This is a genomic window from Pseudomonas sp. R11-23-07, assembly GCF_003852295.1.
Classification (GTDB): Bacteria; Pseudomonadota; Gammaproteobacteria; order Pseudomonadales; family Pseudomonadaceae; genus Aquipseudomonas.
In genome coordinates, this window is sequence record NZ_CP027761.1 from 2,508,337 (window position 1) to 2,623,679 (window position 115,343).

96 protein-coding genes and 2 pseudogenes (2 of these 98 only partly in view) are annotated in these 115,343 nt (G+C 61.1%); 56 read left to right on the top strand and 42 right to left on the bottom strand.

The window, feature by feature from the left end:
- On the bottom strand, positions 1–111 hold the 5' portion of the coding sequence (locus C4J84_RS11420) for a sugar ABC transporter ATP-binding protein (protein ID WP_124370514.1). 1,377 nt of this gene lie to the left of the window's left edge; 111 of the gene's 1,488 nt are visible here — the first part of the coding sequence; its start codon is at positions 109–111; its stop codon lies beyond the left edge, outside the window.
- Positions 112–394: 283 nt separating this feature from the next.
- Between C4J84_RS11420 and rpiB the strand changes: the two genes are divergently transcribed.
- The 3 genes from rpiB (at position 395) to C4J84_RS11440 (ending at position 3,925) form a co-directional block, all read left to right on the top strand.
- Positions 395–856, top strand: a complete 462-nt coding sequence (gene rpiB, locus C4J84_RS11425) for a ribose 5-phosphate isomerase B (RefSeq protein WP_124435351.1) — start codon at positions 395–397, stop codon at positions 854–856.
- Positions 857–919: 63 nt separating this feature from the next.
- Positions 920–1,900, top strand: coding sequence for a sugar-binding transcriptional regulator (locus tag C4J84_RS11430; RefSeq protein ID WP_124435352.1), 981 nt, complete (start codon positions 920–922; stop codon positions 1,898–1,900).
- 456 nt (positions 1,901–2,356) lie between these two features.
- Positions 2,357–3,925, top strand: coding sequence for a TerC family protein (locus tag C4J84_RS11440; RefSeq protein ID WP_124435353.1), 1,569 nt, complete (start codon positions 2,357–2,359; stop codon positions 3,923–3,925).
- A 25-nt stretch (positions 3,926–3,950) separates the two neighbouring features.
- On the opposite strand, the pseudogene C4J84_RS11445 reads toward C4J84_RS11440, so the two are convergent.
- Both C4J84_RS11445 and C4J84_RS11450 read right to left on the bottom strand, forming a co-directional pair.
- Positions 3,951–4,235, bottom strand: a pseudogene (locus C4J84_RS11445) (thioredoxin family protein); the annotation flags it as partial.
- Between the two features lie 73 nt (positions 4,236–4,308).
- Positions 4,309–4,554, bottom strand: coding sequence for a hypothetical protein (locus tag C4J84_RS11450; RefSeq protein WP_124370517.1), 246 nt, complete (start codon positions 4,552–4,554; stop codon positions 4,309–4,311).
- Between the two features lie 277 nt (positions 4,555–4,831).
- Here C4J84_RS11450 and C4J84_RS11455 point away from each other — a divergent pair, with 277 nt between their 5' ends.
- The 8 genes from C4J84_RS11455 to C4J84_RS11490 all read left to right on the top strand — a co-directional run bounded on the left by C4J84_RS11455 (position 4,832) and on the right by C4J84_RS11490 (position 11,417).
- Positions 4,832–5,680, top strand: coding sequence for a transporter substrate-binding domain-containing protein (locus tag C4J84_RS11455; protein ID WP_124362608.1), 849 nt, complete (start codon positions 4,832–4,834; stop codon positions 5,678–5,680).
- 52 nt (positions 5,681–5,732) lie between these two features.
- A complete protein-coding gene (locus C4J84_RS11460) occupies positions 5,733–6,395 on the top strand; it encodes an amino acid ABC transporter permease (protein ID WP_124362609.1) in 663 nt (220 codons plus the stop codon).
- 12 nt (positions 6,396–6,407) lie between these two features.
- On the top strand, positions 6,408–7,070 hold the full coding sequence (locus C4J84_RS11465; protein WP_124366828.1) for an amino acid ABC transporter permease: 663 nt from the start codon (positions 6,408–6,410) through the stop codon (positions 7,068–7,070).
- Positions 7,067–7,849, top strand: coding sequence for an amino acid ABC transporter ATP-binding protein (locus C4J84_RS11470; RefSeq protein ID WP_124370518.1), 783 nt, complete (start codon positions 7,067–7,069; stop codon positions 7,847–7,849). The genes C4J84_RS11465 and C4J84_RS11470 overlap by 4 nt, the downstream gene beginning before the upstream one ends.
- A gap of 14 nt (positions 7,850–7,863) precedes the next feature.
- Positions 7,864–8,253 carry a RidA family protein gene (locus C4J84_RS11475; protein WP_032896881.1) on the top strand — a complete coding sequence of 130 codons (390 nt, stop codon included), beginning with the start codon at positions 7,864–7,866 and terminating at the stop codon, positions 8,251–8,253.
- Positions 8,254–8,420: 167 nt separating this feature from the next.
- Positions 8,421–9,185, top strand: a complete 765-nt coding sequence (locus C4J84_RS11480; RefSeq protein WP_124370519.1) for an IclR family transcriptional regulator — start codon at positions 8,421–8,423, stop codon at positions 9,183–9,185.
- Positions 9,186–9,194: 9 nt separating this feature from the next.
- Positions 9,195–10,403, top strand: coding sequence for an amino acid deaminase (locus C4J84_RS11485; RefSeq protein WP_124435354.1), 1,209 nt, complete (start codon positions 9,195–9,197; stop codon positions 10,401–10,403).
- Between the two features lie 108 nt (positions 10,404–10,511).
- Complete coding sequence (locus C4J84_RS11490) at positions 10,512–11,417, top strand: sugar kinase (protein ID WP_124435355.1); 906 nt, start codon at positions 10,512–10,514, stop codon at positions 11,415–11,417.
- Positions 11,418–11,526: 109 nt separating this feature from the next.
- Here the strand turns inward: C4J84_RS11490 and C4J84_RS11495 are convergent, their stop codons facing one another.
- The 12 genes from C4J84_RS11495 to C4J84_RS11550 all read right to left on the bottom strand — a co-directional run bounded on the left by C4J84_RS11495 (position 11,527) and on the right by C4J84_RS11550 (position 27,124).
- The gene (locus C4J84_RS11495; protein WP_124362615.1) at positions 11,527–11,802 is read right to left on the bottom strand and encodes a peptidylprolyl isomerase; all 276 of its coding nucleotides are present in this window, start codon (positions 11,800–11,802) and stop codon (positions 11,527–11,529) included.
- Between the two features lie 43 nt (positions 11,803–11,845).
- On the bottom strand, positions 11,846–14,383 hold the full coding sequence (locus tag C4J84_RS11500) for a PAS domain-containing sensor histidine kinase (RefSeq protein WP_124435356.1): 2,538 nt from the start codon (positions 14,381–14,383) through the stop codon (positions 11,846–11,848).
- Positions 14,384–14,524: 141 nt separating this feature from the next.
- The gene (locus C4J84_RS11505; RefSeq protein ID WP_124435357.1) at positions 14,525–16,477 is read right to left on the bottom strand and encodes an acetoacetate--CoA ligase; all 1,953 of its coding nucleotides are present in this window, start codon (positions 16,475–16,477) and stop codon (positions 14,525–14,527) included.
- A 170-nt stretch (positions 16,478–16,647) separates the two neighbouring features.
- The gene (locus tag C4J84_RS11510; RefSeq protein ID WP_124366834.1) at positions 16,648–17,421 is read right to left on the bottom strand and encodes a 3-hydroxybutyrate dehydrogenase; all 774 of its coding nucleotides are present in this window, start codon (positions 17,419–17,421) and stop codon (positions 16,648–16,650) included.
- A 7-nt stretch (positions 17,422–17,428) separates the two neighbouring features.
- Positions 17,429–18,820 carry a GntP family permease gene (locus tag C4J84_RS11515; protein WP_124435358.1) on the bottom strand — a complete coding sequence of 464 codons (1,392 nt, stop codon included), beginning with the start codon at positions 18,818–18,820 and terminating at the stop codon, positions 17,429–17,431.
- 282 nt (positions 18,821–19,102) lie between these two features.
- Positions 19,103–20,509: a sigma-54-dependent Fis family transcriptional regulator gene (locus C4J84_RS11520; RefSeq protein WP_124435359.1), complete on the bottom strand. Its 1,407-nt coding sequence runs from the start codon at positions 20,507–20,509 to the stop codon at positions 19,103–19,105.
- A 73-nt stretch (positions 20,510–20,582) separates the two neighbouring features.
- Positions 20,583–22,154 (bottom strand): ABC transporter ATP-binding protein, encoded by a 1,572-nt coding sequence (locus tag C4J84_RS11525; protein ID WP_124435360.1) that lies wholly within the window; start codon positions 22,152–22,154, stop codon positions 20,583–20,585.
- Positions 22,155–22,164: 10 nt separating this feature from the next.
- A complete protein-coding gene (locus tag C4J84_RS11530; RefSeq protein ID WP_164484536.1) occupies positions 22,165–23,187 on the bottom strand; it encodes an ABC transporter permease in 1,023 nt (340 codons plus the stop codon).
- Complete coding sequence (locus tag C4J84_RS11535) at positions 23,187–24,245, bottom strand: microcin C ABC transporter permease YejB (RefSeq protein WP_124435361.1); 1,059 nt, start codon at positions 24,243–24,245, stop codon at positions 23,187–23,189. Before C4J84_RS11535 ends, C4J84_RS11530 begins: the two co-directional genes overlap by 1 nt.
- A complete protein-coding gene (locus C4J84_RS11540) occupies positions 24,245–26,104 on the bottom strand; it encodes an extracellular solute-binding protein (protein ID WP_124435362.1) in 1,860 nt (619 codons plus the stop codon). The genes C4J84_RS11535 and C4J84_RS11540 overlap by 1 nt, the downstream gene beginning before the upstream one ends.
- A 129-nt stretch (positions 26,105–26,233) precedes the next feature.
- Positions 26,234–26,515: a peptidylprolyl isomerase gene (locus C4J84_RS11545; RefSeq protein ID WP_124435363.1), complete on the bottom strand. Its 282-nt coding sequence runs from the start codon at positions 26,513–26,515 to the stop codon at positions 26,234–26,236.
- Positions 26,516–26,629: 114 nt separating this feature from the next.
- Positions 26,630–27,124, bottom strand: coding sequence for a DUF1543 domain-containing protein (locus tag C4J84_RS11550; protein WP_124435364.1), 495 nt, complete (start codon positions 27,122–27,124; stop codon positions 26,630–26,632).
- Between the two features lie 106 nt (positions 27,125–27,230).
- On the opposite strand from C4J84_RS11550, the gene C4J84_RS11555 reads away from it, so the two are divergent.
- Complete coding sequence (locus C4J84_RS11555) at positions 27,231–28,052, top strand: aldo/keto reductase (protein WP_124435365.1); 822 nt, start codon at positions 27,231–27,233, stop codon at positions 28,050–28,052.
- Positions 28,053–28,101: 49 nt separating this feature from the next.
- On the opposite strand, the gene C4J84_RS11560 is transcribed toward C4J84_RS11555, so the two are convergent.
- A complete protein-coding gene (locus tag C4J84_RS11560; RefSeq protein ID WP_124370534.1) occupies positions 28,102–28,617 on the bottom strand; it encodes an Hcp family type VI secretion system effector in 516 nt (171 codons plus the stop codon).
- Positions 28,618–29,085: 468 nt separating this feature from the next.
- Between C4J84_RS11560 and tssA the strand changes: the two genes are divergently transcribed.
- The 16 genes from tssA (at position 29,086) to C4J84_RS11640 (ending at position 48,440) form a co-directional block, all read left to right on the top strand.
- On the top strand, positions 29,086–30,639 hold the full coding sequence (gene tssA, locus C4J84_RS11565) for a type VI secretion system protein TssA (RefSeq protein ID WP_124435366.1): 1,554 nt from the start codon (positions 29,086–29,088) through the stop codon (positions 30,637–30,639).
- 23 nt (positions 30,640–30,662) lie between these two features.
- Positions 30,663–31,172 carry a type VI secretion system contractile sheath small subunit gene (tssB, locus tag C4J84_RS11570; protein WP_124435367.1) on the top strand — a complete coding sequence of 170 codons (510 nt, stop codon included), beginning with the start codon at positions 30,663–30,665 and terminating at the stop codon, positions 31,170–31,172.
- Positions 31,173–31,187: 15 nt separating this feature from the next.
- On the top strand, positions 31,188–32,669 hold the full coding sequence (gene tssC, locus C4J84_RS11575) for a type VI secretion system contractile sheath large subunit (protein WP_124435368.1): 1,482 nt from the start codon (positions 31,188–31,190) through the stop codon (positions 32,667–32,669).
- A gap of 14 nt (positions 32,670–32,683) precedes the next feature.
- Positions 32,684–33,085, top strand: coding sequence for a type VI secretion system baseplate subunit TssE (gene tssE, locus C4J84_RS11580; protein ID WP_124435369.1), 402 nt, complete (start codon positions 32,684–32,686; stop codon positions 33,083–33,085).
- Positions 33,075–34,862: a type VI secretion system baseplate subunit TssF gene (gene tssF, locus C4J84_RS11585; protein WP_124435370.1), complete on the top strand. Its 1,788-nt coding sequence runs from the start codon at positions 33,075–33,077 to the stop codon at positions 34,860–34,862. The genes tssE and tssF overlap by 11 nt, the downstream gene beginning before the upstream one ends.
- Complete coding sequence (gene tssG, locus C4J84_RS11590; RefSeq protein ID WP_124435371.1) at positions 34,826–35,833, top strand: type VI secretion system baseplate subunit TssG; 1,008 nt, start codon at positions 34,826–34,828, stop codon at positions 35,831–35,833. The genes tssF and tssG overlap by 37 nt, the downstream gene beginning before the upstream one ends.
- Before the next feature lie 12 nt (positions 35,834–35,845).
- Positions 35,846–38,281 carry an AAA family ATPase gene (locus C4J84_RS11595; RefSeq protein WP_124435372.1) on the top strand — a complete coding sequence of 812 codons (2,436 nt, stop codon included), beginning with the start codon at positions 35,846–35,848 and terminating at the stop codon, positions 38,279–38,281.
- Positions 38,278–39,804 carry a sigma-54-dependent Fis family transcriptional regulator gene (locus C4J84_RS11600; RefSeq protein WP_124370541.1) on the top strand — a complete coding sequence of 509 codons (1,527 nt, stop codon included), beginning with the start codon at positions 38,278–38,280 and terminating at the stop codon, positions 39,802–39,804. The genes C4J84_RS11595 and C4J84_RS11600 overlap by 4 nt, the downstream gene beginning before the upstream one ends.
- Positions 39,805–39,886: 82 nt before the next feature.
- Positions 39,887–40,018 (top strand): type VI secretion protein, encoded by a 132-nt coding sequence (locus C4J84_RS11605; protein ID WP_124362636.1) that lies wholly within the window; start codon positions 39,887–39,889, stop codon positions 40,016–40,018.
- Between the two features lie 18 nt (positions 40,019–40,036).
- A complete protein-coding gene (gene tagH / locus C4J84_RS11610; RefSeq protein WP_124370542.1) occupies positions 40,037–40,825 on the top strand; it encodes a type VI secretion system-associated FHA domain protein TagH in 789 nt (262 codons plus the stop codon).
- Positions 40,826–40,830: 5 nt separating this feature from the next.
- Positions 40,831–41,316: a type VI secretion system lipoprotein TssJ gene (gene tssJ, locus C4J84_RS11615; RefSeq protein WP_124370543.1), complete on the top strand. Its 486-nt coding sequence runs from the start codon at positions 40,831–40,833 to the stop codon at positions 41,314–41,316.
- A gap of 1 nt (position 41,317) precedes the next feature.
- Positions 41,318–42,646: a type VI secretion system baseplate subunit TssK gene (tssK, locus tag C4J84_RS11620; protein WP_124370544.1), complete on the top strand. Its 1,329-nt coding sequence runs from the start codon at positions 41,318–41,320 to the stop codon at positions 42,644–42,646.
- A 5-nt stretch (positions 42,647–42,651) separates the two neighbouring features.
- The gene (gene icmH / locus C4J84_RS11625; protein WP_124370545.1) at positions 42,652–43,509 is read left to right on the top strand and encodes a type IVB secretion system protein IcmH/DotU; all 858 of its coding nucleotides are present in this window, start codon (positions 42,652–42,654) and stop codon (positions 43,507–43,509) included.
- A gap of 19 nt (positions 43,510–43,528) precedes the next feature.
- Complete coding sequence (tssM, locus tag C4J84_RS11630; protein ID WP_124370546.1) at positions 43,529–46,885, top strand: type VI secretion system membrane subunit TssM; 3,357 nt, start codon at positions 43,529–43,531, stop codon at positions 46,883–46,885.
- A 5-nt stretch (positions 46,886–46,890) separates the two neighbouring features.
- Positions 46,891–47,601, top strand: coding sequence for a PP2C family serine/threonine-protein phosphatase (locus C4J84_RS11635; protein WP_124372421.1), 711 nt, complete (start codon positions 46,891–46,893; stop codon positions 47,599–47,601).
- Positions 47,598–48,440 carry a serine/threonine-protein kinase gene (locus C4J84_RS11640; RefSeq protein WP_124362643.1) on the top strand — a complete coding sequence of 281 codons (843 nt, stop codon included), beginning with the start codon at positions 47,598–47,600 and terminating at the stop codon, positions 48,438–48,440. Before C4J84_RS11635 ends, C4J84_RS11640 begins: the two co-directional genes overlap by 4 nt.
- Positions 48,441–48,448: 8 nt before the next feature.
- Here the strand turns inward: C4J84_RS11640 and C4J84_RS11645 are convergent, their stop codons facing one another.
- On the bottom strand, positions 48,449–48,778 hold the full coding sequence (locus tag C4J84_RS11645; protein ID WP_124362644.1) for a DUF6388 family protein: 330 nt from the start codon (positions 48,776–48,778) through the stop codon (positions 48,449–48,451).
- Between the two features lie 11 nt (positions 48,779–48,789).
- A complete protein-coding gene (locus C4J84_RS11650) occupies positions 48,790–49,044 on the bottom strand; it encodes a hypothetical protein (protein ID WP_256681406.1) in 255 nt (84 codons plus the stop codon).
- A gap of 341 nt (positions 49,045–49,385) precedes the next feature.
- On the opposite strand from C4J84_RS11650, the gene C4J84_RS11655 reads away from it, so the two are divergent.
- Entirely contained in the window at positions 49,386–51,455 is a 2,070-nt protein-coding gene (locus C4J84_RS11655) for an EAL domain-containing protein (RefSeq protein WP_124370548.1), read from the top strand.
- A gap of 63 nt (positions 51,456–51,518) precedes the next feature.
- On the opposite strand, the gene C4J84_RS11660 is transcribed toward C4J84_RS11655, so the two are convergent.
- From C4J84_RS11660 to C4J84_RS11670, 3 genes are read right to left on the bottom strand one after another with little or no spacing between them, the layout of a single operon-like run.
- Positions 51,519–52,361 carry a metal-dependent hydrolase gene (locus tag C4J84_RS11660; RefSeq protein ID WP_124435373.1) on the bottom strand — a complete coding sequence of 281 codons (843 nt, stop codon included), beginning with the start codon at positions 52,359–52,361 and terminating at the stop codon, positions 51,519–51,521.
- A 15-nt stretch (positions 52,362–52,376) separates the two neighbouring features.
- The gene (locus C4J84_RS11665; protein WP_124429485.1) at positions 52,377–53,267 is read right to left on the bottom strand and encodes an SDR family oxidoreductase; all 891 of its coding nucleotides are present in this window, start codon (positions 53,265–53,267) and stop codon (positions 52,377–52,379) included.
- On the bottom strand, positions 53,264–54,802 hold the full coding sequence (locus tag C4J84_RS11670) for an NAD(P)/FAD-dependent oxidoreductase (RefSeq protein WP_124435374.1): 1,539 nt from the start codon (positions 54,800–54,802) through the stop codon (positions 53,264–53,266). Before C4J84_RS11670 ends, C4J84_RS11665 begins: the two co-directional genes overlap by 4 nt.
- Before the next feature lie 267 nt (positions 54,803–55,069).
- Between C4J84_RS11670 and C4J84_RS11675 the strand changes: the two genes are divergently transcribed.
- From C4J84_RS11675 to C4J84_RS11720, 10 genes and pseudogenes are all read left to right on the top strand, one after another.
- On the top strand, positions 55,070–56,068 hold the full coding sequence (locus tag C4J84_RS11675) for an alpha/beta fold hydrolase (protein WP_124370551.1): 999 nt from the start codon (positions 55,070–55,072) through the stop codon (positions 56,066–56,068).
- Between the two features lie 298 nt (positions 56,069–56,366).
- Positions 56,367–57,647: an alkane 1-monooxygenase gene (locus C4J84_RS11680; RefSeq protein ID WP_124435375.1), complete on the top strand. Its 1,281-nt coding sequence runs from the start codon at positions 56,367–56,369 to the stop codon at positions 57,645–57,647.
- A gap of 124 nt (positions 57,648–57,771) precedes the next feature.
- Positions 57,772–58,275: an alkane oxidation protein activator PraA gene (gene praA, locus C4J84_RS11685; RefSeq protein WP_124435376.1), complete on the top strand. Its 504-nt coding sequence runs from the start codon at positions 57,772–57,774 to the stop codon at positions 58,273–58,275.
- A 117-nt stretch (positions 58,276–58,392) separates the two neighbouring features.
- The gene (gene praB, locus C4J84_RS11690; RefSeq protein ID WP_124370554.1) at positions 58,393–58,878 is read left to right on the top strand and encodes an alkane oxidation protein activator PraB; all 486 of its coding nucleotides are present in this window, start codon (positions 58,393–58,395) and stop codon (positions 58,876–58,878) included.
- A 201-nt stretch (positions 58,879–59,079) separates the two neighbouring features.
- On the top strand, positions 59,080–60,525 hold the full coding sequence (locus C4J84_RS11695; protein WP_124435377.1) for an outer membrane protein transport protein: 1,446 nt from the start codon (positions 59,080–59,082) through the stop codon (positions 60,523–60,525).
- 279 nt (positions 60,526–60,804) lie between these two features.
- Positions 60,805–63,327: an acyl-CoA dehydrogenase gene (locus tag C4J84_RS11700; protein WP_124435378.1), complete on the top strand. Its 2,523-nt coding sequence runs from the start codon at positions 60,805–60,807 to the stop codon at positions 63,325–63,327.
- Positions 63,328–63,465: 138 nt separating this feature from the next.
- Positions 63,466–64,809: a 3-oxoacyl-ACP reductase gene (locus tag C4J84_RS11705; protein WP_124435379.1), complete on the top strand. Its 1,344-nt coding sequence runs from the start codon at positions 63,466–63,468 to the stop codon at positions 64,807–64,809.
- Between the two features lie 26 nt (positions 64,810–64,835).
- A pseudogene (locus tag C4J84_RS11710) lies at positions 64,836–65,096 on the top strand (acyl dehydratase); the annotation flags it as partial.
- Positions 65,089–66,384, top strand: coding sequence for an acetyl-CoA C-acetyltransferase (locus C4J84_RS11715; protein WP_124435380.1), 1,296 nt, complete (start codon positions 65,089–65,091; stop codon positions 66,382–66,384). The pseudogene C4J84_RS11710 and the gene C4J84_RS11715, both read left to right, overlap by 8 nt.
- Before the next feature lie 31 nt (positions 66,385–66,415).
- Entirely contained in the window at positions 66,416–68,119 is a 1,704-nt protein-coding gene (locus tag C4J84_RS11720; RefSeq protein WP_124435381.1) for an AMP-binding protein, read from the top strand.
- Positions 68,120–68,347: 228 nt separating this feature from the next.
- On the opposite strand, the gene C4J84_RS11725 is transcribed toward C4J84_RS11720, so the two are convergent.
- Together C4J84_RS11725 and C4J84_RS11730 are read right to left on the bottom strand one after the other, a co-directional pair.
- The gene (locus C4J84_RS11725) at positions 68,348–69,463 is read right to left on the bottom strand and encodes a Gfo/Idh/MocA family protein (RefSeq protein ID WP_124370560.1); all 1,116 of its coding nucleotides are present in this window, start codon (positions 69,461–69,463) and stop codon (positions 68,348–68,350) included.
- Positions 69,456–69,659 (bottom strand): hypothetical protein, encoded by a 204-nt coding sequence (locus tag C4J84_RS11730; protein WP_124366874.1) that lies wholly within the window; start codon positions 69,657–69,659, stop codon positions 69,456–69,458. Before C4J84_RS11730 ends, C4J84_RS11725 begins: the two co-directional genes overlap by 8 nt.
- 180 nt (positions 69,660–69,839) lie before the next feature.
- Here C4J84_RS11730 and C4J84_RS11735 point away from each other — a divergent pair, with 180 nt between their 5' ends.
- Positions 69,840–70,892: a YCF48-related protein gene (locus tag C4J84_RS11735; protein WP_177412776.1), complete on the top strand. Its 1,053-nt coding sequence runs from the start codon at positions 69,840–69,842 to the stop codon at positions 70,890–70,892.
- A gap of 16 nt (positions 70,893–70,908) precedes the next feature.
- On the top strand, positions 70,909–73,284 hold the full coding sequence (locus C4J84_RS11740) for an RND family transporter (protein WP_124362662.1): 2,376 nt from the start codon (positions 70,909–70,911) through the stop codon (positions 73,282–73,284).
- A gap of 64 nt (positions 73,285–73,348) precedes the next feature.
- Here the strand turns inward: C4J84_RS11740 and C4J84_RS11745 are convergent, their stop codons facing one another.
- The gene (locus C4J84_RS11745; protein WP_256681407.1) at positions 73,349–78,226 is read right to left on the bottom strand and encodes a dermonecrotic toxin domain-containing protein; all 4,878 of its coding nucleotides are present in this window, start codon (positions 78,224–78,226) and stop codon (positions 73,349–73,351) included.
- Positions 78,227–78,382: 156 nt separating this feature from the next.
- Between C4J84_RS11745 and C4J84_RS11750 the strand changes: the two genes are divergently transcribed.
- The 3 genes from C4J84_RS11750 (at position 78,383) to C4J84_RS11760 (ending at position 80,171) form a co-directional block, all read left to right on the top strand.
- Entirely contained in the window at positions 78,383–78,673 is a 291-nt protein-coding gene (locus tag C4J84_RS11750) for a DUF5629 family protein (RefSeq protein WP_124370563.1), read from the top strand.
- A complete protein-coding gene (locus tag C4J84_RS11755) occupies positions 78,660–79,835 on the top strand; it encodes a lactonase family protein (protein WP_124370564.1) in 1,176 nt (391 codons plus the stop codon). Before C4J84_RS11750 ends, C4J84_RS11755 begins: the two co-directional genes overlap by 14 nt.
- 156 nt (positions 79,836–79,991) lie before the next feature.
- Entirely contained in the window at positions 79,992–80,171 is a 180-nt protein-coding gene (locus C4J84_RS11760; protein WP_124366879.1) for a hypothetical protein, read from the top strand.
- Between the two features lie 58 nt (positions 80,172–80,229).
- Here C4J84_RS11760 and C4J84_RS11765 read toward each other — a convergent pair whose 3' ends face one another.
- The 11 genes from C4J84_RS11765 to C4J84_RS11820 all read right to left on the bottom strand — a co-directional run bounded on the left by C4J84_RS11765 (position 80,230) and on the right by C4J84_RS11820 (position 94,228).
- Positions 80,230–80,823 carry a glutathione S-transferase gene (locus C4J84_RS11765; RefSeq protein WP_124370565.1) on the bottom strand — a complete coding sequence of 198 codons (594 nt, stop codon included), beginning with the start codon at positions 80,821–80,823 and terminating at the stop codon, positions 80,230–80,232.
- Positions 80,820–84,458: an AAA family ATPase gene (locus C4J84_RS11770; protein WP_124370566.1), complete on the bottom strand. Its 3,639-nt coding sequence runs from the start codon at positions 84,456–84,458 to the stop codon at positions 80,820–80,822. The genes C4J84_RS11765 and C4J84_RS11770 overlap by 4 nt, the downstream gene beginning before the upstream one ends.
- Positions 84,455–85,696: an exonuclease SbcCD subunit D C-terminal domain-containing protein gene (locus C4J84_RS11775; protein WP_124370567.1), complete on the bottom strand. Its 1,242-nt coding sequence runs from the start codon at positions 85,694–85,696 to the stop codon at positions 84,455–84,457. Before C4J84_RS11775 ends, C4J84_RS11770 begins: the two co-directional genes overlap by 4 nt.
- 295 nt (positions 85,697–85,991) lie before the next feature.
- Positions 85,992–86,231, bottom strand: a complete 240-nt coding sequence (locus C4J84_RS11780; RefSeq protein WP_124366883.1) for a DUF6124 family protein — start codon at positions 86,229–86,231, stop codon at positions 85,992–85,994.
- Positions 86,232–86,775: 544 nt separating this feature from the next.
- Complete coding sequence (locus C4J84_RS11790) at positions 86,776–88,416, bottom strand: BatD family protein (RefSeq protein ID WP_124429499.1); 1,641 nt, start codon at positions 88,414–88,416, stop codon at positions 86,776–86,778.
- Positions 88,413–90,152 (bottom strand): tetratricopeptide repeat protein, encoded by a 1,740-nt coding sequence (locus C4J84_RS11795; RefSeq protein ID WP_124370569.1) that lies wholly within the window; start codon positions 90,150–90,152, stop codon positions 88,413–88,415. The genes C4J84_RS11790 and C4J84_RS11795 overlap by 4 nt, the downstream gene beginning before the upstream one ends.
- Entirely contained in the window at positions 90,149–91,237 is a 1,089-nt protein-coding gene (locus C4J84_RS11800) for a VWA domain-containing protein (protein ID WP_124409733.1), read from the bottom strand. Before C4J84_RS11800 ends, C4J84_RS11795 begins: the two co-directional genes overlap by 4 nt.
- A complete protein-coding gene (locus C4J84_RS11805) occupies positions 91,230–91,724 on the bottom strand; it encodes a DUF4381 domain-containing protein (RefSeq protein WP_124366887.1) in 495 nt (164 codons plus the stop codon). The genes C4J84_RS11800 and C4J84_RS11805 overlap by 8 nt, the downstream gene beginning before the upstream one ends.
- Entirely contained in the window at positions 91,721–92,653 is a 933-nt protein-coding gene (locus C4J84_RS11810) for a DUF58 domain-containing protein (protein WP_124362678.1), read from the bottom strand. Before C4J84_RS11810 ends, C4J84_RS11805 begins: the two co-directional genes overlap by 4 nt.
- 5 nt (positions 92,654–92,658) lie before the next feature.
- A complete protein-coding gene (locus tag C4J84_RS11815; RefSeq protein ID WP_020301524.1) occupies positions 92,659–93,618 on the bottom strand; it encodes a MoxR family ATPase in 960 nt (319 codons plus the stop codon).
- A 256-nt stretch (positions 93,619–93,874) separates the two neighbouring features.
- Positions 93,875–94,228, bottom strand: a complete 354-nt coding sequence (locus C4J84_RS11820; protein WP_124435383.1) for a hypothetical protein — start codon at positions 94,226–94,228, stop codon at positions 93,875–93,877.
- Between the two features lie 471 nt (positions 94,229–94,699).
- Here C4J84_RS11820 and C4J84_RS11825 point away from each other — a divergent pair, with 471 nt between their 5' ends.
- Positions 94,700–99,568 carry an NAD-glutamate dehydrogenase gene (locus C4J84_RS11825; protein WP_124435384.1) on the top strand — a complete coding sequence of 1,623 codons (4,869 nt, stop codon included), beginning with the start codon at positions 94,700–94,702 and terminating at the stop codon, positions 99,566–99,568.
- 164 nt (positions 99,569–99,732) lie between these two features.
- Here the strand turns inward: C4J84_RS11825 and C4J84_RS11830 are convergent, their stop codons facing one another.
- The 3 genes from C4J84_RS11830 to C4J84_RS11840 form a co-directional block, all read right to left on the bottom strand.
- Positions 99,733–100,419 carry a GntR family transcriptional regulator gene (locus C4J84_RS11830; RefSeq protein ID WP_124366890.1) on the bottom strand — a complete coding sequence of 229 codons (687 nt, stop codon included), beginning with the start codon at positions 100,417–100,419 and terminating at the stop codon, positions 99,733–99,735.
- Between the two features lie 17 nt (positions 100,420–100,436).
- Positions 100,437–101,138, bottom strand: coding sequence for a FadR/GntR family transcriptional regulator (locus C4J84_RS11835; RefSeq protein ID WP_124362682.1), 702 nt, complete (start codon positions 101,136–101,138; stop codon positions 100,437–100,439).
- A gap of 125 nt (positions 101,139–101,263) precedes the next feature.
- A complete protein-coding gene (locus C4J84_RS11840; protein ID WP_124435385.1) occupies positions 101,264–102,574 on the bottom strand; it encodes a C4-dicarboxylate transporter DctA in 1,311 nt (436 codons plus the stop codon).
- A 231-nt stretch (positions 102,575–102,805) separates the two neighbouring features.
- Between C4J84_RS11840 and C4J84_RS11845 the strand changes: the two genes are divergently transcribed.
- A complete protein-coding gene (locus C4J84_RS11845; protein ID WP_124435386.1) occupies positions 102,806–103,435 on the top strand; it encodes a DNA-3-methyladenine glycosylase I in 630 nt (209 codons plus the stop codon).
- 9 nt (positions 103,436–103,444) lie between these two features.
- Here C4J84_RS11845 and C4J84_RS11850 read toward each other — a convergent pair whose 3' ends face one another.
- Entirely contained in the window at positions 103,445–104,599 is a 1,155-nt protein-coding gene (locus C4J84_RS11850; RefSeq protein ID WP_124435387.1) for a DUF1624 domain-containing protein, read from the bottom strand.
- A gap of 97 nt (positions 104,600–104,696) precedes the next feature.
- Here C4J84_RS11850 and C4J84_RS11855 point away from each other — a divergent pair, with 97 nt between their 5' ends.
- From C4J84_RS11855 to yfcF, 7 genes are all read left to right on the top strand, one after another.
- Positions 104,697–105,248, top strand: coding sequence for a DUF924 family protein (locus tag C4J84_RS11855; RefSeq protein ID WP_124435388.1), 552 nt, complete (start codon positions 104,697–104,699; stop codon positions 105,246–105,248).
- Positions 105,249–105,533: 285 nt separating this feature from the next.
- On the top strand, positions 105,534–106,718 hold the full coding sequence (locus C4J84_RS11860) for an aminotransferase class I/II-fold pyridoxal phosphate-dependent enzyme (protein ID WP_124435389.1): 1,185 nt from the start codon (positions 105,534–105,536) through the stop codon (positions 106,716–106,718).
- 82 nt (positions 106,719–106,800) lie between these two features.
- Complete coding sequence (locus C4J84_RS11865; RefSeq protein ID WP_124435390.1) at positions 106,801–107,919, top strand: MFS transporter; 1,119 nt, start codon at positions 106,801–106,803, stop codon at positions 107,917–107,919.
- Between the two features lies 1 nt (position 107,920).
- Positions 107,921–108,787, top strand: a complete 867-nt coding sequence (locus C4J84_RS11870; RefSeq protein ID WP_124435391.1) for a CoA ester lyase — start codon at positions 107,921–107,923, stop codon at positions 108,785–108,787.
- A 2-nt stretch (positions 108,788–108,789) separates the two neighbouring features.
- On the top strand, positions 108,790–109,299 hold the full coding sequence (locus tag C4J84_RS11875) for a MaoC family dehydratase (RefSeq protein WP_124435392.1): 510 nt from the start codon (positions 108,790–108,792) through the stop codon (positions 109,297–109,299).
- Between the two features lie 25 nt (positions 109,300–109,324).
- Complete coding sequence (locus tag C4J84_RS11880; protein ID WP_124370580.1) at positions 109,325–110,245, top strand: ornithine cyclodeaminase family protein; 921 nt, start codon at positions 109,325–109,327, stop codon at positions 110,243–110,245.
- A gap of 223 nt (positions 110,246–110,468) precedes the next feature.
- Positions 110,469–111,101 (top strand): glutathione transferase, encoded by a 633-nt coding sequence (yfcF, locus tag C4J84_RS11885; protein ID WP_124370581.1) that lies wholly within the window; start codon positions 110,469–110,471, stop codon positions 111,099–111,101.
- On the opposite strand, the gene C4J84_RS11890 is transcribed toward yfcF, so the two are convergent.
- Positions 111,076–111,348, bottom strand: a complete 273-nt coding sequence (locus tag C4J84_RS11890) for a hypothetical protein (RefSeq protein ID WP_124362687.1) — start codon at positions 111,346–111,348, stop codon at positions 111,076–111,078. The two genes, yfcF and C4J84_RS11890, sit on opposite strands and share 26 nt — an antisense overlap.
- A 143-nt stretch (positions 111,349–111,491) precedes the next feature.
- Here C4J84_RS11890 and C4J84_RS11895 point away from each other — a divergent pair, with 143 nt between their 5' ends.
- Positions 111,492–112,136 (top strand): ATPase, encoded by a 645-nt coding sequence (locus C4J84_RS11895; protein ID WP_124370582.1) that lies wholly within the window; start codon positions 111,492–111,494, stop codon positions 112,134–112,136.
- A 44-nt stretch (positions 112,137–112,180) separates the two neighbouring features.
- The gene (locus tag C4J84_RS11900; RefSeq protein WP_124362689.1) at positions 112,181–112,522 is read left to right on the top strand and encodes a hypothetical protein; all 342 of its coding nucleotides are present in this window, start codon (positions 112,181–112,183) and stop codon (positions 112,520–112,522) included.
- Positions 112,523–112,650: 128 nt separating this feature from the next.
- Here C4J84_RS11900 and C4J84_RS11905 read toward each other — a convergent pair whose 3' ends face one another.
- The gene (locus tag C4J84_RS11905) at positions 112,651–113,397 is read right to left on the bottom strand and encodes a creatininase family protein (RefSeq protein ID WP_124435393.1); all 747 of its coding nucleotides are present in this window, start codon (positions 113,395–113,397) and stop codon (positions 112,651–112,653) included.
- 30 nt (positions 113,398–113,427) lie between these two features.
- Positions 113,428–114,156 (bottom strand): murein L,D-transpeptidase catalytic domain family protein, encoded by a 729-nt coding sequence (locus C4J84_RS11910; RefSeq protein ID WP_124362691.1) that lies wholly within the window; start codon positions 114,154–114,156, stop codon positions 113,428–113,430.
- Between the two features lie 39 nt (positions 114,157–114,195).
- On the opposite strand from C4J84_RS11910, the gene C4J84_RS11915 reads away from it, so the two are divergent.
- Positions 114,196–115,343, top strand: the 5' portion of a protein-coding gene (locus C4J84_RS11915) for a murein L,D-transpeptidase (RefSeq protein WP_124429508.1). The gene runs 454 nt beyond the window's last position; the window shows 1,148 of its 1,602 coding nt (coding positions 1–1,148); it begins with the start codon at positions 114,196–114,198; its stop codon lies off the right edge, out of view.

Here is a 115,343-nt window from a genome sequence, read left to right on the forward strand (position 1 = left end):
CAGGGCATGCACGCTGCCGGCCCGCAGAGAGAGGCGCCCGTCACGCAGGGCAGGGACCCCGGCGTAAGCCTTGGCGACGTGTTCAGCCTGGAGCAGTAATGGCGTGGCCATCGGCGTGTCCTCGTGCTGTGAATTCTTATTAGGTCGCACAGTCATGTTTCGCTTTGAGCATATGTGTACCAAATGAAATTCTGATCAGTCAATCTCTTTCACTTGAAAGCGATGATTCTCATCTAGCGTGGCAGTATTCATTTTTAATGCCGCATTATCGGGAGCTTCGATAAAAACGCGCTTGACAGAACGGCCCGTATACCCGAGAAATGCCTGAGCGAAATTTCATTGAGTGATCATATGATCAGTCGTAAGTACGATGACGGCAGCGGAGCCAGACGCCATGAACACACCTTTCCCGGTGGCTATCGGATGCGATGAAGCGGGCTTTGAGCTCAAGGAATTGTTGAAGCGGCATATCGAAGCGCTGGGTTACCCGGTGACCGATTTCGGCACGCATTCCACCGCGCCTGTGCTGTATCCGGACATTGCCCTGGCCGTAGCCAATGCCATCACCGCTGGGCAGCAGCGTCTCGGCGTGCTGGTTTGTGGCACCGGGATCGGCATGGCTATTTCCGCCAACAAAGTGTTCGGCATTCGTGCGGCCCAGGCCCACGACACCTACTCGGCCGAGCGTGCGCGAAAGAGCAACGATGCGCAGATCCTGTCCATCGGCGCGCGGGTCATCGGCGCTGAACTGGCCAAGAGCGTCGTCACCGCGTTCCTGGCCTCGGAGTTCGAGGCTGCACGCTCCGGGGCCAAGGTCGCACGCATCAGCGCGATCGAGCGCGATGGGCATCAATAGTGGACGGCGCGGGGCAAGAGTCGGGAGAATGCGCCTTTGACGCCGAAACGGAAGCCCGTCCCCATGAGTGACAGTAGCCAGCGCATGGCCAGCGATATCGATCAGATGACCGAAGTGGCGATGCTCTATTACCTCGAGAACGTCACTCAGGAGGCCATCGCCAAGCGCTTCGATCTGTCGCGGGCCAAGGTCAGCCGCTTGCTCAAGCGTGCACGCGATGAAGGCATTGTCGAGGTGCGGGTGTTGCAGCACCCGGCGATGAACAACGAGCTGGAGCGGGCGCTGGTCGAGCGCTTCAAGCTGGATCGCGCGTTGATCGCGGTCGATCACAGCGACCCGGACACCCAGCGCTCGGCCGTCGCCAGCCTGGTGGCCAATTACCTGAATAAAACCTTGGGCGACGGCATGATCGTCGCGGTGGGCATGGGGCGTAACGTCGGCGCGGTGGCTGATAACGTCTTTCTGCCGGTGACGCGCAACTGCACGTTTGTCTGCGCCATCGGCGGTTCGCTCAAGGCCGGCGAGTACATGAACCCCGACCATATCTGCCGGCGCCTGGCCCTGCGCTTTGGTGGCGAAAGTGAAAGCCTGTACGCCCCGGCGCTGGTGGCCAACCCGGAACTGCGCGGTGTGTTGATCAATAACGACACGGTGCGCTCGACCCTGGACCGCGCGCGCCGCGCCGATATTGCCTTGATCGGCATCGGCGACATGAGCGAAAACAGCAACATGGTGCGCATGGGTTGGTTCTCGCCCCAGGAAATCGCCCAGGCACGCTTGTCCGGCACGGTGGGCGACATGATGGGTTACGACTTTATCGATATCCACGGCCAGCCGGCGGTCAATGCCATCCAGGGGCGGGTCATCGGCCTGACGGTGCAGGAACTGTTCCGCATTCCGGACGTGGTGGCGATTGCCAGTGAGAATACGAAGGCGGCAGCGATCTTGGGGGCGTTGCGATCGGGGGTGATCAATACCCTGGCAACGACCGTCACCAATGCCCACACCATCCTCGCGCTGGATGATGCCACCCGGAAGTCCTGACACACCACCGGTCAAAATGTGGGAGGGGGCTTGCTCCCGATTGATCGTTCCCACGCTCCGCGTGGTAACGCCGCTCGGGACGCTCCGCGTCCCGCCAACGTCCGGTGACGCAGAGCGTCACGGGCTGCATTCCCACGCGGGAGCGTGGGCACGATCTTGACAGATGCGCTCACTGGCACACCGCCATCGGGAGCAAGCCCCCTCCCACATGGGTTTTGTGTGAGTTTTTAGGACAGGTTTTGTAATAGTTTTGCGTTGTAGGGAATTCGTATTACGGCTGTAGGATTCAAGTCCTTTCGTTACCTCAGGACTTGCATGAACACCCTCTCGGAGCCTCCCAGTCGTCTTTCCCCAAGACTCCCGCCCAAGCGCCCCATATTGCATCGACTAACCTTGTCCCGGTCCCATGACCGCGCTTCGCCGTGCCCGGCGTTCTTGAATACAGAGACTTTTTAAATGGAATGGTTAGCGGATCCAACGGCCTGGCTCGGCCTGGCGACCTTGATTGTGCTGGAACTGGTGCTGGGTATCGACAACCTGGTGTTTATCGCGATCCTGGCGGACAAGCTGCCGCCGGAGCAGCGCGACCGTGCGCGGCTGATCGGTTTGTCCCTGGCCTTGCTGATGCGCCTGGGCCTGCTGGCAAGTATTTCCTGGTTGGTGACACTGACCCAGCCGCTGTTCGAGGTGTTCGACAAGAGCTTCTCCGGCCGTGACCTGATCATGCTGTTCGGCGGTGTGTTCCTGTTGTTCAAGGCCACCATGGAATTGCATGAGCGCCTGGAAGGGCATGTGGCCCAGCATAAGGGCAATGTGGCTTACGCGATGTTCTGGCCGATCGTGGCGCAGATCGTGGTGCTCGACGCCGTGTTCTCCCTCGATGCGGTGATTACCGCCGTGGGCATGGTCGATGAGCTGGCGGTGATGATGATCGCGGTGATCGTGTCCATCGGTCTGATGATCGTGGCGAGCAAGCCGTTGACTCGCTTCGTCAACGCGCACCCGACCGTGATCATGCTGTGCCTGGGCTTCCTGATGATGATCGGCTTCGCGCTGACCGCCGAAGGCCTGGGCTTCCATATTCCGAAAGGCTACCTGTACGCGGCGATCGGCTTCTCGATCCTGATTGAAGTGTTCAACCAGATCGCCCGTTCGCGGCGCAAGAAATCGGCGCAAGGCGTATTACCGGTGCGCGAGCGTACGGCCCACGCAGTGATGCGCTTGCTCGGCGGTCGCAGCCTGGCGGTGGAAGAGATGGGTGAAGAGGTCGCCGACCTGCTGGGCGAGGTGGATACTGCGCAAGGTCCGCTGTTCGACCGACGCGAACGGGTGATGATCAGCGGTGTGCTGCAACTGGCCGAACGGCCGATCCGCACGTTGATGACGCCACGGGCCAAGGTCGACTGCATCGACCTGGCGGACGATCCCGAGAGTATTCGCCTGAAGCTGATGCATTCGTCCTACTCGCGGCTGCCGTTGATCCGCAACGGCGCGGTCGATGAGCCCCTGGGCTTTGTGCACAAAAAGGAGTTGCTCAAGGAGTATCTGGCCGGCAACGAGCCGAACCTTGAGCATCTGGCGCGTCGGGCGATCAACCTGCTGGAGAGCTTTTCGATCCTCAATGCCTTGGAGCAAATGCGTCAGGAATCCACCCACATCGCCTTTGTGATCAACGAATTCGGCGACTTCATGGGGGTGTTGAGCATGACCGACATCCTCGAGTCCATCGCCGGTGAATTGCCGGACGCCAGCGAAATCGAGGGGCCGGATATCGTCGAGGAGGGTGACGGATTTCGCGCCAGTGGCGCCCTGAACCTGAGCCAGGTCGGTCAGCGCACCGGCTTCAAGGCGGCGGCTACCGAGGATTATCAAACGCTGGCTGGCCTGCTGATGAGCCTGCTCGACCGTCTGCCTGTGGTGGGCGATAGCCTGGAATATGAGGGCTGGCGATTAACGGTGGCTGCGGTTGAAGAGCGGCGGGTGACCCAGGTGGTTTTGCGGCCTTGCTCCGGTCAAAGCGCATGAATAGCGCGTGCACGAACTGCTGTTGCTCCTCCACGGGGCCGAAACCCTTGTGCAGTTCCACCCTGTTGCCGCGCTCGTAGACCAGCAGCGTTGGCGTACCGGTAACGTCAGGGTGCCTTGGGGTGTGCGCGCAATCGAGCACCATGCGCACGATCCACGGATGTTGCCAGGCAACCTGTTCGAATAAGGGGACCGCGCTGGCGCAGGCAGGGCAGTGCTCTGAAACGAACAGGATGAAGACCGGGCGCGGTGTGTTCAGCACGCGCTGGAAGTCCTTTGCGCTGGAAATTGTTCGCGTGGCTGCGCCCATGGTGATCTCCTGCCGCTAGCGTGGGTGTGTGCCAACGCTAAGCCGCTGGCTCACCCGCGTCTACTGTCAAACTTCACAGGTCCGGCCCACGCTCCAGCCGTTCCCGTGCCTTGCGCGCCTGGCTTGCGCACTTGCGGTATTCCTCATTGTCGCGGGCCGCTTTGGCGTCGCGGTAGTCATGATGGTTCTGGCTGGTGTAGTTGGTGTCGAAGGCTTCCTTGAGTTTTTGCAGTTCTTCCTTGCAGTCGCGGCGGTCGCTGGCCACGGCGTTGCCAGCCACCAGAAAACACAGCATTAACAGGCCAAGGCTCAATTTCATCGCGGGTCCTTTCATGTTGGGGCTTGCTCGCTCTACAGATTAGTCCAAGGGCGCACAGTTGGTGCGCAGTAACATCGTTGTGGGGCATTGAGTAGCAGCGTGGCTGGATGATGGCGCAACGCCGTAAAACCCTCCAGAAACTATCTCGCTGATCCATAAAGGATTTCTCCCCGGCATAGGTTTCCTTCAGCGCCTATGGCACACTTTCTGCTGTCTATTCCGTTGTTACATACCAAGTTCCGGTATAGCGGAATACACAACTCCTGGAGTGCTTGTCATGCATCACCGACCTTCCGTGTTCAAAGCGTGTGTTTTTCTTTTCGCCGCATCGGCTACCGTTGCCAGCCTTGCGCAGGCAGCGGACAGCAAGCTCGATGATGTGCTCAAGCGTGGGCACCTCATCGTGGGTACAGGCAGTACCAATGCGCCGTGGCACTTCCAGGGAGCGGATGGCAAGTTGCAGGGGTTTGATATCGACATCGGTCGCATCGTGGCCAAGGGCTTGTTCAACGACCCGAGCAAGGTCGAGTACGTGGTGCAGTCTTCCGACGCGCGTATTCCCAACCTGCTGACCGACAAGGTCGACATGAGTTGCCAGTTCATCACCGTCACCGCCAGCCGTGCGCAGCAAGTGGCCTTCACCCTGCCGTATTACCGCGAAGGCGTGGGCCTGCTGTTGCCGAATAACAGCAAGTACAAGGAAATCGAAGACCTGCAGGCGGCGGGCGATGGCGTCACCGTGGCCGTGCTGCAGAACGTGTATGCCGAAGAATTGGTCCACCAGGCGCTGCCCAAGGCCAAGGTTGACCAGTACGACAGCGTCGACCTGATGTACCAGGCCGTGAACTCCGGTCGCGCCGATGCCGCCGCCACCGATCAGTCGTCGGTCAAATACCTGATGGTGCAAAACCCCGGCCGCTACCGCAGCCCGGCCTACGCCTGGAGCCCGCAGACCTACGCGTGCGCGGTCAAGCGTGGCGACCAGGACTGGCTGAACTTCGTCAATACCGCGCTGCATGAGGCCATGACCGGCGTTGAATTCCCCGCCTACAAGGCGTCGTTCAAGCAATGGTTCGGCGTGGACCTGCCAGAGCCGGCGATTGGTTTTCCTGTGGAATTCAAGTGATCCAGAACAATCGGGGCGTGCTTGATGGCGCCCCACTCAGGTACTGCCGACCATGAACTATCAGCTGAACTTTGCCGCCGTGTGGCGTGATTTCGACACCTTGCTGGCGGGGCTCGGCCTGGGCCTGCAGTTGGCTTTGCTGTCGATCGCCATCGGCTGCGTGATCGGCCTGCTGATGGCGTTTGCCATGCTGTCCAGGCACCGGGCGTTGCGTGTGTTCGCTTCGGTGTATGTGACGGTGGTGCGCAATACGCCGATCCTGGTGCTGATCCTGTTGATCTATTTTGCCTTGCCGTCGCTGGGGATCCGCCTGGATAAAATCCCTTCGTTCATCATCACCTTGTCGCTGTACGCCGGCGCTTATCTGACCGAAGTGTTCCGCGCCGGGCTGTTGAACATTCCCAAGGGCTTGCGCGAAGCCGGATTGGCGATCGGCCTGGGTGAGTGGCGTATCCGCGCGTATATCACCGTGCCGGTGATGCTGCGCAACGTGCTGCCGGCGCTGTCGAACAACTTTATCTCGCTGTTCAAGGACACCTCGCTGGCCGCTGCGATTGCGGTGCCGGAGCTGACTTATTACGCCCGCAAGATCAACGTCGAAAGCTACCGGGTGATCGAAACCTGGCTGGTGACGACGGCGCTCTACGTGGCCGCCTGTTACCTCATTGCCATGCTGCTCCGTTACCTGGAACAGCGTCTGGCGATCCGTCGTTAAGGAGGGTTTTCCATGTACGAATCCCCTAGCTGGCTGCATGAACTGTGGATCGCCCGGGAGACGCTGTGGGCCGGGTTCCAGACCAGCATTTACTGCTCGGCGCTGGCGATTATCTTCGGCACCCTGATCGGTATCTTCGCCGGGCTGGTGCTGACCTACGGCAAGTTCTGGATGCGTGCGCCGTTTCGCCTGTATGTCGACCTGATTCGTGGCACGCCGGTATTCGTGCTGGTATTGGCGTGTTTCTACATGCTGCCGGCGCTCGGTTGGCAAATCAGTGCGTTCCAGGCCGGCGCGGTCGGGCTCACGCTGTTCTGTGGCTCCCATGTCGCGGAAATCGTGCGCGGTGCGCTGCAGGCCATCCCCCGTGGGCAACTGGAAGCGGGCAAGGCAATTGGCCTGACGTTCTACCAGTCCCTGGGCTACGTGCTGTTGCCCCAGGCGCTGCGGCAGATCCTGCCGACCTGGGTCAATTCCTCCACGGAAATCGTCAAGGCCTCGACCCTGCTCTCGGTGATCGGCGTTGCGGAGCTGCTGCTGAGCACCCAGCAAGTCATTGCGCGCACCTTCATGACCCTGGAGTTCTACCTGTTCGCAGGCTTCATGTTCTTTGTCATCAACTACGCCATCGAGTTATTCGGGCGCTACATTGAAAAGCGGGTGGCCTTGCCATGAATCAACCTCAAACAATCGAACCGCTGCTGAACATTCGTGGCCTGCGCAAGCAATACGGGGACGTCGAAGTGCTCAAGGGCGTCGACCTGAGCCTGCAGCGTGGCAACGTGGTGACCTTGATCGGTTCCAGCGGCTCGGGCAAGACCACCCTGTTGCGTTGCGTCAACCTGCTGGAAGAATTCCAGGGCGGGCAGATTACCCTCGATGGCGCGTCCATCGGCTACAGCGACGTGGCCGGCAAGCGCGTGCGTCACCCCGAGCGGGTGATCGCCCAGCACCGCGCCATGACCGGCATGGCGTTCCAGCAGTTCAACCTGTTCCCGCATTTGACCGCCTTGCAGAACGTGACCCTGGGTTTGTTGAAAGTTAAGAAAATGCCTAAGGACGAGGCCGTGTCGCTCGCGGAAAAATGGCTCGACCGTGTGGGACTTCTGGAACGTCGCAATCACTTTCCCGGCCAGTTGTCCGGCGGCCAGCAACAGCGCGTGGCGATTGCCCGGGCCATTGCCATGAACCCCAGCCTGATGCTGTTCGACGAAGTCACCTCGGCCCTCGACCCGGAGCTGGTGGGCGAAGTGCTCAACGTGATCAAGGGATTGGCGGAGGAGGGCATGACCATGTTGCTGGTCACCCACGAAATGCGCTTTGCCTATGAGGTCTCGGACAAGATCGTCTTCATGAACCAGGGCCGCATCGAAGAACAGGGCTCGCCGAAGGACATCTTCGAGCGGCCGCAGTCACCGCGTCTGGCGGAATTTCTCAAGAGCATTCGTTTTTAATCAGGAGCTATTTTATGAGCATTACTCGTTACGGTACCGGCAGCACCGCCGGCGGCGGCCAGCCACGTCCTTTCGCCCGTGCGGTGGAAGCCGATGGTTGGTTGTATGTGTCGGGCCAGGTGCCGGCGGTGGACGGTGAAATCATCAATGGCGGCATCATCGAGCAAACCCGCCAGACGATGCGCAACGTGGTGGCGATTCTGGAAGAGGCCGGCTACGAATTGAAAGACGTGGTGCGCGTCGGCGTATGGCTGGAAGACCCACGGGATTTCTGGAGTTTCAACAAAGTCTTCGGCGAATACTTCACCCCGGAACACGCCCCGGCGCGCGCCTGTGTGCAGGCCAACATGATGGTGGACTGCAAGGTGGAGATCGATTGCGTGGCCTACAAGAAAAAAGGCTAAATTGCCCATCTCTTGAAGCCACAATGGATCAAATGTGGGAGGGGGCTTGCCCCCGATAGCGGTGTATCAGCAACAGATGTATGCACTGGCACACCGCCATCGGGAGCAAGCCCCCTCCCACAGGGGATTACTGTGCAGCACACACCTTGTCAGGACTTAACACTGCCATGACCGAAGACACCATCAAACGCCGCGCCAAAGGCCTGGACCGTGCGTTCGATATCCTCGATTTTCTCAAGGAAATCGGCCAGCCACTGCGCCCGAATGACATCGCCAGCGGCATCGGCAGCCCCAAGTCCACGGTCTACGAACTGGTCGCCTCGCTGCTCGAACGGCGCATCCTGGAAACCGTGGGCAAGGACGGTCACGTCTACCTCGGACGCCAGCTGTACTTCCTCGGCCAGGCGCACCTGCGCCACTTCGACCTGACCCGCGAGGCCGACCACGCCTTGCAGGAGATCGTCAGCCAGACCCACGAAACCGCGCAGATGTGCCTGCTCAACGGGCGCAAATACACGGTGGCGCTGATGCGCGAAGGCGAGCGGCATTTTCGTATTTCCTCGGATATCGGCGAAAACGCGCCGATCCCCTGGACCGCTTCGGGGCGCCTGCTGCTCGGGCACTTGAGCGACCGGCAAATCATCGACCTGATCGACCCCGACGATTTCATCCTGCCGGATGGCCTACGCCTGCCCCTGGAGACCTTCCTGGCGCAGATCCGCCAGGCCACCCTCGACGGGTTCTTCTCCTTCGACAGCGTCGCCGACACCTTTACCCACTGCTTTGCCGCCCCGGTGCGCGACGCGCAGGGCGTCAGCATCGCGACGCTGTGCATCGTCGCCCCGCGGGCCGATGCGAGCAAAAACTATCACGACTATCGCCGGGTGCTGATCGACAGCGCCAATAACCTGGCCCGGCGCATCAACGAATAGGAATTTCCCATGTCTGCCTTCAATGCCGTTGAAAAAGGCGCCGCCGCAGTTGGCGCTCACCTGGTCCGCGATGTCAGCCTGCCGGCCCTGGTGCTGCACCGCGAGGCCCTGGAACACAACATTCGCTGGATGCAGCAATTCGTCAGTGACAGCGGCGCGCAGTTGGCGCCACATGGCAAAACCAGCATGATGCCGGCGCTGTTTCAGCGTCAGCTCGCCCAGGGCGCCTGGGGCATTACCCTGGCCACTGCGGTGCAGACCCGCGCCGCCTACGCCGGCGGGGTGCGCCGTGTGCTGATGGCCAACCAACTGGTCGGCGCGCCGAACATGGCGCTGATCGCCGACCTGCTGGCCGACCCGGATTTCGATTTTCACTGCATGGTCGACCATCCGGACAACGTTGCTGACCTGGGCCTGTTCTTCGCCGCCCGTGGTCTGCGCCTGAACGTGATGATCGAGTACGGCGTGGTCGGTGGCCGTTGCGGTTGCCGCAGCGAGCAGCAAGTGCGCGAGCTGGCAGAGGCGATCAAGGCCCAGCCGGCCCTGGCCCTTACCGGTATTGAAGGCTATGAAGGTGTGATCCATGGCGATGAGGCGATCAGCGGCATTCGCGCGTTCGCGGCCAGCCTGGTGCGCCAGGCGGTAGACCTGCAAGACAATGGCTATTTCGACCTGCCCACCCCAATCGTGACGGCGTCGGGTTCGGCCTGGTATGACCTGATTGCCGAATCGTTCGAGGCGCAGAATGCCGCCGGCCGCTTCCTCAGCGTCCTGCGCCCCGGCAGCTATGTGGCCCACGACCATGGCATCTATAAAGACGCGCAATGTTGCGTGCTCGACCGTCGCAGCGACCTCAACGAAGGCCTGCGCCCGGCGCTGGAAGTCTGGGCCCATGTGCAATCGTTGCCGGAACCGGGCTTTGCGGTAATCGCCCTGGGCAAGCGCGACGTAGCCTACGACGCCGGTCTGCCGGTGCCGCTCAAGCGCTACAAGGCAGGAATTTTACCGGCCGAGGGCGATGATGTCAGCGCGTGCAATGTCACGGCGGTGATGGACCAACACGCGTTCATGACCGTGGCGCCGGGGGTTGAACTGCGCATTGGCGACATCATTTCGTTTGGTACTTCCCATCCATGCCTGACCTTCGACAAGTGGCAGGTGGGCTGCCTGGTGGATGAGCAACTGCGGGTGATCGAGTCCCTGCGCACCTGCTTCTAGACCGAGTCGCGCCTATCGGGGCAAGCCCCCTCCCACAGGGGAAGGCATTCCAAATGTGGGAGGGGGCTTGCCCCCGATGAGTCCATCAGCCCCACCGAGACAGCAGCCATGACCACTAACCCCCGCATCGCCCTCATCGGCGAATGCATGATCGAACTGCAACACCGCGCCGACGGCAGCCTGCACCAGAGCTTCGGCGGCGACACCCTGAACGCGGCGGTGTACCTGCGCCGCGAGCTGGGCGACTTCGGCACTGTCGATTACGTCACCGCCCTGGGCGATGACAGTTTCAGCGATGCCATGTGCCAACAGTGGGCTGATGAAGGCCTTGGACTGGGCATGGTCCAGCGCCTGGCCGGGCGTTTGCCGGGTTTGTATTGCATCCAGACGGACGCCAACGGTGAGCGCAAATTTCTCTACTGGCGCAACGAAGCGGCTGTGCGCGACTGTTTTACCACGCCGGCCGCCGAGCCGATCCTGGCAGCCCTGCCGGGCTATGACTGGGTGTATTTCAGCGGCATCAGCCTGGCGGTGCTGGGGGAAATCGGGCGTGAGCGTTTACTGGAAAGCCTGATCGAAACCCGGCGTCGCGGCGCCAAGGTCGTATTCGACAACAACTACCGGCCGCGTCTGTGGGCGAACATCGAGGCGGCCCGCGCGGCGTATCACCGCGTGTTGGCCGAGGTGGATATCGCCTTGCTCACCGAGGACGATGAGCGCGCGTTGTTCGGTTATGCCGACAGCGAGCAGGTGTTTGCGGCTTACCCGATGATTAAGGAGGTGGTGCTCAAGCGCGGCGCGGATGACTGTTTGATCCGTTGCGCCGGCGAGCGCTTTGCCGTGCCGGCGTTGAAGGTGGAGAAGGTGGTGGACACCACGGCGGCGGGAGATTCGTTCAGTGCGGCGTATTTGGCCGGGCGGCTCAAGGGTTGCTCGCCGGAGCAGGCTGCCTTGGCAGGGCATCGGTTGGCAAGTCGCGTGATTCAGGTGCCGGGTGCATTAATACCGAGGTGAATGGCCGCCTGCGGCGGATCGGGGGCAAGCCCCCTCCCACACTTTGATGTGTGAATACATCCAAATGTGGGAGGGGGCTTGCCCCCGATAACGGTGTAAAGCCAACCCCTCAATCCCGGTAAAACACCTGCACCAAGTGATAACCAAACTTGCTCTTGACCGGCCCATGCACCACCCGCAGCGGTTTCTTGAAGATCACTGCATCGATCGCCCCAACCATCTGCCCTGGCCGCACTTCACCCAGATCACCGCCGCGCTTGCCCGATGGGCAAGTGGAGTACTTCTTGGCCAGCACATCAAAGGCTTCGCCCTTGGCAATACGCTGCTTGAGCTGTTCGGCTTCTTCGCTGGTTTTCACCAGGATATGACGGGCTTGGGCTTTCATCGATCTCTACCAGGTGTGCGACGGCGCGCGATTATGCCTGAACTCAGGCATCTACGCCGATCATGCTGCGGATTTTGGTCGCCAGCAGGTCAATGGAAAACGGCTTGGCCACCATGTCCATGCCGTGCTCCAGAAAGCCCTGGCGCTCGGCGGCTTTTTCGGCGTAACCGGTCATGAACAGCACGCGCAGCCCCGGCCGGTGCTGGCGGGCGATTTCCGCCAGTTGCCGGCCGTTCATGCCCGGCAGGCCGACGTCGGTCACCAGCAGGTCCACGCGTAGATCCGACTCCAGCAACGGCAGCGCGGTGCGCGCGTCCGCTGCCTGGTGCGCGGTGTAACCCAGCTCGTCGAGCAGATTGACCACCAGCATGCGCACCGCCGGGTCGTCCTCGACCACCACCACCGCTTCGCCGGCCAGGGCCAGCGGCGCTTCGGCCAGGCTGGCGGGCAGGTTGCTTTCCAGCGCGGTGCCATGCAGGCGCGGCAGGTACAGGCGCACGCAGGTGCCCTGGCCCGGTTCGCTCTGGATAGTCACATGGCCCCCCGATTGCTGGGCAAAGCCGTAGATCATCGACAAGCCCAGGCCGGTGCCCTGGCCGATGGGTTTGGTGGTGAAGAACGGGTCGAAGGCTTTGGCGAGGATTTTCGGCGCCATGCCGCTGCCGTTGTCGCGCACGCCGAGCATCACGTAGTCGCCGGCCTTGACCGGCTCCAGGGTGGTGATATCGGTGCCGTCCAGATAGCTGTTGGCGGTTTCGATCAGCAGTTCACCGCCGTCGGGCATGGCGTCGCGGGCATTGATCACCAAGTTGAGCAGGGCATTTTCCAGTTGGCTGGCGTCGGTGTTCACCGGCCAGATGTCTTTGCCAAGCTGCACGGTGAGCGTGATATGCGCGCCCTTGGTGCGGCGGAACAGATCTTCCAGGGACGCCACCAACTGGTTGGGATCGGTGGGGCGCTTGTCCAGCGACTGGCGCCGCGAGAACGCCAGCAGCCGGTGGGTGAGGGCGGCGGCGCGGTGGGCGGAGGCCACGGCGGCATCGGCAAAGCGGCCGATGTCTTCGCTGCGGCCGGCGGCAATGTAGCGTTGCATCAGGTCGAGGCTGCCGATGATGCCGGTGAGCATATTGTTGAAGTCGTGGGCGATACCGCCGGTGAGCTGGCCCACGGCTTCCATTTTTTGCGCGTGGCGCAGCGCGTCTTCAGCCCGCTCGCGCTCGAACATTTCGTTTTGCAGGCGCTGGTTGGCCTCGGCCAGCGCCTGGGTGCGCTGGGCCACGCGCTCTTCGAGGTTTTCGTTGAGGTGGCGCAGGGCTTCTTCGGTGAGTTTGCGTTCGGTCTCGTCGATCACAAAGATGTAGAAACCGTTCACCGAGCCGTCAGTGCAGAAGCGCGGCAGGTACTTCATCAACGCATGGCGCGGCCGCCCGTCGCGATGCGGCGTGACGGTCATGAAGCTGCACGCCTTGCCGTTGAGCGCGGCGGCGATCTTGTCTGCGCGCCCGGCGTACACCTCGTCGCCCAGCACCTCACGGATGGTCTTGCCGTACAGTTCCTGAGGCGTCTTGCCGTACCAGTCGAGGTAGGCGCTGTTGTTCAAGCGAAAGCGTTGCTCGTGGTCGACATAGCCGATCAGCACCGGCATGGCGTTGATGATCAGTTGCAGTTCGGTCTGGCTTTGACGCAGCGCCTGCTCGGTGTGCTTGCGCTCGGTGAGGTCCAGTGCGGCACCGAGGAAACGGGCGGGGCGGCCTTGCGGGTCCTTGTAGCAGCGGCCACGGGCAAACACCCAGCGTACCTGGCCGTCGGCTTGCAGCAGGCGGTATTCCTCGGCGTATTCGGTGCCGAAGGTGATGCAATGCTTGATGCTGCGCGTGACCGTGCCACGGTCTTCGGGATGCACGCCGAGCAGGTAGGCGCTGATGGGCAGCAGGCCGGCGTCATTGGGGGCGACGCCGTGCAGGTAAGCGAAATGTGCGTCGGCGATAAACCGGTCTTCGCCGATGTCCCAGTCCCAGGTGCCTACCGCGTCGGTCGCCGCCAGGGCCAGTTGCAGTCGTTGCTCGGTGTTGTGCTGGGCCTTGAGGCTGTCTTCGGAGCGCTGTTGCAGTTCGAGGGCTTGGCGGCGCCGCTCGTTGGTTTCGATGGCCGTGACCAGGATGCCGGCCACGCGGCCGCTTTCATCGCGCACTGGGCTGTAGGTCAGGTCAAGCCAGATTTCAGTGTCGCGCTGGTTGCGCTGCAGCACGAAGCGCTGCTCGCTGAAGGTGCGCACTTGGCCGCTGAGCACCGCGTCGTAGACCGGCGCGGCGAAGCTTTGCAGCTCCGGCCAGGTCGCGTGCACCGGCTGGCCCAGGGCGCCGGGGTGCTTGTTGCCGACCAGCCGGGCGAAGCCATCGTTATACAGCTGGGTGAGCTGCTCGCCCCAGAGCAGCAGCATCGGCATGGGCGAATGCACCACGATATCCACGGCGGTGCGCAGACTTTGCGGCCAATCATTGGCCTCACCGAGGGGGCTTTGCGCCCAGTCCAGCCGCTCGATCATTGCTGCGGCTTCGCTACCGGTGGATGTTCCATTCATGAAAAAGCCTTGCGTATCACGCTTTGAAAAATGACAACACCCATTATTCCAAGAGACAACGACGGGTGGCTACCTCGAAAAATAGCACGCATTGCCGGGTTTTCTGCAAAACGCCGTATCAGGGCTGAAGCCTTTCATCTGTCACGCCAGCTCAGGGCGGTCGCGAAAGTGTTCGAGGGCCTCGGGGTTGGCCAGCGCATCGGTGTTTTTCACCGGCTCCCCATGCACCACATTGCGCACCGCCAATTCGACGATCTTGCCGCTGATGGTGCGCGGGATATCGGCGACCGCGAGGATTTTCGCCGGCACGTGGCGCGGTGTGGTGTTGGCGCGGATCACCTGGCGGATCTGCTGCTCCAGCGCCTCATCCAACTGGACACCGTCAGCAAGGCGCACAAACAGCACCACCCGCACGTCGTCCTGCCAGCGCTGGCCGATGGCGAGGCTTTCCAGCACCTGCGTGACTTTTTCCACCTGGCGATAGATCTCGGCAGTGCCGATGCGCACGCCGCCAGGGTTGAGCACCGCATCGGAGCGGCCATGAATCAGCAGGCTGCCGTTGGGACGTTGCTCGGCGTAATCGCCCTGGGCCCACACGCCGGGGAACTGGCTGAAATACGAGGCCCGCAACTTCTGCTGCTGCGGGTCGTTCCACAGCCCGATGGGCATCGCCGGGAAATGCCGGGTACACACCAATTCGCCTTTCTCGCCGACCAGTGGGCGGCCCTGCTCGTCCCACACTTCGATAGCCATCGCCAGGCTCTTGCACTGCATTTCGCCACGGCGCACCGGCAACACCGGGTTACCAATCACGAAGCAGGAGACAATATCGGTGCCGCCGGACATCGATGACAGGCACAGCTCGGCCTTGATCTCGCGGTACACATAGTCGTAGCTCTGGGGCGACAGCGGCGAGCCGGTGGAGATCAACCCTTTGAGGCTGCGCAAATCATGGCTGAGGCGCGGTTGCAGGCCGGCCTTTTCCAGGGTGGCGAGGAACTTGGGGCTGGTACCGAACACGCTGATGCGTTCGGCGTCGATCAGGTCGATCAAGCGTTGCGGGCCCGGATGAAACGGAGAGCCGTCATACAGCACCGCCGTGGCGCCCAGGGCCAGCACCGACACCAGCCAGTTCCACATCATCCAGCCGCAGGTGGTGTAGTAGAACAGGCAGTCTTCACGGGACAGGTCGGCATGCAGGCCATGTTCCTTGAGATGGGTGAGCAGTACGCCGCCGGTGCCGTGAATGATGCATTTGGGCACGCCGGTGGTGCCGCTGGAATAGAGGATATACAGCGGGTGATCGAACGGCACCGCGACGAACTCGGGCGTGCCGCCGGGTTGGTAGAAGTCGCTCCACAGTGCGACGCGGGCGGACGTGCGGTAATCCGTGACCTGCGCCTGAGGGCGGGCGTAGGGCACGATGATCAAGTGTTCCAGGGACGGCAGCCGCTCGAGGATTTCATTGAGCTTGGCGCTCTGGTCGAGGGTCTTGCCGGCATAGCGATAACCGGCGCAAGTGATCAGCACCTTGGGCTCGATCTGGCCGAAACGGTCGATCACGCCTCGGGTGCCGAAGTCCGGCGAAGAGCATGACCAGATGGCGCCGAGGCTGGTGGTGGCGAGCATGCCGACCAGGGTTTGCCAGCTATTGGGCATGCACGCCGCCACACGGTCACCCACACCGACACCGGCCGAGCGCAGGCTGTTTTGCAGGCCGGCGACATGTTCGGCCAATTGCGCGTAGCTCAATTGTTCACGCTGGCCGTCTTCACTGATGGCAACCACCGCCGGGTGATCGTCGCGACGGCGCAGCAAGTGCTCGGCGAAGTTCAGGGTAGCGCCGGGAAACCACTGGGCGCTGGGCATGTCGGCGCTCTCGATCAACGTGGCGCTGGGCGGGCTGCGAAATTGCACCTCGAAAAACGCCACGATGGCCTTCCAGAAGTCCGGGCGCTGGTCGATGCTCCACTGGTGCAGCGCGGGGTAGTCGCCCAGCTGCAGGTGGTGGCGCGCATTGATGTAGCGGCGGAACTGGTCCATGCGCGTGTTGGCGATGCGTTCCGGGGAGGGTTGCCAGAGGATGTCGGACATTGCGGGGTCTCTTGTTCTTGTGTGAGGTTTGTCAGACAAAGCAAGTCCAAGGTGGGAGGGGGCTTGCTCCCGATGGCGGTGTTTCAGTTTGCACATTCATTGACTGACCCACCGCTATCGGGAGCAAGCCCCCTCCCACATTTGGATATCTTCTGTTCGGTAGACCGTGGTTATTGGGCCAGCCAGCCACCGTCGATATTCCACGCTGCGCCACGCACCTGGCTACCGGCCTCACTGCATAAAAACAGCACCAACTCACCCAGCTGCGGCGGTGTCACGAACTCCAGCGACGGTTGTTTTTCCGCCAGCAGATCATGCTGCGCCTGCTGCGGGCTCACCCCGTTGGCCGCGCGATCGTCGATCTGCTTCTGCACCAGCGGCGTCAGCACCCAGCCCGGGCAAATCGCGTTGCACGTCACGTTGCTGGTCGCGGTTTCCAGGCCCACAACCTTGGTCAGGCCGATCACCCCATGCTTGGCCGCCACATAGGCCGCCTTGCCCACCGAACCCACCTGGCCGTGCACCGAGGCGATATTGACGATGCGCCCCCAGCCCTTGGCCTTCATGCCCGGCAGGCTCAAGCGCGTGCTGTGGAACACCGATGACAGGTTGATGGCGATAATCGAGTCCCAGCGCTCCACCGGAAAATCTTCCACCGCCGCCACATGCTGGATGCCGGCGTTATTGACCAGTATGTCGACGCCCCCGAACTCACGCTCGGCATACGCGAGCATTTCGGCGATCTGCGCCGGGTCGCTGACGTCTGCCGGGTGATGCCCGACCTTGCCGCCAAACGCCTGTACCTGGGCGATCACGCCGCTGGCATCGCCGAAGCCGTTGAGGATCAGGTTGGCGCCGGCCTTGGCCAGGCTCAGGGCAATGCCCAGGCCGATGCCGCTGGTGGAGCCGGTGACCAAGGCGGTCTTGCCGTTCAATGTCGTCATGAAAACCTCACACTATGCCGGTGGCGTAGAACGTACCGATCACCACGAACACCGCGAGGGTCTTGATGATCGTGATGCCGAAAATATCCTTGTAGGCTTCGCGGTGGGTCAGCCCGGTCACCGCCAGCAGGGTGATCACCGCGCCGTTGTGGGGCAGGGTGTCCATGCCGCCGCTGGCCATGGCTGCGACCCGATGCAGCACTTCAAGGGGGATATTGGCCGCATGGGCCGCTGAAATAAAGCTTTCGGACATGGCCGCCAGGGCGATGCTCATACCGCCGGATGCGGAGCCGGTGATCCCCGCCAGCAGAGTCACGGTAATGGCTTCGTTGACCAGCGGGTTGGGAATGCCCTTGAGCCAGTCCGCCAATACCAGGAACCCCGGCAACGAGGCGATCACTGCACCGAACCCGTATTCGGAAGCGGTGTTCATCGCTGCCAGCAGCGCGCCGCTGACCGCACTTTTGCTGCCCTCGGCCAGCTTGCTTTTGATCGCCGAAAAACCGCACACCAATACCACGATAATCCCCACCAGCAACGCCGCCTGCACCGCCCAGATCGCGGTGAGCTTGGCGATTTCGGTGGTCACCGGGGCGCTCATGCCCGGCAGGCTGAGGCTGTGGGTCTTGCCGTACCACTGCGGGATCCAGTAGGTGAACAGCAGGTTCATCACCCCCACCAGAATCAGCGGCGACAGCGCGATCCAGGGGTTCGGCAGGGCCAGATTCTCGGCGGTTTCCGGCTCGTTGCGCAGCTCGGTGCCATAGCCTTCACCCGCGCGCTGGGCCTTGTTGCGCTGGCGCGACAGGTAGAGCATGCCGGCGCAGAACACGAAGATCGTACCGATCAGCCCCAACCACGGCGCCGCCCAGGCGGTGGTGTTGAAGAAGGTGCTCGGGATGATGTTCTGGATCTGCGGCGTGCCGGGCAGGGCGTCCATGGTGAACGAGAACGCACCGAGGGCGATGGTGGCCGGGATCAGGCGCTTGGGGATATTGCTCTGGCGGAACATCTCCGCGGCAAACGGGTACACCGCAAACACCACCACGAACAGCGACACGCCGCCGTAAGTGAGCAGGGCACAGACCAACACAATCACCAGCATCGCCTGGCGCGTACCGAGCAAACGAATGGCGGCGGCGACGATGGAACGCGAGAACCCCGACAGCTCGATCAGCTTGCCGAACACCGCCCCGAGCAGGAACACCGGGAAATACAGCTTGATGAAACCAACCATTTTCTCCATGAACACCCCGGTAAAGGCCGGTGCGACAGCGGAAGGGTCAGTCAGCAGAACAGCGCCGAGGGCGGCGATCGGGGCAAACAGGATAACGCTATAGCCACGGTAGGCAGCCAACATCAGCAGCGCCAGGGCTGCCAGGGCAATGATCACACTCATGGTGTGTCTCCAATTGTTATTTTTGTGGGTGAAACGCTGGAGAAGGGCTATAGCGAGATGTGTGCCATGTTTCTAACTTATTGAAATATAAAAATATTTAGCTGTTTCTTGGCGAGAGTTCCAGTCAGTGTCTCAATTCAGAGACCGCCACCGATCAAATGTGGGAGGGGGCTTGCCCCCGATGGCGGTGGGTCAGCCAGCACAAACATTGACTGAACTATAGTTATCGGGGGCAAGCCCCCTCCCACATTAGACTGTCTTGAAAGTGAGAACGCTGTCTCTTTAGTGAGACTGAGTAAGGCCCAGAGCTAGCATTTTCTTGTACAGCGTCGACCGCCCCAGCCCCAATCGCTTGGCGGCCGCCACCACATTCCCTGCGCATGTTTGCAAGGCATCACCGATCAACTGCCGATCAAACCGCTCCCGCGCCGCCGCAAAGGTCTCGTCCGCGACTCTCTCCACCGCACCACGCGCCACCGGCCTGAACGTGCCAATCGCCGCCCGAATCTCCCCGGCGTTCAACACCAGGTCATCGCTCAACAACGCCGCCCGCTCCAGCACGTTGCGCAGCTCACGGATATTCCCCGGCCACGCGTGCTGCGCCAACAGCGCCAGGGCTTCGCGGTCCAGTTCATGCTGGCTGCGCAGTTCCTCGAGGATCGCTTCGCTCAGCGCCGGAATATCTTCCAGTCGCTCACGCAGCGGCGGCACCTGGATCGGCAACACGTTCAGGCGGTAGTACAAGTCCGCACGGAACTCGCCACGCTTGATCGCCGCTTCCAGGTCCATGGATGTCGCCGCGATCACCCGCACATCGCTGTGCAGCATTTCGTTGGAGCCCACCGGTTCGAATTCCTTTTCCTGCAGTACCCGCAATAACTTGCTTTGCAGCGGCAGCGGCATGTCGCCGATTTCATCGAGGAACAGCGTGCCGCCCTGGGCGATCTGGAATTTGCCGGGACGGCCTTTACGGTCGGCGCCGGTAAAGGCGCCCGGCGCGGTGCCGAAAAATTCGGCTTCGAGCAGGTCGTGGGGGATCGCCGCGCTGTTGATGCTGACGAACGCCTTGTGGGCTCGGGGCGATGCGCCATGGATGGCCTGGGCGAGCAATTCCTTGCCGGTGCCGGTTTCGCCCAGCAGCAGCACCGGCGATTCGGCGCTGGCACTGCGCCGCGCACGGCGCTTGACTTCAAGGCTGGCGGCGCTGGTGCCGATGAAGTGCGCGAAGTTGTATTTGCTTTGCCGCGAGCGCAACAGCGAACGCGTGGACGCCAGTTCCTGCTGCATGCTCAGGTAGCGCTCGATCAGCGGCGACAGGTTGCGCAGTTCATCGAACAGCGCAAACCCAATCGCACCGATCACCGCGCCCGCATCGTCGTGGATCGGCAGGCGCATCACCACCAGTGGGCCCTTGGGCGTGTCCTGGATATCCAGCAGAATCGGCCGGTCGTTGCGCACCACCTGGCGCAACAGGCTGTTGGAAATCACCTGCTCGCAGGGTTGGCCGATGGCCTGCTCGGCGCTCTTGAGGCCGAAACGCTTGGCGTAGCGCTCGTTCATCCAGACGATATTCGCATCACGGTCAACGATCACCGTGCCTTCGCTGGACTGCTCGATGATCTCGAACAGCGACTGAATGGCCAGGCCGCGAACGTGTTGGTAGTCCTTGAGGTTTTCGGTGGTGTTCATAGTCAAAGCGCCGATTGATGGTCCAGCAGGTGAAGCGTGGCGAGGGGGCCCGCTCGCCACTATAAACGCGCTTCTACAAGGGGATGTGTGCGGCAGCCAACAGTTCCTTGGTGTAGGGATGCTGCGGCGCTTCGAACACGGCATGGCTGGGGCCGCGCTCTACCACTTTGCCGTCCTTGACCACGATCATATCGTGGGCCATCGCTCGCACCACCGCCAGGTCATGGCTGATGAACAGGTAGGTCAGGCCGTATTTCTCCTGCAGTTCGCGCAACAAGGCCACCACTTGTTTTTGCACCGTACGGTCCAGCGCCGAGGTCGGCTCATCCAGCAGCATCAACGCCGGCTTGAGCACCAGCGCCCGGGCGATAGCGATGCGCTGGCGCTGGCCGCCGGAAAATTCATGGGGGTAACGGTGCCGGCTGGCGGGGTCCAGGCCGACGTCCTTGAGTACCTGGATCACCTGGGCTTCGCGCGCGTCGAGGCTGCACGGGGCGTGCACTTCCAGGCCCTCGCTGATGATCTGATGCACTGACATGCGCGGGCTGAGGCTGCCATACGGGTCCTGAAACACCACCTGCATCTGCTTGCGCCATGGGCGCATCTGCCGGTGGTTGAGCGGGTCGAGGGCCTCGCCCTGGAAGCGGATGCTGCCGGTGGAATCGAGCAGGCGCAGGATCGCCTGGCCCAGAGTCGACTTGCCCGAGCCGGACTCACCGACAATCCCCAGGGTCTTGCCGCGCTGCACACTGAGGCTGATACCGTCCACCGCCTGCAGGTAGCGCTTGGGTCGCAGCAGCCCGCCGCCGAGAGCAAACCGCACGCTCAGGTCGTTCACCTGCAATACGGTCTCGCGCTCCTCGCCGCACAACACTTCAGCCGAGGGCTCGGCGTCCAGCAGCAAGCGGCTGTAGGGGTGCTGTGGCGCGGCAAACAAGGCCTGGCAGTCGGCCTGCTCGACGATCTCTCCGGCGCGCATCACGCACACCCGCTGGGCAATGCTGCGCACCAGGTTGAGGTCATGGCTGATCAGCAGCAGTGACATGCCCAGGCGTTGCTGCAAGGATTTGAGCAGCAGCAGGATCTTGCGCTGTACGGTCACGTCCAGCGCGGTGGTGGGTTCGTCGGCAATCAGCAGCTCCGGCTCGCAGGCCAGGGCCATGGCGATCATCACCCGCTGGCGCTGGCCTCCCGAGAGTTGATGGGGGTAGGCCTTGAGCCGCTCCTGGGGTTTCTGGATGCCGACCAGGTCGAGCAACTCGAGGATACGCGCCTGCGCCGCCTTGCCGCCCAGGCCCTTGTGCAGCAGCAGCGTTTCGCCGATCTGCTTTTCGATGGTGTGCAGCGGGTTCAGCGAGGTCATCGGCTCCTGGAAGATCATGGCAATGCGGTTGCCGCGCAGCTTTTGCAGGGCCTTAGGCGACGCGCCCATCAGCTCCTGGCCGCGATACTTCACCGAGCCTGTGCTGAGCGTGCCGGCTTCGGGCAGCAGTTGCAGGATCGAATGAGCGGTCACCGACTTGCCCGAGCCCGACTCACCCACCAGCGCCAGGCACTCGCCGGGGCGAACGTCCAGGTTCACATTGCGCACCACCGTGTGGCCGCTGAACGCCACGCTGAGGTCACGGATTTCGATCAGGTTCATATGCAATCACTCATGAGCGAGGGTCGAAGGCATCACGCAACGCCTCGCCGATAAACACCAGCAGCGACAGGATCAGCGCCAGGGTGAAAAACGCCGTCAGGCCCAGCCATGGGGCTTGCAGGTTTTGCTTGCCCTGGGCGATCAACTCGCCCAGCGACGCGCTGCCGGCCGGCATGCCGAAGCCGAGGAAATCCAGGGCGCTCAAGGTCGAAATCGCCCCGGTCAGGATGAACGGCAAATAGCTCAAGGTCGCAGTCATGGCATTGGGCAGGATATGCCGGCCAATGATCTTGCCGTCGCCCAGGCCCAGGGCGCGCGCGGCCTTGACGTACTCCAGGTTGCGCCCGCGCAGGAACTCGGCGCGCACCACATCCACCAGCGCCAGCCAGGAAAACAGCGCCATGATGCCCAGCAACCACCAGAAATTCGGCTCGACAAAGCCCGACAGGATAATCAGCAGGTACAGCACCGGCAGGCCCGACCACACCTCGAGGATGCGTTGCCCCAGCAAGTCCACCCAGCCGCCGTAGTAACCCTGCAACGCCCCGGCGGCGATGCCGATGGCGGCGCTGATCGCGGTCAGCGCCAGGGCAAACAGGATCGACACCCGTGCGCCGAAGATCACCCGCGCCAGCACATCCCGCGATTGGTCATCGGTGCCCAGCCAGTTCACCGTCGACGGCGGGCTGGGGGCAGGGCGGGCCAGCTCGTAATTGGGCGTATCGTCGCTGAACGGGATCGGCGGGAACCACATCCAGCCGCCGTCCTGCTTGATCAGCTTCTGCACGTAGTCACTGCGGTAGTCGGCCTGGAACGGCAATTGCCCGCCGAACTGCTGTTCGGTGTAGCGCTTGAATACCGGGAAGTACAGCTCGTGCTTGAAGCTGAGCACCAGCGGCTTGTCATTGGCGATCAACTCGCCACCGAGGGTCAGGATAAACAAGCCAATAAATAACCACAGGGACCACCAACCGCGACGGTTCTTCTTGAAGCGCTCGAAACGCCGACGAGCCACGGGCGACAGATTGAGCATCAGGCGTTCCTCGCGGCGAAGTCGATACGCGGGTCCACCAGGGTGTAACAGAGGTCGCCGATGAGTTTTATCAAGAGGCCGAACAGGGTGAAGATAAACAACGAACCAAACACCACCGGATAGTCCCGTGAGACGGCCGCTTCATAGCTCATGCGGCCCAGGCCATCGAGGGAGAAGATCACTTCGATCAGCAGGGAACCGGCGAAGAATACGCTGATGAACGCCTGGGGAATCCCGGAAATCACCAGCAGCATCGCGTTGCGAAACACATGGCCGTACAGCACGCGGCGTTCGCTCAAGCCCTTGGCGCGCGCTGTCACCACGTACTGCCGGGTGATTTCGTTGAGGAACGAGTTTTTGGTGAGGATGGTCAAGGTGGCGAACCCGCCGATCACCAGCGCCGTGACCGGCAATACCAGGTGCCAGAAGTAGTCGGCGATCTTGCCCACGGTGCTCAGTGCTTCGAAATTCTCCGACACCAACCCGCGCACCGGGAACCAGTTCAGCGACGTGCCGCCGGCAAACACCACGATCAGGAACATCGCGAACAGGAACGCCGGCATCGCATAGCCGATCACGATGGCGGTGCTGCTCCACACATCGAAGCTGCTGCCATGGCGCACCGCCTTGCGGATGCCCAAGGGGATCGACACCAGGTAAGTGATCAAGGTGGCCCACAGGCCGAGGGAAATGGTGACCGGCATCTTTTCCAGGATCAGGTCGATCACCGTCGAGCCGCGAAAGAAGCTGTTGCCGAAGTCCAGTTGGGCGTAGCTCTTGAGCATCAGCCACAGGCGTTCCGGTGCAGGCTTGTCGAAGCCGTATTGCTTTTCGATGTCCTTGATCAGCTTCGGGTCCAGGCCACGGCTGGCCCGCGAGCCGCTGATGCCTTCGCCTGCGCCGGCGCCCACACCGCCGCCGCCGATGCCTTGCAGATGGGCGATGGCTTGTTCCACCGGCCCTCCGGGCGCGGCCTGCACGATCACGAAATTCACCAGCAGGATGATCACCAGGGTCGGGATGATCAGCAGCAGGCGCCGCACGATATAGGCAAACATCAGCGCGCATCCCCGCGTTTTTTCAGCTCGGCTTGCATCTGCTCATTGGTCAGCGGCGTCGGGCTGACTTCCCACCAGGTTTCCAGGGCTTCATCGTTTTTCGCCTCGATGGCCGGGCGGCCGAAGCGGTTCCACCACGCGGCGGACGTGCCGGGCGGGTAGTAGTTGGGAATCCACAGGTAGTTCCACTGCAGCACCCGGTCCAGGGCGTGGGCGTAAGTGAGCATCTGCGCCTGGGTGTCGGCCTTGACCAGGCCCTTGATCAGGCGGTCGACGGCCGGGTCCTGGAGCGCCATGTAATTGTTGGCGCCCGGGTCGAACGCAGCGGCGGAACCGAAGAAATTGTACAGCTCCATGCCCGGCGAGGTGGTAACCGGAAAACCGGTGACGATCATGTCGTAGTCCCGCGCCATCAAGCGGTTGACGTACTGGGAGGAGTCGATGCGGCGGATATTCAAGGTGATGCCGATCTGCGCCAGGTTGCGTTTGTACGGCAGCAGCAGACGTTCCAGGCCCGCCTGGGCGTTGAGGAAGGTGAACTCTAACGGCTCGCCCTCGGCGTTGACCAGTTTGTCGCCTTCAGGCTTCCAGCCCGCTTCTTCCAGCAGGGCCAGGGCCTGCAACTGTTTGTCACGGATCATGCCGCTGCCATCGGTGACGGGCGCCTTGAACACTTGGGTGAACACCTCATCGGGAATCTGCCCGCGCAAGGGTTCCAGGATCGCCAGTTCTTCCTGGGTCGGCAACTGGGTGGCGGCAAGCGGGCTGTTGGAGAAATAGCTTTGCTGGCGGATGTACAGGTTGCGCATCATTTGCCGGTTGGCCCATTCGAAATCCCACAGCATGGCCAGGGCCTGGCGCACGCGGCGGTCCTTGAACATCCGGTTTTGCACATTGAAGACATAGCCCTGGGCCGGTTGCGGCATCCCCTTGGCCAGATGCGCGCGTTGCAGGCGGCCATCGTCAAGGGCCGGGCCGTTATAACCGATGGAGTAGCCGGTGGCGGAAAACTCCCGATTGAAGTCGTAGGCACCGCCGCGCAGCACCTGGCGCGCCACTTCGATGTCGCCGAAATACTCAAGGCTCAAGTGATCGAAGTTGTACAGGCCACGGCTGACCGGCAAATCCTTGCCCCACCAATCGGGGTCGCGAGTAAAAGTGATGGTGTTGCCGGAGTCGATCTTGCTGACCTTGTACGGGCCACTGCCCAGTGGCGCTTCATAGCCGCCGCCGTTGGCGAAGTCGCGGCTCTTCCACCAATGTTCGGGAAACACCGGCAGGGTGGCGAGATCCAGGGGCAGGGTGCGGTTTTCATTGCTGGAGAAGTCGAAACGCACCTGGCGCTCGTTTTCGACTTCGACATGCTTGACGTCGGCGAACAGCGTGCGAAAACGCAGGCTGCCTTGGGTCATCAACAAGTCGAAGCTGTAGCGCACGTCTTCGGCGGTGATCGGTTTGCCATCGGCAAATCGCGCCTTGGGGTTGAGGTAGAACCGCAGCGACAGGCCGTCGTCGGCGCGTTCCATCTTTTGCGCGACCAGGCCGTAGACCGTGTAGGGCTCGTCCAGGGAGCGCTGGGCCAGAGGCGCATAAACCCAGCCGTCGATCTGGGAAACACCGATGCCTTTGTCGACATACGGCAATACATGGTCAAAGCGCCCGATTTCCAGGGCGGAGCGGCGCAGGCTGCCGCCTTTGGGGGCATTGGGGTTGGCATAGTCGAAATGGCTGAAGCCGTCGGGGTACTTGGCCGGCTCGCCATACACCATGAGGGACGCTTGTGGCGCCGCAATCACGGCGTTGCTGGTCAGGAACACGACCAGGGTGATGCTGAACAGTCTGGGAAAAGCCAATCGCATTATCAGCCTTGAGCGCGGGTGAACAAGAATAGAGAGCTGTACGTTAACGGCTTAAGCGTCGTCAGTCATCACATGCACAACGGCCCGCCAAATGGCGGGCCGTTGTCTACAACATCAGCACAGACTGAATCAGTCCTGGCGGCTGGTGACTTCCAGCAGGTGATAACCGAACTGGGTTTTCACCGGGCCTTGTACGGTATTGACTGGGGCGCTGAACACTACGGTGTCGAATTCCTTGACCATCTGGCCGGGACCGAACGAACCCAGGTCGCCGCCTTGACGGCTGGACGGGCAGCTGGAGTTGGCTTTGGCGACTTCAGCGAAATCAGCGCCGCCTTCGATCTGGGTCTTGAGTTCGTTGCACTTGTCTTCAGTGGAAACGAGGATGTGGCGGGCGGTGGCTTTGGCCATGGGAAATAACTCCTTAAGTAAAAAAACGGTGAGCCTACCGGATTCAGGCGGTTATTTCCTGGCAAAGTTCCGTCTACTTGCCCGAGCGGACCAGAAGCGGCCTGGCCCGCGGGTTCAGGCCAAAACGATGTAGTCGTTTTGTTGGATGATGGGGGCGTGCGGGCCTTGTACAAGATGCACATAACGGCCGTCCACCAGGTCGATGGGCAGGCAATCGTCGATATCCATTACCGCGTCGGTGTGGGCCTGGGACCAGTGGCGCAACACGTGCTGCTTGCCCTTGCTCATCGCTTCGCGTTTGTCGCGCGCCACCAGCAACAGGTAGTGATGCGCCTCGCCGAAGCGGTTGGCCTCATAGCCGCCGAGGTTGATGAAATACAAGCGAGGCGCATCGCCATGCGGCGCCAATTGGCTGAACTCGACCTTCCAACCGTCGACACCATCGACCGCCATCCACGAATCGATGTGCACGCCCTTGGGGCTGCCAAACCAGGCGTCGCGCAATTGCGGGTAGGTGGCCTGTAGCGTATCCGCCACGGCAAACGCGACATCGTGTACTTCGATCCGGGCCCTGGGGTGCTTGCCCCCGAGCATCACAACAAACAGCATTGCGGGTGATTCCTGGCGATTGATCAGAGGCCAACCATACTGCGATTGAACCCTTTTGTCCGGTCAATGCCACACTGTTAATCCGCGAACTCATCAGGAGGTTGTCATGCGTACTATCGATCTGGCCGGTGTCCCCGTCCCTGTCATCGGCCAGGGAACCTGGCGCATGGGCGAAGACCCAAACCAGCGCCGCGCCGAAGTAGCCGCCTTGCAGCTGGGTATCGACGAAGGCCTGACCCTGATCGATACCGCTGAAATGTACGGCGAAGGCGGTGCGGAGGAGGTGGTCGGCGAGGCCATCAAGGGCCGCCGCGACCGGGTATTTTTGGTGAGCAAGGTCTATCCGCACAACGCCAGCAGCCAAGGCGTGCCCCGCGCCTGCGAAGCCAGCCTTCAGCGCTTGGGCACCGACTACATCGATCTGTACCTGCTGCATTGGCGCGGCCAGTACCCCCTTGCAGAAACTGTCGAAGCGTTCGAGCTTCTGCGCGAAGCTGGCAAAATCGGCCGTTGGGGTGTTTCCAACTTTGATGTGGCAGACCTGCAGGAACTGGCGTCCCCCGCGTGTGCGACCAACCAGGTGCTCTACAACATTGAAGAACGTGGTATTGAGTTCGACCTGCTGCCATGGTGGCAACAGCACCATCTGCCCTTGATGGCTTACTGCCCGATTGCCCAGGGCGGCGAGCTGTTGGCGAGCCCGACGCTCAAGCAGATTGCCCATCGTCATGAGGCCACCCCCGCGCAAGTCTCTCTAGCCTGGGTCTTGCGTCAAGAAGGTGTGATCGCCATCCCCAAGGCAGTAACGCCCGACCACATACGGCAAAATGCCGCTGCTGCGAAGCTGATGTTGGACGAGCATGACCTGGACGCGATCGACCGCGTATTTGGCGCACCCAAGCGCAAGCACCCGCTGGCGATGGTGTAGCGCCAGCAGGAACGGCACCTTCCCTGGGCCGTTCCCGCCACCGTCGCGGTTAGCCGGCCACTGGACTGCGCCAGTCGTCCGAGCCTGAAGTGCCGGCTACTTCATGGGTCCAGACGATCTTGCGATAGGTGAAATACACGTCCTCCAGATGGGTGAAGTGGGCGTTGTCCGGGTCCTGGCAGTTGGGCATGCGCGACTGGACGTCCACGATCGTCGCGCCTTCCAGTTCAATGGTGAAGTAGTGCTCCTGTGTGCCTGCCGAAGAGGTGCGAAACCATTCCAACCGGCACGACACTTCTTCCCCCGAGGTCAGTGCGCTGAATAGCAGGGGCGAGGATTTGTCGAAGACCTTGCTGATCATCAGCGGTTTATGCACGCGCTGGCCGGTAGGCTGGCCCGATTGCGGGTCGCGGGGAATGATCACCTGATGGGCAAATGCCTGCACCAGAATCTGATCCTCGTGGCCTTCCTGATAAATGTTGCCTACCGAGTCCTGGGTAAATGTACCTGCGGTGATCAAACCTTGTTTGACACCGGTGACTGAGAGGTACGCGGGTGTTGGCATGACGGGTTTCCTTGTCTGATTGAGTAGGTGCTCCCGAACGGTGAAGTTGCCGATCGGGTGAAATGCCTTTAACAAAAAGCGTGCCTGAAAGTGCGTGGGTCAATGAAATCAAGGTGTGAGAAGTTAAAGCGTTTCATATGGGGGTGATTTTGCGGATGTTTAGTATTTTAAGTTGCACATAAGTGTGCAGTTAATTGCTCATGGTGAGAAATGAGTAATCAGGCGCAGTTGGCGGTGATCGCGGGTTATTTAACTTGATTAAGTGCGCAAATTACTGCGCAGGCCTTGATTTTAGATGGTTCGTAGGAAATTCCTTAAGTGTGGGGCTGTGGCTTGCTGACTGTTTTTTTGATGGCTAAGGTTCGTTCACTTCGTTGTGTGTTGAGCGAGGGTTAAGCGGAGCTCTGCTACGCATTTCCCAGTATCAAGTTTGCCTATTCAGCCTTCATAGTTGTGTGCAGCCCAAAAATGGTTCATTCAGAAAAGTTGTGCGCTTATTACCAGGAACTTGCACGAAAACCTTGCTCGCCAGGGGATTTTGCCGGCAATGACGTGCGCTTTTCGAGTGAGTTTGAAACCGTGGAAGCCGAGGTTGCCAAGACACAATCCATACATGGCGCGAGCCTGCCGGACTGGCAGCAGGTCTGCGAATCCAGTGAGCGCCTGTTGCGTGAGCAGTCCAAGGACCTGCGCCTCGCTGTGTGGCTCACCTGGGGACTGCATCAACGTGATTCATTCCCGGGGTTGCTGGCTGGCCTCGGTTTGCTGGTTTATCTCTGTGAGCATCACTGGGCGGCGGTCTATCCCACCAAGCTGCGCACCCGCGTTGCCGCATTGGCTTGGCTGGTGACGCGCCTCGGCCCGCTCTTCTCGCAGAACCTGTCGCTTGTCGATCGATTGCCCTTGTTCCAGGCGTTGCAGGCACACCTTGTGCGCCTTGATGAGCTATTGAACGAGCGCCTTGGCAGCGACGCCCCGTTGTTGTTGCCGATCCGGCGACAACTGGCGGAACGTCTGGCGCGTGCCACGCAAGACGGCGCGCATTCAGCGGGCGCTGCGGGCGTGATCACCCAGGTCAAGCAGGCGCTCACGCAGTCGCTCAAGCCTGAGTTGCTGATCAACAATGAAAAAGATGCCCACAAAGTGCTGCGCGCCTTACAGGAACAGGCCCGTACGTTGTGTGCCTGGTGGTTGCGCCAGAATGCCACCGACCTGCGGGCCTTGCGTTTGGGACGCACCTTGGCGTGGCTGAGCCTGGTCAATTATCCCGATGCCAACAGTGAGGGGGTGACGGCGTTGCGCCCGCTGGCTCCCGACAAGCTTAAACGTTACCAGGATCGTCTCAGCCAAGGCCATCACGCCGAGCTGTTGCTTGAGCTCGAGGTCAGCCTGGCGGGCGCATTGTTCTGGTTCGATGGGCTGCGCATGCTCTGGGAATGCCTTGAAGCCCTGCACGCGAACCTGGCCATGGCCGAGCTGGAAACGAGCTTCGCGCTGTTATTGCAACGTCTGCCGAACCTGCCTGAATTGCGCTTCGACGACGGCACGCCGTTTGCGGGCCCGGCGACCTGTGAGTGGATCACGCTTCATGTTGTTCGCCACCTGCACAAAGCCGAGCCTTTCAATGCCGTTGCCGATGGCGGCAGCGAACCCTGGGAAGCCGCCTTGCAGACGGTCATGCCCAGCTTGCGCAAGGACGGGCTCAAGTCTGCCGTCGGCGTGCTCAAGCAGGGTTTGCACAGCGCTGGCAGTGAACGCGCGCGCTTTCATTGGCGGCTGGCACTGGCCAGGTTGTGCATGCGGGCGGGCAAGCCTGACCTGGGCAGAATCCAGCTGGAACAGCTGGACCTCGAACTACAACGCGCGGGCCTGGACCGCTGGGAGCCGGAACTGGCCCTGCACGTCGGCCGGCTCCTGTACCGCTGCTATGACCTGTTGCCGCAAAACCACGCCGTGCGCGAAAGCAAAGACGCCACGCATCGCCGGTTGTGCCAGTTCGATCTGGAAGCAGTACTCGAATAAAAAACATCAAAAGGAGAAACACCATGGCCAAAGACGGTTCGGTAGCACCCAAGGAACGTATCAACATCACCTTCAAACCCGCACTGGGTGGTGCACAGGAGGACGTCGAGCTGCCGTTGAAACTATTGGTGCTGGGGGATTTTTCCCAGCGCGACGACTCGCGCAAGCTTGAGGATCGCAAGCCTATCGGGATCGACAAGAACAGCTTCGACGAGGTGTTGGCCAAACAGGCCCTGAACTTGACATTGAGCGTGCCCAATCGCCTTCAGGATGACGCTGAGGTTGAAGAGCTGGCGGTCCAGGTGCGGATCAACTCGATGAAGGACTTCAACCCCGCCAGCCTGGTCGAGCAAATACCGCAGTTGCAAAAGCTGATGGTGCTGCGTGAGGCATTGGTGGCGCTCAAGGGCCCGCTGGGCAACACCCCGAGCTTTCGTAAAGCCATTGAGCAGGCACTGGCCGATGACGACTCCCGTGCTCGGGTGCTGGCCGAACTGGGGCTGAGCAGCCCTGATGCCGAACCTATTCAGTAAAAGGACACTGATCCCATGACGACTACCCAGTACAACTCGCTGCCTCTGCCCAAAGCCGCCGACGAGTGCAGCATTCTCGACAACATCATTGCCCAGACGTTACTGAGCGCCGATGACGAGGCGTACAGCATCGCCAAGCGGGGTGTGTCGGCGTTTATCGAAGAATTGGTCAAGCCTCACAACCGCGAAGAACCGGTCAAGAAGCGTCTGGTCGACCGAATGATTGCCGAGATCGATGCCAAGCTCAGCCAGCAAGTGGACGAGATCCTGCACCACCCGGAATTCCAGGCACTCGAGGCAGCCTGGCGAGGGCTGCAACTGCTGGTCGAGCGCACCAATTTCCGCGAGAACATCAAGATAGAGCTGCTGAATGTCTCTCGGCAGGACCTGCTGGACGACTTCGAGGATTCCCCGGAAGTGACCCAGTCGGGGCTTTACAAGCATATCTACAGTGCTGAATACGGCCAGTTTGGCGGCCAGCCGGTAGGGGCGATCATCGCTAACTACTTCCTGTCCCCCAGCGCGCCTGATGTGAAACTCATGCAGTACGTTTCCAGTGTCGCCGGTATGGCTCACGCGCCGTTCATCGCGGCCGCCGGGCCAGGCTTCTTTGGTCTGGAAAGCTTTACCGGCCTACCTGACCTCAAGGATCTCAAGGATCATTTCGAAGGCCCGCAGTTTGCCAAGTGGCAGAGCTTTCGCCAGAGCGAAGATGCCCGCTACATCGGCCTTACCGTACCGCGTTTTTTATTGCGCACGCCGTACGACCCCCTTGAGTGCCCGGTCAAAACCTTTGCCTACCAGGAAAATGTGGTCAACAGCCACGAGCACTACTTGTGGGGCAACACGGCCTACGCCTTCGCCACTCGCCTGACCGACAGTTTCGCGCGCTTTCGCTGGTGCCCGAACATCATCGGCCCCCAGAGTGGCGGGGCGGTCGAGGACTTGCCGTTGCATCATTTCCAGAGCATGGGTGAGATTGAAACCAAGATTCCTACCGAGGTACTGGTTTCAGACCGACGCGAATACGAGTTGGCGCAAGAAGGGTTCATCGCCCTGACCATGCGCAAGGGCAGTGACAACGCTGCCTTCTTTTCCGCCAGTTCCGTGCAGAAACCCAAGACGTTCGGCATCAGCGAAGAGGGCAAGGCAGCGGAGCTGAACTACCGGCTCGGTACCCAGTTGCCTTACATGATGGTGATCAATCGCCTGGCCCACTACCTCAAGGTCCTGCAGCGCGAACAACTGGGCTCGTGGAAGGAACGCACCGACCTGGAGTTGGAACTCAACAAGTGGATTCGCCAATACGTGGCGGATCAGGAAAACCCCAGTGCCGAGGTGCGCGGGCGCCGTCCGCTGCGCGCAGCGCGCATCGTCGTCAGCGATGTCGAGGGTGAGCCGGGCTGGTACCGCGTCAGTTTGAGCGTACGGCCGCATTTCAAATACATGGGGGCGGACTTCACCTTGTCCCTCGTCGGCAAGCTCGACAAAGAATGAGCCGAGGCCAGGGGATGCGCCACCACAACAGCCTTTTCGAGCGCCTTGAGTCCGAGGTGTGTGCCAGCGAATGCCGTATGACGTCCGTCGCCGCGCATTTGACGAAAATGCTCAGCACCCGCGCAGGCAGCGTGCAGACGCTGCCGGATTACGGCTTGCCTGATCTCAATGATATGCGGCTCAGCCTGCATGAATCCCTGACCCAGTCACGCCTGCTGATCGAGCGCTTCATCCAGGCTTACGAACCACGGCTGGTGAATGTTCGCGTCAGGGTGCTGCCGCGCGTCCATGAATCGTTGGCACTGGCCTTTGCCATCGATGCCGGGCTGCTCATCGACGGTGGCACACAATCTGTCGTGTTCCATGCGCGCCTGGCGGATGCCGGGCAGGTAGAGGTCTGCGCAGATGGCCTTTAACCGCTATTTTCAAAGCGAACTCAGTGCCCTGCGACAACTCGGGCGGCGCTTTTCCGAGCGCAACCCGGCCCTGGCACCGTTTCTCGCCGAGACCGGTCAAGACCCGGATGTGGAGCGTTTACTCGAGGGTTTTGCATTCCTGACCGCGCGCCTGCGCCAGAAGCTCGATGACGAGCTGCCTGAGTTGACGCATTCCCTGATGCAGCTGTTATGGCCCAATTACATGCGGCCAATGCCTGCTTTCAGCATCCTGCAATTTGACCCGTTGAACTGCGCCGGCCCCAGCGTTCGCGTGGCACGGGACACCGCAGTGGAAAGCGTGCCCATCCAGGGCGAGCGTTGCCGTTTCAGAACCTGCTATGCCACCGATGTGATGCCGCTGCAACTTCGTCGCCTGGATTACGCCTGCCAGGGCGAAGCAACCTGGTTGGACCTGCGCCTGACCCTGAGTACAGAGGGGAATTTCAGTGCGCTGACATTCGAATCGTTACGACTGCACCTGGCCGGAGACCACTATGTGAGCCAAGGCCTGTACCTCAGCTTATTGCGACATCTGGATGGCATCCATCTGCAGCTATTGGACCAAAACGATTTGCCGGTCAACGGGATCGATGGTCAACCTGCGACGCTACGGCTCAGCGCCAACCAGGTTCAGCCGGTGGGTTTTGCAGAGGAACACGCATTAATTCCTTACCCGCAAAACACCTTCCGTGGTTATCGCCACTTGCAGGAATATTTCACGTTTCCCGAGAAATACTTGTTTGTCGATGTTCAAGGGTTGGGTGCGCTGCATCGATTCCCCCAAGAGGTACTCAAGCAGGCACATGGCATGGTGTTGCGCTTCGAGCTGCGCCCCCAGGGGCATGCGCTCCAGCGCCCCACCCTGGACAACGTCAAGCTGTACTGCACGCCTATCGTCAACCTGTTCAGTCACGACGCGATACCCATTCGGCTCGATGGAAAACAGGATGAATACCTGCTGTTGCCGGGAGAATATTCTCCGGAAAACGCCGGGGTGTTTTCGGTTGACCGTGTTACCGGATGGCGTCCTGGTGGCTTGGGCTATCAAACCTACGTGCCCTTTGAGTCGTTCGAGCATGACCGTGATGGCGAAACTTCGCGGGCGCTACCCAGCTTCAGCATCCGTCAACGGCCGTCGGTCCAGCACGACGGGCTGGCTACCTGGATAGGCTTTGGCGATCGCTGCGAGCAGGGCCCGGAAACACTGTCGATCGAGCTGACCTGTACCAATGCCGGTCTGCCGCGACAGCTAAGGGCAGGTGAGATCAACCAGCCCGGCGAGCACACCCCTGAGTCATTGACATTCCGTAACATCACTGCGCCAACCGCGAGTTTTGCGCCGCCACTGGACCAGGATTATCTCTGGAAGCTCATCAGCAACATGTCGCTCAACTATGTTTCGCTGACCGATATCAACGCATTGAAAGTGATTCTCGCGACCTACGACTTGCCGCGCTATCACGATCGACAGGCGCTGAAAATCAGCCAGAAAAAGTTGGGCGCGCTGCGCTCTATCCAGCACGAAGCGGTTGACCGGTTGCACCGGGGCCTGCCGATTCGCGGATTGCGGGTGGACCTGACGGTGGATCCCCTGGGGTTTGCAGGCCAGGGCGATCTGTTTGTGTTCGCTTCGGTCCTCAATCAGTTCTTTGCGCTTTACGCCAGCCTCAATTCGTATCACGAGTTGCGAGTGATCAGCACACAAGGAGACGTGTATCTATGGCCGTTCCGGATGGGGCAGCAACCCCTGCTTTGACTCAGCTTTGCCATGCCATCCGCGAATACACGCTATTCCAGGCGGTGGTGCAGGTGGTCACACGTTTACGTGAAGCTCATCCCCTGCTGGATGAGGATGCGCTGTATGACCAGCTGGAATTCCAGGCCAATCCAGGCCTGGGGTTTGCGGGACACGATATTGATCGTGTGGAGTTTTTCATGGACCACGGGCGCTTGCGTGCGCGCCTGCGCATCAACGTGCTGGGGTTGTTCGGCGCGGGCTCACCATTGCCCGCGTTTTATGCCGAGCAGGCGTTTGCGGAGCGCGCAGGTGGTAACCCCACGCGGGACTTCCTCGATATGTTCCACCATCGACTGCACCGTCTGATGTTACCGATCTGGCGCAAATACCGTTACCGGGCCTGCTTTCAACAGGGCGCCAGTGATGGGTTTTCCCAGCAAATGTTTGCGCTGATTGGCCTCGGCAGTCACGCGATACGGGGCGCCTCGCTTCTTGATTGCAAGCGCTTGCTGCCTTACCTCGGGCTTCTGAGCCTGCGCGCGCACTCGGCTGCATTGATGGAGACCGTCCTGCGGTATTACTTCAAGCATGCCCAGGTGTTCATCGAGCAATGGGTCGAACGCACCGTGGACGTCGCGCATTCGCAGCGCAATGACTTGGGCCACGCCAACTGCACGCTTGGCGACGACCTTGTATTGGGGCGTCGCATCGCTGATCGCAGCGGCAAGTTCAGGGTGCACATCAAGGCCCTGGGTTGGCAGCGTTTTCACGACTTTCTGCCCACGGGAACGGCCAATGCCCCCGCGTGCTCGCTGGTGCGTTTAACCGCGAGAGACGCGTTGCAATTTGACCTGCGCCTGGTACTGGCACCCGGCGAAATCAGGGCGTTGCATATCGGCGAAAACAATGTGTGCCGCCTGGGTTGGACCAGTTGGCTGGACCATGAGCGAGCGGACGGTGCGATCACGCTCGCCGGCCATTTTCATTAAGGATTGATGAGCATGATTAATGTGGACCTGCAATTACTGATCCGTACATTGACGGCCCCGACCCGCGGGGACCTGACGCGCGCGGCCGAGCGCTGCATGGCGCGTGGTGGTCATGAAGTGTTGGTGGAGGATCTGCTTCTGGCCTTGCTCGAGCATCCCGCCGGGTTGATGGCCAAGGCGCTGGCAGATGCCGACGTTTCCCTGGGCGAACTGCAAGCAGCCTTGCAGCCCAGGAGCGAGCAGAGCGCTACACGCAACCCGGTGTTCGCCCAGGCTCTGGTGCTGTGGTTACAACAAGCCGTGATGGTTGCCCACGTAGAGTTGGGCCAACGCTCTGTCGATCACGGTGCGCTGTTGCTGGCACTTTTACAGCACCCGCTGGAGTATGCGGGCAGCCGGTATCACGCTGTGCTCAGCCGTCTGGATACCGGCAGGGTGCGTGATTTTCTGCTGGGCCAGCCCAGCGAGCATCAGCCGATTGCCACGGAGTCGCTGCTGCAGCGCTTTACCCAGGACCTCACCCAGCATGCCCGTGAAGGCCGAATAGACCCAGTGCTGTGCCGCGAGCGCGAAATACGGCAATTGATCGACATCCTGGTGCGGCGGCGCAAGAACAACCCGATTCTCGTGGGGGAGGCCGGGGTGGGGAAAACGGCGATCGTCGAAGGGCTTGCGTTGCAGATCGCGGCTTTGCAGGTGCCCGAGGCCCTTAAAAGCGTTCGCGTGCTGACCCTCGATATGGGCTTGCTGCAAGCCGGTGCTGGCCTCAAAGGCGAGTTCGAGCGACGTCTCAAAGGTGTGATCGATGAAGTGAACGCATCGCCTGAGCCGGTCATCCTGTTTATCGACGAAGCCCATACCTTGGTGGGCGCTGGCGCCCAGCCGGGAGGCCTGGACGCGGCCAACCTGCTCAAGCCGGCCCTGGCGCGCGGCGCGTTGCGTACGATCGCCGCTACCACCTGGTCGGAATACAAGCAGTACATCGAAAAGGACCCGGCATTGGCGCGGCGGTTCCAGCCGGTACTGGTCGAGGAGCCGGGTGTCGAGCAGGCAGTGTCGATTCTGCGGGGACTGGTGCCTGTCTATGAAGCGAGCCATGGCGTGTATGTCCGTGATGATGCGGTGGTAGCAGCGGCCCACATGAGCGCACGCTATCTGGTGGGCCGACAGTTGCCGGACAAGGCGGTGGACGTGCTGGACACCGCCTGTGCCAGCGTCCGCACGCGTCAGGCAATGCCGCCTGAGGCACTGCAGGCGCTACGCGCCGAACTGATCGGGGGCCAGCGGCAGGCGCGGGCGCTGAGTCGAGACGCTGATAGCGGTTTGCCTGTGGATGCGCAGGCCCTTCAGGCGCTGAAGTTGCGCCTGGAAACCCTTGAGCACGATCGCCAGGTACTGGAGCAACAGTGGCTTGAGCGCGATGGGCCGTTGGTGAAACCTGAGGTCTGCCCGCACGGCGTGGCGCATGTCATCAGCGCGTGGACCGGTATTCCCGTCGAGCAGCTGGCCCTTGAACCGAACACAAAAGTGCTTGGGTTTGCCGCGGCCTTGCGCTCGCGCGTGCTTGGGCAGGATCACGCGGTGCAGGCCCTTGATCGTGCCTTGCGCGCCGTTGCCGCCGGGCTCAACAAGGTCGATGCCCCTGTCGGGGTGTTTCTGCTGGTGGGGCCAAGCGGTGTAGGCAAGACAGAAACGGCCCTGGCCCTGGCGGACCTTCTGTACGGCGGTGAACGGTTTGTCACCACCATCAATATGTCGGAGTACCAAGAGAAGCACGCGCTTTCCCGATTGATCGGTGCGCCACCGGGTTATGTCGGTTATGGCGAGGGCGGGGTTTTGACCGAAGCCGTACGCCAGCGTCCCTATTCAGTCGTGCTGCTCGACGAGGTGGAGAAGGCCGACCCGGAGGTATTGAACCTGTTTTACCAGGTCTTTGACAAAGGGCGCGCGAATGATGGCGAAGGGCGGGAAATCGACTTTCGCAACACCGTGCTGCTGATGACGTCCAACCTTGCCAGCGACTGTATCAACGCGCTTTGTTCAGGCGGTCAACGACCTGAACCCCAGGTGCTGCAAGACGCCATTTACCCGCTGCTGCGTGCCCACTTCAAGCCCGCATTGCTCGCCCGTATGCGCGTCATACCGTATTACCCGATTGACCAGCAGGTGCTGCACGACGTGGCAGAGCTCAAGCTCGCGGGCCTTGGCCAACGGCTGCACTCGCGCAAACTGGCATTCACCTACACCCCAGAATTGGTCGCGCACATGACCGAGCGTTGCGCGGACGGTGACAGCGGTGCGCGGTACATCGACCAGTGGATCGAGCGCCATTTGTTGCCGCAGATGGTGGACGGTCTGCTCGGCGCCATGGCCATGGAGACCACGGTTTCCTCGGTGCATGCGCGATTGGATGGCAACGGCCTGCCGCTCTGCGAGTTCAGCCAATGACCAACCTTGATCAATTGCCTGACCCGCTTGCCCACGCGAGCGCCTTGATCGGCTGCTTCACACGTATAGGCCTGGACAGTGACGGCGCTTCATTGCCCGGCGCGTGCGTCTCAGCGGTGGCGCAACTGAGTCACTGTGAGCTCACCCAGTTGTACCGGCTTGACGAAGCGACCGGCCGGCTTGAGCTGGCCGCCCAACACCTGAGCGCGACGCCCTCGGTGGCGGTGGCGACTTCAAGTATCGATCCGCGACACGTGCCTTTACTGCGCGACACACTGGATCAAGGCGCCGCGGTCAGTGTGGATGATGTGCAAAACAGTCCTTACGACCTGGGTTTCTTGCCGGTGCTCGCATCACCTTGGCGCGCCTTGTTGAGTGTGCCGCTGTTCAACCGCCTCAATACGCTCACGGGCGTGCTGCTATGCGCGGCCCAACGCCCGGTAGCGTTGCAAGGCTACGCGTCCTCGCTGGGCCAGTTCGCCAGCTTCGCCTTGCACCAACTGGCCCTGCTGCGCAGCCTGCGGTGGGTGCCGGCTGTTGCGCCGCAAGGGCGCGCAGTATCGCTGACCGGCACGTATGGCCTGATCGGCAACAGCACAGCGATGGCGCAAACCTGCCAATTGATCAGCAAGGTGCTGCATACCCCTTATACCGTCCTGCTGCGGGGAGAAACCGGCACCGGCAAAGAGGTGGTGGCTCGGGCCATCCACCTGGCAGGGCCGCGAGCAGCCAAGGCTTTCGTGGTGCAGAACTGCGCTGCGTTCCCGGAAGGCTTGTTGGAGAGCGAGCTGTTCGGCTACCGCAAAGGCGCATTTACCGGTGCCGAGCGCAACTATGCAGGGCTGTTCGACGCCGCCCATGGCGGCACGTTGCTGCTGGATGAAATCGGCGATATGCCGCTGACCCTACAAGCCAAGTTGTTGCGGGTATTGCAGGAAGGTGAGGTGCGCCCATTGGGCGCCAGTGCTGCGCACAAGGTTGATGTGCGCATCATCGCGGCGACCCACCGTGACCTCTCAACCATGGTCGCCGAAGGCAGTTTTCGCGAGGATCTTTATTACCGGCTTGCCCAGTTCCCCATCCAGTTACCGGCCTTGCGTGAGCGAGACGGGGATGTGCTGCAGCTGGCACGGCATTTCGCCGACAAGGCGTGCGCAAGCCTGGGAAGGACACCTGTGGAATGGTCGAATATCGCCCTTGATCAACTGTCGAGTCATGCCTTTCCTGGCAACGTGCGTGAACTCAAGTGCCTGGTGGAGCGAGCCGTTCTGCTGTGTGACGACAACGTGATCCTGCCGGCGCACCTGTCGCTTCCCCAGGTGTCGGCCGCGACCGCCGTTGATGATGTCACGCTGCGCCAGCGTCTGGAGCGGGTAGAGCGCGTGTTCCTGCTCGATTGCCTGCACAAGAATCGTGGCAATCGGACCCGTACGGCGCGTGAGCTCGGCGTCGCACGGCGCACGCTGCTTTACCGGCTTGCACGCTTGAACATTCCTTGCGGCGAAGCCAGCGGGGACCGTTGAGCGGTGCATCCGAGGATTGCTGAGATCATTGCCGCCGTTATCGATATGAGGTCGGCGGGCCTTTTCACCCAGGAGAAACCTGATGCCTGATCGTCCGTGGCACGTCGTCGTGCTTGTGTTGTGTCTGCTTGGCGGTTGTAACGCCAATTACGTATTCGATGATGCCCAATACCGTCCTTTGGGTGAGCCCCAGGCGGTGACCCGTGGCCGATAAGAAAGAGGGAGCTTGACCATGCGGCTTGTGTTTGAGGTAAGTGAGGCCGCAGGCGCAGACCCTGTGTCCATGGTGCGCAAAGTGTTTGACGGCGTGGGCGGTGTGATTGGGCGTGGCTCTGGCTGTGACTGGGTCATCCATGATCCCAGTCGGCTGCTCTCCAGCCACCACGGTTTGGTGGGTTACCGCGAAGGTCGTTACTTTCTGACGGATATCAGCAGCAACGGTATCGGCATGGCAGGCAGTTGCGAACGGTTGCACAAAGGGCAGGCGCGATTGATCGAAGATGGCGACGTGTTCGAACTGGGTGCGCTGTCGATACGCGCGCGGCTGATGGAATCGTCTCCACCTTTGCGTGAGCAGCCCATCACCACGGGAGTACCGATTCCCGATGATGCTTTCCTGGCTCTGGACCCGTTGCAGGCACTGGACCTTGAGCATCAGCGACATAGTACCTCGGATGAACTGGCAGCTTTGAATGCGGGCGTTGGCGAGCCCGGAGAGTGGGCGGACCGGCACGCCGCCGACCGCGAGCATGTGGCAATGCCGTGTCGGGTTGAGCTCATCAAGGAGCTTCCCGGAGCGAACTCTGTCGCGACGGCACCGCCGCCGGATGACGTCTTCTGGACGGAGTTTGCCGCGGCGCTGGGGCTTGACCTGGGCCGGCTTGACCACGTTGCACGAAAGGCGCTGGCGATCAAGGTGGCGCGCCTGTGTCGGCTGGAGGTTGAACGGCTGCAACACAGCCGGGCCTTTGAAGAACAGGTGCGCCTGATCTCAACCCTGCACAGCGATTATCCAGGATGATGTCCATGTATCGAGTCACCCTCACGCCCCTGTTGCTCACGCTCGGCCTGTTGGCTGGCTGCAGCGCCGTATCGCCTTTTTCAACATTGACCAAACTGGACCTGGTACTGACCGCCAGTGAGCAGGTCAACCCGGACCTTCATGGCCGACCCTCGCCGGTCGTGCTGCAACTGATTGAACTGCGCCATGGCGTAGCTTTCGAGAATGCCGACTTCTTCAGCCTGTATGACCACGCCGAGCAGGTATTGCCAAAGGACTGGGTGAGCAGCGAGGAAATAGAGCTGCGCCCAGGGGACCGACTGGCGCTCAAACTGAGTGTCGGGCCAAAAAGTCATTTTGTGGGCGTGCTGGCGGCGTACCGGGACTTGCCGCACGTTCAATGGCGGCTGCTCGTTCCGCTCACCGCGCAGCAATTGAACCGTGCCGAGCTGGTACTGGACCACGACGGAATCCGGCTTGCCGACCCGCGCTCCGGCAAGGAGGTGCAGTGATATGCACGCGCATAAAGTCATTTGGCAGGAAGGCATGCTGTTGCGGCCGCAGCACTTGCAGCACAACGACCGCCATTACCAGCAACAGCTCAACCAGACGCGTTTGCTGGGGCCTGACGCCTGGGGCTTCCTCACGCTGGAACTCGATGTGCAGTACCTCAACCTGGGCAAACTAGTGGTCACTCAAGCCAGCGGTGTATTGCCGGACGGTAGCCTGTTCGACCACGGCACCGCGATGGAGCCCCTGGTATTACAAGTACCCGCCAACCCGGGGGAGCAGGCTGTTTACCTGGCGCTGCTGCTGGCAACCGGCAATCAGATTGAAGCCCGCCAACCGGAGCAGGGCGATGTCCTGGCGCGCTACCTCGCTTGTGAGGTGGAGGTAGGTGATTCGAACGCCGGTGCCGACGCTCGCTGTCGAATTCACTGCGCGCGACCTGATTTGCGTCTCCTGCTGGGTGAGCAGCACAGAGAACAGGGCTTCGTCAGACTCAAGGTCGCCCAGGTGCTGGAGTCTACCGATGCGGGGGGCGTGCGCCTGGATGCGGAGTTCGTCCCGACGTTCATTTTTATGCAGGATCGCGGGTATGTATCGTCTTGTCTTAAGGAGGTGATCGGCCTGCTTGCGTCGCGGGGGGATGCCATCGCGGCGCGGATCCGGGGCGAGAGCAGCGCCGCCGGCACGCAGGTCGGCGATTTCCTCATGCTGCAAGTGATCAATCGTACCGAGTTGGAGCTGCGCCACTGCTTGAGCCAGGCCCTGGTTCGCCCTGAAGCGGTGTTCCGCGCATTGGTGGCGCTGCTCGGTGAGTTGTCGACGTTCGCCAGCGATAGCAGGCGCCCGGCGCTGGATGTGCATTACCGGCACGCCGACCAGGGGGCAAGTTTCCGGGGCCTGATGGAGGCTGTGCGTGCCGTGTTGTCGGTCGTGCTGGAACAACACTCCATCGAGTTGCCGTTGCAACAACGTCAGTACGGCGTATTGGTTTGCCCGGTCAGCGACCTGAAATTGCTGGGTACGGCGACGTTCATCCTGGCGGCTACGGCGCAGTGTGATTCGGAGGCCTTGCGCCAACGCCTGCCGGCACATTTGAAAGTCGGCGCGGTTGAGCGCATACGCGAATTGGTCAATCTGCACCTGGCGGGTATCAAGGTCAAACCACTGCCCGTGGCGCCGCGCCAGATCCCGTTCCACGCCGCCAAGACCTATTTCATGCTGGACATGAATGCCCGCGATATCGCGCAGCTGGAGCAGTCGGGTGGCTTCGCGTTCCATGTCGGGGGCGAGTTCGCCGGGCTTGAGCTGACCTTCTGGGCCATCAGGAATTGAATGCTATGGACAGTGAATACTCGCAGGATGAAAAAACCGTCCTGCTCGATCGCGACGGCTACGGGCCCGCGCAAGGGCCGCTTACGGAGTTCCCGGCGCCGCCGCGCTATGAACAATTGCAGGACCGGATGATCTACGCGAGCCAAGCACTGGGCGCACACAGCTTCACCACAGCGCTCAATCCCCTCGTGGTCGCCGCTTGGGAGCTATTGTCGCAAGTGGTCCAGCTCAAGGGCTGCTCCGGTCGGGAAAACCTCATCACGATCAACGACCGATTGTCATCCGCGGTGACTCAATTCGAAACCCGTGCCTTGCAGGGTGGCATTGAAAATACCCAGGTCATGTCTGCGCGCTACGTGTTGTGCAGCGTGATCGACGAAGCAGTCGTCACCACGTCGTGGGGGGCTCGAAGTGACTGGTCGAAGATGAGCCTGTTGAGTCGCTTTCATCACGAAACGTTCGGCGGCGAGAAAGTATTCCAGTTGCTGGAACGCCTGGCGCGCGACCCGGTAAAACACTTGGCGATGCTGGAGCTGATGTACCTGTGCCTGTCCCTTGGGTTCGAAGGTAAATACCGGGTGATGGAGCGGGGGGTAGTGCAACTCGAAGCCGTTCGAGATGGCTTGTATCGACAGATCAGGCAGGTGCGAGGCAATCCACCGTTGGCGCCGGTGTTGCCGGAAGGGCAGGGGCGCACGCGACGCAGGCACGTACGCGTCATTCCTGTTGGCGGGTGTGTGGCCTTCACGCTGTGCGGTTTGCTCGCGATGTACACGGGATTCGCCTGGGTATTGGAGCGAGACAGGGCAAGTGCGCTGCAAAGCCTTCAATTGTCGGCGTCGGATCTTACCCGCACGCCCTAGTAAACGCAGGGAGCAACGAATGAACGCATTCTTCAAGGGCGTGGGTGCCGTGCTGGCCAAGGTTTGGGTGTGGAGCCTGATGCTGGTGCTTTGCTGTGCTGCATTCGTGTGGTACGTCGGACCGCTGTTGGCCGTGGACGACTACCGGTTCTGGCAAAGCGCGACTGCCCGCCTGTTGACCCTCAGCGCATTGTTCCTGCTGTGGGGATTGGCGATGGTCCTGGCGGGCGGGCGCCGTGCTGCTGGACTCGAAAGGCCGGCTCCGCCAACCGCTCATCCGCCATTGAGAGCGGTGGAGGACGAGCAGAAGCACGTCCGTGGTCGTTTCAAGGACGCCCTCCACCGGTTGAAAACGTCTGCGCGCTATGGCGAGCGCAACGCACGTTGGCGCCATGATTTGCCCTGGTACCTGGTGATCGGTGAACCGCGCAGTGGCAAGACCCAACTGTTGGCGGCAGCGGGTTTGCAGTCACCGTTCGATCAGGCTGACACGCGCCCGACGGGCGGCAGCGGGCAGTGTGACTGGTACTTCGCCGATGAAGGGGTGCTTATCGACACGCCAGGGCGCTATCTGATTCAACCAGACCGTTCGGTGGATGCCGCCGGCTGGACCACGCTGTTGGCCAGTCTGAGGTGGCGGCATCGAGTGCGCCCGCTCAACGGCGTGGTGGTGACGCTGTCGGTAGACAGGCTCCTGAGCGGTAATGAGCACGACCTGGAGCAACTGGCGCGCCATGTCCATTCGCGCGTGCAGGAAATTCAGCAGGTACTGCAGGTGGATGTACCCCTCTACCTGGTGGTGACCCAGGCCGATCGACTGGCGGGGTTCATCGAGTACTTCGACTCACCGTCAGGGGACGATGTCGGAGCGGTGCTGGGCCAACCTCTGGAGGCTGACAAGGCGGGCAATGACATCACTCAGGTTCGCCGAGCGTTCGAGCAATTACTGCAACGGCTGCACGGCGAATTGATTGAGCGATTGCACCAGGAGCGCGATGTCGAGCGCCGCGGGCGAATGCTTGATTTTCCCCAGCAGACCGCGCAAATAGGCGAGCGTTTGTGCCTGTTTATCGAGTGGGCGTTTTGCGCCCATCGCTACCAGCGCATCAACGGCTTGCGCGGGTTCTACCTGACCTGTGCCAGCGACAGTCGCAGCCATTTCGTGCAGGGCCTGTTCAGTCGGGTGATCTTTGCCGGGGCGGACCTGGCCGCCTTGCAGACCCGGGAGCGCCAGCGCATCTGGCGGCGCAATGGGTTGCTGGGGATGGCGGCTGCGCTGGTCCTGGCGGGTGCCGGGGGGCTGTGGATGCACAGTTACGCGGCCAACCAACAACGTTTGGCTCATATCGCTGCGCTTAGCGCCCCCGCCGTGCAGGGTAACGATGAAACCTTGACGCTCCTTGCGCTGCTGGATGCTCGCTGGGCGGCGACCCAGGTGTTTCCCACACCAGGCGACGCTCCACTGATCGAGCGAGCCGGCCTGTATCAGGGCGAGGTCAGCCGACCGTGGGTGGCACGCGCCTATGAGCAGGCGTTGCAGCAGCGACTGCTGGGCCGCGCCGTTGCCCTGCTCGAAGAGCAGGTACGCGCCAGCCTCGGCGATCGCGAGCGCCTGCTCGACAACTTGCGTGCGTACCTGATGCTCAATCTGCGCGAACGCCGGGATACCGCGTGGTTGACGCAGCATATGGCCAGCCATTGGTCGCTGCGGTTTCCCGGTGATATGCCGGTACAGAAGCGCCTGAATGAACATTGGGCGCGACTGCTTGAGCAGCCATTTTCCGCCCGCCTCAACGACGACCTGGTGGCTCAGGCGCGGGCCGCGCTGCGGGGCGAGTCATTGGCCGACGTGGTGTACCGGGTGCTGCGCGAACAATCGCGCGACCTGGAGCCGTTGCGTCTGGCCGAGGGCAAGGTCTTTGCCGCCATCGATCCACCGGTTCCTGGCTTCTACACCAAAAGGTATGTGCAGTACTTCGAAGCGCAAGGCCCCAAGCTGGTGAACGCCATTGCCCAGGATAACTGGGTACTGGGCGAAGGCACTGACTTGAGCAGCGAGGATCTGCAGCGCTTGATGATCGAACTGCAACAGCGCTACTTCAGTGAGTATGCCCAGGCCTGGAGCGATGCGCTCGGTCGCATCAGGCTGCTGCACACCGACGGTCTGCGCGAGGATGCCGAACGTCTCGCGGGGCTGACGTCGGCTCAATCGCCAGTCCTTCTGCTATTGCAGCAGCTTCGTGAAAATACCCGTTTACTGCCGGGCCTGGAGCTGCCAGCAACGATGGCCCAGCCGTCAGGCGCGTTGGGCGTGGTCGCCAGGGCTGCGGTGGCGCAGGGGCAGGCTGCCTTGGGCGACTCGGCTCGCCGGGCTTTGCAGCGGCGTTTTGAACCCTTGCATCAGTTGCTGGATGAGCAGCAGAACCCCAGCGCGGAGCTGGCCCAGGGGTTGCGCCTGCTCGACCAATTACACCTGCAATTGGCGACGCTGAGCCGTGAGGGTTCGCCGGAGCAGGCGGCCTTTTTGCGGGCAAAGCGGCGCATGGACGGCCAGCAGGACGTGCTGGGCGACCTGCGTGCAGCGTCCAGCCGTTTGCCGCTTCCGCTTGCCGGTTGGTTTGAAGGGATTGGCGATCAGACATGGCGCCATTTATTGGACCAGGCCTATGCCCATGTCAATCAGCGCTACCAGAGCGAGGTGCAGGGGCTTTACGCCAGGGCGATTCGGCAACGGTATCCGTTCAACGCCCACGCGACGAATGATGTGGCCCTTGACGATTTTCGTGAGTTCTTTAAACCCCAAGGCGTGTGGGCGCGTTTTTACGAGGGGTACCTGCGCGCGTTTGTCACCGCAGATGGCACGCGCTACCGGTTGCGTGGGCTGGACGGACAGGGTTTGCCGATCTCACGTTCGCTGCTGGATCAACTGACGAAAGCCCAGGTTATCCGACGCGGCTTTTTCACCGAAGATCAGGGAGAGTTGGCGGTGGGTTTTACCTTGGCGCCCTACAGCCTGGATCAGTCGGTCAACCGAGCGATCCTGCGATTGGGTGAAAAGCAGTTGGAATACCGGCACGGCCCGATCATACCCATGACGTTCCGGTGGCCCATCGAAGCAGATAACGGACGCGCCAGCCTCGTACTGGAGAGGGGGGGCGAATTGCGCCCCCTGGGTATCGAGAAGAGCGCCGGCGCCTGGTCGTTGTTCCGGTTTTTCGACTTGATGCAACGCGAGCCTGCGAGTGACCGCAACGCGCAGATCGTCAAGGCTGACCTGGCCGGGTTGCGCGCCAATTACCTGCTGACCAGCCAACGGACACCCAGCCCATTTGAGATGGACACGTGGCGCACCTTCCGCCTGCCGGAGCAACTGTGAGCCCAATGCGGCCCACATGGCGCAGCGCCGGGCGTACACAGCGCGGGCAGTCACGGCCGCGCAATGAGGATGCCCTGCTCGATTGCCCGCAAGGAGGCTGTTGGGCCGTGGCGGACGGCATGGGCGGGCACCGGCACGGCGATCTCGCGAGCGAGTGGGTGATCAGCAGCCTGGCTTCGTTATCGGCGCAGGGCAGCCTTGATCAGCGGGTCGATGCGGTTCGACAGCGGCTGCAAGGTGTCAATCAGCGGCTGGCGGATGCGCGGCGCACCGGCAGTGCCACAATGGGGAGTACGGTGGTCACACTGTTGCTGGATAATGGGCGTGCGGCCTGTGTGTGGGCGGGGGACAGCCGCTGTTATTTGTGGCGTGAACAACGCCTGTACCAGCTGTCGAGAGATCATTCGCTGTTGCAGCGCCTCATGGACGAGGGTCAGTTGAGTGCGACGCAAGCTCGGGCCCACCCCGATGCCAGAGCCTTGACCCGGGCCATTGGCGCGCACGCGTCAGTACGGCTTGAGGTGCTGGAGCTCAGGACCCGCCCTGGCGATGTGTTTTTATTGTGCAGCGATGGTCTCTACCAGGCACTCAGCCATGTCCAGCTGGGCCTGGCGTTGAGTGCAGGCGGGCCGCAGCAGGTCGTGGAAAGATTGTTCGCCAGCGCGTTGCGCGCCCCGGCACGCGATGATTTGACCGCCGTCGTGGTGCACTCATGAGTGCGGCATCAACTCCCCCGGTTTTGCTCGTCGGCCGCTACCACCTTGAGCAGGTCGTGGGCCGGGGCGGGATGGGCGTGGTGTACCGTGCGCGCGACCTGTTACATGAGCAATTTGGCGAGCCTTGTTCCGCTGTGGCGCTCAAGCTGCTGGACGAGTCTTTGTCTGCGTGCCCGGATGCCCATGTATTGCTGTTCAGCGAGTTTGCCCTGGCGCGCCGCCTGCGACATGAGCGCGTGGTAAGGGTGTATTCGTTTGAGGTGGATACGTCCAGCCAGATCGCCTTTTTTACCATGGAGCTGCTGCATGGCCTGACGCTGGACCGACTGCTTGTGGAATGCCCTGATGGATTGCCGTGGGCAGAGCTGCAACCGATTGCCCTGCAACTGCTGGACGCGTTGGTTTATGCCCATCAACACAACGTGCTGCATGGCGATATCAAACCGGCCAATGTCATGGTGGGCGAAGCGGGCGTGCGTTTATTCGATTTCGGCCTTGGGCAGTCATTTGCGCAGACCCCGGCGGACTTGGCGGCGGTGAATCGCAGCCGGTTGAATGCCTGGACCCGGGCCTATGCGGCGCCTGAATTACTGGCGGGTGGCGCGTTGACGCCCGCTGCGGACCTCTATGGCGTGGCGTGCGTCCTGTATGAGCTGGCCCAGGGCAAGCGCCTCGGGGAACGCCAACCGGGCGCCGGGCTGCCTCGGCCCAGGCAGTTGCCCCGACGTTGCTGGCCGGCACTGCACACCGCCTTGGCGCAGGACCCGCAACGCCGGGCCCTGACGGTCGCCGAGTTGCGGCAGGTCATGGGGTGCAGGCGGCTTCGCTGGTTCGGCTAGCCAGCGCGTCAGCCGGCGAGGTCATGCAGTTGGCAGTAGTCGGCCCAACTCATGCCGGCCATCTGTGCGACTTCCTTGTGCACCTCGAGGCGTTGAGTTTCGAAGGCTTCGCTGGACTCGGCAGTCAGCTTGAGGGTCAGCTCCCAGGCGAACAGGCCCTGGCGCTCGGCCTGCGCCTCGAACGCTTCATACAGACGCTCGGTACGATACTGCGCCACGGTTTCTCCCCTGGCCTGGGCAGCCAGTGGGTTGAGGTTGTTCAATTCAGCGGCCACGTCCGGGTGTTCGTGCAGGAACCGGTCCAGTGCGCGTTGATAGTTATCGCCAGGTGCTGACAACGCCAAGCCCCTCAGCGAGAGAGACGGGAGTCGACGTCGGGTGCGTGCCCGTCGACGTGACGCCGAGCGCGCTTGCGCGACCTGCGCTGGAGCCAGCGTTGCAACGGTGCCAGTAAAAAGAACATCAGGTAGGCGACAAGCACCAACGTCAAGTCTATCCAGGTCTCCGCGACGGGCCCGGTATACAGTTCGATGACGTTCTTGATGATAAATAACAGCGCCACGCTGCACAGCCACAACAGGATGGTGACAAATAGGGGGCGCATGGTGCTGGACCGCTTATGGTGCATGGTAAGGCTCTCTCTCCTTTGTGCCTGCTTCTTGCCAGGCAATATTCCCTGAGTGGGCACCCGGTGTTAACCAGGTTGTAACATCCTTTAACAAACGGAAACGCGGCGGATAATACCGACTCAGACAGGTTTAGGGGATGACTCAGGTCAGAAAGTTCGATTTTTTATCTAGGAATTTTCACAGCCCCCAGGGTTTTTTTGCTGAAAAGCCCGGGAAGATGGCAAAAAGCTTTCGCGCCGAGTATCAGGGCGTGTAGCGTTGACGGGTATTCCGGCGCTGATCTCCAGACCCCGCGAATACGGGCAGAGGGCGGCTCATGGCGCAAACGCTGTTCAAACTTTTCCTTACCCAGCGCCTGGCGGCCCTGGCCAGTATCGAGTCGTTACGTGCGATTCGGGAGGGATTGTTGTGGATCCTGCCGTGCCTGTTGGTGTCTGCCGTTTTCCTGATCCTGTCCGAATGCGCCAAGGTGCTGGGCTTCAGCCCACCGATAGTGAGCTTTCTTTCGGGCCTGCATGACCGGATCAGCTCGGTGATTCCACTGCTGGTCGCCGCTTCCATTGGCTATATGCTGGCTATCCGGCACCGCTTGCCACAACTGCCAATAGCCTTTTTGTGCCTTGCCAACGTAGTGGTGGCCACGTTTCTTTTGCGCGAATACCCTCGGGCTTCGGCCACCTTCCTGCTGTTCATTGCCATCGCGTCGCCGCTGATCAATGTGCCGGCCATGGCCTGGCTGCACCGTTTGCGTTGGACTCGCCTGGTGCATGAAGACCTGATCGGACACAACCTCAAGGGCACGATCAACATGGTGCTACCCGGTGCGATCACTGCGCTGGCATTGGTGGTGGTGTTGTCGTTGCTGCTGCAGATCCCCTATGTGGCACAACTGCAGGGGCCGCAGGTGCTCAATACGTTACAGGCGCCTTACGGCAGCGGGCTGTTTGTGACCTTGATGAACTCGCTGTTGTGGTTTTTCGGGATTCATGGCGTGTATGCCATGCAGCCGCTGTTCGATGTACTGGATCAAGCTGTGCTGCTCAATGGCGCAGCGCTGGCGGCGGGTGAGCCGGTCCAATACCTGCTTAACAGCGGCCTGTTGGGCAGCTTCGCATTTATCGGTGGGTCGGGCGGCGCGCTGTGCCTGCTCCTGGCAATCCTGCTGTTTTCCAGGAGCCAGTCCATGCGGTTACTGGCGATGGCCAGTTTGCCGCTGTCGTTATTCAATGTCAGCGAAGTGTTGTTGTTCGGTTTGCCGATCATCCTCAACCCGCGGTTGTTCATACCCTTTCTGTTGGTGCCGGCGGTCAATGCGACGGTGGCGCTCGCGGTGGTGCAACTGGGTTGGGTAGCACCGGCCGTGGCCAGTGTGCCGTTTACCGCACCGGTGTTGCTCAATGCTTACCTCAGTACCCATGGCGACGTCGCGGCCGTGGTATTGCAGGTTGTACTGATGGGCCTGGGGACGCTGGTGTATGCGCCGTATGTACGAGCGATCCATCGCCAGGCCAGTGACGGCGGCACGGTATACCTCAAATCCCTGGACATGACGTTTCGCGGCCTGGAGGAGAAGGGGCGGTTGCTGGAGTTCGACCCGGTGCTCGCGTCGCACCGCGCCCTGGCCCGGCAGGCCATTGAGTTGAACCGGATCCAGCAGATCAGCGACTACGAGTTCTATCTTGAGTTTCAGCCCCAAGTTTCCACCCGTACCGGCCTGTGCACCGGCTGCGAAGCCTTGATGCGCGCCCGGGACAGCCAGGGCACGGTGCATTCACCCTGGGAGTTCCTGCAATGGTTGGCACAGGCGCGGTTGATGCCGGATGTGGACGTGTGGGTGGCGTCCCAGGCCGTACGCCAGTATCAACAGTGGAAGAAGGCCGGTTTTGAATTGCCCATGACCATCAATGTCTCCAGCGTTACCCTCAAGGACGCGGCTTATGGTGATCGTCTGGTGGAGATTCTCGCCCAGGCCCAGGGCTGGGTGTCGGTGGAGATCACCGAAGATGCGCTGGTCAGCGATATCCAGGCGACCCGTCAGACCATCCAGAAACTGCAGGCATTGGGGGCAAAGGTATATATCGATGACTTTGGCACCGGGTTTTCGGCGTTGAGTTACCTGCATCAGTTTCCGGTGGACTTCATCAAGATCGATCGCAGCTTCGTGGTTGCACAGCACGATCCCAAGGGCGCTCAGGTGCTGACCGGCATGCTGCGTTTCTGTGAGGCGCTTAACCTGGGCGTGGTGGTGGAAGGGGTCGAGACCGCCGAGCAATTGGCGTTTCTGAATACGGGGGCTGAGTTGTTCATTCAAGGCTGGTATTTCAGCAGGGCGTTGCCGGGGCATGAGGTGCCGCTGTTTGTGCGCGAGCGGGCGGGGTTGGGGTGATCTGGCAGTCATGGGGCCGACCGCTCTGGCAGCCGGCCCCGTTCAAAACAGCACGCCGGCGTGCTAGACCGCCTCGTAGCCCCGATTGGTCCGCTCGATCTCCTCGACCAGTGCGTCTATCCCCGCCAACCGTGCCCGATTGTCATGGTCCCAAGGATGAAAACCCGGTTTGAAATAGTGCAGCCACGGCCGCAGCATGCGCGCAAAGATGCCCTTGGGGGCATACAGAAACTTGAGCATGCGCCAGAACCCCTGCAGATGCCCACCCGACTTGCGGTCGGCAATCAACAGGCGCACATGGAAATCGAACACCACCAGCCAGAACAGCAGCGTGGTAAACAGCATGGTGCCGGTGCGCAGCAAGTAGCGCTTGGGCCCAGGCGTGATCACCCGGTTCCACACATCGAAGGCCACCGCTTTATGTTCGGTTTCCTCAAGGGCGTGCCAGTACCACATCTGCTGGTAGCCCTTGAGTGAGTCGCCGAAACGCGACGGGTCACTCAGCAGGATTTCCGCGAGCATCGCGGTGTAGTGCTCAAGGGCGATGGTCACCGCGAGGTTAAAAGATGGCGGCAGGTGTTTCTTTTGCAGGTCGAGGAAGAATTTCAAGCGGCGATCGAGGCTGTGCGCCGGCAGGCCTGCCGCTTGCAGCAGGTCGTTGTAGGCCACGTGTTCACGGCTGTGCATGGCTTCCTGGCCGATGAAACCCTGGATCTCTTTCTTGAGGTCCGGATCGTCGATGCGGGAACGGTAGTGGCGCACGCTGTCCATGAAAAACAGCTCGCCCTGGGGAAACAGCAGCGACAGGGCATTGAAAAAGTGCGTGATGAACGGGCCTTGTTCATGCCAGTTGGTGATGCGCCCGGCGGGCAGGGCGAAGCGGATATCACGGCGAATCGGCAACATGGGGTGTGCTCCTGTTCAGAGACGGGGCTCGTCGTTGGTTTCAAACACGGGCGTGCGTGGTTTGGGCGCCATGCGCCTGCTGGCAAACACCACCAGCGCTTGATAGGCCGCCGGCAGGCACCGGGCGAGCAGGTCGAGCAAATACGCGTCGCGGCCGATCAGCACGCGGCGTTTGTTTTTGCGCACGCCTTGCAGGATCACCTTGGCGGCCTGGTCGGCGTCGGTGATAAACAGTTTTTCGAAATCGGCGCGCGCTTGTTGTTCGCTGTGGATAAGGAAACCGGTCATGTTCGCGTCGATCCGGCTGCTGCGGCAGATGTCGGTGCGAATCCCGCCAGGATGCACGCAGGTGGCGGAGACGCCGCAGCGTTGCAGGTCCAGCTCCTGGCGCAGTGCTTCGGTAAAGCCGCGCACCGCGAACTTGCTGGCGTTGTAGCCACTCATGCCGGGCTGGGCGAACAGGCCGAACACGCTGGAAGTGTTGACGATATGCCCGTCGCCACTGGCCTTCAGGTAAGGCAGGAACGCCTTGGTGCCATGCACCACGCCCCAGAAATTGATGCCGACGATCCACTCCAGGTCGGCATAGTCCACGCCTTCCACGGTGCTCGACAGCGCCACTCCGGCATTATTGAAGACCAGGTTGACCTGGCCATGCTCGGCCGCACACCGCGCCGCCCACTCCAGCATGGCTTGGCGGTCCGAGACATCCAGTACCTGGGTGGTGACGGTCACCGGCGACAGGGTCGAGGTCCTGACCAGGTCCCGCGTGTGCTCCAGCCCCTGGCTGTTCTTGTCGGCCAAGGCCAGGTGGCAACCCTCCCGTGCCAGGGCCAGTGCCAGTGCGCGACCCATGCCGGAGGCCGCTCCCGTAATTGCCGCCACGCGGCCGGTGAATGACTTCATGACAGACTGCCTTCTGTGGCGCAATGAGGGGTTGCTGCGGCGCGCGGCACAGGCACAACCGGCGCCCGGCTGACCACATAGTCCTTGAGCGCAAAATGCCGGGTGACCTGCTTGAATCGCCACGTCGAGCCGGGCCACAGCGTGGTGTTCTTGCCGGTACGCGGGTCGAGGTACCAGCTTTGGCAACCGCCGGTATTCCAGATGGTGCGCTTGAGCTTGCCTTGCAATTGCGCGTTGTAGGCCTGCTCCACGGCGGGTTTGACCTCCACCATGGCGATGCGTTGGCGCTGCATCTGTTGCAACGCGTCAAGGATGTAAGCGACCTGGGCTTCGATCATCAGGATCATCGAGTTGTGCCCCAAGCCGGTGTTGGGCCCGACGATCAGGAACAAGTTGGGATAGCCCGGTACCGTGGTGCCTTTATAGGCATGGGCGCCGTTGTGCCAGGTATCCATCAGGTCGATGCCGTTGCGCCCGATGATGCAGCCACGGGGCAGGGGATCGGCGGCCTGGAACCCGGTGCCGAAGATCAGGCAATCGGCGGGGTGCTTGATGCCGTCAGCGGTGATCACGCCATCGGCTTCGATCCGCAGCACCTGGTCGGTCACCACCTCGACATTACTGCGCGACAACGCCGGGTAGTAGTCATTGGAGATCAGCACACGTTTGCAGCCGATGGTGTAGTCCGGCGTCAGAATCTTGCGCAGGGAAGGGCGGGCCACTTGTTTATGCAAATGACGCAGGGCGATTTTCTGCACCATCCTCATCAAGCGCGGGTGCAGGGCAAAGCCCACCACACGGCCTTCCAACGCCCAATAAAAGGCGCTGCGCACCAGCCTTTGGGTCAACGGCAGATGCTTGAACAGCCAGCGTTCGACACCTGAGATCGGCCGGTCGGGTTTGGGCATGATCCAGGGCGGCGTGCGCTGGAACAGGTCCAGGTGCGCCACTTGCGGCGCAATCTGCGGCACGAACTGAATAGCACTGGCGCCGGTGCCGATCACCGCCACGCGCTTGCCCTTCAAACTGTAGTCATGGTCCCACTGCTGCGAGTGGAAACGCTTGCCCTTGAAACTGTCCAGCCCAGGAATATCCGGCAATGCAGGACGCGACAGGCCACCCATGCCCGACACCAGCACTCGCGCACTGACTTGGCGGCCATCGCTGAACGTCAGTTGCCAGCGTTGCTGCTGATCATCGAACACCGCCCGTTGCAGGCCCATGCCGAAACGCAGGTACGGCGCCAGCCCGAACCGCCGCGCGCATTGCTCCAGGTAAGCGCGAATCTCCGCTTGCGGGGCAAATTGACGCGTCCAGTCGGGGTTCGGCGCAAAGGAAAAGGAGTAGACATGGGACTGCACGTCACAGGCACAGCCAGGGTAGTGGTTGTCACGCCACGTACCGCCGAGTGTGTCGGCCTGCTCAGCGACGAAGAAATCGCTGAGCCCGGCTTGCTTGAGTTTGATCGCCATGCACAGGCCGGCGAAGCCTGAGCCGATGATGGCGATGTCGATGGCGTCGCTGTGGGCATTCATAAGCGGTCCTTGGTGGGCATCGGATGTGCTCCTGTTTTTCTTTTGTGTTTTAGATAGAACACCATTGCAAAGGAAAATTGAATTAATTATTTTAAAAAAGATTTTAAATAATCTACCTGAAAATTTCGCCTACGCTAGGACCTTGTTCGATCTATGCGACTTGTCCGACAGACGCGCATGGAGGCTGGGTCCAAGGTATGGGCGAAGGTTGAGGCCTTGATCAATCCCGATCGGGTCGCCAGCAGCAGGGAAGCAGAGGACCGAGCTATGGCTGTCGAGTGGGTTGTCGCTGCGGGTGTGGTGATAGGCGCGAGCGCTGTGTCGTGGGCTTTCAGCGCCTGGATGACACGGCGTATTGAAACCGCCGTTCCGATCAACGGGCGCGTCGTCGAGGTGGATGGCGAGCGCTTTCATTATGTAGACGAAGGCCAAGGCCCAGCGCTGGTGATGATCCACGGGCTGATGGGCAGCAGTCGCAACCTGACTTACGCGTTATCCGGTCAGTTACGTGGGCAGTTCCGCGTCATCAGCGTCGATCGCCCAGGGTCGGGCTACTCCAGTCGGCACAACCACACGGCAGCAGACCTGCCGGCCCAGGCGCGCCAAATGGCCGCTTTTATCAAAACCCTCGAGCTGGATCAGCCGCTGGTGCTTGGGCATTCCCTGGGCGGTGCGGTTGCCCTGGCGTTGGCCCTTGACCATCCGCATGCGGTATCCGGCTTGATCCTGGTGGCGCCCTTGACCCATCCCCAGCGCATGCTGCCGTTGGTGTTCCTGCCCCTGGCCGTGCGCCCTGCCTGGCTGCGACGCTGGGTGTCGCGCACCTTGACCCTGCCCATTGGCCTGTTGACCAAGGGCTCGGTGGTCAAGGGCGTGTTCGCCCCCGATGCCGCCCCGCCAGACTTCGCTACGCGCGGCGGCGGTTTGCTGGGGATGCGTCCCGAGAACTTCTTTGCCGCGTCCACTGAGATCAACCGAGTCAACGATCACTTGCCGGACATGGTCAAGCGCTACCCGCTGCTGACGCTGCCAATCGGCCTCATCTACGGCGCCCGGGATAACGTGCTCGACTTCCAGAAACACGGTCAGGGCCTGGCCAGCAAGGTGCCCGGGCTGAAACTGCAGGTGGTGGAAGACCGAGGGCACATGTTACCGATTACCGCCACGGAACGAGTGGTGGCGTTGGTCGAGCAGATTGCCAAACGGGCTGGGCCTGCACGAAGCGCCGCCGTATTGCAGCCCTCGTTTGCCATGGCGGGCAAATAACCATGCCATCCGATCTGCGGTTCCAGCGCGTCAACGCCCGCCCTAGACACCTGGCCGGCGCTCTGAAAAAGAGACTGCCCGGTCACGCAAAAAGGCCCGGATAAACTGGTTGACGACCTAACGATTCCGCGCTATTTATTTAAAAAATTATTTCAATTTCTAATTTGAAACATTTTTTGAAATGCCTAAGAGCGAATAAAATAATGAAAAAAACGCCTTTTATCGCATGGTTGATGTCTCGGAGCGGCCAGCGCTCCGCCCTCCTGTTTGCTGCCTCCGCCTGCGCTCGGAGGTGGGCATGAACCCGTCCCTGGCGATGCCAGGCGTCTGGGCCGACGGCAAGCGTTACCTGTGGTGGCTCGGCATCATGCCCCTGGCGACTCCACTGCTCTCGGGGGCCCTGGCTATCGGCACCGGTATTCAGCAACTGTGGTGGATCGGTGTGCTGGTCATCTTCGGCTTGATCCCATTGATCGACGGCCTGTTGGGTGAAGACCTCAGCAACCCGCCGGAATCTGCCGTCAGCCATCTCGAATCCCAGCACTACTACCGTTGGATCGTCTACACCGGCGTGCTGTTTGTGATCGCCTCGGTCGTGATCACCGGTTGGCTCGCCGCCGGCGGCATTGACTGGATCATCGGCGGCGGGCTACTGCGGGCCACCGCGACCCTCGATCCATCGAGCGGGCTGGCACATGCCGCAGCATTCATTACCGCCCGCACCGAGTTGCACGGCCCCGTCAGTGGCTTCACTTATCTGGGTATGGCGATGTCCACCGGGGCCGCTACCGGTATCGCGATCAACACCGCCCATGAGCTGGGGCACAAACCCAAGCCATTGGAAGTGTTCCTGGCCAAGGTCACGCTGGCGCCGACGTTCTACGGACACTTCTACACCGAACACAATCGTGGCCACCACGTACGCGTCGCCACACCGGAAGATCCGGCCAGTTCGCGCCTGGGTGAAAGCTTCTGGGCCTTCCTGCCGCGCTCGGTATGGTTCAGCGCTCGCTCTGCCTGGAACCTGGAGCGCGAACGCCTGCGCAAACTTGGCCTGCCGGCCTGGCACTGGAAGAACGCGGTGCTCAGCGCCTGGATGTACAGCGTGCTGCTCTGGGGCGCGATGATTGCCTGGCTGGGCGCGGCAGTGATCCCGTTCCTGATCATCCAGGGCGTCTACGGTTTCTCGTTGCTGGAAGTGGTGAATTACGTCGAGCATTACGGCCTCAAGCGCCAGAAATTGCCCAATGGTCGTTATGAGCGCTGTTCGCCGCGGCACTCCTGGAACAGTAATCGAATAGTCACCAATATCTTCCTGTTTCAATTGCAACGGCATTCCGATCATCATGCCAATCCCACGCGTAGTTATCAGTCGTTGCGGCACTTTGATGAGTCGCCGCAACTTCCCTATGGTTACGCGAGCATGATTGTCTGGGCCTATGTGCCGTATTTGTGGCGGGGCCGGATGGACCATCGTGTATTGAATCATTATGCCGGTGATATCAACTTGGCTAATCTCCAGCCTTCACAGCGCTTGAAGTATCTGGAAAAGTACAGCGGCGAAGCCAAGCCGTTTTAATTTGAAATAAAAACGCGTTTTTCGAGTGTATTTCGATAAGGATTTCTACGTCGATTGTTTGTTAGCTTAGTTGCAGGATGGTTGTTTACCCGAACGAAAATAATTTCAAGGGAAGGGCGTAAACATGCAAGTAACTCAGGTCACTATAAAGTTCACCGTTAATGTCGTACTGGCCGCGCTGGGCTTGATCGCGTGGCATCACGCACAGGCCGCACGTATCGAACCTGCCGGTAGCGCGTTTACAGCCCAGGGCCCAATCAGCTTCTCCAAAGGCGCGTTGATCAGTGCCGACTGCACCATCAAGGTGGCCGGCAAAGTGACGGCCGATGGGACATCCGTCAATATCGACAAAGTGGCGTTCGATGGCGGGCTCAAGTGCAGCCGGGTCGAAGCTATTAATTTGCCATGGATCTTGACTGCAAAGAATACAAAAAGCGGCTCGATGTCGAAGATCAGCGTGGACGTGCATGCATTCGGTCTGGGCGGCAAGTGCGGTCCTTCTACCGCAGTCGGTACGTGGGATAACGCCACCGGCAAGTTGGAGGCTGCCAATGTACCTATTGGTGATGACTGCACCATTAAAACGGTATCAATCAAGATGCCGCCTGATTTCAAAGTAGTTGAATAAGGTTGTCGGACTTAACTGAATTTGGCTGGAATACGAAGTTCTGCAGTTTCACCGTGACTTCGTGTTCATGGTCATTACCCCAGGCGAATAACTCGCCATTACATGTGAGGCAAAATAATGAAAAGCTTGAAAACCCTCGTTTGTGCAACTTCGTTTGCAATGTGCTTCGGCGCCGCGTCGATGGCCAGTGCGGCTTCCGTCTCTCCGGACGGTCCGTTCTCGACTAACGCCGGCACCATCGTGGTGAAGTCGCCTTCGTCTTTTGGCGCGGCAGTGACATGCGGCATCACTTTTACCGGCAACGTTAGCGGTGGCGTGGCCTCGATCAACGGCGCAACGCTGACCGGCGGCGGTCTGTGCGCCTTGCCAACGCTGACTAACCTGCCTTGGGTATTGACTGCTGCGACGGGCACCACCGGTACCGTGACCAATGTCGGCTACAAGATCAACTCGATCCCAGCCACCAACTGCGGACCAACCCCTATCGCAGTCACTTGGGCTGCAGGGACCAAAACCCTTTCGGCCGCCAATCAGTCGCTGAGCGGAAACTGCACTGTGGTTTCGCTGAACGTTGTGGCCCCGACGCTCACGGTAAACCCGTAAGCGCGTGACTCCGTAAAGGGCTGATCACCCGTTGAAATGCCGGCGCCCCCCGCGAGGCGCCGGTCAACGGTAAATCGCCTTCGCTTATCACCCATCCCTGATTGTCATACACCTTTCCAGTACAGGCGCTTTTGAACAACGCTCCATGATTACACGACCCACCGGCAGGGGCCGGGCGCACATAATAATAGGGAGTACCGCATGAATAATAAGAAACAACACGCTTACACGTTACTGGGACTGGCCCTGTTGGGAGGCCTGATCACTACGGGGTATGTGCAGGCGGGCGGGTTTTCCACGCCCACTTATGGCGCCCCCGGTTGGGGCCGCGCATTTGGTGGCGGTTCTCTGTTCAAGAATGACCCGAGTGCGGCGTACAACAACCCAGCGGCCATGGCGTTCATCGATTCAACCATCGTGCAGCAGACCGTCGATTACGCCCGGATCAAGATCAAATATTCCGGCCAGGCGTATGACCATAACGGCAACCCGGTGACCAATACGCCAGTGCTGGATGACCAAGGCAACCTGGGCGATCCGACCCTCAATACCAATAATGGCGGCCAGGGCGGTTTCACCGCATGGCTGCCCACTGGTTTTATGGTTATGCCCATCGGCGACCGCTTCGCTTTTGGCCTGAGCCAGGTCGTACCGCAAGGTATGAAAAGTACGTGGAACGAAAACTCAAAGCTGCGGGATTTCGCGGTCGACACCAAAATCGAGACTATCGGCCTGACAGGCTCCTTGTCGTTCAAGGTCAATGATGAATTTTCGATCGGTGGTGGTGCCATCGTTCAGCGCAGCCAGGGCAACGTCAGCCAGAACGTTGATGTGTTGGCTGCCGCAGATGTATCACCCGGGCTTGGCGGCACCGGCTTTCCGACCGGTGTCGGGCATTCCTTGATACGCGTTAAAGTCGACAACATCTCGGTAGGCTGGTTTGGTGGCGTTGTGTGGAAACCGACGCAGCAAGACACGCTGGGTTTGAATTATCACGCCAAGATCAAAAACAAGATGACCGGCAAGTACGACGTTTATACGGACGCCATCGGTCGTAACACAATGACCAACCCTATTGGTCCGAACGGAGAGACGCTGGTTGAAATGGCCTATCCCGGTCTCAAGCTGTTCCCGGATGGCGCGCATGCCAGTGCGCAACTGGATATCCCGGCGACTGCTGCGATTGACTGGGTCCATCAGTTCAATGACCGCTGGACGCTCGGTGTGAGTGCGCAGTGGACTGAGTGGTCCTCGTTCCAGGACCTCACACTCAAGTCTCAGGGCTCGACCATTGTTGCCATTCCCTACAACTACAAAAACGCGTGGATGACCTCAATCGGCGGCGACTACAAAGCCACCGACGAACTCACCCTGCGTGCAGGTGTGGCGTATGACCAGACGCCTACCCGTAACTCCACGCGTGACCCGCGGATCCCTGATGGCGATCGTTATTTCCTGGCGTTTGGTGCCGGGTACGACATCAAGGCAGTGCCGGGCCTGTCAGTGGATGGCGCGTACTCGCACCAGTTCGTCGAAAAGGTCAACCTGAAAACCAAGAACGTCGATCGCCTCGGCGCTGCTCAACTGGACGGGAAGGCTGAGTCGTCAGGTGACGTCGTGAGCTTGTCGGCGACCTATAAGTTCTAGTCACGCACCTGACCGTGTTGAAGCCGGGTATTCAGCGCATCTTGAGACCCGGCGCACACTGACATGCTTACAGAACAATCCGCAGAACCTAATCGGAGCCACATGACTGATGCAATTAGGCTGACTCGTTCTGCCCTGAATATTTTCGCCAGCTCATTAAATAAAAATTTCAAAACAAAATTTGAATTTATTTTCCCGAGTTTGTAGTGTGGCTCTACGCCCCGCTCAATCCGAGCGGTCCGCACGGGTGCCACGCCCTGAATCAAGTAGAGGTATCCCATGGTTATCTGGTTATTGATGGGTTTCGTCGCGGCGATTGCCCTGGCGTATCGACAAGCCGCTGCCACCCTGTGGCTGGGCGCCGGCCTGGTATGGTTGGCGGCTGGCTATCTGTTCAACGCAGTGGCCGCATTCGGCGCTACCGTCGCAGCGGTGCTGGTGGCGTTGCCGGCCTTGTTGCTGGCGATCAAACCCCTGCGCCGCGTGCTGTTGACCCGCAAGGCCTTGGGGCTGTTTCGTACGGTCATGCCGGCGATGTCCGACACCGAACGTGCGGCCATCGAATCCGGCACCGTGTGGTGGGACGCCGAGCTGTTCAGCGGCAAACCCAACTGGCAGCGCCTGCTGCAAGCCGCGCCGGCCAGCCTGAGTGCCGAGGAGCAGGCGTTCCTCGACAACGAAGTCGAAACCCTGTGCGACATCGCCAACGATTGGGAAACCACCCAGGTGTGGCAAGACATGTCCCCCGAGGGCTGGCAATACACCAAGGAAGCCGGCTTTCTCGGCATGATCATTCCCAAGCAGTACGGCGGCAAAGGCTTCTCCCACTACGCGCACTCCCAAGTGGTGATGAAGCTGTCGACCCGCTGCTCGGCGGCGGCCATTTCGGTGATGGTGCCCAACTCCCTGGGCCCCGCCGAACTGCTGCTGCATTACGGCACCGAGGCCCAGCGCAACTATTACCTGCCGCGTCTGGCGCGGGGTGAGGATATTCCGTGCTTCGCGCTGACCAGCCCGTATGCCGGCTCCGATGCCGGGGCCATTCCCGACGTGGGGATTGTGTGCAAGGGCCTGCACGAAGGCGAGGAGGTGCTGGGGTTCAGCGTGACCTGGGACAAGCGTTACATCACCCTCGGCCCGATTGCCACGGTGCTGGGCCTGGCGTTCCGTGCCGAGGACCCGGACGGTTTGCTCGGTGCCGCAGGTGCCCTGGGCATCACCTGCGCGCTGATTCCCACCTCCCATCCAGGCGTGAACAGCGGCCGTCGCCACTGGCCGCTGAATGCGGTATTCCAGAACGGTCCGACCACCGGCAAGGATGTGTTCATTCCGCTGGAATGGGTGATCGGCGGTCGCGAACAAGTTGGCAACGGCTGGCGCATGCTGATGGAATGCCTGGCGGCGGGCAGGGCGATTTCACTGCCGTCGGCCAACGTCGGCCTGGGCAAAGTGGCGGTCCGTGGCACCACCGCCTACGCTGCGATGCGTAAGCAGTTCGGCCTGCCCATCGGCAAGTTCGAAGGGGTGCAGGCACCGTTGGCCCGCATGGCCGGGCACTTGTATGCCTGTGATGCGGTGCGCAAGGTGTCGGTGGCGTCCCTGGATGCCGGCGAGAAACCTTCGGTCATCTCGGCCATCGCCAAATACCACGTCACCGAGCGCGCGCGAATGATCGTCAACGATGGCATGGACATCGTCGCCGGCAAGGGCATCTGCATGGGGCCCAATAATTTCCTGGCACGCGCCTATCAGCAAAGCCCCATCGCCATCACGGTGGAAGGCGCGAACATCATGACCCGCTGCCTGATCATCTACGGCCAGGGCCTGATCCGCTGCCATCCCTATGTGCTGCGCGAAATGGAAGCGGCGCGCAACCCGGATCGGCGCAAGGCCCTGCAGGCGTTCGACAGTGCGATGTTCGGCCATGTGAGTTTTGTACTGGCCAACACCGTGCGTGCCACGGTACATGCGCTGACCGCTGGGCGGCTGCTTTCTGCGCCGGCCAACACGGACCCGGCGCTGGCTTCCTACTACCGCCAGGCCAATCGCCTTTCGGTGGTGCTGGCATTGGTCTCGGACGTTTCCATGGGGGTGCTGGGGGGCGCCCTCAAGCGTAAGGAAAGTATCACCGGGCGCCTGGGCGATATGCTGTCGCAGTTGTACATCCTGTCTTGCGTACTCAAGCGCTTTGAGGACGACGGCCGGCCCCAGGCCGACTTGCCGCTGGTGCATTGGGCGGCCCAGGACGCATTGTTGCGCGCCCATGAAGCGCTGGCCGAAGTGCTCGACAATTACCCGTCCAAAGCCGCTGCGGCAGTGCTGCGGGCCTTGAGTTTCCCGTTTGGCATTCCTTTGCGCAAACCGTCGGATCGCCTGTTGGCCCAAGTCGCCGAGGTCGTACAGACCCCCGGCGAAACCCGCGACCGTTTGCTCGCCAACTCCTACATCCCGCGCCCGGAAATCGACAAGCTGGCCTATGGCGAACTGGGGTTCCGCCTGTTGCCCCAGGTGGAGCTGATCGAGGCACGGCTCAAGCCCGTCATCAAGCAAGGCCTGCTCGCGCCAATGCCGATTTCGTCTGCGGCCTTTACCGGCTGGCGCGTCAAGGCACGGGCGTTGGACCTGATCAGCGACGACGAAGACGCTTTGCTCGCACGCTATGTGGAATACGCCGACCACGGCATCCAGGTCGACGACTTCCCGCAGGACTTCGGTTTGCTGGAGGCCCTGCAGCGGCGCAAGCAGGCGTTGGAGCCCTCCAAGCGTCGCGCCAGCCAAAGCGAAAACGCTTCGGTCAACTAAAGGGAAACACGGGTCAGTGTGGGAGGGGGCTTGCCCCCGATAGCGGTGGCTCAGATGCAGATTCACTGACTGACACTCAGCTATCGGGGGCAAGCCCCCTCCCACATTTGATCGGATTTACAAAGCAGGATTTGTGTTATGAGTGACCGCTACCTTTCTTTCGTCAATTCTCCTTGGGGCCGTCGCCTGGCCCAGGCCGTCGGCTTGCCGCAACCCTTGCCCCTGCAACGCCATCGCAGCGGCCAGCACGGTTTGGCCAACCCGGTCATCGTCGCCGGGGCAGGGCGCCTGACCGAGCACGTACATCGCCTCTTCAGTAGCACCGACACCGTCGCCGCCACCGCGGCGACCGTCAAGGCGCCGTCGACGGTGAAGGTGCAGGGCGCGGTTTTCGATGCCACGCACGTGGCCGACCTGCAGCACCTGGATGAGCTCTATACATTTTTTCACGCCAACGCCAGGCGCCTGAGCCAACACGCGCGCGTGGTGGTACTCGGCACCGCACCGGAACATTGCCAGGACTTGCCCCAGGCCGTCGCCCAGCGCGCGCTCGAGGGGCTGGTGCGCTCGCTGGCCAAGGAGCTGCGCCGGGCGATCACCGTGCAATTGATCTACGTGGCGCCGGGCGCTGAAGACGCTTTGGACAGCAGCCTGCGTTTTTTTCTGTCGCGCCGTTCGGCTTATGTGTCTGGGCAAGTGATACGCCTCCAGAAGCCGGTGGACAGTCACATCACCTTCCATTGGGACAAACCGTTCGCCGGCCGTCGCGCCTTGGTGACCGGCGCCTCCCGCGGCATCGGCCTGGCCATTGCCCAGGTGTTGGCGCGCGACGGTGCCCATGTGGTGTGCGTCGACGTGCCCCAGGCCCAGTTGGCGCTGCAGCAGGCCGCCGACAGTGTGGACGGTTCGGCATTGCCCCTGGACATCACCGCGCCGGATGCCGCCGCGTTATTGCAGGCGCATGTCAGCCAGTATGGCGCCTTCGATGTGGTGGTCCACAATGCCGGAATCACCCGCGACAAGACCATCGCCAAGATGACCGAAACCGCCTGGCGCAGTGTGCTGGCGGTCAACCTCGAGGCGCCGTTGCAGCTCAGCCAGGCGCTGCTGGACAACCACGGCCTGAACCCCGGTGGGCGGATTGTGTGCGTCTCGTCGATTTCCGGTATCGCCGGCAACCTCGGGCAGAGCAACTACGCCACGTCCAAAGCCGGGGTGATCGGCCTGGTACAGGGCCTGGCCCCGCGTGCGGCAGCGCAGCAGGTGACGGTGAATGCGGTGGCGCCAGGGTTTATCGAGACGCAGATGACCGCGAAAGTCCCGCTGTTGATCCGCGAGGCCGGGCGGCGTATGAATTCCTTGCTTCAAGGCGGCCAACCGGTCGATGTGGCCGAGACCATCGCCTGGCTGGCGCATCCGGCGTCCGGTGGGGTCAACGGCCAGGTGGTGCGGGTGTGCGGTCAAAGCCTGCTGGGAGCCTGAACCATGGACTACGTGACCCAGATCATCGACCCGCCATCGCTCACGGCATGTGGACCCTGGGCCGTGCGCTGGCGGCACAGCAGCCACCGGGTGGCCTGGACCACGCCGAGGCCCATTGCGATTTCAAGTTGCCAATCTTCCTGCCCGGCCAGGTCGCCCTGTGGAGTCGGCCCGTGACCGGCCCGCTCCGTGAATTCGAAGTGCGCAATGTGGCCGGCGACAAACCGCATATGCGCGGGTTGTTGCTGTGGGATCAAACGCCTGGAATGAGAGCCTTACATGAGTGACTACAGCTTCAATCCGCCACCGACCCGACGCGTGGCGATCATCGGCGGTAACCGCCTGCCGTTTGCCCGTTCCAACACCGTGTATGCCCATGACAGTAACCAGGACTTGCTGGTGGCCGCCCTGCAAGGCCTGGTGGATCGCTACAACCTGCACGGTCAGCGCCTGGGCGAATTCGTCGCCGGTGCGGTGATCAAGCATTCGCGCGATTTCAACCTGGCGCGCGAGTCATTGCTGTCGACCACGCTGTGTGCGCAGACCCCAGCCTACGATGTGCAGCAGGCCTGCGGCACGGGCCTGGAAGCCGCGTTGCTGGTGGCCAATAAAATCGCGCTGGGCCAGATCGAAGTGGGTATCGCGGGAGGCGCGGACACCACCTCCGACGCGCCCATTGGCATCAACGAATCCCTGCGCCACACCTTGCTTGCGGCCAATCGGGCCAAGGGCATGGGCGACAAACTGAAGGCCTTGTTGAAGGTGCGCCCTTCGATGTTGTTCAAGCCGCTGCTGCCGCGCAATGGCGAGCCGCGCACCGGCCTGTCGATGGGCGAGCACTGCGAAGAAATGGCCAGGCGTTGGCAGATCAAGCGCCTGGCCCAGGATGAGTTGACCCTCTGCAGCCATCAACGCCTCGACGCGGCCTATAAGCGCGGTTTCTTCGACGATCTGATCAGCCCCCATCGGAGCCTCGCACGGGACAACAATCTGCGCGCCGACATCAGCCTGGAAAAACTCGCGAGCCTGGCGCCGGCCTTCGACCGCCAGGACGGCACGCTCACCGCCGGCAACTCAACGCCCCTGACCGACGGCGCTTCGGTGGTGTTGCTGGCCAGCGAAGCGTGGGCCGCTGCCAATGGCTGGCCGGTGCTGGCCTACCTGCGCACCGGCGAAACGGCGGCGGTGAATTTCGTCGACGGCACCGAAGGCCTGTTGATGGCCCCGGCCTACGCCGTACCGCGCATGCTCGAGCGCGAAGGCCTGGGCTTTGCCGATTTTGATTTCTTCGAAATCCACGAAGCATTCGCCGCCCAGGTGCTGTGCACGCTCAAGGCCTGGGAAGACCCCGGCTACTGCCGGGGGCTGGGCCTGGACGCACCGCTGGGCGCCATCGACCGCGCAAAAATGAATATCAACGGCGGTTCGCTGGGCTCCGGCCATCCGTTTGCCGCCACCGGTGGCCGGCAACTGGCGGCGTTGGCCAAGGCCATCCATGAGCGCGGCGGCGGTCGCGGCTTGATCTCGATCTGTGCGGCGGGCGGGCTGGGTATTACCGCCATCGTCGAAAAGTAGCCCTATCCACAACAACAATAAGGACGCAGCCATGAACGCCATCAGCCTGGAACACACCGAACGCATCTGGTTGAACGCCTACCTGCCCGGCGTGCCGGCGGACATCGATGCCGCTATCGAGGCTTACCCCTCGTTGCGCGAAGTGTTCGTGGAACACCTGGAAAAATTCCGCGAGCGGGTGGCGTATGTCAGCATCGGCACGCCCATGACTTACGCCGACTGGCACATCCAGGGCAGCGCATTTGCCGCCTGGCTGCAGGGCCAGGGGGTGAAGAAGGGCGACCGCGTCGCGTTGATGATGCCCAATTGCCTGCAGTACCCGATCTGCCTGCTGGGCACGATCCTGGCCGGCGCGGTGGTGGTCAACGTCAATCCGTTGTACACCGCCCATGAGCTCAAGCACCTGCTCAAGGACAGCGGCGCCGAGACCGTGGTGATCTTCGAAAACTTCGCCCACACCCTGGAAAAGGTCATCCCAGGCAGCAGCGTCAAGCGCGTGGTAGTGGCGGCCATCGGCGACCTGCTCGGCACCTTCAAGGGCGCGGCGATGAACTTCATCCTGCGCCGCGTGCAGAAGCAGGTGCCGGCCTTCACGCTGCCTGGCTCGGTGCGTTTCAACCAGGTGCTGAAACAGGGGCGGGCGCTCAATTTTTTGCCCGTGAGCATAAGTCGCGATGAGCTGGCCTTCCTGCAATACACCGGCGGCACCACCGGCGATGCCAAGGGGGTGATGCTCAGCCATCGCAATATTATTGCCAACCTGTTGCAAGCCAAGGCCTGGGTCGGTGATCAACTGGACCAGCACAAGCAGGAGACCAACGTCACCTTGCTGCCGCTGTACCACATCTTTTCTTTGACGGTGAACTGCCTGATGTTCATGTGCCTGGGCGGGCGCAATATCCTGATTGCCAACCCACGGGACGTGAAACGGGTGCAGATGATCCTGCGCAAGGAGCGATTCAACGGGATCGCCGGGGTCAACACGCTGTTTAACGGTTTGCTGGAGAACAAGGAGTTCTGCGCGCGGGACTTTTCCGACCTGCGCATGGTGATCGCCGGGGGCATGGCCACGCACACAGCGGTGGCCAAGCGCTGGAAGGAAGTCACCGGCTTGCCGATCATCGAGGGCTACGGGCTGACCGAGTGTTCCCCGGTGGTGAGCATCAGCCCCATCGACATCAACCGCATGCGCGAGATGGAATTCACCGGCAGCATCGGCGTGCCCTTGCCGTCGACCTGGGTGCGCTTCGTGCGTGAAGACGGCGAAATCGCCGAAATCGGCGAGCAAGGCGAACTGCAAGTGCGCGGGCCGCAAGTGATGCAGGGCTACTGGAAGCGCCCGAAGGAAACCGCCGAAGTGCTGGATGCCGAGGGCTGGTTGTCGACCGGTGACATCGGCGTGATGGATGAGCGCGGCTACATCCGCCTGGTGGATCGCAAGAAGGACATGATCCTGGTCTCGGGTTTCAACGTATACCCGAACGAAATCGAGGACGTGGTGGCGATGCATCCAGGGGTAGCGGAAGTGGCGGCTATCGGTGTGGAAGATGGCGTGACCGGCGAGAAGGTCAAGATCATCGTGGTGCGCAAGGACCCGAGCCTGACCCAGGAGCAGATCCTCGCCCATTGCCGGGAATATCTGACCGGCTACAAGGTGCCGCGTTATGTGGAGTTCCGCACCACCGAACTGCCCAAAACCACGGTGGGCAAAGTACTGCGCCGAGCCTTGCGCTGATATTGAAGGCGACTGCGATCAAATGTGGGAGGGGGCTTGCCCTAATGCCAGTCAGTTAAGAAGTAGCAGGAGCGAGAACTAACTTGTGGCGAGGGAGCTTGCTCCCGCTGGGGCGCGAAGCGGCCCCAAACAATGGGACTGCTGCGCAGTCCAGCGGGAGCAAGCTCCCTCGCCACAGGTTCGGTGTCGCCTTAACTGACTGGCATTAGGGCTTGCCCCCTCCCATATTTAGATTGAGTTCACTTCGACCCAGCGCTCTTCAAGCGCCGCCACTCGAATCGCCGTTGCCAGCCGCTCCACCGCCCACGCCGCTTCAAAATCGGTGCCATCCGCACCTTGCCCCGCCAGCGCCATGATCAGTTCGTGAACCTCCAGCGTCTTCAACTCGTTGTACCCCAGTTGGTGGCCCGCCGCCGGGCTGAACGCGGCATAGCCGGGCAGGGCCGGGCCGGCGAGCAAGCGCTGGAAGCCATCCTGGCCGGCTCGGCACAGGCGCAGTTCGTTCAAGCGCTCCTGATCGAACGCCAGCGTGCCCAGGGTCCCGCTGATTTCGAAGCTCAGGTGATTCTTATAGCCATGCTTGAGCCAACTGCTGCTCACCGTGCCGCGCGCGCCGTTGGCAAAACGCAGCAGGGCATGCACCTGGTCATCCACGGCGATGTTCTTGAGTTCATGGCTGCCTTTGAGGGCCGGTCGTTGAGCGTGGACGGTGTGGGTATCGGCGCACACGCTGGCCACATCGCCCACCAGGTAATGGGCCATCGACAGCAAATGGCTGCCCAGGTCCGCCAGCGCGCCGCCAGCGTGTTCCACCTCGCAGCGCCACGACCAGGGCGAGCCCGGATCGGCCATGAAGTCTTCGCTGAATTCGCCCTGGAAACTGATGATCTCGCCAAGCTCGCCCCTGGCAATCATCTGTCGCGCCAGCACGATCATCGGGTTGTGCTGGTAGTTGTAGCCCACGCGCGTCACCACCCCGGCCACGCTGGCAGCTCGACGCATGGCATCGGCCTGTTCCAGGCTGACGGCCAGCGGCTTCTCGCAATACACCGCCTTGCCGGCAGCAATCGCAGCCATGGCCATGGGGTAGTGGAGGTGGTTGGGGGTCGTGATGGCCACGACATCGACCTTGGGATCGTCGATCAGCGCCTGCCAGTCGGCATGGGCCTGGGCAAACCCCCAGGCGCTGGCGCAACGCTGCGCGCGCTCGGCGTCGGCATCGGCCAGGGCCGCCAGTGTGAGCGTGACGGGCAGTTCGAACACCGCCCGAGCGTTGTTGAACGCCAGCGCGTGGGCGCGCCCCATGAAGCCTGTGCCGATCAAGCCGATTCCGAGTTCACGCATCGCCGTGGTCCTTTGGATTATTGTTTTCAGGAAGCGTATTAATGGAATAAATATTCTCAAAATTCAATAGATGGAATAAAAATTCATTATCCCGCATGGCGGCCTGATCGTTCCCACGCTCCGCGTGGTAACGCCGCCAGAGACGCTCCGCGTCCCATAACATCATCATTTGAGCTGATGCAGCTATATTCACCATGTGGCCAAACGCCGCCAGTTAACAAAAGATAACGTAGCGCCGATTGTCAGACGATTCCAAAGCCCGATAGGATGGCCCGTGCTTGCGTCAGGCGCTCTAGATTGCAGGTTTCAGAGCCCCGCGCAAAGCAACGCGACCTAACAATAATAAATGGGAGAAAGGTCTATGAGTGAGCCTGTCATGGGTTGGGTTGTTTGCCGCCCACGCGCCGCACGCAAGCTTGCGTTGCTGGCCACAGCGCTCTCGCTGTTTGGAGCCGTTGCGTCACCCGGCGTCGTCCAGGCCGCCAGCGATACCCCCGCCGCAGCGGTGTTTGCGATTGAATCCCCGAAGGCCGCCAAAGGCCTGATGATTGACGTGGTCCACGCCGGCCAGCGCCTGGTGGCGGTGGGTGACCGCGGGCACATCCTCTATTCCGATGACCAGGGCAGCACCTGGACCCAAGCCAGAGTCCCCACCCGGCAGTTGCTCACGGCGGTGTTCTTCGTCGATGCCAGCCACGGCTGGGCGGTCGGCCATGATGCGCAAATACTCGCCAGCAGCGACGGCGGCGCCAGCTGGACCCAGCAATACCAGGACCTCAAGCGCGAAGCGCCGTTGCTCGACGTATGGTTCAACGACGCCAATCACGGCCTGGCCGTGGGCGCCTACGGTGCGCTGATCGAGACCACCGACGGCGGCCAGACCTGGGAAGACGTCAGCGACCGCCTCGACAACGAAGACCAGTTCCATCTCAACGCCATCGCCTCCATCAAGGGCGCCGGCCTGTTTATCGTCGGTGAGCAGGGCAGCATGTTCCGCTCCAGCGACGACGGCCAGACCTGGGAAAAACTCGAAGGCCCCTATGAGGGCTCGTTGTTTGGCGTGATCGGCACCGCTCAAGCGCAAACGCTGTTGGCCTACGGCCTGCGCGGCAACCTGTACCGCTCCACCGATTTTGGCAGCACCTGGGAGCCCGTCGAGTTGAACGCGGCGCGGGGAGCGCTGGAGTTCGGGTTGTCCGGCGCGACCTTGCTGGAGGATGGTGCCATCGTCGTCGTCGGCAATGGCGGCAGCGTGGTGGTCAGCCATGACGACGGCCAGACCTTCAGCGTGTTCAACCGCCCGGACCGTATCTCACTCTCGGCGGTCACTGCGGCCGGCAACGGCAACTTGGTCCTGGTCGGGCAGGGCGGCGTTCGCGTCGCCACGGCCACCGGCGCCGAACCGCTCCTAAATAAAGAGCCAAAATAAGAAGAAGGCGGGAAATATGAGCAGTCATCACAACGATAAAGCGACCTTTCTTGAGCGCCTGATCTTCAACAACCGCCCGGCAGTGATTGTCATCTGCCTGCTGGTAAGCATCTTCCTGTTCTGGCAGGCGACCTTGATTCGCCCGTCCACCAGCTTTGAAAAGATGATTCCCCTCAAGCACCCCTTCATCGAAAAGATGATGGAACACCGCAACGATTTGGCCAACCTGGGCAACACCGTGCGCATCTCGGTGGAAGCCAAAGACGGCGACATTTTCACGAAGGAGTACATGGAGACCCTGCGCCAGATCAACGACGAGGTGTTCTATATCTCCGGCGTCGACCGCTCGGGCCTCAAGTCGTTGTGGAGCCCCAGCGTGCGCTGGACCGAAGTGACTGAAGAAGGCTTCGCCGGCGGTGAAGTGATCCCGCAGAGCTACAACGGCTCGCCGCAAAGCCTCGACCAGTTGCGCAACAACGTGCTCAAGTCCGGCCAGGTCGGGCGGCTGGTGGCCAACGACTTCAAGTCGAGCATCGTCGATATCCCACTGCTGGAGTCCTACCCGGACCCGCAGGACCAAGGCAAGTTGCTGGCCCTGGATTACCGCAAGTTCTCCCATGAACTCGAAGACAAGATCCGCGATAAGTTCGAAGCGCAGAACCCCAACGTCAAGATCCACATCGTCGGCTTCGCCAAGAAAGTCGGTGACCTGATCGATGGCCTGGTGATGGTGGTGCTGTTCTTCGGCATCGCCTTCGTCATCACCCTGATTCTGCTGCTGTGGTTTACCAACTGCCTGCGCAGCACCGTCGCGGTGCTCAGCACCACGCTGGTGGCGGTGGTCTGGCAGCTCGGCCTGATGCACTTCTTCGGCTTCGGGCTGGACCCGTATTCGATGCTGGTGCCGTTCCTGATCTTCGCCATCGGCATCTCCCACGGGGTGCAGAAGATCAACGGGATCGCCCTGCAGTCGAGTGAGGCAGACAACGCCCTGACCGCCGCGCGGCGCACCTTCCGGCAGCTGTTCCTGCCGGGGATGATCGCGATCCTCGCCGACGCGGTCGGCTTTATCACCTTGCTGATCATCGACATCGGCGTGATCCGCGAACTGGCCATCGGCGCGTCCATCGGCGTGGCGGTGATCGTGTTCACCAACCTGATCCTGCTGCCGGTGGCGATTTCCTATGTCGGCATCAGCCCGCGGGCCATCGCCCGGAGCAAGAAGGACGCGAACCGCGAACATCCTTTCTGGCGCCTGCTGTCGAACTTCGCCAACCCGAAAATCGCGCCCATCTCCATCGCCCTGGCAGTGCTCGCCTTCGGCGGCGGCCTCTGGTACAGCCAGAACCTCAAGATCGGCGACCTCGACCAGGGCGCGCCGGAACTGCGTCCCGACTCGCGCTACAACAAAGACAACAACTTCATCATCAGCAACTATTCCACCAGCTCCGACGTGCTGGTGGTGATGGTCAAGACCCGCGCCGAAGGCTGCTCGCGCTATGAAGCCATGGCGCCGATCGACCAGTTGATGTGGAAGATGCAGAACACCGAAGGCGTGCAGTCGGCGATCTCGCTGGTCACCGTGTCCAAGCAGATGATCAAAGGCATGAACGAGGGCAACCTGAAATGGGAAACCCTGTCGCGCAACCCCGATGTGCTGAACAACTCCATCGCCCGCGCCGACGGCCTGTACAACAACAACTGCTCTCTGGCGCCGGTGCTGGTGTTCCTCAACGACCACAAGGCCGAGACCCTCGACCGCGCCGTGCATGCGGTGCAGGACTTCGCCAAGGAAAACAACAAGGACGGCCTGGAATTCATCCTCGCCGCCGGTAACGCCGGGATCGAGGCGGCCACCAACGAGGTGATCAAGGAGTCGGAGCTGACCATCCTGATCCTGGTGTACCTGTGCGTGGCGACCATGTGCATGATCACTTTCCGCTCCTGGGCGGCGACCCTGTGCATCGTGCTGCCCCTGGTGCTGACCTCGGTGCTGGGCAATGCGCTGATGGCGTTCATGGGCATCGGCGTCAAGGTTGCGACCTTGCCGGTGGTGGCGCTGGGCGTGGGGATCGGCGTGGACTATGGCATCTACATCTACAGTCGCCTGGAAAGCTTCCTGCGCGCGGGCTTGCCGTTGCAGGAAGCCTATTACCAGACGCTCAAGTCCACCGGTAAAGCCGTGCTGTTTACCGGTTTGTGCCTGGCCATCGGCGTGTGCACCTGGATCTTCTCGGCCATCAAGTTCCAGGCCGACATGGGCCTGATGCTGACTTTCATGCTGTTGTGGAACATGTTCGGTGCACTGTGGCTGCTGCCGGCACTGGCGCGGTTCCTGATCAAGCCCGAGAAGCTGGCGGGGCAGAAGGGCAACTCGCTGTTTGCCCACTGATTGCCCGAGCGACATAAAAAGACCGCAGCCTTGGCTGCGGTCTTTGCGCTTCAGGGGACGCCGGTCAGTGCGGCGCAGGTGCGATGGCTAAGAACAGTTGATCCTGAGGCGGCGCGATCAGCACATAGAGGATCTTCCTGACAGGTTCCGCCCCCGGCTCCTGCTGGCTCTTCAATCGCGCCTGCACATGCGCCTTGAGCAGGTCCTTCTGTGTGAATTTACGCTGGTCGGCAAGTTTCAGGTGCGCACGGGTATAGCGGGCGGGCGGCATGTTGGCTGCCGCATAGTGAAAATGGGCATACCACAACACGCTCGGCGGTTTTTGAGCTTTGTCATACACCGCGTACTCGGTGAAAAAATCGCCGCTGAGGGTAGGGCGCTGTGGATCGGCCGGGCTGGTCAGGTTGATGTCGATCTGCTGGTGCCGCCACAGGTAATCGAGGCTTTCCAGTGTCGGCCACTGCTGTTTGTAAGCGGCGCTGCAGACCTCCTGCGCCTTTCGCTGCATGTCCCTGGCTTCTGCCCGGTACTCGTCGATCAAGCCCTGGGCCGAGGGTTGGCCGGCGTGTTCCCGTGCAATCTCATCGGCAAGCTCGGTGAGCTTGCCGGCCTGGTCGCTGAGCAGTTCATCCCAGTCGCCGGGGTTGACCGCTTGCCGAGTACCGGGAGCTTCCAGCACTTGCTGTTGAGCGCTGATCACACGTTCGATACCGGCGCGCTGCTGGAGCAGTATCTGGCCCTCGCGCTTGAGTATCGCCAGTGGACGGGCCTGGGCTGGCGGTTGCGGCGCGGTCGCGAGGTCTTCGGCGATGTCTACCCATTCGCCGGCCTGCTCGCGAAACGAGGCGACGGCTTGCCCGGTTGCCGGGTCGGTGATGGTGAAGTGCTCGCGGTTGATGTGGCCATCGGCCGGCTTGAGGTCGCCGACGAGGTATTTTCTTCTACGGGTTTTAAAGATGCGTTTGGTCGGCGCTTTCGGGCGCAGGTTTTTTAATCGCGACTGTTCTACTTCCAGTTCCTCCTGCCTGCGGACCACGGCCTCCAGTTCGTTTTCGGCAAGGGTGCGGACATCTCGCAGTTCATTCACAAGTCGCTCGGCCATCGGGCGCAAGCGTGCCGGGTTGATCAGTTTGAGCGCCTCGACCGCCGTCTCATAGCGGCGGTATTGCTCGAGCACGGTGTTGTACACCTGGTGCTGCTCATCAAGGGGGAAGCCGCTGCTGCTGCGCACTTCGATGTGAGACAGCAGCGCCTGGCTCAGGCTGGAATGGTCGGCATGCTGCCTGTACAGCGCTTCCTGCGGCGACCTTTCAGTGGCCGACAGCTCAATGGCCACCCACGACAACGGGATCAGCGCGTTGATTTTCAGGCTCTCGGGGAAAAAGTGCTGTGGGTGCGCGATCATTGCCAGCAACTCTTCACGTATCGCACGACCCGCCACTGAGTCCTGTTCCAACAGCTCCAGTGTGGTCTCCATGCCGCGGGTGCCTACGGCCATGCGTTGCTGGATATCGGCCAACGCGATGGATTTGGCCGTGTGTTCATCATAGGGCGCAGCGTTGCCGAGCAGTTTTTCCAGCATCATGCGTTCAGACACATGACGCATCGGCTCGCCACTGTCGCTGAATTGAAGCGTGTCTGACCAAAAACCCAGGTAGGTATGGATTGCCAGTTGTTCGTCCCAGAGCGTTCTCAGGGTTTTTGCCCGGTCCTGAACGTGACTGCCGGCGCCGCCGTACCTTTCCAGGTCCTGGCCCACCTTGACCAGTTCATGGCGTGCCGGCAGCAACTGCGCGTGTCGTTCCTGCAGCGTTTCCAGCAGCGTTTCATAGTGGGCACGCAGCGTTGCATAGCTTTGCATTTCGCGCTGATGACGGGTTTCAAGGGTTGATTTTTGCGGGCCGGTTGCACTGTCCAGAAGCTTCCAGACCAGCTTTAACGTCGCGGCCTGTTTGGTCAGGTCGGCGTGGGCGGTGCGCATTCGAACCAGCGAGGCGCGAAGTTCGGTCATCGATGGCGTGAGCTCGATGCCAAGCGCTTGCATCCGCACTTGTAGCTGCTCGGTTTTGCGGCGGTTTTCCACGCGCAAGGTCGCAAGGCGCTTGGGGCCTCCACCGCTCAGTTTCAGTCCGCGATCCAGGCTCCAATGCCCATTGCCGTCGGTTCTGAGCTTGACGCCAGGGTGGTCGGGTTTGTCGGGATGAATGATGAATACCTCGCCAACGCCTGGAACGACCCTGACCCGAAAGAACAGGCCGCCCACCGAGGCGTGCCAGAGGTTGTCGACCTTGAACAGACCTTTGAGGTTGCCCAGCGCAACGGCGACCGGCAGCGGCTCGGGCCAGGGCACGTTGACCTCGAGGAGTTTTTCCAGCAGGCGCGCCGAGGCGCTGTCGCCGGCCAGGGAGCGGTCAAAGTCCAGCAGGGTTCGGCCTCCACCGGGTGGCTCGGAGGGCAGGCCAACCACGCCGCGTTCGATCACCGCAGGGCTGGCCTGTGCACGCCTCAACGGCGGGCCTGGCGGGGATTCGATAACGGGGCTGCCTGGCGCTTCGGTCTCCAGCCCATGGTGCAGCAAGACCATGCCGATGTTGAGCAGCAGGTCGACCCACGCCAACTCCCTGGCAATCGGGTCTGCACTTTCCAGCGCCGGCAGGTCCTGCCTGAGGCCCATCGCCAGTTGCATGAGCCATCCGACGACCGCCAGGGGGCCGCGCACCAGCATCAACAAGGTGTTGAAGCCCAGTTGCACACCTTCCAGGATCAGCGCCCAGCGGCTTTCAGCATTGGAGGTTGACTCGCGGTCGGCCTGGTCCAGAAGTTGACGGGCTTCGCAGACGAACAGGTATTGCATCAGTTGGCCGCTGTTCAGCGCCTGCAGGATCGGGTCGTTACTTTCATCATTGGCCGGTGCCAGCGTCGCCGGTTTCGGCACCTCAGGCAATGGATCGAATTCCGAGCCTATACCGCCGATACGCACATAGTGCGGCTGATTAAACCCCCCATTGCTGTAAATGGCCCTGGCGTCGTCCGCGAGCCAGGCCAGTACGCTGTCCTGCAGGGCGCCGGGCTGGGCGATGGCCGCCAGCAACGCGTCGCGGCCGGCAAACTCCAGCAAAGATTCGCCATAGGCCGGCCGGTAGAGCAGGTGCGGACCGGACTGCGCATTGCGCGGTTCGATAATGAACATGTTCTGCACCACATCAGCCTTGGCCCCAGGCTTGCGTTGAAAGGCCAGCGCGCGCATGACGATTTCATCGTTGTCGACCCAGCGCTCCGCACGCTCGGTGCCGACGACTGCCTGGACGCAACGAAAGCCACGTCGCGTAAGCCCCGCCTCAGCCTTTATCAGGTGTTCCAGCGCCTGGGTTTTCAGCTCGACAGGGCGTTGCCCGCAGAACAGGCGTTCGCGCCGTTCGGCCTCTTCGGTGCCGCTGAGCAATGCCTGTTGAATATAGACGGGGTAGTTGCGGCCGATATCCACCCGTTGGATCAGTTGCAGCAGGTACGCCGGGGTCAGCCAGGCTTCAAGCTCGCGGCCACCGGTATGGCGTAATGTCATGCGGCCGCTGGGTCTTCCCGACAGATTCTTCAGGGCCAGGTCGACCAGGCTCATGGACACTTGCTGGATGTAGCCACTTTGCAACGTGCCGACGGGCACATCGAAGGTCAGCTCCAGGTCTTCGGCCTTGTACAGCGCGTGTTCAAGGTCCGTGCAACTGCGCGTGCCCAGCATCACGGCGTTGCGCTCCAGGCACAATTGGTGATTCAAGTGGCTGGCGGCATAGGTGCGGATATCCTCCAGCCCATCCAGGTAGCCCGCGCCCTGCGTCAGGCGCCTGAGGTTGGCCTGTTCGATCAGGCATTGGCGATAGCTGAAGCGGTCGGCGGGTGAGGCGCCGCGCAGCCAGTCGGGGAGGGCGGCCTGGATCGGCGACAAGCTATCGATCGGCGTGAGCGGCGCGCGGACAAACCACGAGGCCGGGTTGGTGGTCGACTCGAACAGCTGTTGCGCGGCGTCTATGGAGCTGGCGCGAGGCAGTTGTATCGCGGCGAGATCCTCCAGTTGCCGGTTGAGCACCAGCGCCGCTTGAACCTCGAATATATCGCCGTCCGGCTCGTAGCGGTGCCAGGTGATCTTGTCGGCGCTGAACTGCCGTGACAGGCGCTCGCCCCATGCCTGGCCGAAGGCGTCGAGGCTGGCGTAGGACTCGACCTGGCCGGACACGGCACACAACCATACGCGCTGGCCACCGACCACGAGCAGATCGCTGGACTGCACGGTCAAGGTGGTGGCTTCCCGCACCAGGTGCGTTTCCAGGGTGTAGGCATGGATCGAATTGTCGGGCCATGGCAGGCGCGCCCTGGCTTCACGAGTAGGGTAGTTGGCCAACGTGCTGAGTATGTGCAGTTGTTGGGCATCCTCGCCGGACTGACGAATCGCCGAGGTCCTCAGCACGCCTTGCAGCAAACTGGCCAGCCATCGCCAGCGACTGCCGCCGGCCTCGCTGTCCTGGTCCCAGTATTCGGTCAGTGCATCCTGATACCCCACAAACAGAATCAAGGGCAGTTCGCGTATCACCGCTTCGACGGCGCGCACGTCATAGCTGGAAGGCTCACCGGTCGGCGGGACGAGGCGGGTGCCGGTGGCGTCACTCAGGTAACCATCCAGGTTGTCGCGCACGGACAGGTCGGGGAAGCTGCCATCGGCAATATGCTTGAGGGCCACCTCCAGCAGCGGATGCAGGCCCCGGCCGCCGCCATCACGGGGCAGCGCCAGGCAAAGATCGGAGAGGGGCTTGGGCAGGTGCGGGAAGCGTTCCTTCAAGGTGTAGGTCAGCATCTGAGTCACGACTGAGCGCAGGGATGGGCGCGTGCGAAACTGCGTCTCCACTGCTTTTTGCAGAATGTTTTCAGCCGGGGGTGTCGGGGTGGTTGGCACGGGGAGTCATCCTTTACGTGGGTTAGCTATGCCCTCGTAAAGTAATGGCCGCCACGGGCGGGATGCGGTAACCGACTACCGCTTGGCCATGGGAAATGGGAAAGACGCAGGGGATTGGCCTATCATCAGCGTTTTTTCCAGCGATGAATGATCCCGATGACTGCCGACGCCCTGCTTACTGAACTTCAAACCAGCGACATGCTCGAAATCGATGGGCTGCATGCCTTTGATTTCAGGCTCGAGGATCAACAGTTACTGATCAAGAGCATGGACGGCCGGGCCGAGAAACGCTGGACGTTCAGCCTCGCGCAAGTACAGGCCGCGACCTTTGACGACGCCCTGCAAAGCTGGACCCTCACCGGTGATTCGGGCGAGCACCGCCTGGTGTGCATGGCCGCCTTCACCGGCAACAATAACGACGAGGAAGACGAGCATGATGATGCGTAAATTCTGGCCGCTGCTGATGGCCGGCAGTGTGGGGGCGATGTCGGTGCAGGCTGCACCGGCTGACACCTATGAGTTGTTGGTGGGCAGCTACACCGCTGGCGCCAGCGACGGTATTTATCGCCTGCAATTCGACAGTCGCACTGGCCAGCTCCAGGGCAAGCCGGTACTGGCAGCGAAGGCTGACAACCCTTCGTGGCTGACGGTCTCCAAAGACCAGAAGCACCTGTTTGTGGTCAATGAAAACGGTCCCGGCCAGCAAGACCCGGTCGGTCGCGTCAGCAGCTACAGCATCGACCCGAAGAATCATCAGCTCACCCTGATCAATCAGGTGCAGAGCCTGGGTAACGAGCCGACCCATTCGAGCATCGCTGCGGATGGGCGTTACCTGTTCGTCGCCAATTATTCGGTGGTGGAAGACCCGGGCGGCAGCCTGGCAATCCTGCCGGTGGACGCTACCGGCAAACTGTCGGCGCCGGTGCAGTTGAGCGGGCACCCGGCCAGTCGCGTCAACCCCGAGCGCCAGGCCTCCAACCACGTGCACTCAGTGGTGTCTTCGCCGGATGGCAAGTACGTGTTTGTGCAGGACCTGGGGGCGGACAAGGTATTTGCCTACCATTACGACCCCAAGGCCAATCACGAATTGCCGCTGACCCCGGCCAACCAGGCATCGGTGCAATTGCCACCGGGCAGCGGCCCACGTCACCTGCTGTTCAGCGCCGATGGCAAGCACGCCTGGCTGACCACCGAGATGAGCGCGCAGGTCGCGGTGTTCGATTATGCCGACGGCAAGCTCACCCAGACCCAGTTGGTCGACTACGCCGCCGGGCAACCGGTGTCCGACAAGGCCGGCGCCGCCGTGCATGCGTCCAGAGACGGCAAGTTCCTGTATGTGAGCAATCGCGGCACCGCCAACCAGATCATCGTGTTTGGCGTAGACCCTGCCACCGCCCACCTCAAAGAGCTGCAGCGCCGCAGCGTGGAAGGCGACCACCCGCGCGAGTTCAGCCTCGACCCGAGCGGCAAGTTCCTGCTGATCGCCAACCAGAAGAGCAACGAAATCGTGGTGCTCGAACGTGACCCCAACACCGGCCTGCTGGGTAAAACCGTGCAGAAATTGCCGATCGATGCCCCCAGCGACCTCAAGTTCCTGGTGCGTCAATAAGCCACAGGCCCCGCAACGCGGGGCCTGACCCTAAGTATTAATTCCATTGATGACGGCTACTGTTTCAAAGCATTTCTAAGGTTCAACCCCCGGGCGTAAGTTTGGTTCCAAGGCCTTCCCAGGCCACTCAACCAAACGCACACAAGGGTTACCGACATGAATCTGAACCTCTTCTCCATCATCGCCGCTTCCGCTGTTTCCGCCACCGTGGCCTTGCCTGCCAACGCCAGCGTGGACGTCGCCGGGAAAAAATCCAGCACCAGCGCCTACACCCAGAAATACCTGCAACAGAGCGCCAACTTTTATGCGGCGCTGGATCACAAGACCCAGGGCTAACATCAATCAACCTGTGGGAGGGGGCAAGCCCCCTCCCACAGGTTGATTGATGTTGGTTTCAGGGCTTTGCCATCACCGCGATAAACAGCGGTGACTCCAGAATCCGCTGTATCCACGCCTGTAGCCGTGGATACGGCGCCCCCGCAAACCACTCGCGATCCACATGGGCGAACTGCCGCACAAACGGCACGATGGCCGCGTCCGCCAGGCTCATGTGCGCGGCGAGCAAGTACTCACGATCCGCCAGCAAATCCTCCAACTTCTGCAAGAACACCTCGCCCTCGGCCCGATAATGTTCCATCGGCTGCTGCGGATAGCGTTCGGCGTACTTGTATCGATTCAAATGATGTTTGAATGCTGAATCGTTCTCGGCGATCAACTCCAACACCGCTGGATTCTCCTGCAACAACCAATCATCCGGATCGTACCGGGCCAATGCCCATTGCATGATCTCCAGGCTTTCCTCGATCACCCGACCTTCCACGCTCAGCACCGGAACCGTGCCCTTGGGTGACAGTGCCAGCATCTCGGCCGGCTTGGCCTTGAGGCTCACCTCGATAATCTGCACCGCCACCCCCGAGTAGCGCAGCGCCAGGCGTGCGCGCATTGCATAGGGGCAGCGCCGGAATGAATACAACAGCGCCTGGCTCACTTGACCTCCAGGGTGCTCAAGCCATTGCCCTGGCGCTTGACCTGGATCTGCACCGGGATGCGCTCATGCATTTCCTGTACATGGGAAATCACCGCGACCTTGCGGCCCTGGGCCTGCAAGCCATCGAGGGCGTCCATGGCCAATTGCAAGGATTCGGGGTCGAGGCTGCCGAAGCCCTCGTCGATAAACAGTGACTCGATTTTCAAGGTGCTGGAGGCCATCGACGCCAGGCCCAGGGCGAGCGCCAGCGACACCAGGAAGGTTTCACCGCCGGACAACGAGTGCACCGAGCGCAGTTCATCACCCATTTCCGTGTCCATCACCAGCAGGCCCAACATGCTGCCGCCACGCTTGAGGCGGTAGCGGCGCACCAGTTGGCGCAGCTGCACGTTGGCGTGATGCACCAGCAGGTCGAGGTTGTAGGCCTGGGCGATCTTGCGGAAAGTGTCGCCGGTGGCCGAGCCGATCAGCGCGTTCAGGCGTGCCCAGCGCTGCCATTCGTCATAGGCCTTGGTGATCTGTTCGGCCAGGGCGTGGTTGGCATCCTGGCGGCGCTGGTCCTCGGACTGGCGCGCGCGCAGTTCGGCGCAGTGTTTCTCGCCCTCGGCCAATTGCTGGTTGAGCGCGGCGAGGCTGCTGTCCAGCTGTTCGGCGTCCAGGTTGCCATTGTGCAAGGCCTGGTGCTCGGCGAGGCGTTGTTCGCGCTCTTGCAGCAGTACGCTGGCTTGTTCGACGGCTTTTTCGCAGGTGTGCAACTGCTGGCGCAGGTCGGTGACCTGGGCGTCGTCCAATGCCAGCAGACGCGCCAGGCCGTCGTCGTCCAGCTCGGGGTGCGCGGCGCGCCATGCGCTGATGCGCGTGTCCAGGGCCTGTCGTTCGCTCTCGAGCGCTTGCTGGCGCTCCTGTACGGCCTTGAGGTCGGCGACCAATTGCACCAGGGCGGAGTGAACGGCGTGCAACTCCTGGCTGGCATCGGCTTCGCTTTGGCGCGACTGGGCGACGGCCTGATCCAGTTGCTGTTGCCACTGTTCGGCGCTGGCGTGCTCGCCCAGCAAGGCGCTGAGCGTTTCCTGGGCGTCGCGGTGCTGGGTGGCCAGCTCGGCGACCTGCAGATTCAGCGCCTCCAATTGCTGCTGGCGATGCTGCTGGTGGGTCTGTTGCTTCTCGATGGCCTGCTGACGCTCCTGTTGTTCAGCCAGCTCATCACGCTGATGGCCCAGGTGTTCCAGGCGCTGGCTGACCTGCTGATCAAGCTGCAGGAAGGTCGCCGCCGGTTCACTGCGCAAGCCTTCCAGCGTCGCGCTGGGCAACAGGCTGGCGAAGCTTGCAAGTTCTGCATCGAGGCGTTCGCGGTCGTTGGCCAGGGCGCGCTGCTGGTCGAGCAACAGTTGGCGGGCCTGCTGGCTGGCGTCCTGGGCGGCTTGCAACTGCTGCTGCAAACGCCCGGCATTCTGTTGCAGGTTGAGCAGGGCGCTTTGGCGCTGTTCGTCCTGGGCGATGCTTTGCGTCAGTTGCGCCAGTTGCTGGGCCAACCAGCTGCTGCGCTTGGCGGCGTCCTGGTTGAACAGCGCAGCGCACAGCGGATGCGCTTGCAGGCTTGGCGCCAACGCTTGCTGCTGCAGCGCAAGCTGTTCCTGCTGCGCCAGGAATTCCTTTTGCTGGGCGATCAGGCCACCCACTTCGCCACGCAGCTCGGTGAGCTTTTCCTTGAGGCTGTCGACGGCTTTCTGCGCCGTGGCCTCTTCGTTTTCATCGTGGCGGCCCAAGCTCTGCAACAACGCTTCGGGCTGGTGATACGGATGTTCGTGGCTGCCGCAGACGGGGCAGGGCTGGTCGTCCTGCAACTGCTCGCGCAGTTCCTCAACGCTGGCACTGCGGGCCAGGCGCTGGCGCTCCAGCAGTTGCTTGGTCACCGTCAGGGTTTGCTCGGCCACCGTCAATTCGGCTTTGGTCTGCAGGCCGGTCTGGTTCAGTTGCTCGCGCTGCTGCGCCGCTTCGGCGAGTTTTTGCGCTAGGCTGCTGGCCTGAGTGTCGAGCTGCTGCTGGCTGTCCCACAAACGTGCCAGGTCTTCGAAGGCACGTTGTTGCTTGCGATTGTCCTGCAAGAGGCTGGCGAGCAATTGCAGTTGTTCGGCCACTGCGTGCGGCTCGGCGCCGGCCTCCTGGTACAGCAGGTCCAGGGCTTCGCGCTGCTGGGTGAATTGCGCCACGGCGGCGGTGACGCGCTGTTCGAGTTGCGGCAGTTCGGTCTCGCCCTGATTCAGGCGATTGCCGATCAGCATCAGCTGTTGCAGGCGGTCGCGGTAGGCGGTCCAGGCGTCGCTCAGGGGCGCGAGGGCGGCGCTGCGCTCAAGTTCAGCGGAGAGGCGTTGCAGACGCTCGCCGACCTGGGCCTGCTTTTCTTTCAGGCTGTTGAGCAAAATCTGACCTTCGCTGCAGGCGGTGGCGTGCTGCTGCTGGTCCTCGGTGCGCTTGGCCAGCTCCTTGGTCAAGTGGGCGAGGGTGGTCTGTTGTTCGAAAGCCTGGCGCAACAACGGCGCGGCCTGCGCCTGGTTCTGCTGGGCTTGCCCGAGTGCCGACTGGGCGCTGGCCTGCTGCTGTTGCGCCTGTTCCTCGCGGCTGTGCAGCACGGCTTGTTGCGCAAGGTGCTGCTGAATCTGCGTGGCGAGCGGTGCCAGCAAGGCGTCGAGTTCTGCGCGGCGCAGGAAGTGATGGCGCTGTGGGGCGAGCTGGTCCAGGCGCGTCAGGTCCTGGCGCTGCTGGCCCTGGCTGTCCCACTGTTGCTGGGCGTGCTGCAACTGCTCGGCAGCGCTTTGCTGGCGCTCCTGCCATTCGCGCAGTTCCTTGAGCCAGGTGTGCTGCAACTCCAATTGCTTGAGCTGGGCCTGGTGGGTCTTGAGTTGTTGCTGCGCCTGGCTCAGTTGTTGATCCAGCTCGGCGCGGGCTTCGGCGGCCAGGGGCACCACGCCGGTGGCCTGGTCCTGCAACTGCTTGTGGGCGTCCCTGGCGTCCTTGGCCTTGTCGAAGGCGCGGCGGCCCAGCTGGGTGTAGAGCGCGGTGTCGGTGAGCTTTTCCAGCAGTTCGCTGCGCTCGTTGTCGTTGGCCTTGAGAAAGGCGCTGAACTCGCTCTGCGCCAGCAGCACCGCACGGGTGAACTGTTCGAAGTTCAGGCCCAGGGCCAGTTCCAGCTGGGTCTTGTATTCGGTTTTCTGGCTGGCCAGCAGTTGCTCGCTGTCCAGGTCGATCAGGCTCTGGCGGCTGCTCTGCAGCTTGCCGCTGGCCTTGTCGCGGGCGCGGTTGGCTTCCCAGCGCGCCCGGTAGCGCCGGCCGCTGACGCCGACGAAATCCACCTCGGCGTAGCCCCCGCCGGTACCCCGCCTGAGCAGGGTGCGCGGGTCGCCGATGGAAATATCGCTGTCGGCATCCGGCATCTTCGCCTGGCCGGTATCGCCCAAGCGCGGCACCGCGCCAAACAGCGCCAGGCACAGTGCATCGAGCAGGGTGCTTTTCCCGGCGCCGGTCGGCCCGGTGATGGCAAACAAACCGGCACTGGCCAGCGGCTCGGCCGTGAAGTCGATTTCGAACGGCCCGGCCAGGGACGCGAGGTTTTTCAGGCGGATGGCGAGGATCTTCATGGCTGTTCGTCCTCCTGTTGCACTTCCTGGAGCAGCACGGCGAAGTCCTTCAAGGTCTGTTCATCCACTTCACTGCCGTAGCTGTCCTGCCAGGCGCGGCTGAACAGCTCCTGGGGCGTGAGCTGGTCGAGTTCGACCAGGCGCTCTTCGTCGCCGTCGGCGCGCGGGCCGTTGCCGGCGTATTCGGCGGCGATGCGCACCAGGCGCACGGCCTTGCCTTGCAGGGCGGTTTCGATCTGCTGGCGCAGGTCCGGTTGCGGTTCGTCGAGACGCACGCGCACTTCCAGCCAGGGATGGCGCTGGGTTTCGGCGAGCAGGTCGATGTCGGGCAGCTCGGCCAGGACCTTGAGAATATCGGCCAGAGGCGCGGCTTCCAGGCGTTGCAGGTTGACCGAGCGCGGAATCAGCAGCGGTTCGACGCCGACCAGTCGTTCGCCCTGGAACGTCACGTCGAGCACCTGGTGCTTGTAGCTGATTTCGGAAAACGACAGCGGAATCGGCGAGCCGCTGTAGCGAATGCGCTCTTCGCCATTCACTTTTTGCGGTTTGTGCAGATGGCCGAGGGCAACATAGCCGACACTCTTATCGAACAGGCTGGCCGGCAGCGCCTCGGCATTGCCGATGATCAGGCTGCGCTCGGAGTCTTCCGACACCGAACCCCCGGCCATGTGCGCATGGCTGATGGCAACCAGCGCCTGGCCTTTCTTGCGTTTGGCGTTGGCGGCCGCGATCAGCCATTCATGCACTTGGCCGATGCCGCGCAGGTAATCATCGCCCAACTGCGCCCCCGTGACTTCCGCCGGGCGCAGAAAGGGCAGCGCCAGGCACCAGGCGACGATCTTGCCTTTGGCGTCCGGCAATGGGATCAGCAGGCGTTCGGCATCCAATTGGCCGTCATCCAGCCACAGCACTCGGCCCAACGCATGGGTACGCAGACGGCGCATCAGCGGGGCGGGCAGCTCGATGCGCGAACCGGAGTCGTGGTTGCCGGCGATCATCACAATCGTCAGCGTGGGGTTTTGTTCGTGGGCGCCGATGATGAAGTCATACAGGCGCTCCTGGGCCTTGAGCGGCGGGTTGACCGTGTCGAAGATATCGCCGGCGATCAACAGCGCATCCGGGCGATGGGCCTTTAGTTGGCCCAGCAGCCATTCGAGGAAACAGGCATGTTCGAAGTCGCGTTCCTGGCCGTGCAGGTTTTGCCCAAGGTGCCAGTCGGAGGTGTGAAACAGACGCAAGGCGAACTCCGTGGAGAAGATGAAAAGGAAGGGAGTTTACCTGTTATATGAACACGCTGCTCCGGGCGGCGCAGGTCAAATGTGGGAGGGGGCTTGCCCTAATGCCAGTCAGTTAAGAAGTAGCAGGAGCGCGAACTAACTTGTGGCGAGGGAGCTTGCTCCCGCTGGGGCGCGAAGCGGCCCCAAACAATGGGACTGCTGCGCAGTCCAGCGGGAGCAAGCTCCCTCGCCACAGGTTCGGTGTCGCCTTAACTGACTGGCATTAGGGCAAGCCCCCTCCCACAGGGGTTGTGCGTTATGCCTGGGGTTGTAGGCACTCCAAGGCTCGGTCCGCCAGGGTGCGGGCCATGTCGATCAGGTGGGCGGTGGAGCAGGCCATGTCGCGTTGGGCGCCGTTGAGGTCTTCAGCAGTCTGTATTGCGGTGGTGGCGGCGCAGCGTAATAGCGAGGCAATGCTGACGATGGCGTCTTCGAAGCTCAGGTCTTCGTGGGCGACAAAAATCGGAAAGGGGGGATCGGGGACGAGTTTGTTCATGCGTGAAGCTCCTGCTTGGGTTGGGAGCCACTCTTTTGCCGATCTCACACGTCAAAAGGTGGCAGCTATGTGCGGGGTGAGATACCGGAAAGCAGGACCCGGCCAGACCAAAGTCTGCCCGCACATAGCCGCCATAGACGGTTGTAGCGCATGGCGCCTGCTAATACACGGGATCTCACACCCGGTCGCTGATATGCAGCGACGAAGCGAAGGCTAGCCAGTGGATTGAGCAGGCGCAAGGCCGAAGGATTGTCTAGGAAACGTCCTGCAAATTAAAGCGATATGGATTGCTGGCCTTTAACAATGCATGTCCAGCAGGCGGCGCAGGTCAACTGTGGGAGGGGGCTTGCCCCCGATGGCAATGGATCAGTGACAAGTATGTTGACTGACACACCGCTATTGATCGTTCCCACGCTCTGCGTGGTAATGCCTCCTGGGACGCTCCGCGTCCCGCTAAGCAGCCGTGACGCAGAGCGTCACGGGCTGCATTCCCACGCGGGAGCGTGGGAACGATCTTAGGTGGGGGCTTGCCTCGTGTCAGGGGCTATTTGGGGTAAAGCGGCGGCAAGCTGGTGGTATCGGTGGCCGGGTCTTGTTGGCGCTCGGCCACGGGGATGGCTTTGATTGCACGCCACAGGTCTTCACCCAGCCAATACTGGCCACTCTCGCTGTACAACGCGCCGTTCAACCCGTCCAACGCATCCGACAGCGGCACGAAGCGTGCGGCCATGTCGGCGAGGGTTTCCGGTTGTTGGCGGGCCCAGGCATCCAGGGCCTGGCGGGTGGCGTGGGGGTCGTTGGCCTGGGTGGCGCGCTTGAGGTCGTCGAGCAGGGTGCGCGGGCTGGGGCCGGTTTGCGCGGCGCGTTGCACGGCGGGTTGGCGGCGGGCGCGCCACCATAGGCCGAAGCCCAGCAGAGTAGTGCAGGCCAGCAGCAAGGTGCTGAGCTGCCACAGCCACAGGCGTTCGTCATCCGGCGCGGTGATGACGGTCGGCATGGCGGGGGTGTCCACCACCAGGCTCGGGTTGACCGCCACTTGCAGGGTGCGGGCCGGCAGGCTGGTGCGTTCCAGGTGGTCTTCGTGGGTGTTCCACCACACCACTTCCACGGCGGGCAGTTCCAGCGCACCGGCACGGGTGGGCACCAGTGCTTCGCGGTCTTCGCGGCTGCCGATCAGGCCACGGTCGCTGGTCTGGTTGCCCAGTACCGGTTGGTCCGGGTAGCGGCGCAGGCCGTTGACGTCGGTACTGGGCAGCGCCGGCAGTTGCGCGCTGGACAGGCCCTCGACCTTGACTGTGAGGCTGCGCGTCAGCGAGTCACCGACCTGCACATGCTCAGGCGCCGGGTTCCAGGCTTCGTCCAGGCTCAGGCTGCGCGCCGGCAACCAGGGCGTGTCGGCGGGGTAGAACTCGGGCTTGGGCTTGACCGTCAGCGCAAGCGGCGCCGAGCTTGCGTGGATCAGCTTGCCCGGCTTGGTGCCCTGCAGCGTGTTCTCCTGGGGAGGGCGCGATTCCACCAGGGTCGCGCTGAAGGTCTGCGCCCCAATCGCCAAGGCCCCGCTGTGCTGCGGATAGATCGCGTAGCGGGTTTCGATCACGCCATGGCGAATGCTGTTGATGACTTTTTCATAGGTGCGCGACTCGCCCAATTGCTCGACCCGAGCGTCGGGGATTTGCAGGGGCGTGAGGCTGCTGTCGTCATACAGCGACACCGAGTGATACACGCGTACGGTCAACAGGGCTTGGGCCTGCACGTAAACGCTGGTCTGGTCGAGGTTGGCTTCGACGAACACCGGTGCCAGTTCGGCGCTGGTGTTCTGGCTGGCGGTTTCCAGCACTTGCAGGGTGATCGGCTGGGTCTTGAGGTCGCCCACTTGCAGGGGCGGGATCACTACGGTGCCGTTTTCCCGGGGCAGCAGGGTGATGATCCAGCGCGTGGTCGCGTGGTTATCGCCGCCCAGGGTGGTGAGCTGGTTGATCTGGCGCGTGCCGCTGACTTCGAACTGCGCATCCAGGGGCGACAGGTCGGGCTTGCCGAACTGGGTCACGTCGCTGGATTCCACCGTCAGCTCTACCGTTTCCCCTGAGTTGAGGCGGCTGCGGTCGACGCTGGCGACCAGGTTCGCCGCCTGGGCGTGGCCTGCCGACAAAGCGAGCAAGAGCAGAAGGGTGGTGCGGCGGCTCATCGAGTCTTGTCCTGATGTTGTTGCTGTTCGTACCAGAATTTGCGTCGCAGCAGTTCACCGGGGTTGTCCGGGATCTGTTGCAGCCATTGCTCCAACGCCTGGCGGTGTTCGCCTTCAAGGCTGGCATCGGCGGGGCGTAGCGGCGGCGTGGTGGTTTGCTCGTCGCCCAGCTCGCTGCCTGGCACGTCGTTACCGTCGGTTGGCGGCGCGCCAGCGGTGTCGGTGGCGCCGTTGGCGGCTTGGCCCTGACCCTGGGTGGATTGTTCGCCACCCTGGGCATTTTGCCCGTCGGCGCCCGGTTGCGCAGTTTGGCCGGGTTGGGTGGTTTCGTCATCCTGGTTTTTTTCGGGTTCGTCGGGCTCAGGCTGGGCTTGTTCGCGTAGCAGGTTTTCCACCAGCGCCTTGTTCTTCAGGGCCGGCTGCAGATCGGGTTGGGCTTCCAGCGCCTGTTCGTAGGCATCGATCGCGGCTTCCAGCTCACCCGATCGGGCCAGGGCATTGCCGCGATTGTAGTGGGCGTAGGCGTTGTCACCCTGGGCAAAACGCTTGATGGCTTCGGCATAGTTACCGGCTTCGTACAGGGCCACGCCTTGCCATTGCGGGTCCTGGAAGCGTTCGGCGGCCTCGGCCGGGCGTTTTTTCTTCAGCAGGTACTGGCCTTGCTGGTCGGGGCGCAGCCACAGGTCCTGGAATTCGAAGGCATAGCTGGGCTGCGGTGCGGCCATCAACAGCAGCGGCAGGCAGAACAGCCAGCCGCGACGCCCGGCGCAGGCGGCCAATAGCAGCAGCGGCAGGAGCAGCCAGTAACCCTGGTCGGCCCAGGTGTCCAGGCGCAGCAGTTGACCGTCGTCGCGCAAGGCCTGGGGCGGGTCGAGTACGCCGAGTTGGCGCAGGTCTTTGTCGTCCAGGCGCGCGGCCCGGTAGCGGCCGCCCATTTCGCTGGCGAACGCCTTGAGGGTCGGGCTGTCGAGGCGTGGGATCAGGATCGCGCCCTGTTCGTCCTTGAGGAATTCGCCGCTTTCCTGGGTGACTGGCGTGCCTTCACGGCTGCCGATGCCGAGGATCGACAAGCTCGGCGCCTGGCTGCCTTGCAACAGCAGCCGGATACCTTGGCGCTCCTGTTTGGACAGCGACGAGCCGATCAGCAGCAGGCGCCCCTGGCCGAGGCCGCCGTGCTTGAGCAGGGCCAGGGCTTTTTCCACGGCCAGGTCGGCGCGGTGGCCGGGCTCGGGCATGATCGAGGGGCGCAGCGCTTCAAGCAGGTTACGGCTGGTGGCCAGGTCATCCGACAGTGGCACCAGGGTGTGGGCGCTGCCGGCATACACGACGATGGCGGTTTGCGCATCGGTGCGTGCCTGCAGCAAGTCATAAAGCTTGCGCCGCGCCTGTTCGAGACGGTTGGGCGGGCTGTCGGTGGCGAGCATCTGCGGGGTGAGTTCCAGCAGCACCACCAGCGGGTCGGAAGGCTTCTGGCTGAGTTGTTCAACCCGTTGCCAACTGGGCCCCAGCAGCGCCAGCAACGCCAGCAGCCAGGCGATGCCCAGTACCACCCAAGGCGATTTGCTTTCGCGGCCGTTGCCGCCACTGAGCAGCGTGGCATGGAAGGCCTGGGGCAGGATGAGCTGCCAGCGCCCGGCGCGTTTTTGCCGGTGCCACAGTTGCCACAGCAACCAGCCGAGCAGCGGCAGCAGCAACAGCCACCACGGGCGCAGCCAGTGCGGCCACAAAGCGATCATCGACGCCTCCGCAAGCGCAGGCGCTTGAGGCGCTGGCGCCATTCCGGGCTCTGTGGCAGGAACATGCCCTTACTCGAGAGTTTGGTGTACAGCCGCTGCAAGGCGTTGTTCGGCCAGCGTTCGTGCACCACCAGCAACAGGCTGAGGAGCAGCGCCAGGGCCAGCGGGCCGCTGTACAACGCGTGGGCCGGGCGGGCCTGGGTGGGCTGCTGTTCGACGGGCTCGAGGGTGTCGAGGGTGGTCTTGATCTGTTCCAGCTCGTTGCCATCACGGGCGCGGAAATACTGGCCGCCCGTCGCCTCGGCGAGGGCCTTCAGCGCCGGCTCGTCGAGGTCCAGGCTCGGGTTCACGCCGAGAATGCCCAGGGAGCCGGTTTGCTCAGGGTCGGCGCCGATGCCGATCGGGTAGATTTTCACGCCTTCTTCAGCGGCCAGGCGCGCGGCGGTGAGCGGGTCGATTTGCCCGGCGTTGTTGGCGCCGTCGGTCACCAGGATCAGCACGCGGCTTTGCGCCGGGCGCTGGCGCAGGCGTTTCAGGGCCAGGCCGATGGCGTCGCCGATGGCGGTGTTCTTGCCGGCGATGCCGATGCGCGCCTCATCCAGCCAAGTGCGCACGGTGCGCCGGTCGAAGGTCAGCGGTGCTTGCAGGTAGGCCTGGCTGCCGAACAGGATCAGGCCCACACGGTCGCCTTCACGGCCCTCGAGAAAATCCCCGAGCAAGTGCTGGACCAGCGCCAGGCGGCTGACGTCTTCGTCCTGCCAGTGCATGTCGGGAAAATCCATGGAGCCGGAGACATCCACCGCCACCAGCAAATCGCGGCCACTGGCGGCAATCGGCAGCGGCTCGCCGAGCCATTCCGGGCGGGCGGCGGCGGTCAACAGCAACAGCCACAGCACCACGAACGGTGCCTGCTGGCGCCAGCCCGGCAGGTTCACCCGGGCGCGACGCCGGGCCAGGCTTTCGAGGTCGTTGAGGTAGCTGACTTTCAACGCGGGTTCGCCACTGTCGGCCGCCGGCAGGACCAGGCGCATCAACCACGGCAACGGCAACAGGACGAAGATCCACGGCCAGGCGAACTCAAACATGTTTGCGAATCCAGGTGTCGACGGCTTGGGTCAGGCCAGCGATGGCCTTGTCGTCGAGTTTGCATTCAGGCTTGTAGGCGCCTTCGACCAGCACCATCCAGCGCGTGAGGCCGGCGGCGGGGCAGCGGTTATCGAGGAACGCCAGCCATTTGCGGCCGTTGAGGGTGTGGCTTTGGCTGTAGGGGTAGTCGTTGCGGCACAGGCGCTTGAGCAAGCCATTGAGTTGCTGCAGCCAGGCCCCGGCGGGCGCGCCGTCATAGGGTTTGGGCATCAGCGCCAGCTCGGCCAGGGCGGCAATGCGCAGCGGGTCCAGCGGTTGTTCGGCGCGGGCCACGGGGCGGCGCGTGGGCAGGAAACGGCGCAGCCACCACAGGCCCCAGCCCAGCATCGGGAGCAGCAGCAACAACAGCCACCAGCCCGGCGCGGGCGGCCAGAAGCCGATGGCAGGCGGGGCGATCAGCGGTTGCAGTTGGTCGAGGCTGCTCATTGTTTTCTGACCGGGCGTTGCGGGTTGAGGTATTCGCGCAGCTGCTCGACCATTTCACTCTGGGTGCTCAACGGCATCAACAAGACGCGCAGCTTTTGCGCCAGCAACTCCCAGCGGGCGATGCGTGCTTCAGCCTGGGCCTTGTAGGCCTGGCGCAAATCGAAATTGAGCGTATCGAGTTCCAGTTGCGCGCCTCGTTGCGCGAAACGCAGCAGTCCTGCGGCGGGCAGGGCATGGTCCAGCGGGTCGGAGATGGGCAGCAGCAACAGGTCGCAATGGCGCGACAACAGGCTCAGTTGCTGCTCGGCGCCTTCAGTCAGCGCCCGTTCATCACAGATCACAATGCCCAGGCTGCCGGGGCGCAGCACTTCGCGGCCACGGCGCAGGGCCATGCCCAACGCGTCGGCTTCAGGCAGGCTTTCGGTGTTCAGGCTCTGGTTGACCCGCACCAGGCGGTTAAGCAGTTGCAGCAGGCTTTGCTTGCTGCGCCGGGGTTTGATTTCGTAGTGCTCGCTGTCGCCGAACACCAGGCCGCCCACGCGGTCGTTATGCCCCAGCGCGGCCCAGCCGATCAGGCTGGCGGCTTGTGCGGCGAGCACCGACTTGAACATCTGCCCCGAGCCGAAAAACAGCCGGCAGCTTTGCTCGACCATGATGAAAATCGGCCGCTCGCGCTCTTCGTGGAACAGCTTGGTGTGGGGCTCCTGGGTGCGTGCGGTCACGCGCCAGTCGATGGTGCGCACGTCGTCCCCGGCCTGGTACACGCGCACCTGGTCGAAATCCACACCGCGCCCGCGCAGCTTGGAGTGGTGCAGGCCGATCAGCGGGCTGCGCTGGCCGGGGGTGGAAAACAGCTGCACTTCACGCACGCGATGGCGCATCTCGATCAGCTCACTGAGCGTGACGTGGATACCCGCACTCGCGTTCATCGGCTTCAAGCGACGGCAACGACGTCAAGAATGCGTTGCACCACGCGGTCCTGATCAACGCCTGCGGCTTCGGCCTCGAACGACAGAATGATGCGGTGGCGCAACACGTCGAACAGCACCGCCTGGATGTCTTCGGGGCTGACGAAGTCGCGGCCGGCCAGCCAGGCATGGGCGCGCGCGCAACGGTCCAGGGCGATGGAGCCGCGCGGGCTGGCGCCGTAGGCAATCCACTCGGCCATTTCCGGGTCGAACTTGGCCGGGGTGCGCGTGGCCATGACCAGCTGCACCAGGTATTCCTCCACCGCATCGGCCATGTACAGGCCGAGAATTTCCTTGCGCGCGGCGAAGATCGCCTGTTGGCTGACGCGGCGCTCGGGCTTGGTTTCGCCGTTGAGCGCTTCACCACGCGCCTGTTGCAGGATGCGCCGTTCGACGGCGGCATCCGGGAAACCGATCTTGACGTGCATCAGGAAACGGTCGAGCTGGGCCTCCGGCAGGGGGTAGGTGCCTTCCTGCTCGATGGGGTTTTGCGTGGCCATCACCAGAAACAGCGGCGACAGCTCGTAGGTGCTGCGGCCCACGCTGACCTGACGCTCGGCCATGGCCTCGAGCAGCGCCGACTGGACCTTGGCCGGTGCGCGGTTGATTTCGTCCGCCAGCACCAGGTTGTGAAAGATCGGCCCCTGTTGAAAGACGAAGCTGCCGGTTTCCGGGCGATAGATTTCGGTGCCGGTGATGTCGGCGGGCAACAGGTCGGGGGTGAACTGGATACGATGGAACTGCGCTTCGATACCTTCGGCCAGCTCTTTGATGGCCTTGGTCTTGGCCAGGCCCGGCGCGCCCTCGACCAGCATATGGCCGTCGGCGAGCAGGGCGATCAGCAGGCGATCGATGAGTTTTTCCTGGCCGAGAATCTGCGTAGAAAGAAAGGTTCGCAGCGCAAGCAGCGCTTCACGATGTTCCATCGATGACGGTTCCTGGAAAGATGAGCCCGGGTGTCAGGGAAAAACACCGGCCTGGGGCGCTTACTTTAATGCATCGTGGGGTGCGGCGACTAACGGCGTGACGGGTATTTTTGGCAAAACTTGTAGGAAATTTGTGTGGAGTGCGGTCAATGTGGGAGGGGGCTTGCTCCCGATGACAGTGTGTCAGGCACTTCTATATGACTGGCCCGCCGCAATCGGGAGCAAGCCCCCTCCCACATTTGATCCTGGGTGCAGCTTAAATTCGCGTGTAGGTGCCAGTGCCTTTGAGGATGTTCTGCAGGGTTTCCTCGACCTCGGCCAGGTCGGAGGCGGCCGTGGCGTGGGTGATCTGCAACTGATCCTTGCCCCCCAGCGCATCCGCATCGCCGGCCGCCAGTTCGATCAATAAGCGGGTGTCGCCCAAGGTGACTTTCAGCCCATCCAGGGTCGAAGGCTCGTAATCCCAGGTCAGTTCCACCTCGTCTTCATCCGGATACCGGCTCAGCATGAACATCTCGCCGTTCTTGCCGTGGCAGCAGAGCATGGCCATGCGGTCTTCTTCGTCGTCGCACGGCGTCGCTATCAGGGCATCGGTTTTCAGTTGCAGCATGGGGAATCCTGTGTGGAGGAGGGCGTTTGCGCCGGGTGATTGTGCCATTGCGGCGAATTTTATGCTGCATTGTGTGTCAGACCGAGTGCATGACCTGGCGGGCCAAAGCAGTCATTTTTGATACTGGCGGGCCTGAATATTGCCGGTTGCCCAAGTCGCAACCCCACACCTGCTTACCGATGACCGAATATGTCGCAGCACCGCAAGCAGCCGGCTTCCTACACTCGTTAAGCTGCGCAACGGATGTGCCCCGTGCCAGGCGCCTGACCTGCCCGTCGTACCGTCACCCGGCGCGGTGTGTATCTTGTGGAAGTTGTATGTGACCTGACTGTCTTGTCCAGCTTCACCCACCTGTCACTCTGATTGGTTTATGGTGCTTGTCATCACGACCAGAACAGAGCTGACGGTCTCCCCGCAAGGGGATAACACGCGACGCTTCCATCAATAACAAGCCCAAGCGGAGTACCACAGATGGCGTTCTTCACCGCAGCCAGCAAGGCCGACTTCCAGCACCAACTGCAAGCGGCACTGGCGCAGCACATCAGTGAACAGGCACTGCCACAAGTGGCGCTGTTCGCTGAGCAATTCTTCGGCATCATTTCCCTGGACGAACTGACCCAGCGTCGCCTTTCCGACCTGGCCGGTTGCACCCTGTCTGCCTGGCGCCTGCTTGAGCGCTTCGACCACACCCAACCGCAAGTGCGGGTCTACAACCCCGATTATGAACGTCATGGCTGGCAGTCGACCCACACCGCGGTCGAAGTGCTGCACCATGACCTGCCATTTCTGGTGGACTCGGTACGTACCGAGCTCAACCGCCGTGGCTACAGCATCCACACCCTACAAACCACCGTGCTCAGCGTGTGCCGTGGCAGCAAGGGCGAGCTGCTTGAAATCCTGCCCAAGGGCACCCAGGGCGAAGGCATCCTGCAAGAGTCGCTGATGTACCTGGAGATCGACCGCTGCGCCAACGCCGCCGAACTGAATGTGTTGAGCAAAGAGCTCGAGCAGGTGCTGGGCGAAGTGCGCGTGGCCGTGGCCGATTTCGAGCCGATGAAAGCCAAGGTCCAGGACCTGCTGGCCGGTGTCGACGCCAGCGCATTCGTGATCGACGGCGAAGAAAAAGCCGAGATCAAGAACTTCCTCGAATGGCTGGTGGGCAACCATTTCACCTTCCTTGGCTACGAAGAGTTCGTGGTACGTGACGAGGCGGACGGCGGTCATATCGAATATGACGCCAGCTCTTTCCTCGGTCTGACCAAGCTGCTGCGCGCCGGCCTCACCGCCGAAGACCTGCGCATCGAAGACTACGCCGTGGCCTACCTGCGCGAACCGACCGTGCTGTCGTTCGCCAAGGCTGCACACCCCAGCCGTGTGCACCGTCCGGCTTATCCGGACTACGTGTCGATCCGCGAGATCAGCGCCGACGGCAAGGTCATCAAGGAACACCGCTTCATGGGCTTGTACACCTCCTCGGTGTACGGCGAAAGCGTGCGGGTGATCCCTTATATCCGTCGCAAGGTCGCGGAAATCGAGCGCCGCTCGGGCTTCCAGGCCAAGGCGCACCTGGGTAAAGAACTGGCCCAGGTGGTTGAAGTACTGCCGCGTGACGACCTGTTCCAAACCCCGGTCGATGAGCTGTTCAGCACGGTGATGTCGATCGTGCAGATCCAGGAACGAAACAAGATCCGCGTATTCCTGCGCAAAGACCCGTACGGCCGTTTCTGCTACTGCCTGGCCTACGTGCCGCGTGACATCTATTCCACCGAAGTGCGCCAGAAAATCCAGCAAGTGCTGATGGATCGCCTGAAAGCCTCGGACTGCGAATTCTGGACCTTCTTCTCCGAATCCGTGCTGGCCCGTGTGCAGCTGATCCTGCGGGTTGACCCGAAGAATCGCCTGGACATCGACCCGCTGCAGCTGGAAAAAGAAGTGGTGCAGGCCTGCCGCAGCTGGCAGGACGACTACGCCAGCCTGGTGGTGGAAAGCTTCGGCGAAGCCCACGGCACCAATGTGCTGGCGGACTTCCCGAAAGGTTTCCCGGCCGGCTACCGCGAGCGTTTCGCCGCGCACTCGGCCGTGGTCGACATGCAGCATCTGCTCAGCCTCACCGAAGCCAACCCGCTGGTGATGAGCTTCTATCAGCCGCTGGGCCAGGTTTCCGGCCAGCGCGAGCTGCATTGCAAGCTGTATCACGCCGACACTCCGCTGGCGCTGTCCGACGTGCTGCCGATCCTGGAAAACCTCGGCCTGCGCGTGCTGGGTGAGTTCCCGTATCGCCTGCGCCACGCCAATGGCCGTGAGTTCTGGATCCATGATTTCGCGTTCATCGCCGCCGAAGGCGTGAACCTGGATATCCAGCAGCTCAACGACACCCTGCAGGACGCGTTCGTGCATATCGTCCACGGCGATGCCGAGAACGATGCGTTCAACCGCCTGGTGCTCACCGCCGGCCTGCCATGGCGTGACGTGGCGCTGCTGCGCGCTTACGCCCGTTATCTGAAGCAGATCCGCCTGGGCTTCGACCTTGGCTATATCGCCAGCACCCTGAACAACCACACCGACATCGCCCGCGAGTTGACCCGGTTGTTCAAGACCCGCTTCTACCTGGCGCGCAAGCTCACCGCCGATGACCTGGAAGACAAGCAGCAACGCCTGGAACAAGCGATCCTCAGCGCCCTGGACGACGTTCAGGTGCTCAACGAAGACCGCATCCTGCGTCGCTACCTCGACCTGATCAAGGCGACGCTGCGCACCAACTTCTACCAGTCTGACGCCAACGGCCAGAACAAGTCGTACTTCAGCTTCAAGTTCAACCCCCATGCAATCCCCGAGCTGCCCAAGCCGGTGCCGAAGTTTGAAATCTTCGTCTACTCGCCACGCGTCGAAGGCGTGCACCTGCGCTTTGGCAACGTGGCCCGTGGCGGCCTGCGCTGGTCCGACCGTGAAGAAGACTTCCGTACCGAAGTGCTCGGCCTGGTAAAAGCCCAGCAAGTGAAGAACTCGGTGATCGTGCCGGTGGGCGCCAAGGGCGGCTTCCTGCCGCGTCGCCTGCCGTTGGGCGGCAGCCGTGACGAGATCGCGGCCGAGGGCATCGCCTGCTACCGCATCTTCATTTCCGGCCTGTTGGACATCACCGACAACCTCAAAGACGGCGCCCTGGTACCGCCGGCCAATGTCGTGCGCCATGACGACGATGACCCGTATCTGGTGGTGGCGGCGGACAAGGGCACTGCGACCTTCTCCGACATCGCCAACGGCATCGCCATCGACTACGGCTTCTGGCTCGGTGACGCGTTCGCCTCCGGCGGTTCGGCCGGTTACGACCACAAGAAAATGGGCATCACCGCCAAGGGCGCGTGGGTCGGCGTGCAGCGTCACTTCCGTGAGCGCGGCATCAATGTGCAGGAAGACAGCATCACCGTGGTGGGCGTCGGCGACATGGCCGGTGACGTGTTCGGTAACGGCTTGCTGATGTCCGACAAGCTGCAACTGGTCGCGGCCTTCAACCACCTGCACATTTTCATCGACCCGAACCCTAACCCGGCAACCAGCTTCGTCGAGCGCCAGCGCCTGTTCGAACTGCCGCGTTCGGCCTGGACCGACTACGACACCAGCATCATGTCCGAAGGCGGCGGTATCTTCTCGCGCAGCGCGAAGAGCATTGCCATCTCGCCACAGATGAAAGAACGCTTTGACATCAAGGCCGACAAACTGACCCCGACCGAACTGCTCAACGCCTTGCTCAAGGCGCCGGTGGACCTGTTGTGGAACGGCGGTATCGGTACCTACGTCAAGGCCAGCACCGAAAGCCACGCGGATGTGGGCGACAAGGCCAACGATGCGCTGCGCGTCAACGGCAACGAGTTGCGCTGCAAGGTGGTGGGCGAGGGCGGTAACCTGGGCATGACCCAGCTGGGCCGTGTGGAATTCGGCCTCAATGGCGGCGGTTCCAACACCGACTTCATCGACAACGCCGGTGGCGTGGACTGCTCCGACCACGAAGTGAACATCAAGATCCTGCTCAACGAAGTGGTGCAGGCCGGCGACATGACCGACAAGCAACGCAACCAGTTGCTGGCGAGCATGACCGACGAAGTCGGCAGCCTGGTGTTGGGCAACAACTACAAGCAGACCCAGGCCCTGTCCCTGGCCGCGCGCAAGGCTTACGAGCGTGCCGCCGAGTACAAGCGCCTGATGAGCGACCTGGAAGCCCGTGGCAAGCTGGACCGCGCCATCGAGTACCTGCCGACCGAGGAGCAGCTCGCCGAGCGCGCTGCGGATGGCAAGGGCCTGACGCGTCCGGAGCTGTCGGTGTTGATTTCCTACAGCAAGATCGACCTCAAGGAAGCGCTGCTCAAGTCCCAGGTACCGGATGACGATTACCTGACCCGTGACATGGAGACCGCGTTCCCGCCGAGCCTGGTGGCCAAGTTCTCCGAGGCCATGCGTCGTCACCGCCTCAAGCGCGAGATCGTCAGCACCCAGATCGCCAACGACCTGGTCAACCACATGGGCATCACCTTCGTTCAACGGCTCAAAGAGTCGACCGGCATGAGCCCGGCGAACGTGGCTGGCGCCTATGTGATCGTGCGCGACATCTTCCACCTTCCGCACTGGTTCCGTCAGATCGAAGCCCTGGATCACCAGGTGTCCGCCGATGTGCAACTGGAGCTGATGGATGAGCTGATGCGCCTGGGCCGCCGCGCCACGCGCTGGTTCCTGCGCAGCCGTCGCAACGAGCAGGACGCCGGGCGTGATACCGCGCATTTCGGTCCGCACCTGGCGGCGCTGGGCCTCAAGCTTGACGAACTGCTGGAAGGCCCGACCCGTGAAGGCTGGCAGAACCGTTACCAGGCCTACACCCAGGCCGGCGTACCGGAGTTGTTGGCGCGCATGGTTGCAGGCACGACCCACCTGTATACCTTGCTGCCGATCATCGAAGCCGCCGATGTGACCGGGCATGACGCCGCCGAAGTGGCCAAGGCCTACTTCGCCGTCGGCAGCGCCCTGGACCTGCCGTGGTACCTGCAGCAGATCAGCGACCTGCCGGTTGCCAACAACTGGCAGGCCCAGGCCCGCGAAGCCTTCCGCGACGACGTGGACTGGCAGCAACGGGCGATCACCATTTCGGTACTGCAAATGGCCGACGCGCCACAAGACATGGAAGCCCGCGTGGCCCTGTGGCTTGAGCAGCACCAGGACATGGCTGATCGCTGGCGCGCAATGATGGTGGAAATTCGTGCAGCGGTTGGCACGGACTACGCCATGTATGCGGTGGCCAACCGTGAGTTGCTGGACCTGGCGTTGAGCGGTCAGTCGGTGTTGCAGCCGGCGTGATGCGTTCGTAGTACCCATGTGGGAGGGGGCTTGCTCCCTCCCACACTGATCGTTCCCACGCTCTGCGTGGGAATGCCTCCCGTGACGCTCCGCGTCGCCCGCTCTCAGTCGGGACGCGGAGCGTCCCCAGCGGCATTCCCACGCAGAGCGAGGGAACGATCAGCTCAAGGGTGTTTGAGCAATTTGCTTTCCAGGTGATCCAGATGCTGGGTCATCAAGCCCACCGCAGCGCTTATGTCGCGCTGCTCGATCGCATCCACAATCGCCACATGCTCCTGCCACGCGCAATACGTGCAGGCTTTCGCTTCATATTGGGCAATCACCAACGACGTCAGCGGCACCAGGCTGTTGAGGAACTGGGCCAGCGGGCCATTGCCTGCGATGGCAGCCAACAACAGGTGAAACTCCCCGGACAAACGCAGCGCCGGCCCGCGCTGGTCGCGCTCGATGCAGTCGCGTTCGCGGCTGATCAATTCCCGTAACTGACGTAGCTGTGCACCGGTGGCCTGGGCGCACACCAGTTGCACCACGGTGATTTCAGTCAGGCGCCGCGCTTCGAGGATCTGCCGCGTCTGGTGTGCATCCGGCGCCGCCACCTGGGCGCGGTGGTTGGGGCGCAGGATGATCACCTGCTGATGGGACAGCTTGGCCAGCACCCGGCGAATCACACTGCGGCTCACCCCAAAGGTTTCACCCAGGCTTTCTTCGGTAAAGCGGCTGGCCGGGGCGATGCGCTGCTCAAGGATCGCATCGAACAGGCGTGGGTAGATGTCATCCACCGAGGGCTTTTTGCCCGCTACCAGACGCAGTGCGGGGAGGAGGGGGTCGCGTTGCAGCGCGTGAGCGTTCATGGCTGGTCTCCAGAGTATCAACTGCCCAGATGGTCGTCCGGGATGTTCAAGCGGATGCCCATGCGCAGGCCTTCCTGCAGGATGTGCCGACGCATTTCGGCACTGGCCAGGGCGCTGTTCTTGTTACGGATGGCTCGCACCACCGCCTCGTTCTCGCGCAGGCGCTCGGCCAGGTGTTCAGGGGAATTGCGCAGCACCTGGGCGCTTTGCTTGAGCGCGTTGCTGGTTTGTTGCACCACGTTCTGGAAAATCGGGTTGGAGGTCAGGGCGAACAGTTCTTCGTGAAAGCCGATATAGGCGTTCATGCCGGCTTCGGCATCGTCGGCATCGAGGGCTTCGCGCATGTCCATCAGGGTCAGGCGCAGTTGGCCGATTTCCTTGCTGCTGATGGACTGGGCGACCAGGCCGACGATGAAGGGCTCGAGGGTGTAGCGCAGTTGCAGGATGTCTTCCAGGCTGGCGTCGGCCACCGCGTCGCTCGACTGCGGCCCGCTGACACTGGTTTCCAGCACCACCACGCCTTTGCCGGGCATGGAGCGCACCAGACCGAGGGTTTCCAGCACAATTACCGCTTCACGCAGGCTCGGGCGGCTGATGCCCATCTGCTCGGCCAGTTCACGCTGGCCGGGCAGCATTTCCCCACGCCGCCACTGGCCGCGCGCCAGGGCGGCGCGCAGTTTTTCTACGACTGAATTGACGACGGTTGAGGTGCTGATCACGTCGTTATCTCCTTAATGTTGCGAATACAATTGTCAGGCTGATACTGGGCAAATGTGGGAGGGGGCTTGCCCCCGATAGCAGTGTGTCAGTCACAGAACCCCTCCCAGATTGGCCTGTGTCGCCTTCAGAATTCCTGGTGCGCCGGCACCACCGGCTTCTTCGCCTGGAACGCATAACCCTGCTGGCCGTCCAGTACCTTGTTGGCACGCTGGATATCAATGTCTTTTTCCCAGCGCGCAATCGCCACGGTAGCGACGCAGTTGCCGATCAGGTTAGTCAAGGCCCGGCCAATGCCCATGAACCAGTCCACCGCGAGGACCAACACCAGGCCGACCACCGGAATCGCCGGGATCGCCGTAAGCGTTGCCGCCAGAATCACCAACGCCGAGCCCGGAATGCCGTGGGCGCCTTTGGAGGTGATCAACGAGACCAGCAGGATGGTCAGCAAGTCGGTCATCGACAACGGGGTGCCGGTGGCGTTGGCGATAAACACGATGGCGAGGGTCAGGTAGATGGAAAAACCATCCAGGTTGAACGAGTAACCGGTAGGAATCACCAGGCCAACGGTGGAGCTGCCGATACCCAGATGCTCCAGCTTGCGCATGATCTGCGGCAGCACCGCGTCGGACGACGCCGTGCCCACCACGATCAGCAGCTCTTCGCGCAGGTACTTGAGCAGCGGCAGCATGCGCAGCCCGGAAAGGCGCATCACCAGGCCCAGGATCAGCCCGACGAAGGCAAAGCAGGTCAGGTAGAACAGGCCCACCAGGCTGCCCAGGTGTTGCAGGGAGTCCAGGCCGTAGGTGCTGGTGGTGAACGCGATGGCGCCGAACACGCCAATCGGCGCCAGGCGCACGATCATGCCCATGATGCGAAAGATCACATGGCTCAATTCATTGATCAGCCGCGAGATGCCGGAAGCCGCTTCACCCACCAGGTTCAGCGCGCTGCCGAACAACACGGAGAACAACAGCACCTGCAGCACGTTATTCTCGGCAAAGGCACCGATCACCGAGTTGGGAATCAGGTCCATCAGGAACTGGCTGGTGCCGCGAATGTGCTGGCCCTTGTCGGCCAGTTCATTCAGGCCGGCGGAGGACAGTTGCTCCAGATGAATATTCGCGCCGCTGCCGATGCCGGTGCTGAAGGCCATGATCAGGCCGAGCACCAGGGCGACGGTGGTCAGCACTTCAAAGTAGATCACTGACTTCAAGCCGATGCGCCCGACTTTCTTCAAGTCGCCGGCGCCGGAAATGCCGCTGACCACTACGCAGAACACGATCAGGCCGATCAGCATTTTGATCAGCTTGATAAAGCCATCACCCAGGGGTTTGAGTTGCGAGGAGAATTCGGGAAGGGCCAGGCCGCAAATGACGCCGAGTATCAGGCCAATCACGACTTGCAGGAAAATCGAACGCGAGCACCATCTGAGCATGGGAAGGATCTCTATTCGGTGCCCTGGTGGTTCCAGGGCTTAATTGTTGTGGTCTTACCGGTAAGTCCAGTGCGCGGCCAGTCTACGCTCGGTTTTTTTCAAACCACAAGCAAATATTCGGCGGTCGAGGGGTGCCGGTCTGACCAGTGCGCCTGCAACCGCGATGCTTGAGCGGTTGACGGGGCGCAAATTTTTTTGCGTATCATCCGCGCTCGGCATGCGAGGTGATAAATGGACCCATCAGGGCTGACAACGGACGAAACCGGGCGCACCCACTGCGCGTGGCGCAACGCCGCGCCGCAATACCCGCAGTACCACGACCACGAGTGGGGCGTGCCCGTGGCGGATGACATCCAGTTGTACGAGAAAATTTGCCTGGAAGGCTTTCAGGCGGGTATGGCGTGGATCACCATCTTGCGCAAACGCGAGCAGTTTCGGCAGGCATTCGACGGCTTTGATTTTCACAAGGTGGCGCAGTACGGCGAGGCGCAGATCGAACGCTTGATGAACGACCCCGGTATCGTGCGTAACCGGGCGAAGATCCTGTCTACGATCAACAATGCGCGCCGCGCCTGTGAGCTGGTCAGCGAGACCGGTTCCCTGGCGCGCTGGCTCTGGTCTTTCGAGCCCGGCCCCGAGGAGCGCCCGCCGCTTGTGGACATGGCGTACTGGACGGCCAACCCGACGTCACCGGCTTCGGTGCGACTGTCCAAGGCGCTGAAGAAACGTGGCTGGACCTTTGTCGGCCCGACCACGATGTATGCGTTGATGCAGGCGATGGGGATGGTCAATGATCATCTGCAGGGTTGCGTTCGCCGTGAGCAAATCGAAGCGCTACGCCGCCAATTCGAACGACCCTGAGTCATTGCCTCAAAGATATTTGAGCCAAGTGATATCCCTGCGCCGCGCCTTAAGCCCGGCAAACCAGCGCACCGGCCGATACAACGCCAGAGGCAGCGCGAACGCCGCCAACCACACGGCGCCCATGCTGTCGAACCCGAAGTAATTGCCGTGATTCAACCCAAACAACGCGACGGCAGCGACATACAACAGTTTGAGCACATACAGGTGCAGCAGATAAAAGAACATCGGCGCCGCGCCAAATACCGCAAGGATGCTGATCCAGCGTTTCTGCGCGGCCCGTTCGAACGCCAGCAGCAATAGCAGGCCGATGCCCAGCGTCAGCGCCAGGAACAACAGCGAAGGCGGGTATTTGGTGATGTTGAAATAGCTCATCACTGTCTGCACGCCGCCGTCATAGGCCTGCCAGGGTTTTTCGCCATAGCCATTGGCCGCCCGCAACAGCACGAAACCCAGCAACGCACCGGCACCCGCCAGCAGCAAATAACCCTGGCGCACGGCGGGCAGGGCGGCATTCGCAAACCATGGGCCGAGGCCGTAGCCCAGGGCGATCACGCCGATCCACGGCAACACCGGATACGTCACGCGCAGGCGCAGGGTATCGGACACCTCGATCCAACTGCGCTCATGCAGGATCGACCAGGCAATCTGCAAGGCCGATCCGGGCGCGAAATGCACGCCATCGAGCAAGTTATGCCCGGCAATGATCGCCAGCGCCAGGGTGATCAGCAACGGGCGCGGTAACCACACCAGCGCGGCGAGGGCGAGCATGCTCACGCCAATCGCCCAGATCACCTGCAGGTAAATCACACTGGGCGGCAACTGGAAGGTCCAGGCGAAGTTGACCAGCGTGAACTCCAACACCACCAGAAACAGACCCCGCTTGAACAAAAATGCCGACACCGCGCGCCGGCCCTGGTATTTCTGCCCATACAGCCAGGCCGATAAACCGGTGAGCAGCACAAACACCGGCGCGCACAGATGGGCGAGGGTACGGCTGAAAAACAGCGCCGGCTCGGTCGCGTCGATGCTCATCGGGTCGCCCACCTGGCGGTGCAGCAGGAAGGTTTCGCGCACGTGGTCGAGCAACATGAACAGGATCACCAGGCCGCGCAGGGCGTCAATGGAAAGCAGGCGTGGGCGTAGGGCAACTGCGTCAGGCATGGGGGGCGGTTCACAAGGCAGGGCGGAGATGTGGCGTTATTGTATAACATTAATCAGCACTTTGCCGCGTCGCGCAGGTGCGTTCTCGGAGGCACCCATGACACGAGTAAATTCACAATCGGCCGAGGTCGTGATCAAGTTCTGGAAACAGGCTGGGCCAAAGCGCTGGTTTGCCAAGGACGATAAGTTCGACACGCGCTTTCGCGACATTTTCTATGCCACCCACCTGCAAGCGGCGCGACGCGAGCTGGAGGATTGGCTGGCCTCACCCCACGGCGCGCTGGCCTTATTGATCCTGCTGGACCAGTACCCACGTAATGCTTTTCGCGGCACGGCACATATGTTTGCCACCGACCCGCTGGCGCGCCTGTATGCGCAGCAGATGGTGGCCGCCGGGTTGGACCAATTGATCGAACCCGAGCTACGTGCGTTTTGTTACCTGCCGTTTGAGCACTCGGAAGACCCTGATGACCAGCAACGCTCCATCGCGCTTAATCAGCCTTTGGGTGCCAGCACTTTTTACTGGGCCAAGGAACATGCGCAGATCATCGAGCGGTTTGGGCGATTTCCACATCGTAATAGGGTGTTGGGGAGGGAGAACACACCGGCGGAGCAAGGGTTTTTGGATGAGGGCGGGTTTGCGGGGTAGGTATCGGGGGAAATACGCTGCTGAGTTTTGAATTATTCATCGAGAGCGGTCGCGCCTTCATGTAGGTGCGACTGTACGCGTAAAACGAGTTCTGGATAACGACTCGGGATTGGGTTTGAGTGTGTCATGGAGCCATAATTATCATCTCGAAGGTTAATATTGTTATTTGAGGAATTTGCCTACAGGAATTTGAGTCGTATCCTATATCTTGCCCGCTTGTAAAATATTTCCACGTGTTCAAGTATTACTACCGACTTGTCATCCTCAACACGGATAGGTAGATGCATGAACAGTTATTCTAATATTAAAAAAATTTTTTCAGCGGGAGAACCTTTTTGGGAAAGCACCCAAGAAGCTGGTATGAGTGGCATCGTTGCTGAAAATATTGGTAGTGGTGTAATGGAGATCGTCGGAAAGCGTTTTATAAATATGTGTTCTTACTCGTATTTAGGCTTGGATTCAAATCCGAATATCTTAGAAGGAAGTCTGTCAGCACTAAGAAGCACGCGGGTGCTGAATTCTTCTACTTCCAGAGTGCGAATCAAACTGCCACTGCTCGAAGAGGCAGAAGCTTCGTTGTCGGAGTTGTTTTCAGTCAATGCGCTGACGACGTCATCTTGTGCTTCGGCGGCATCTGCAATGCTGCCTTTGTTAGCGGCAGGTTTTTTTACAGGGAATGAACCGCCAGTAATGGTTTTTGATCGTTCTGCACATTTTTGTTTGAATCTGCTGAAGCCTATTTGTGCCGATGAAACGCAGGTTCTGACTGCTCCCCATAACGACCTGAACTTCCTGGAAGACTGCTGCAAAAGAAATTCCCGAGTTGCCTATGTTGCAGATGGCGTCTACAGCACTGGAGGCGTTGCAAAAATAAAGGACCTGATGGGTTTGCAAGATAAGTATGGTTTGTTCGTTTTCTACGACGAAGCGCACGGATTATCTATCAAAGGACGCAATGGGCGAGGCGTGGTCCTTGAGGAAATGGGCGGGGTAAATGCGCATACGATGATCATTGCTTCATTGAATAAGGGATTTGGTGCTTCTGGAGGCGTCATTTTTTTTGATGACACGATTAAAAGCTCAAGCTTATTGAGGTTTGGTGGACCTCTCTCATGGTCTCAGCGGATCAATACGGCTGGTCTAGGCGCTATATTGGCTTCTGTTCGAATACATGCGTCCAATGAGATAAATATTCTCCAAAATAAGCTGGCCGAAAAAATAGCCAGATTTGATGAGCTTATGCCGAATGCGGCACTTGGAGATGGGCTTCCCATACGGCTGATACCAATGGTTGACGAACGCCACGCGATTTCAGCTGCTGCGGAACTGATGCGTCAGGGTTTTTACACGTCTCCACTATTTTATCCAATTGTCGCGAAGAATGCGCCCGGTTTGCGAATCATGTTGAGAGCCAATCTTCAAGATGCTGATCTAGTGAGGTTCTGTACCGCAGTGAAGTCAGTACTTTGATTATTCTACTTACGTCAATTGCTCTGGAGAGATTAAAGTGCGGTCAGATACTAGGGTGCAAGTGCTGGCGTGCAGTGCAACGATGGTAGCTCAGTTAGGGGTCACGCTTTATTTGCCTGCTACTCCAGATATCGTTGAATCGCTCTATATGAGCGAATCGCAAGGTTATACTTCCATGCTCATGTACTTGGGAGGCGCAGTAGTACCACTTGTATTTGCCGCTCGTATTGTTGCCGCTTTCGGTCGTGCAATCGTATTGCTAGGTTTCTGTTGTACGCTTTTCGGTGGAAGCCTCTTGTGTATATGGGCTTCCGATTCTACGGATTTTTATATTTCCAGACTTCTGCAAGGAGTGGGGGGAGGCGGTGCAGCCCTGATAGCTCGGGCATTATTGTCTGAGATTTATTCGGGGATAGCGTTGGCGAAAAGTTTGTCGCTACTATCCTATGCGTTTGTTTTTTCGTTAATTGCCGGCCAGGTTGCAGGTGGCTATCTTGTCTCGGTTTTCCATTGGAAAATTCTCTCTTTGATTGTGATTGTTGGTTCGATCGTAATTATGTGTCTGCTGCTGCCTGTGAGAGAGAGATTATCTTTGCTGGATGCTCGGGGTCGACGGCGTGTATGTGCTTCAAGCTACGCGCATATAATAGTTCAGCGCTCTTTTTATTTGCCGGTGATAGTGGGCGGATGTAGTTATGGGTTATTTGTCATCTATCAAGGTATGGGAGTATATGTATTTGATTTGATGTTGGGGTGGAGCAGTTCCGAGTACGGACTTTTTGGCGTTGGGTTAGGCATAGCTTATTTTTTTGGGGCGTTGTCTGTGAGATTGGCATTAAGGTGGATGGGTACATATTCTGTTACGTTGCTAGGCGTCAGTGTGATGGCTTTAGCAGTTTTGCTGTTTTTATTAGCCATATTAGAGTACGTGGGGCGGCATGTTGTGGTCATGTCATATTTTGCAATTTGGTATGCGCAAGCGGTCATGTACCCATGTGTCGCGTCTATGGCTGTAAAAAAAAGTGCAGGTATAGAGTCAATGATGTTGTTTAGCTTTTCGCAGCAGTTTGTAGCACTGTTGTTTGGGGCACTAGCGACAGTGGCCATTCCGTTTGGAATGCACGGTGTAGCATGGCTGGCTATTGGTTTAGGTAGCTGTGGTGCGGTAGTGGCTATTCGCCTGTCAATAAAGAGGAGCTGATATGGATATGCTGGCTAGAAGTTGGTTGTGTATTCCTGCCTTGAAGGAAGGGCTTGAAGAGAAAATTATTCAATCTGCAGCGGATGTCGTGTTGTTGGATTTGGAGGACTCCATCCCCACTTACAAGAAGCAGATTGCGCGTGACCGGCTTTTAAGATTGGATCGCTCAATATGGAATCAGTGTCCTCTGGCAGTTAGGGTCAACTCGCTCTCCAAGCCGGAAGGCATCAGGGACTTGGTCTTTTTAATGAACAATAACATTGTTCCGAAATTTTTGGTAATCCCAAAGGTGGAGACTTCTGGTGAGTTGCGGATAGTCGGGGAGTTAATGTCCGTCGCAGGGTCGCGTACACAGGCTTTTGGTATTATTGAGACGCTAAAAGGGCTGCGAGGTATTGATGCAATTATTAAGGAGTCTGAAAATTTATGCGGGCTGATTTTGGGAAGTGCAGATTTGTCATCTGAGATCAGTTTTCGTATGTCTAAGTCAGCCATGATGCAAATAAAATGCGAGGTTGCCCTCGCTGCGCTGAGTGCAGGCCTGAAAGTTATAGATACTCCGTGTTTTAACTTAAAGTGTGACAAGCAATTGGAGGCTGAAATTGAATTGGCTAAAGAGTTCGGTTATTCAGGCAAAATCGCAGTCCACCCCTCACAGGTAAGTATAATCAACACATTGTTCTCTCCTTCGCAAGAAGAATTGGAAAAAGCCAAAGCCATTGTTAACGGTTTGGAATCGTCTGAGCTATCGACGGCCATAGGTTCTATCGACGGAGAAATGATAGGGCCGCCCTTTGCGGTTTTAGCGAAGAAGCTACTAGCCACTCACCAGATGGTGCTGCATAAAGAAAGCAAAAGAGGGATATGAGTATGGCGAATATTTCCATCAAGGCATTAAGCAAGCTAGTTGAGCTTTCACCTGGACGTTATCGGGAAGATCACGGCCTCAATTTCGATGAATTTAGCGTGGGGGACACTTATGAACATAGGCCGGGTCGCACTATTACCGATGCTGATAATACATGGATGTCTTTAATTTGTATGAATACTCATCCTCTGCATATAAATTCGGATTACGCGAAGGGAACTGAATTTGGTGCGCTCTTGGTGTCCAGTCTCGTCACGTTCTCGATCGTGGGCGGGATGAGCTTGGCGAGCACCAGTAACAAAGGTATTGCGAATCTTGGTTGGGACAAGGTGCGTCTTCTGGCTCCGGTATTTGTGGGAGATACCATCTATGCTGAAAGTGAGGTTATAGCGAAACGACGCTCCGAAAGCCGTCCCGGTCAGGGAGTTGTTACGGTGCGAACGAAGGGGGTTAAAGCTTCCGGTGAAGTGTTTTTATCGTATGAGCGTAGCTTTCTAATCGAGCTTTCTTAGGTGATATGCGAGACAAGAGGTGGATGTGGAAATTCTGGATGATTCGGCTGTACGGAATGTAATGGGTATGAGCGACGCCATTTCAGCGTTACGCGAAAGTTATAGTCGCTCTAACGAATTGGATTATCCACCTCGGACACTGATTAGAAATAGTGAACAAAGTGCTACGTTTGGCGTGATGCCTATTTTTTCCAGGCTTGATAATTTATTTATAGTGAAAGTGATATCCCACCATATTCTTAATGTTAGCAAAGGCTTAAGTTCAATTAATGGTGTCATTGTAGTGCAGGAGGGATCGAATGGACAGATCAAGGCGCTGCTTGATGCGTCTACAGTAACGTCTTTACGAACGGGTGCCACCGCTGGGCTCGCGACTGATCTGCTCGCGCGTAAAGATTCGAAGAGGCTGGCTGTTATTGGTACTGGAGCCCAAGCGATGGCCGCGCTTGAAGCTGTGCTCTGCGTAAGAGATATCAAGGATGTCGCTGTGTATTCTCGCAGCAAGGAAAATGTCAGAGTCTTTATTGAGCGTGCCGTTGATAGATTTTCTAAGAATCTGACGTTCAACCGCTGCAAAGATGTACGATCTGCAATTAAGGATGCTGACATACTGTGTACCGCTACAACCTGCGCTCAGCCTTTATTTTCCAGTAGTGATGTACTGGAAGGTGTACATGTAAACGCTATTGGAAAACACACGACAGTGTCGCGCGAGTTTCCAATCGAACTTGTTCCTCGTTCAATACTGATGGTAGAGGATCGCGAGACGGCGATTCGAGAAGCGGGAAATTATCATTATGACTCGATTTCAATTTCAGAGATGTTGCAGCAGGAATACCTTAAATATCAGAGTAAAACTACAATTTTCTCTTCGGTGGGGACAGCCTTTCAGGATGCATGTATTTGTGTAGCTATATTGAAAAAACTGAAACTGCTTGAGGCGTAGTGCCGTTCGTTAATTTATCGATCAGGCTCGCCGCTGGTGCTTGCTTGTTACCTAACTGTGAACAGGCTTTAACCCTTCCGGCAAACTGTCCAATATGGAATGTCTGCGTGCTGGAGGGTTGTCACTGCCGCTATTCCCACCAGGAATGCCCCCATAAAAACAGCGCATTGTCTTTATCGCCCCGGATCTCGTAGCGTTAGGTCTCATTTCAAGGAGATCGTCCATGAGCCACCGTGCGCTGCGCCTTTACGTTGATTCGCTGTTCACTAGCCCCTATGCCATGTCGGTGTTCGTCGCCTTGCGCGAAAAGGGTTTGGCGTTCGAGACCGTGCCGATGGACCTCGATGCCGGCCAGCATCAGGCTGCGCAATACGCGCTTTTGTCGCTGACCCAGCGTGTGCCGACGCTAGAGGACGGCGATTTTGCTCTGTCGGAATCCTCGGCAATCACTGAATACCTGGACGAAGTCTACCCCGGCACCCGCGTTTACCCGGTCGATCTGCAGCACCGGGCGAGGGCGCGGCAGGTGCAAGCATGGCTGCGCAGTGACTTGCTGCCGATCCGCCAGGAGCGTTCGACGCTGGTGGTGTTCTGCGGGCAGAAAATGCCGCCCTTGTCGCCACTGGCCGGCGCGGCGGCAGACAAGTTGATCAGCGTGGCGCAGGGGTTGCTGGCGGGTAGCCCGGATTACCTGTTCGGCAGCTGGTCGATCGCCGACGTGGATCTGGCGCTGATGCTCAATCGCCTGATCCTCAACGGCGACGCGGTGCCCGCCGAGCTGGTGGCGTACGCGCGGCGTCAGTGGCAAAGGCCGTCGGTGCAGGCGTGGGTCAACCAGCCACGCCTTGGGGTGTAGCGCTTTCGTTGATTTGCGCGACGCGCCGGTCCAGGTCTTCCCAGTCCGCCATGCCCAGCACGCGCGTGGTATTCAAGCCGCGCAGGTAGCCACGCAGCTGCTGGGCACTGGAGGCTTGCTCGTCGGCGCCACTGGCCTCGTTCAGCAGCACATTTTCATATTCGACCAGGTAATCGGCGACCCGCTCGCGAAACTCCGGCAATACGGCTTCGCGGATGCGGTCGAAGGTTTTCTGGTGAGGCTTCATGGCGTGGTCCTTATAGGTTTTATGGGGCTGGGCTGCCTGACACTATCGGTTCAAATGATAGTCACCATCAAGGATCACAAGTTCTGTTTTTATGGCAAAGGCGCAGAATCCGCTCATCGAAACGCTGCTCAAGGAACTGCGCGATGAGGACAATAATCCAGCTGGCTTTGATGACCCTGATGCTCGGCACTGCGGTGCTGGCCAACCCGGCGATTGCCGATGAGCTGCGTACAGGCCATTTGCTGCCACTCGTTGCTAGCGTAGACTCCCTGCAGCGCGCGCATTCGGTGGGGGTGTTGTACAGCGAAAACACACGCGACAACCTCAGCTACCTTGAGCGCTACCACGCCATGGCGCTGAATGGCGCCAAGGATGCCCTGGATGCACGCATTCGCGAGGCGTTCGTCAACAGCTCCGATCCGGAACTGGCCATCGACTGGCTGATGCACTCGCTGCAAGGCACATTTGTCTCGGTAACGGTCTATGCCAGCCTGGACGACTTGGTGCAGGCGCATCCGGACGTGGTGGTGGTGCTCGATACCCATAGCCAGCTGCTGACCCCGCGTAATGACGTGGTCGAGGCGCGCTTTACCGCGCGGTTCTATGACGCCGACCTGCAATACATCGCCAAGGCCGAAGGCTCGGTGGATAAGCAGGTGCCGTCGGTGTGGGTGCATGACAAGTCAGCACTCGAGATTGCCGCGCAGATCGAGCAGCAGCGAGATGTACAACAAGATGCCTTGAAGCAGTTCGATGCGTCGCTAAAAGCCTTGGTCCGCGCCGGTTGATACGCGGGCCGATGCAAACCTATCTGTTATTTTCAGGAATGTTTATGCGCTCTTTTTTCGCCCCGGCCCTGGCCTTTGCTTCCCTGCTGCTGACCGGTTGTATCACGGCGCCCAATGCCCCCTCGCTGACCCTGCAAACCACCAAGACCCCTGAAGGCTATGTGCAATGCGTATTGCCCAAGCTTGAAAAGCACGGCATCACCTCGACCGTGACCCAGAACTCACGCCACGCCAAGGTGCTGTTGACCAGCAAGATTGCGGCCGATGATGTGCTGGAAGCCTACAAATCCCAGGATGGCACCAAGGTGTTCCTGTATGAGCGCAAGCCCCTGGCTTCGGCACTCAAGCCGTCGCGGCTGGAGCAGGCGGCGCAGGACTGTCAGTAATCCCAGCCACTGCACTAACAAAATGTGGGAGGGGGCTTGCCCCCGATAGCAGTGTGTCAGCCAGTTTATGTAGGGCTGACACACCGAATCGGGGGCAAGCCCCCTCCCACATTTAACGCGTACTTATTCTAGGGCTTTGCTTCATTGCTGAAGCTGTTCACGGTCTTGATCAGCCCTTGCGCCGCCAACGCCACCAATTCACCGCCTTTTTCCACCGTCGCCAATGCCGGGTCCGAGCCCATGCGCCCGTCGGGGAAGCGGGCGCGGAAGTCCAGTGCCTCGCGGATCGGGCCGGTGTTGGCGATTTTCGGCGCGTAATCGGCTGACTTGATCGAGTCCGGGTAGGCCCATTGCGTCACGGCGATCTCCGACGGTGTCGCGTGGCTGCCATGGCCCACCGGGAACTGGCGCTGCGCCAGGTCGGTGACGCCCTCCAAGTCCCACCAGTTGACCAGCTTCAGCGCGAAGCCGGCTGGGCGGCGGGCATAGCTGGCTTCGGCATAGAGCTCGGAAAACGCCGCTTCGATGGTGGCGATATTGCCGCCGTGGCCGTTCAGGAACAGGATCTTGTCGAAGCCATGCCCGGCCAGCGAGCGCACCCAGTCGCCGATCGCGGCGATAAAGGTGGAGGGGCGCAGCGAGATGGTGCCGGGAAAGCCCAGGTGATGCTGGGCCATGCCGATATTGAAGGTGGGGCCGACCAGGATGTCAGCATTCTTCTGCGCCTCGACGGCGATGATTTCCGGGCACATCCAGTCGGTGCCCAGCAGGCCGGTAGGGCCGTGTTGTTCGTTGGAGCCGATGGGGATCACCACCGTGCGGCTGCGCTCCAGAAACTGCCCGATCTCGATCCAGGTGGATTTATGTAGAAGCATGCGACGCTCTCTTTTATCTGTGGGGACAGGCTATCCGCCACGGATTGTACGACTACTCGCCACCTGTTGGGGTTTGCAATTGAGATAGGTCGAAGACTTCAACCAGCGCTGGTCGGGGTACCACGAGAACATGAACTGCCCGTCCTTGAGCTTGTCCACCACTTGGCGCGCGACTTGCGGGCGCACCGCCGGGCAGCCCTGGCTGCGGCCGATACGGCCTTCGCGCTTGCTCCACAACGGGCTGACGTAGTCGGCGGCATGAATCACAATGGCGCGGTCGCGGGCCAGGTCATTGAAACCGGGCTCCAGGCCGTCCATGCGCAGCGAGTAGCCGTGGGTGCCGAGGTAACTTTCCTGGGTGCGGAACAGGCCCAGGCTGGACTGGTGGCTGCCTTCGAGATTGGAGAACGCGGTGGCGAAGTTTTCACCGGATTTGGCACCGTGGGCCACCAGGTCGCGCAGGACCAAGGTTTTTTTGCGCAGATCGAAGATCCACAGCCGACGGGCGGTCGAAGGCTGGGAGTAGTCAATCACTGCCAGGCGATCGGAACGTTCCTCGCCGTTGCTGACAGCGCATTGCACCGCGTTCAGCGCGCTTTTCAGCACGATGGGATTGAGTTCTGGAGCCGAGCGCGCCAGGCTGCTATACAAAGAAGGAGGGGGGCCATTGGCGGCGAGCGCAACATTGCTCAGTAACGCCAGGCTCCCGGTGATCAAGCCCAGTTTGGTGATGCCGAGCCGGCGGATAAAAGTCAGCATCTACAGTCGATTCCCCGCTGTGGAGTGGAGCTAAGTCAATTGTTCAAAAAACACGCATGTTACTTGAGCATTTGCCTGCTCGTTACACCACTGGTCGCCACAGCCGAAGCGCTGCCGGTGGAACCGCTGCCGGTCACGACGCCTGCGCCGGTTGACTTGGCGCCGCTGCAACAAGCCCTGGCGCAGTTGCCCAGTGTCTGCCCGCAGCTCGCGCCGCGTATTGATGCCACCGCACAATTGCGTCTGCAAGCCTTTTACCAGCAGCAGGGCGACACGCCGCTGTGGTCGGATGACGCGCGCCGGCAAGCCTTGCACAGCCAGTTGCTGATGCTGGCCGACGACGGCCTGGACCCCACCCACTATAGCTTGCCCAGCGCAGATGCCACGGCCAACGTGCTGTGCAGCGATATCGCAGTCAGCCAGCAGTACCTGCAAGCCCTGCAGGACTTGCATTACGGGCGCCTGCAGCAGTCGCGCTTCGAACCGCTGTGGCACGCCCAGCCGCCGGCCGTCGATCCAAACACCGCGTTGCTTGCCTTCGCCGCCACCGGCCTGCGGGACATGGCCCTGGCGTTCGACCAGGCGCGGCCCAGCGCGGATTTGTATCGCAGCTTGCGTAACGCTTATTCCAGCGTGCGCCAGCAGCCGTTGCCGCATTGGGAGGCGGTCGGCGACGGGCCGCTGTTGCGCCCCGGCATGGAAGACCCACGGGTGCCGGAACTGGCGCGTCGGCTCTACAGCGGCGGTTACCTGACCCAGGAACCCAAGGGCAGCGCCAAGCAGTACCGCGCCGAGTTGGTCGCTGCGGTCAAGGCCTTCCAGCTCAGCCATTCCTTGCAGTCCGACGGGGTGATCGGCGCTGGCACCGTGGCCGAACTCAATATCAGCCCGGCGATGCGCCGCGACCAGTTGCGCATCAACCTCGAGCGGTTCCGCTGGCTGGCCCAGGATTTGGAGCCCGAAGGCGTGGTGGTCAACGTCGCGGCCGCGCAATTGAGCGTGTACCAGAGCGGCATTCCGGTGTGGCAAACCCGCCTGCAAGTCGGCCGCGCCGAGCGCCAGACGCCGCTGCTCAAGTCGCGTATCACGCGGTTGACCCTCAACCCCACGTGGACCATTCCACCCACCATCATGCGCGAGGACAAGCTGCCGGCCATCCGCCTCAACCCGGAATATCTGCGCCAGCA

Bases quoted from the DNA above. Each gene is read 5' to 3' on its own strand.
- rpiB (WP_124435351.1), top strand. From the start codon at position 395: ATGAACACACCTTTCCCGGTGGCTATCGGATGCGATGAAGCGGGCTTT.
- C4J84_RS11430 (WP_124435352.1), top strand. From the start codon at position 920: ATGAGTGACAGTAGCCAGCGCATGGCCAGCGATATCGATCAGATGACC.
- C4J84_RS11440 (WP_124435353.1), top strand. From the start codon at position 2,357: ATGGAATGGTTAGCGGATCCAACGGCCTGGCTCGGCCTGGCGACCTTG.
- C4J84_RS11450 (WP_124370517.1), bottom strand. From the start codon at position 4,554: ATGAAATTGAGCCTTGGCCTGTTAATGCTGTGTTTTCTGGTGGCTGGC.
- C4J84_RS11455 (WP_124362608.1), top strand. From the start codon at position 4,832: ATGCATCACCGACCTTCCGTGTTCAAAGCGTGTGTTTTTCTTTTCGCC.
- C4J84_RS11460 (WP_124362609.1), top strand. From the start codon at position 5,733: ATGAACTATCAGCTGAACTTTGCCGCCGTGTGGCGTGATTTCGACACC.
- C4J84_RS11465 (WP_124366828.1), top strand. From the start codon at position 6,408: ATGTACGAATCCCCTAGCTGGCTGCATGAACTGTGGATCGCCCGGGAG.
- C4J84_RS11470 (WP_124370518.1), top strand. From the start codon at position 7,067: ATGAATCAACCTCAAACAATCGAACCGCTGCTGAACATTCGTGGCCTG.
- C4J84_RS11475 (WP_032896881.1), top strand. From the start codon at position 7,864: ATGAGCATTACTCGTTACGGTACCGGCAGCACCGCCGGCGGCGGCCAG.
- C4J84_RS11480 (WP_124370519.1), top strand. From the start codon at position 8,421: ATGACCGAAGACACCATCAAACGCCGCGCCAAAGGCCTGGACCGTGCG.
- C4J84_RS11485 (WP_124435354.1), top strand. From the start codon at position 9,195: ATGTCTGCCTTCAATGCCGTTGAAAAAGGCGCCGCCGCAGTTGGCGCT.
- C4J84_RS11490 (WP_124435355.1), top strand. From the start codon at position 10,512: ATGACCACTAACCCCCGCATCGCCCTCATCGGCGAATGCATGATCGAA.
- C4J84_RS11495 (WP_124362615.1), bottom strand. From the start codon at position 11,802: ATGAAAGCCCAAGCCCGTCATATCCTGGTGAAAACCAGCGAAGAAGCC.
- C4J84_RS11500 (WP_124435356.1), bottom strand. From the start codon at position 14,383: ATGAATGGAACATCCACCGGTAGCGAAGCCGCAGCAATGATCGAGCGG.
- C4J84_RS11505 (WP_124435357.1), bottom strand. From the start codon at position 16,477: ATGTCCGACATCCTCTGGCAACCCTCCCCGGAACGCATCGCCAACACG.
- C4J84_RS11510 (WP_124366834.1), bottom strand. From the start codon at position 17,421: ATGACGACATTGAACGGCAAGACCGCCTTGGTCACCGGCTCCACCAGC.
- C4J84_RS11515 (WP_124435358.1), bottom strand. From the start codon at position 18,820: ATGAGTGTGATCATTGCCCTGGCAGCCCTGGCGCTGCTGATGTTGGCT.
- C4J84_RS11520 (WP_124435359.1), bottom strand. From the start codon at position 20,509: ATGAACACCACCGAAAACCTCAAGGACTACCAACACGTTCGCGGCCTG.
- C4J84_RS11525 (WP_124435360.1), bottom strand. From the start codon at position 22,154: ATGAACCTGATCGAAATCCGTGACCTCAGCGTGGCGTTCAGCGGCCAC.
- C4J84_RS11530 (WP_164484536.1), bottom strand. From the start codon at position 23,187: ATGCTCAATCTGTCGCCCGTGGCTCGTCGGCGTTTCGAGCGCTTCAAG.
- C4J84_RS11535 (WP_124435361.1), bottom strand. From the start codon at position 24,245: ATGTTTGCCTATATCGTGCGGCGCCTGCTGCTGATCATCCCGACCCTG.
- C4J84_RS11540 (WP_124435362.1), bottom strand. From the start codon at position 26,104: ATGCGATTGGCTTTTCCCAGACTGTTCAGCATCACCCTGGTCGTGTTC.
- C4J84_RS11545 (WP_124435363.1), bottom strand. From the start codon at position 26,515: ATGGCCAAAGCCACCGCCCGCCACATCCTCGTTTCCACTGAAGACAAG.
- C4J84_RS11550 (WP_124435364.1), bottom strand. From the start codon at position 27,124: ATGCTGTTTGTTGTGATGCTCGGGGGCAAGCACCCCAGGGCCCGGATC.
- C4J84_RS11555 (WP_124435365.1), top strand. From the start codon at position 27,231: ATGCGTACTATCGATCTGGCCGGTGTCCCCGTCCCTGTCATCGGCCAG.
- C4J84_RS11560 (WP_124370534.1), bottom strand. From the start codon at position 28,617: ATGCCAACACCCGCGTACCTCTCAGTCACCGGTGTCAAACAAGGTTTG.
- tssA (WP_124435366.1), top strand. From the start codon at position 29,086: ATGGTTCATTCAGAAAAGTTGTGCGCTTATTACCAGGAACTTGCACGA.
- tssB (WP_124435367.1), top strand. From the start codon at position 30,663: ATGGCCAAAGACGGTTCGGTAGCACCCAAGGAACGTATCAACATCACC.
- tssC (WP_124435368.1), top strand. From the start codon at position 31,188: ATGACGACTACCCAGTACAACTCGCTGCCTCTGCCCAAAGCCGCCGAC.
- tssE (WP_124435369.1), top strand. From the start codon at position 32,684: ATGCGCCACCACAACAGCCTTTTCGAGCGCCTTGAGTCCGAGGTGTGT.
- tssF (WP_124435370.1), top strand. From the start codon at position 33,075: ATGGCCTTTAACCGCTATTTTCAAAGCGAACTCAGTGCCCTGCGACAA.
- tssG (WP_124435371.1), top strand. From the start codon at position 34,826: ATGGCCGTTCCGGATGGGGCAGCAACCCCTGCTTTGACTCAGCTTTGC.
- C4J84_RS11595 (WP_124435372.1), top strand. From the start codon at position 35,846: ATGATTAATGTGGACCTGCAATTACTGATCCGTACATTGACGGCCCCG.
- C4J84_RS11600 (WP_124370541.1), top strand. From the start codon at position 38,278: ATGACCAACCTTGATCAATTGCCTGACCCGCTTGCCCACGCGAGCGCC.
- C4J84_RS11605 (WP_124362636.1), top strand. From the start codon at position 39,887: ATGCCTGATCGTCCGTGGCACGTCGTCGTGCTTGTGTTGTGTCTGCTT.
- tagH (WP_124370542.1), top strand. From the start codon at position 40,037: ATGCGGCTTGTGTTTGAGGTAAGTGAGGCCGCAGGCGCAGACCCTGTG.
- tssJ (WP_124370543.1), top strand. From the start codon at position 40,831: ATGTATCGAGTCACCCTCACGCCCCTGTTGCTCACGCTCGGCCTGTTG.
- tssK (WP_124370544.1), top strand. From the start codon at position 41,318: ATGCACGCGCATAAAGTCATTTGGCAGGAAGGCATGCTGTTGCGGCCG.
- icmH (WP_124370545.1), top strand. From the start codon at position 42,652: ATGGACAGTGAATACTCGCAGGATGAAAAAACCGTCCTGCTCGATCGC.
- tssM (WP_124370546.1), top strand. From the start codon at position 43,529: ATGAACGCATTCTTCAAGGGCGTGGGTGCCGTGCTGGCCAAGGTTTGG.
- C4J84_RS11635 (WP_124372421.1), top strand. From the start codon at position 46,891: ATGCGGCCCACATGGCGCAGCGCCGGGCGTACACAGCGCGGGCAGTCA.
- C4J84_RS11640 (WP_124362643.1), top strand. From the start codon at position 47,598: ATGAGTGCGGCATCAACTCCCCCGGTTTTGCTCGTCGGCCGCTACCAC.
- C4J84_RS11650 (WP_256681406.1), bottom strand. From the start codon at position 49,044: ATGCGCCCCCTATTTGTCACCATCCTGTTGTGGCTGTGCAGCGTGGCG.
- C4J84_RS11655 (WP_124370548.1), top strand. From the start codon at position 49,386: ATGGCGCAAACGCTGTTCAAACTTTTCCTTACCCAGCGCCTGGCGGCC.
- C4J84_RS11660 (WP_124435373.1), bottom strand. From the start codon at position 52,361: ATGTTGCCGATTCGCCGTGATATCCGCTTCGCCCTGCCCGCCGGGCGC.
- C4J84_RS11665 (WP_124429485.1), bottom strand. From the start codon at position 53,267: ATGAAGTCATTCACCGGCCGCGTGGCGGCAATTACGGGAGCGGCCTCC.
- C4J84_RS11670 (WP_124435374.1), bottom strand. From the start codon at position 54,802: ATGAATGCCCACAGCGACGCCATCGACATCGCCATCATCGGCTCAGGC.
- C4J84_RS11675 (WP_124370551.1), top strand. From the start codon at position 55,070: ATGGCTGTCGAGTGGGTTGTCGCTGCGGGTGTGGTGATAGGCGCGAGC.
- C4J84_RS11680 (WP_124435375.1), top strand. From the start codon at position 56,367: ATGAACCCGTCCCTGGCGATGCCAGGCGTCTGGGCCGACGGCAAGCGT.
- praA (WP_124435376.1), top strand. From the start codon at position 57,772: ATGCAAGTAACTCAGGTCACTATAAAGTTCACCGTTAATGTCGTACTG.
- praB (WP_124370554.1), top strand. From the start codon at position 58,393: ATGAAAAGCTTGAAAACCCTCGTTTGTGCAACTTCGTTTGCAATGTGC.
- C4J84_RS11695 (WP_124435377.1), top strand. From the start codon at position 59,080: ATGAATAATAAGAAACAACACGCTTACACGTTACTGGGACTGGCCCTG.
- C4J84_RS11700 (WP_124435378.1), top strand. From the start codon at position 60,805: ATGGTTATCTGGTTATTGATGGGTTTCGTCGCGGCGATTGCCCTGGCG.
- C4J84_RS11705 (WP_124435379.1), top strand. From the start codon at position 63,466: ATGAGTGACCGCTACCTTTCTTTCGTCAATTCTCCTTGGGGCCGTCGC.
- C4J84_RS11715 (WP_124435380.1), top strand. From the start codon at position 65,089: ATGAGTGACTACAGCTTCAATCCGCCACCGACCCGACGCGTGGCGATC.
- C4J84_RS11720 (WP_124435381.1), top strand. From the start codon at position 66,416: ATGAACGCCATCAGCCTGGAACACACCGAACGCATCTGGTTGAACGCC.
- C4J84_RS11725 (WP_124370560.1), bottom strand. From the start codon at position 69,463: ATGCGTGAACTCGGAATCGGCTTGATCGGCACAGGCTTCATGGGGCGC.
- C4J84_RS11730 (WP_124366874.1), bottom strand. From the start codon at position 69,659: ATGGTGAATATAGCTGCATCAGCTCAAATGATGATGTTATGGGACGCG.
- C4J84_RS11735 (WP_177412776.1), top strand. From the start codon at position 69,840: ATGGGTTGGGTTGTTTGCCGCCCACGCGCCGCACGCAAGCTTGCGTTG.
- C4J84_RS11740 (WP_124362662.1), top strand. From the start codon at position 70,909: ATGAGCAGTCATCACAACGATAAAGCGACCTTTCTTGAGCGCCTGATC.
- C4J84_RS11750 (WP_124370563.1), top strand. From the start codon at position 78,383: ATGACTGCCGACGCCCTGCTTACTGAACTTCAAACCAGCGACATGCTC.
- C4J84_RS11755 (WP_124370564.1), top strand. From the start codon at position 78,660: ATGATGATGCGTAAATTCTGGCCGCTGCTGATGGCCGGCAGTGTGGGG.
- C4J84_RS11760 (WP_124366879.1), top strand. From the start codon at position 79,992: ATGAATCTGAACCTCTTCTCCATCATCGCCGCTTCCGCTGTTTCCGCC.
- C4J84_RS11770 (WP_124370566.1), bottom strand. From the start codon at position 84,458: ATGAAGATCCTCGCCATCCGCCTGAAAAACCTCGCGTCCCTGGCCGGG.
- C4J84_RS11780 (WP_124366883.1), bottom strand. From the start codon at position 86,231: ATGAACAAACTCGTCCCCGATCCCCCCTTTCCGATTTTTGTCGCCCAC.
- C4J84_RS11790 (WP_124429499.1), bottom strand. From the start codon at position 88,416: ATGAGCCGCCGCACCACCCTTCTGCTCTTGCTCGCTTTGTCGGCAGGC.
- C4J84_RS11795 (WP_124370569.1), bottom strand. From the start codon at position 90,152: ATGATCGCTTTGTGGCCGCACTGGCTGCGCCCGTGGTGGCTGTTGCTG.
- C4J84_RS11800 (WP_124409733.1), bottom strand. From the start codon at position 91,237: ATGTTTGAGTTCGCCTGGCCGTGGATCTTCGTCCTGTTGCCGTTGCCG.
- C4J84_RS11805 (WP_124366887.1), bottom strand. From the start codon at position 91,724: ATGAGCAGCCTCGACCAACTGCAACCGCTGATCGCCCCGCCTGCCATC.
- C4J84_RS11810 (WP_124362678.1), bottom strand. From the start codon at position 92,653: ATGAACGCGAGTGCGGGTATCCACGTCACGCTCAGTGAGCTGATCGAG.
- C4J84_RS11815 (WP_020301524.1), bottom strand. From the start codon at position 93,618: ATGGAACATCGTGAAGCGCTGCTTGCGCTGCGAACCTTTCTTTCTACG.
- C4J84_RS11820 (WP_124435383.1), bottom strand. From the start codon at position 94,228: ATGCTGCAACTGAAAACCGATGCCCTGATAGCGACGCCGTGCGACGAC.
- C4J84_RS11825 (WP_124435384.1), top strand. From the start codon at position 94,700: ATGGCGTTCTTCACCGCAGCCAGCAAGGCCGACTTCCAGCACCAACTG.
- C4J84_RS11830 (WP_124366890.1), bottom strand. From the start codon at position 100,419: ATGAACGCTCACGCGCTGCAACGCGACCCCCTCCTCCCCGCACTGCGT.
- C4J84_RS11840 (WP_124435385.1), bottom strand. From the start codon at position 102,574: ATGCTCAGATGGTGCTCGCGTTCGATTTTCCTGCAAGTCGTGATTGGC.
- C4J84_RS11845 (WP_124435386.1), top strand. From the start codon at position 102,806: ATGGACCCATCAGGGCTGACAACGGACGAAACCGGGCGCACCCACTGC.
- C4J84_RS11850 (WP_124435387.1), bottom strand. From the start codon at position 104,599: ATGCCTGACGCAGTTGCCCTACGCCCACGCCTGCTTTCCATTGACGCC.
- C4J84_RS11855 (WP_124435388.1), top strand. From the start codon at position 104,697: ATGACACGAGTAAATTCACAATCGGCCGAGGTCGTGATCAAGTTCTGG.
- C4J84_RS11860 (WP_124435389.1), top strand. From the start codon at position 105,534: ATGAACAGTTATTCTAATATTAAAAAAATTTTTTCAGCGGGAGAACCT.
- C4J84_RS11865 (WP_124435390.1), top strand. From the start codon at position 106,801: ATGGTAGCTCAGTTAGGGGTCACGCTTTATTTGCCTGCTACTCCAGAT.
- C4J84_RS11870 (WP_124435391.1), top strand. From the start codon at position 107,921: ATGGATATGCTGGCTAGAAGTTGGTTGTGTATTCCTGCCTTGAAGGAA.
- C4J84_RS11875 (WP_124435392.1), top strand. From the start codon at position 108,790: ATGGCGAATATTTCCATCAAGGCATTAAGCAAGCTAGTTGAGCTTTCA.
- yfcF (WP_124370581.1), top strand. From the start codon at position 110,469: ATGAGCCACCGTGCGCTGCGCCTTTACGTTGATTCGCTGTTCACTAGC.
- C4J84_RS11890 (WP_124362687.1), bottom strand. From the start codon at position 111,348: ATGAAGCCTCACCAGAAAACCTTCGACCGCATCCGCGAAGCCGTATTG.
- C4J84_RS11895 (WP_124370582.1), top strand. From the start codon at position 111,492: ATGAGGACAATAATCCAGCTGGCTTTGATGACCCTGATGCTCGGCACT.
- C4J84_RS11900 (WP_124362689.1), top strand. From the start codon at position 112,181: ATGCGCTCTTTTTTCGCCCCGGCCCTGGCCTTTGCTTCCCTGCTGCTG.
- C4J84_RS11905 (WP_124435393.1), bottom strand. From the start codon at position 113,397: ATGCTTCTACATAAATCCACCTGGATCGAGATCGGGCAGTTTCTGGAG.
- C4J84_RS11910 (WP_124362691.1), bottom strand. From the start codon at position 114,156: ATGCTGACTTTTATCCGCCGGCTCGGCATCACCAAACTGGGCTTGATC.